Origin of the sequence: Streptomyces lienomycini, assembly GCF_027947595.1 — a bacterium.
Classification (GTDB): Bacteria; Actinomycetota; Actinomycetes; order Streptomycetales; family Streptomycetaceae; genus Streptomyces; species Streptomyces lienomycini.
Genome location: NZ_CP116257.1, coordinates 282595 through 395735, shown reverse-complemented (window position 1 = coordinate 395735; position 113141 = coordinate 282595). Strand labels below are relative to the sequence as shown.

At 72.0% G+C, this 113141-nt stretch carries 105 protein-coding genes, 2 tRNA genes and 4 pseudogenes (2 of these 111 only partly in view); 48 read left to right on the top strand and 63 right to left on the bottom strand.

The window, feature by feature from the left end:
* The 5 genes from ftsH to dacB all read right to left on the bottom strand — a co-directional run.
* Positions 1-1178 carry the 5' portion of an ATP-dependent zinc metalloprotease FtsH gene (ftsH, locus tag BJ961_RS01920; protein WP_271319576.1) on the bottom strand. 862 nt of this gene lie to the left of the window's left edge, so 1178 of the gene's 2040 nt are visible here — the first part of the coding sequence; its start codon is at positions 1176-1178; the stop codon falls past the left edge of the window.
* A 194-nt stretch (positions 1179-1372) separates the two neighbouring features.
* A complete protein-coding gene (gene hpt / locus BJ961_RS01915) occupies positions 1373-1933 on the bottom strand; it encodes a hypoxanthine phosphoribosyltransferase (protein ID WP_059301661.1) in 561 nt (186 codons plus the stop codon).
* A 72-nt stretch (positions 1934-2005) separates the two neighbouring features.
* Positions 2006-3067 carry a tRNA lysidine(34) synthetase TilS gene (gene tilS, locus BJ961_RS01910; RefSeq protein ID WP_271319575.1) on the bottom strand — a complete coding sequence of 354 codons (1062 nt, stop codon included), beginning with the start codon at positions 3065-3067 and terminating at the stop codon, positions 2006-2008.
* A 192-nt stretch (positions 3068-3259) separates the two neighbouring features.
* Positions 3260-4387, bottom strand: coding sequence for a zinc-dependent metalloprotease (locus tag BJ961_RS01905; RefSeq protein ID WP_271319574.1), 1128 nt, complete (start codon positions 4385-4387; stop codon positions 3260-3262).
* An 80-nt stretch (positions 4388-4467) separates the two neighbouring features.
* Positions 4468-6069 carry a D-alanyl-D-alanine carboxypeptidase/D-alanyl-D-alanine endopeptidase gene (gene dacB, locus BJ961_RS01900; RefSeq protein ID WP_271319573.1) on the bottom strand — a complete coding sequence of 534 codons (1602 nt, stop codon included), beginning with the start codon at positions 6067-6069 and terminating at the stop codon, positions 4468-4470.
* 79 nt (positions 6070-6148) lie between these two features.
* Here dacB and BJ961_RS01895 point away from each other — a divergent pair, with 79 nt between their 5' ends.
* A complete protein-coding gene (locus tag BJ961_RS01895; protein ID WP_007452023.1) occupies positions 6149-6640 on the top strand; it encodes an inorganic diphosphatase in 492 nt (163 codons plus the stop codon).
* Positions 6641-6762: 122 nt separating this feature from the next.
* A complete protein-coding gene (locus tag BJ961_RS01890; protein WP_271319572.1) occupies positions 6763-8472 on the top strand; it encodes a threonine/serine exporter family protein in 1710 nt (569 codons plus the stop codon).
* Between the two features lie 117 nt (positions 8473-8589).
* On the opposite strand, the gene BJ961_RS01885 is transcribed toward BJ961_RS01890, so the two are convergent.
* Positions 8590-9531 carry a DedA family protein gene (locus BJ961_RS01885; protein ID WP_271319571.1) on the bottom strand — a complete coding sequence of 314 codons (942 nt, stop codon included), beginning with the start codon at positions 9529-9531 and terminating at the stop codon, positions 8590-8592.
* 134 nt (positions 9532-9665) lie between these two features.
* Between BJ961_RS01885 and BJ961_RS01880 the strand changes: the two genes are divergently transcribed.
* Positions 9666-10031 carry a YbjQ family protein gene (locus BJ961_RS01880; protein WP_271319570.1) on the top strand — a complete coding sequence of 122 codons (366 nt, stop codon included), beginning with the start codon at positions 9666-9668 and terminating at the stop codon, positions 10029-10031.
* 21 nt (positions 10032-10052) lie between these two features.
* Here BJ961_RS01880 and BJ961_RS01875 read toward each other — a convergent pair whose 3' ends face one another.
* The gene (locus BJ961_RS01875) at positions 10053-10814 is read right to left on the bottom strand and encodes a MerR family transcriptional regulator (RefSeq protein ID WP_271319569.1); all 762 of its coding nucleotides are present in this window, start codon (positions 10812-10814) and stop codon (positions 10053-10055) included.
* A 238-nt stretch (positions 10815-11052) separates the two neighbouring features.
* Between BJ961_RS01875 and BJ961_RS01870 the strand changes: the two genes are divergently transcribed.
* Positions 11053-11892: a CPBP family intramembrane glutamic endopeptidase gene (locus tag BJ961_RS01870; RefSeq protein WP_271319568.1), complete on the top strand. Its 840-nt coding sequence runs from the start codon at positions 11053-11055 to the stop codon at positions 11890-11892.
* 80 nt (positions 11893-11972) lie between these two features.
* Here BJ961_RS01870 and BJ961_RS01865 read toward each other — a convergent pair whose 3' ends face one another.
* Positions 11973-12419, bottom strand: a complete 447-nt coding sequence (locus tag BJ961_RS01865) for a MarR family winged helix-turn-helix transcriptional regulator (protein WP_271319567.1) — start codon at positions 12417-12419, stop codon at positions 11973-11975.
* Between the two features lie 108 nt (positions 12420-12527).
* On the opposite strand from BJ961_RS01865, the gene BJ961_RS01860 reads away from it, so the two are divergent.
* A complete protein-coding gene (locus tag BJ961_RS01860) occupies positions 12528-13457 on the top strand; it encodes an alpha/beta hydrolase (protein WP_271319566.1) in 930 nt (309 codons plus the stop codon).
* Between the two features lie 142 nt (positions 13458-13599).
* Complete coding sequence (locus tag BJ961_RS01855) at positions 13600-15027, top strand: glutamate decarboxylase (RefSeq protein WP_271319565.1); 1428 nt, start codon at positions 13600-13602, stop codon at positions 15025-15027.
* A 73-nt stretch (positions 15028-15100) separates the two neighbouring features.
* On the opposite strand, the gene BJ961_RS01850 is transcribed toward BJ961_RS01855, so the two are convergent.
* The 5 genes from BJ961_RS01850 to BJ961_RS01830 form a co-directional block, all read right to left on the bottom strand.
* On the bottom strand, positions 15101-15829 hold the full coding sequence (locus tag BJ961_RS01850; protein ID WP_271416940.1) for an ABC transporter permease: 729 nt from the start codon (positions 15827-15829) through the stop codon (positions 15101-15103).
* Between the two features lie 50 nt (positions 15830-15879).
* Positions 15880-16821: an ATP-binding cassette domain-containing protein gene (locus tag BJ961_RS01845; RefSeq protein WP_271416939.1), complete on the bottom strand. Its 942-nt coding sequence runs from the start codon at positions 16819-16821 to the stop codon at positions 15880-15882.
* A 92-nt stretch (positions 16822-16913) separates the two neighbouring features.
* On the bottom strand, positions 16914-17555 hold the full coding sequence (locus tag BJ961_RS01840) for a PadR family transcriptional regulator (RefSeq protein ID WP_271319564.1): 642 nt from the start codon (positions 17553-17555) through the stop codon (positions 16914-16916).
* Positions 17556-17617: 62 nt separating this feature from the next.
* The gene (locus BJ961_RS01835; RefSeq protein WP_271319563.1) at positions 17618-19078 is read right to left on the bottom strand and encodes an aldehyde dehydrogenase family protein; all 1461 of its coding nucleotides are present in this window, start codon (positions 19076-19078) and stop codon (positions 17618-17620) included.
* 84 nt (positions 19079-19162) lie between these two features.
* Positions 19163-19987: a helix-turn-helix domain-containing protein gene (locus BJ961_RS01830; protein WP_271416938.1), complete on the bottom strand. Its 825-nt coding sequence runs from the start codon at positions 19985-19987 to the stop codon at positions 19163-19165.
* 357 nt (positions 19988-20344) lie between these two features.
* Here BJ961_RS01830 and BJ961_RS01825 point away from each other — a divergent pair, with 357 nt between their 5' ends.
* A complete protein-coding gene (locus tag BJ961_RS01825) occupies positions 20345-20830 on the top strand; it encodes an ATP-binding protein (RefSeq protein WP_381158240.1) in 486 nt (161 codons plus the stop codon).
* Between the two features lie 57 nt (positions 20831-20887).
* On the opposite strand, the gene BJ961_RS01820 is transcribed toward BJ961_RS01825, so the two are convergent.
* The 5 genes from BJ961_RS01820 to rpmG all read right to left on the bottom strand — a co-directional run bounded on the left by BJ961_RS01820 (position 20888) and on the right by rpmG (position 23300).
* Positions 20888-21139, bottom strand: a complete 252-nt coding sequence (locus tag BJ961_RS01820; RefSeq protein ID WP_059301673.1) for a DUF397 domain-containing protein — start codon at positions 21137-21139, stop codon at positions 20888-20890.
* A 305-nt stretch (positions 21140-21444) separates the two neighbouring features.
* Entirely contained in the window at positions 21445-21684 is a 240-nt protein-coding gene (gene rpsR / locus BJ961_RS01815) for a 30S ribosomal protein S18 (protein ID WP_271319561.1), read from the bottom strand.
* A gap of 3 nt (positions 21685-21687) precedes the next feature.
* On the bottom strand, positions 21688-22878 hold the full coding sequence (locus BJ961_RS01810) for a CobW family GTP-binding protein (RefSeq protein WP_271319560.1): 1191 nt from the start codon (positions 22876-22878) through the stop codon (positions 21688-21690).
* Positions 22875-23129, bottom strand: a complete 255-nt coding sequence (locus BJ961_RS01805) for a type B 50S ribosomal protein L31 (protein WP_271319559.1) — start codon at positions 23127-23129, stop codon at positions 22875-22877. The genes BJ961_RS01810 and BJ961_RS01805 overlap by 4 nt, the downstream gene beginning before the upstream one ends.
* A 6-nt stretch (positions 23130-23135) precedes the next feature.
* A complete protein-coding gene (rpmG, locus tag BJ961_RS01800; protein ID WP_059301677.1) occupies positions 23136-23300 on the bottom strand; it encodes a 50S ribosomal protein L33 in 165 nt (54 codons plus the stop codon).
* A gap of 72 nt (positions 23301-23372) precedes the next feature.
* Here rpmG and rpmB point away from each other — a divergent pair, with 72 nt between their 5' ends.
* From rpmB to BJ961_RS01785, 3 genes are read left to right on the top strand one after another with little or no spacing between them, the layout of a single operon-like run.
* Entirely contained in the window at positions 23373-23609 is a 237-nt protein-coding gene (rpmB, locus tag BJ961_RS01795; RefSeq protein ID WP_271319558.1) for a 50S ribosomal protein L28, read from the top strand.
* Positions 23609-23914 carry a 30S ribosomal protein S14 gene (gene rpsN / locus BJ961_RS01790; RefSeq protein ID WP_271319557.1) on the top strand — a complete coding sequence of 102 codons (306 nt, stop codon included), beginning with the start codon at positions 23609-23611 and terminating at the stop codon, positions 23912-23914. The genes rpmB and rpsN overlap by 1 nt, the downstream gene beginning before the upstream one ends.
* Before the next feature lie 53 nt (positions 23915-23967).
* The gene (locus BJ961_RS01785) at positions 23968-24612 is read left to right on the top strand and encodes a hypothetical protein (protein WP_333782072.1); all 645 of its coding nucleotides are present in this window, start codon (positions 23968-23970) and stop codon (positions 24610-24612) included.
* 32 nt (positions 24613-24644) lie between these two features.
* On the opposite strand, the gene BJ961_RS01780 is transcribed toward BJ961_RS01785, so the two are convergent.
* Positions 24645-25811, bottom strand: a complete 1167-nt coding sequence (locus BJ961_RS01780) for a DUF2786 domain-containing protein (protein ID WP_271319556.1) — start codon at positions 25809-25811, stop codon at positions 24645-24647.
* A gap of 86 nt (positions 25812-25897) precedes the next feature.
* On the opposite strand from BJ961_RS01780, the gene BJ961_RS01775 reads away from it, so the two are divergent.
* From BJ961_RS01775 to BJ961_RS35945, 3 genes are read left to right on the top strand one after another with little or no spacing between them, the layout of a single operon-like run.
* The gene (locus BJ961_RS01775; protein ID WP_271319555.1) at positions 25898-26704 is read left to right on the top strand and encodes a Clp protease N-terminal domain-containing protein; all 807 of its coding nucleotides are present in this window, start codon (positions 25898-25900) and stop codon (positions 26702-26704) included.
* 53 nt (positions 26705-26757) lie between these two features.
* A complete protein-coding gene (locus BJ961_RS01770) occupies positions 26758-28299 on the top strand; it encodes a bifunctional 3'-5' exonuclease/DNA polymerase (RefSeq protein ID WP_271319554.1) in 1542 nt (513 codons plus the stop codon).
* 2 nt (positions 28300-28301) lie between these two features.
* Positions 28302-28448, top strand: coding sequence for a hypothetical protein (locus tag BJ961_RS35945; protein WP_333782071.1), 147 nt, complete (start codon positions 28302-28304; stop codon positions 28446-28448).
* Between the two features lie 587 nt (positions 28449-29035).
* Here BJ961_RS35945 and BJ961_RS01760 read toward each other — a convergent pair.
* Positions 29036-30547 (bottom strand): alpha/beta hydrolase, encoded by a 1512-nt coding sequence (locus tag BJ961_RS01760; RefSeq protein ID WP_271319553.1) that lies wholly within the window; start codon positions 30545-30547, stop codon positions 29036-29038.
* Positions 30548-30652: 105 nt separating this feature from the next.
* Here BJ961_RS01760 and BJ961_RS01755 point away from each other — a divergent pair, with 105 nt between their 5' ends.
* Positions 30653-31465, top strand: coding sequence for a helix-turn-helix domain-containing protein (locus BJ961_RS01755; protein WP_271319552.1), 813 nt, complete (start codon positions 30653-30655; stop codon positions 31463-31465).
* A gap of 224 nt (positions 31466-31689) precedes the next feature.
* Positions 31690-31818, top strand: coding sequence for a hypothetical protein (locus BJ961_RS01750; RefSeq protein ID WP_271417277.1), 129 nt, complete (start codon positions 31690-31692; stop codon positions 31816-31818).
* A 119-nt stretch (positions 31819-31937) separates the two neighbouring features.
* Here BJ961_RS01750 and BJ961_RS01745 read toward each other — a convergent pair.
* Both BJ961_RS01745 and BJ961_RS01740 read right to left on the bottom strand, forming a co-directional pair.
* Positions 31938-31988: pseudogene (locus BJ961_RS01745) on the bottom strand (hypothetical protein); the annotation flags it as partial.
* Between the two features lie 202 nt (positions 31989-32190).
* A complete protein-coding gene (locus BJ961_RS01740) occupies positions 32191-32802 on the bottom strand; it encodes a TetR/AcrR family transcriptional regulator (RefSeq protein ID WP_271319551.1) in 612 nt (203 codons plus the stop codon).
* 142 nt (positions 32803-32944) lie between these two features.
* Between BJ961_RS01740 and BJ961_RS01735 the strand changes: the two genes are divergently transcribed.
* From BJ961_RS01735 to BJ961_RS01725, 3 genes are all read left to right on the top strand, one after another.
* Positions 32945-33592 (top strand): hypothetical protein, encoded by a 648-nt coding sequence (locus BJ961_RS01735; RefSeq protein ID WP_271319550.1) that lies wholly within the window; start codon positions 32945-32947, stop codon positions 33590-33592.
* Positions 33593-33904: 312 nt separating this feature from the next.
* Positions 33905-35317, top strand: a complete 1413-nt coding sequence (locus tag BJ961_RS01730; protein ID WP_271319549.1) for an alpha/beta hydrolase — start codon at positions 33905-33907, stop codon at positions 35315-35317.
* Positions 35318-35639: 322 nt separating this feature from the next.
* Positions 35640-36293 carry a hypothetical protein gene (locus BJ961_RS01725; protein WP_271319548.1) on the top strand — a complete coding sequence of 218 codons (654 nt, stop codon included), beginning with the start codon at positions 35640-35642 and terminating at the stop codon, positions 36291-36293.
* 172 nt (positions 36294-36465) lie between these two features.
* Here BJ961_RS01725 and BJ961_RS01720 read toward each other — a convergent pair.
* From BJ961_RS01720 to bldG, 11 genes are all read right to left on the bottom strand, one after another.
* A tRNA-Thr gene (locus BJ961_RS01720) sits at positions 36466-36539 on the bottom strand.
* Between the two features lie 123 nt (positions 36540-36662).
* On the bottom strand, positions 36663-38282 hold the full coding sequence (locus tag BJ961_RS01715; RefSeq protein ID WP_271319547.1) for an alpha/beta hydrolase: 1620 nt from the start codon (positions 38280-38282) through the stop codon (positions 36663-36665).
* 123 nt (positions 38283-38405) lie between these two features.
* The gene (locus tag BJ961_RS01710; RefSeq protein ID WP_271319546.1) at positions 38406-39611 is read right to left on the bottom strand and encodes a DNA polymerase III subunit delta'; all 1206 of its coding nucleotides are present in this window, start codon (positions 39609-39611) and stop codon (positions 38406-38408) included.
* Positions 39612-39738: 127 nt separating this feature from the next.
* The gene (tmk, locus tag BJ961_RS01705; RefSeq protein ID WP_271319545.1) at positions 39739-43098 is read right to left on the bottom strand and encodes a dTMP kinase; all 3360 of its coding nucleotides are present in this window, start codon (positions 43096-43098) and stop codon (positions 39739-39741) included.
* Positions 43099-43256: 158 nt separating this feature from the next.
* A complete protein-coding gene (gene topA / locus BJ961_RS01700) occupies positions 43257-46100 on the bottom strand; it encodes a type I DNA topoisomerase (protein ID WP_271319544.1) in 2844 nt (947 codons plus the stop codon).
* A gap of 268 nt (positions 46101-46368) precedes the next feature.
* A complete protein-coding gene (locus BJ961_RS01695) occupies positions 46369-46566 on the bottom strand; it encodes a hypothetical protein (protein ID WP_271319543.1) in 198 nt (65 codons plus the stop codon).
* Between the two features lie 249 nt (positions 46567-46815).
* Positions 46816-48333 (bottom strand): DUF7059 domain-containing protein, encoded by a 1518-nt coding sequence (locus BJ961_RS01690; protein WP_271319542.1) that lies wholly within the window; start codon positions 48331-48333, stop codon positions 46816-46818.
* A gap of 49 nt (positions 48334-48382) precedes the next feature.
* Positions 48383-48973, bottom strand: a complete 591-nt coding sequence (locus tag BJ961_RS01685; RefSeq protein WP_271319541.1) for a small secreted protein — start codon at positions 48971-48973, stop codon at positions 48383-48385.
* Positions 48974-49191: 218 nt separating this feature from the next.
* Positions 49192-51576 (bottom strand): sodium-translocating pyrophosphatase, encoded by a 2385-nt coding sequence (locus BJ961_RS01680; RefSeq protein ID WP_271319540.1) that lies wholly within the window; start codon positions 51574-51576, stop codon positions 49192-49194.
* Positions 51577-51901: 325 nt separating this feature from the next.
* Complete coding sequence (locus tag BJ961_RS01675; protein WP_271319539.1) at positions 51902-52333, bottom strand: ATP-binding protein; 432 nt, start codon at positions 52331-52333, stop codon at positions 51902-51904.
* Between the two features lie 106 nt (positions 52334-52439).
* A complete protein-coding gene (gene bldG, locus BJ961_RS01670; protein WP_007491988.1) occupies positions 52440-52781 on the bottom strand; it encodes an anti-sigma factor antagonist BldG in 342 nt (113 codons plus the stop codon).
* 82 nt (positions 52782-52863) lie between these two features.
* Between bldG and BJ961_RS01665 the strand changes: the two genes are divergently transcribed.
* Positions 52864-55320, top strand: coding sequence for a DEAD/DEAH box helicase (locus tag BJ961_RS01665; RefSeq protein ID WP_271319538.1), 2457 nt, complete (start codon positions 52864-52866; stop codon positions 55318-55320).
* 192 nt (positions 55321-55512) lie between these two features.
* On the opposite strand, the pseudogene BJ961_RS01660 reads toward BJ961_RS01665, so the two are convergent.
* From BJ961_RS01660 to ssd, 7 genes and pseudogenes are all read right to left on the bottom strand, one after another.
* A pseudogene (locus BJ961_RS01660) lies at positions 55513-55884 on the bottom strand (Rv3654c family TadE-like protein); the annotation flags it as partial.
* 362 nt (positions 55885-56246) lie between these two features.
* Positions 56247-56654 (bottom strand): TadE family type IV pilus minor pilin, encoded by a 408-nt coding sequence (locus BJ961_RS01655; RefSeq protein ID WP_328658613.1) that lies wholly within the window; start codon positions 56652-56654, stop codon positions 56247-56249.
* The gene (locus tag BJ961_RS01650; protein WP_271319536.1) at positions 56641-56868 is read right to left on the bottom strand and encodes a DUF4244 domain-containing protein; all 228 of its coding nucleotides are present in this window, start codon (positions 56866-56868) and stop codon (positions 56641-56643) included. Before BJ961_RS01650 ends, BJ961_RS01655 begins: the two co-directional genes overlap by 14 nt.
* 90 nt (positions 56869-56958) lie before the next feature.
* Positions 56959-57756 (bottom strand): type II secretion system F family protein, encoded by a 798-nt coding sequence (locus BJ961_RS01645; protein WP_271319535.1) that lies wholly within the window; start codon positions 57754-57756, stop codon positions 56959-56961.
* Positions 57753-58658, bottom strand: coding sequence for a type II secretion system F family protein (locus tag BJ961_RS01640; protein ID WP_271319534.1), 906 nt, complete (start codon positions 58656-58658; stop codon positions 57753-57755). Before BJ961_RS01640 ends, BJ961_RS01645 begins: the two co-directional genes overlap by 4 nt.
* On the bottom strand, positions 58655-59836 hold the full coding sequence (locus BJ961_RS01635; protein ID WP_271319533.1) for a TadA family conjugal transfer-associated ATPase: 1182 nt from the start codon (positions 59834-59836) through the stop codon (positions 58655-58657). The genes BJ961_RS01640 and BJ961_RS01635 overlap by 4 nt, the downstream gene beginning before the upstream one ends.
* Before the next feature lie 550 nt (positions 59837-60386).
* Complete coding sequence (gene ssd, locus BJ961_RS01630) at positions 60387-61598, bottom strand: septum site-determining protein Ssd (protein ID WP_271319532.1); 1212 nt, start codon at positions 61596-61598, stop codon at positions 60387-60389.
* A 612-nt stretch (positions 61599-62210) separates the two neighbouring features.
* On the opposite strand from ssd, the gene BJ961_RS01625 reads away from it, so the two are divergent.
* Positions 62211-63068 carry an HAD family hydrolase gene (locus tag BJ961_RS01625; protein WP_271319531.1) on the top strand — a complete coding sequence of 286 codons (858 nt, stop codon included), beginning with the start codon at positions 62211-62213 and terminating at the stop codon, positions 63066-63068.
* A 395-nt stretch (positions 63069-63463) separates the two neighbouring features.
* Here the strand turns inward: BJ961_RS01625 and BJ961_RS01620 are convergent, their stop codons facing one another.
* Positions 63464-64288 carry a Fic family protein gene (locus BJ961_RS01620; protein ID WP_271319530.1) on the bottom strand — a complete coding sequence of 275 codons (825 nt, stop codon included), beginning with the start codon at positions 64286-64288 and terminating at the stop codon, positions 63464-63466.
* A 111-nt stretch (positions 64289-64399) separates the two neighbouring features.
* Between BJ961_RS01620 and BJ961_RS01615 the strand changes: the two genes are divergently transcribed.
* A complete protein-coding gene (locus BJ961_RS01615) occupies positions 64400-65380 on the top strand; it encodes an ATP-binding protein (protein WP_271319529.1) in 981 nt (326 codons plus the stop codon).
* A gap of 21 nt (positions 65381-65401) precedes the next feature.
* On the opposite strand, the gene BJ961_RS01610 is transcribed toward BJ961_RS01615, so the two are convergent.
* Complete coding sequence (locus BJ961_RS01610; protein ID WP_271319528.1) at positions 65402-66697, bottom strand: polysaccharide deacetylase family protein; 1296 nt, start codon at positions 66695-66697, stop codon at positions 65402-65404.
* Positions 66698-66955: 258 nt separating this feature from the next.
* Here BJ961_RS01610 and BJ961_RS01605 point away from each other — a divergent pair, with 258 nt between their 5' ends.
* From BJ961_RS01605 to BJ961_RS01580, 6 genes are all read left to right on the top strand, one after another.
* Positions 66956-69448, top strand: a complete 2493-nt coding sequence (locus BJ961_RS01605; protein WP_271319527.1) for a bifunctional SulP family inorganic anion transporter/carbonic anhydrase — start codon at positions 66956-66958, stop codon at positions 69446-69448.
* Positions 69449-69694: 246 nt separating this feature from the next.
* A complete protein-coding gene (acs, locus tag BJ961_RS01600; RefSeq protein ID WP_271319526.1) occupies positions 69695-71650 on the top strand; it encodes an acetate--CoA ligase in 1956 nt (651 codons plus the stop codon).
* 201 nt (positions 71651-71851) lie between these two features.
* Positions 71852-73276, top strand: a complete 1425-nt coding sequence (gene nhaA / locus BJ961_RS01595) for a Na+/H+ antiporter NhaA (protein ID WP_271319525.1) — start codon at positions 71852-71854, stop codon at positions 73274-73276.
* A 136-nt stretch (positions 73277-73412) separates the two neighbouring features.
* Positions 73413-73901 (top strand): phage holin family protein, encoded by a 489-nt coding sequence (locus tag BJ961_RS01590; protein WP_271416935.1) that lies wholly within the window; start codon positions 73413-73415, stop codon positions 73899-73901.
* Positions 73898-74872, top strand: coding sequence for an alpha/beta fold hydrolase (locus BJ961_RS01585; RefSeq protein WP_271319524.1), 975 nt, complete (start codon positions 73898-73900; stop codon positions 74870-74872). The genes BJ961_RS01590 and BJ961_RS01585 overlap by 4 nt, the downstream gene beginning before the upstream one ends.
* 170 nt (positions 74873-75042) lie before the next feature.
* Positions 75043-75228 (top strand): hypothetical protein, encoded by a 186-nt coding sequence (locus tag BJ961_RS01580; RefSeq protein WP_078861527.1) that lies wholly within the window; start codon positions 75043-75045, stop codon positions 75226-75228.
* Positions 75229-75282: 54 nt separating this feature from the next.
* On the opposite strand, the gene BJ961_RS01575 is transcribed toward BJ961_RS01580, so the two are convergent.
* From BJ961_RS01575 to nth, 3 genes are read right to left on the bottom strand one after another with little or no spacing between them, the layout of a single operon-like run.
* Positions 75283-76482 (bottom strand): MarP family serine protease, encoded by a 1200-nt coding sequence (locus BJ961_RS01575; protein ID WP_271319523.1) that lies wholly within the window; start codon positions 76480-76482, stop codon positions 75283-75285.
* 45 nt (positions 76483-76527) lie between these two features.
* Complete coding sequence (locus BJ961_RS01570) at positions 76528-77337, bottom strand: NUDIX hydrolase (RefSeq protein ID WP_271319522.1); 810 nt, start codon at positions 77335-77337, stop codon at positions 76528-76530.
* A gap of 52 nt (positions 77338-77389) precedes the next feature.
* Entirely contained in the window at positions 77390-78424 is a 1035-nt protein-coding gene (nth, locus tag BJ961_RS01565) for an endonuclease III (protein WP_271319521.1), read from the bottom strand.
* Between the two features lie 369 nt (positions 78425-78793).
* On the opposite strand from nth, the gene BJ961_RS01560 reads away from it, so the two are divergent.
* On the top strand, positions 78794-79468 hold the full coding sequence (locus BJ961_RS01560; protein WP_003975365.1) for a Crp/Fnr family transcriptional regulator: 675 nt from the start codon (positions 78794-78796) through the stop codon (positions 79466-79468).
* Between the two features lie 18 nt (positions 79469-79486).
* Here BJ961_RS01560 and BJ961_RS01555 read toward each other — a convergent pair whose 3' ends face one another.
* From BJ961_RS01555 to BJ961_RS01535, 5 genes are all read right to left on the bottom strand, one after another.
* Positions 79487-80329 (bottom strand): MBL fold metallo-hydrolase, encoded by an 843-nt coding sequence (locus BJ961_RS01555; protein ID WP_271319520.1) that lies wholly within the window; start codon positions 80327-80329, stop codon positions 79487-79489.
* Positions 80326-81267, bottom strand: coding sequence for an NUDIX hydrolase (locus tag BJ961_RS01550; protein WP_271319519.1), 942 nt, complete (start codon positions 81265-81267; stop codon positions 80326-80328). The genes BJ961_RS01555 and BJ961_RS01550 overlap by 4 nt, the downstream gene beginning before the upstream one ends.
* Before the next feature lie 59 nt (positions 81268-81326).
* On the bottom strand, positions 81327-82382 hold the full coding sequence (locus BJ961_RS01545; protein ID WP_271319518.1) for an alpha/beta hydrolase: 1056 nt from the start codon (positions 82380-82382) through the stop codon (positions 81327-81329).
* 169 nt (positions 82383-82551) lie between these two features.
* Positions 82552-83019 carry a RidA family protein gene (locus BJ961_RS01540; protein ID WP_271319517.1) on the bottom strand — a complete coding sequence of 156 codons (468 nt, stop codon included), beginning with the start codon at positions 83017-83019 and terminating at the stop codon, positions 82552-82554.
* A complete protein-coding gene (locus BJ961_RS01535) occupies positions 83016-83177 on the bottom strand; it encodes a DUF4177 domain-containing protein (protein WP_003975360.1) in 162 nt (53 codons plus the stop codon). The genes BJ961_RS01540 and BJ961_RS01535 overlap by 4 nt, the downstream gene beginning before the upstream one ends.
* A gap of 154 nt (positions 83178-83331) precedes the next feature.
* Between BJ961_RS01535 and BJ961_RS01530 the strand changes: the two genes are divergently transcribed.
* Positions 83332-84309 (top strand): ArsA-related P-loop ATPase, encoded by a 978-nt coding sequence (locus BJ961_RS01530; protein WP_271319516.1) that lies wholly within the window; start codon positions 83332-83334, stop codon positions 84307-84309.
* Complete coding sequence (locus tag BJ961_RS01525; RefSeq protein WP_271319515.1) at positions 84306-85742, top strand: ArsA family ATPase; 1437 nt, start codon at positions 84306-84308, stop codon at positions 85740-85742. The genes BJ961_RS01530 and BJ961_RS01525 overlap by 4 nt, the downstream gene beginning before the upstream one ends.
* A gap of 97 nt (positions 85743-85839) precedes the next feature.
* On the opposite strand, the gene wblA is transcribed toward BJ961_RS01525, so the two are convergent.
* Positions 85840-86178, bottom strand: a complete 339-nt coding sequence (wblA, locus tag BJ961_RS01520) for a transcriptional regulator WblA (RefSeq protein WP_271319514.1) — start codon at positions 86176-86178, stop codon at positions 85840-85842.
* 459 nt (positions 86179-86637) lie between these two features.
* Here wblA and BJ961_RS01515 point away from each other — a divergent pair, with 459 nt between their 5' ends.
* Positions 86638-88917: a transglycosylase domain-containing protein gene (locus BJ961_RS01515; protein ID WP_271319513.1), complete on the top strand. Its 2280-nt coding sequence runs from the start codon at positions 86638-86640 to the stop codon at positions 88915-88917.
* 197 nt (positions 88918-89114) lie between these two features.
* On the opposite strand, the gene BJ961_RS01510 is transcribed toward BJ961_RS01515, so the two are convergent.
* Positions 89115-89579, bottom strand: a complete 465-nt coding sequence (locus BJ961_RS01510; protein WP_271319512.1) for a GatB/YqeY domain-containing protein — start codon at positions 89577-89579, stop codon at positions 89115-89117.
* Positions 89580-89687: 108 nt separating this feature from the next.
* Here BJ961_RS01510 and BJ961_RS01505 point away from each other — a divergent pair, with 108 nt between their 5' ends.
* The 3 genes from BJ961_RS01505 (at position 89688) to BJ961_RS01495 (ending at position 91714) form a co-directional block, all read left to right on the top strand.
* Positions 89688-90617 (top strand): metallophosphoesterase, encoded by a 930-nt coding sequence (locus BJ961_RS01505; protein WP_271319511.1) that lies wholly within the window; start codon positions 89688-89690, stop codon positions 90615-90617.
* A 206-nt stretch (positions 90618-90823) separates the two neighbouring features.
* Complete coding sequence (locus tag BJ961_RS01500) at positions 90824-91573, top strand: Pr6Pr family membrane protein (protein WP_271319510.1); 750 nt, start codon at positions 90824-90826, stop codon at positions 91571-91573.
* 67 nt (positions 91574-91640) lie between these two features.
* Positions 91641-91714, top strand: a tRNA-Pro gene (locus BJ961_RS01495).
* 476 nt (positions 91715-92190) lie between these two features.
* On the opposite strand, the gene BJ961_RS01490 is transcribed toward BJ961_RS01495, so the two are convergent.
* From BJ961_RS01490 to BJ961_RS01480, 3 genes and pseudogenes are all read right to left on the bottom strand, one after another.
* On the bottom strand, positions 92191-92709 hold the full coding sequence (locus tag BJ961_RS01490) for a hypothetical protein (RefSeq protein ID WP_271319509.1): 519 nt from the start codon (positions 92707-92709) through the stop codon (positions 92191-92193).
* Between the two features lie 227 nt (positions 92710-92936).
* Positions 92937-93083, bottom strand: a pseudogene (locus tag BJ961_RS01485) (DUF317 domain-containing protein); the annotation flags it as partial.
* A gap of 146 nt (positions 93084-93229) precedes the next feature.
* Positions 93230-93796, bottom strand: coding sequence for an ATP-binding protein (locus tag BJ961_RS01480; protein WP_381158296.1), 567 nt, complete (start codon positions 93794-93796; stop codon positions 93230-93232).
* 87 nt (positions 93797-93883) lie between these two features.
* Between BJ961_RS01480 and BJ961_RS01475 the strand changes: the two genes are divergently transcribed.
* The 5 genes from BJ961_RS01475 to BJ961_RS01455 all read left to right on the top strand — a co-directional run bounded on the left by BJ961_RS01475 (position 93884) and on the right by BJ961_RS01455 (position 97162).
* Positions 93884-94798 (top strand): helix-turn-helix domain-containing protein, encoded by a 915-nt coding sequence (locus tag BJ961_RS01475; protein WP_271319508.1) that lies wholly within the window; start codon positions 93884-93886, stop codon positions 94796-94798.
* Positions 94755-94892: a DUF397 domain-containing protein gene (locus BJ961_RS01470; protein WP_381158300.1), complete on the top strand. Its 138-nt coding sequence runs from the start codon at positions 94755-94757 to the stop codon at positions 94890-94892. Before BJ961_RS01475 ends, BJ961_RS01470 begins: the two co-directional genes overlap by 44 nt.
* A 294-nt stretch (positions 94893-95186) precedes the next feature.
* Complete coding sequence (locus tag BJ961_RS01465) at positions 95187-96032, top strand: hypothetical protein (RefSeq protein ID WP_271319507.1); 846 nt, start codon at positions 95187-95189, stop codon at positions 96030-96032.
* 94 nt (positions 96033-96126) lie between these two features.
* Positions 96127-96783 (top strand): DUF433 domain-containing protein, encoded by a 657-nt coding sequence (locus tag BJ961_RS01460; protein WP_271319506.1) that lies wholly within the window; start codon positions 96127-96129, stop codon positions 96781-96783.
* A complete protein-coding gene (locus BJ961_RS01455) occupies positions 96773-97162 on the top strand; it encodes a PIN-like domain-containing protein (protein ID WP_271319505.1) in 390 nt (129 codons plus the stop codon). The genes BJ961_RS01460 and BJ961_RS01455 overlap by 11 nt, the downstream gene beginning before the upstream one ends.
* A gap of 31 nt (positions 97163-97193) precedes the next feature.
* On the opposite strand, the gene BJ961_RS01450 is transcribed toward BJ961_RS01455, so the two are convergent.
* From BJ961_RS01450 to BJ961_RS01440, 3 genes are all read right to left on the bottom strand, one after another.
* A complete protein-coding gene (locus BJ961_RS01450; RefSeq protein ID WP_271319504.1) occupies positions 97194-98018 on the bottom strand; it encodes an MBL fold metallo-hydrolase in 825 nt (274 codons plus the stop codon).
* A 41-nt stretch (positions 98019-98059) separates the two neighbouring features.
* Positions 98060-98992 carry a CPBP family intramembrane glutamic endopeptidase gene (locus BJ961_RS01445; protein WP_271319503.1) on the bottom strand — a complete coding sequence of 311 codons (933 nt, stop codon included), beginning with the start codon at positions 98990-98992 and terminating at the stop codon, positions 98060-98062.
* A 70-nt stretch (positions 98993-99062) separates the two neighbouring features.
* Positions 99063-100088 (bottom strand): alpha/beta hydrolase family protein, encoded by a 1026-nt coding sequence (locus BJ961_RS01440; protein ID WP_271319502.1) that lies wholly within the window; start codon positions 100086-100088, stop codon positions 99063-99065.
* Positions 100089-100152: 64 nt separating this feature from the next.
* Here BJ961_RS01440 and BJ961_RS01435 point away from each other — a divergent pair, with 64 nt between their 5' ends.
* Together BJ961_RS01435 and BJ961_RS01430 are read left to right on the top strand one after the other, a co-directional pair.
* Positions 100153-100695 (top strand): helix-turn-helix domain-containing protein, encoded by a 543-nt coding sequence (locus tag BJ961_RS01435; protein WP_271319501.1) that lies wholly within the window; start codon positions 100153-100155, stop codon positions 100693-100695.
* A gap of 89 nt (positions 100696-100784) precedes the next feature.
* Positions 100785-101270: a cation:proton antiporter regulatory subunit gene (locus BJ961_RS01430; protein WP_271319500.1), complete on the top strand. Its 486-nt coding sequence runs from the start codon at positions 100785-100787 to the stop codon at positions 101268-101270.
* A gap of 82 nt (positions 101271-101352) precedes the next feature.
* On the opposite strand, the gene BJ961_RS01425 is transcribed toward BJ961_RS01430, so the two are convergent.
* Positions 101353-102636, bottom strand: a complete 1284-nt coding sequence (locus tag BJ961_RS01425; RefSeq protein WP_271319499.1) for a cation:proton antiporter — start codon at positions 102634-102636, stop codon at positions 101353-101355.
* 287 nt (positions 102637-102923) lie between these two features.
* Between BJ961_RS01425 and BJ961_RS01420 the strand changes: the two genes are divergently transcribed.
* On the top strand, positions 102924-103196 hold the full coding sequence (locus BJ961_RS01420) for a hypothetical protein (protein ID WP_271319498.1): 273 nt from the start codon (positions 102924-102926) through the stop codon (positions 103194-103196).
* A gap of 219 nt (positions 103197-103415) precedes the next feature.
* Here BJ961_RS01420 and BJ961_RS01415 read toward each other — a convergent pair whose 3' ends face one another.
* Together BJ961_RS01415 and BJ961_RS01410 are read right to left on the bottom strand one after the other, a co-directional pair.
* The gene (locus BJ961_RS01415) at positions 103416-104990 is read right to left on the bottom strand and encodes a potassium/proton antiporter (protein WP_271319497.1); all 1575 of its coding nucleotides are present in this window, start codon (positions 104988-104990) and stop codon (positions 103416-103418) included.
* Between the two features lie 24 nt (positions 104991-105014).
* Positions 105015-105305 carry a DUF3040 domain-containing protein gene (locus BJ961_RS01410; protein ID WP_271319496.1) on the bottom strand — a complete coding sequence of 97 codons (291 nt, stop codon included), beginning with the start codon at positions 105303-105305 and terminating at the stop codon, positions 105015-105017.
* A gap of 315 nt (positions 105306-105620) precedes the next feature.
* Between BJ961_RS01410 and BJ961_RS01405 the strand changes: the two genes are divergently transcribed.
* From BJ961_RS01405 to BJ961_RS01385, 5 genes and pseudogenes are all read left to right on the top strand, one after another.
* Positions 105621-105833: a helix-turn-helix domain-containing protein gene (locus BJ961_RS01405; RefSeq protein ID WP_271319495.1), complete on the top strand. Its 213-nt coding sequence runs from the start codon at positions 105621-105623 to the stop codon at positions 105831-105833.
* Positions 105834-105975: 142 nt separating this feature from the next.
* The gene (locus BJ961_RS01400) at positions 105976-106290 is read left to right on the top strand and encodes a zinc-ribbon domain-containing protein (RefSeq protein ID WP_271319494.1); all 315 of its coding nucleotides are present in this window, start codon (positions 105976-105978) and stop codon (positions 106288-106290) included.
* A gap of 147 nt (positions 106291-106437) precedes the next feature.
* Positions 106438-107529 carry a PucR family transcriptional regulator gene (locus BJ961_RS01395; RefSeq protein WP_271319493.1) on the top strand — a complete coding sequence of 364 codons (1092 nt, stop codon included), beginning with the start codon at positions 106438-106440 and terminating at the stop codon, positions 107527-107529.
* A 128-nt stretch (positions 107530-107657) separates the two neighbouring features.
* Positions 107658-109527, top strand: a pseudogene (locus BJ961_RS01390) (NAD-binding protein).
* Between the two features lie 83 nt (positions 109528-109610).
* Entirely contained in the window at positions 109611-110045 is a 435-nt protein-coding gene (locus tag BJ961_RS01385) for a sec-independent translocase (protein ID WP_271319492.1), read from the top strand.
* Between the two features lie 29 nt (positions 110046-110074).
* Here the strand turns inward: BJ961_RS01385 and tatA are convergent, their stop codons facing one another.
* Positions 110075-110293 carry a Sec-independent protein translocase subunit TatA gene (gene tatA / locus BJ961_RS01380; RefSeq protein ID WP_271319491.1) on the bottom strand — a complete coding sequence of 73 codons (219 nt, stop codon included), beginning with the start codon at positions 110291-110293 and terminating at the stop codon, positions 110075-110077.
* 163 nt (positions 110294-110456) lie between these two features.
* Here tatA and BJ961_RS01375 point away from each other — a divergent pair, with 163 nt between their 5' ends.
* Positions 110457-112070, top strand: a complete 1614-nt coding sequence (locus tag BJ961_RS01375) for an LCP family protein (RefSeq protein WP_271319490.1) — start codon at positions 110457-110459, stop codon at positions 112068-112070.
* Here the strand turns inward: BJ961_RS01375 and mgtA are convergent.
* Positions 112061-113141: the 3' portion of a magnesium-translocating P-type ATPase gene (gene mgtA, locus BJ961_RS01370; RefSeq protein WP_381158316.1), read on the bottom strand. The gene runs 1490 nt beyond the window's last position; the window shows 1081 of its 2571 coding nt (coding positions 1491-2571); its start codon lies beyond the right edge, outside the window; it ends in the stop codon at positions 112061-112063. The genes BJ961_RS01375 and mgtA overlap by 10 nt on opposite strands.

Below are 113141 nucleotides of genomic sequence, written 5' to 3'. Positions count from 1 at the left end.
CGGGCCGTCAGCAGGGCGGCCTCGTTCAGCACGTTGGCCAGATCGGCACCGGTCATGCCGGGCGTACGGCGGGCGACGGCCGACAGGTCAACGTCGGGCGCGACCGGCTTGCCCTTCTGGTGGACCTTGAGGATCTCCAGACGGCCCTGCATGTCCGGGCGGTCGACGGCGATCTGCCGGTCGAAACGGCCGGGGCGCAGCAGCGCCGGGTCGAGGATGTCGGGCCGGTTCGTCGCGGCGATGAGGATCACGCCGCCCTTGACGTCGAAGCCGTCCATCTCGACGAGGAGCTGGTTCAGGGTCTGCTCGCGCTCGTCGTGACCGCCGCCGAGGCCGGCGCCGCGGTGGCGGCCGACCGCGTCGATCTCGTCGACGAAGACGATGGCCGGGGCGTTCGCCTTGGCCTGTTCGAACAGGTCGCGCACTCGGGAGGCACCGACACCGACGAACATCTCGACGAAGTCGGAACCGGAGATCGAGTAGAACGGCACGCCCGCCTCGCCCGCGACGGCGCGCGCGAGCAGGGTCTTGCCGGTGCCGGGCGGGCCGTACAGCAGCACACCCTTGGGGATCTTGGCTCCGACGGCCTGGAACTTGGCCGGCTCCTGCAGGAACTCCTTGATCTCGTGGAGCTCCTCGACGGCCTCGTCCGAGCCGGCGACGTCCGAGAACGTCGTCTTCGGGGTGTCCTTGGTGATGAGCTTCGCCTTGGACTTGCCGAAGTTCATGACCCGGGAGCCGCCGCCCTGCATCTGGTTCATCAGGAACAGGAAGATGACCACGATGAGGACGAAGGGGAGCAGGGTGATCAGGAGCCCGACGATCGGGTTCTGCTTCGACGGCGACACGGTGTAGCCGTCGGGGATCTGCTTGTCCTGGTACTTGTTCTGCAGTGTGTTGGCGAGGGTCACGCCCTGGTCGCCGATGTAGCTCGCCTGGATCTTCGAGCTGCCCTTGACCTTTTCGCCGTCCTTGAGCTGAACCTTGATGTTCTGCTCGTCACCGGTGGTCAGCTTGGCCGACTCGACCTTGTTGTCGTTGATCGCCTGGACGACCTGGCCGGTGTCCACCGTCTTGTAGCCGCCGGACGAGCCCACGACCTGCATCAACACGACCACGGCAAGGACGGCCAGCACGATCCACATGATTGGCCCACGGAAGTATCGCTTCACGTCCATCCACACGGAGCGGTGTCGCCCCGTCCCTCCTGCCATAGTGAGTTTGATAAGACAGTTCTTCTGACGGTACCCCAGCGCGGCGGCGCTCAGCCGCACGGGAGGTCTGGCGTCCCGTCTGCATGCTCCAACGGCGCGGAGGCCTCCGGGGTTCCCGTCGGCCCCCCGATCGCCGTGCGGTCCGCCGCGAGGGCGTGTCAGCCGCCGTACACGTGGGGCGCGAGCGTACCGACGAACGGGAGGTTGCGGTACTTCTCGGCGTAGTCGAGGCCGTAACCGACGACGAACTCGTTGGGGATGTCGAAGCCGACCCACTCCACGTCGATGGCGACCTTCGCGGCGTCGGGCTTGCGCAGCAGCGTGCACACCTTGAGGGAGGCGGGCTCGCGCGAGCCGAGGTTGGAGATCAGCCAGGACAGGGTCAGGCCGGAGTCGATGATGTCCTCGACGATCAGGACGTGCCTGCCCTTGATGTCGGTGTCGAGGTCCTTGAGGATCCGCACCACTCCGGAGGACTGGGTGCCCGCGCCGTACGAGGACACCGCCATCCAGTCCATCGTGACGGGGGTGGACAGCGACCGGGCGAGGTCGGCCATGACCATCACCGCGCCCTTGAGGACGCCGACGATGAGCAGGTCCTTGCCCGCGTACTCCGCGTCGATCTTCGCGGCCAGTTCGGCCAGCTTCGCGTCGATCTCTTCCTTGGTGATGAGTACCTTCTCGAGGTCGGCACCCATGTCGTTCGCGTCCACCCGCATCACTTTCGGTCGTCCCACCGGCCATCCGCGGCGCCCCGGTGATCCGTGTGCGGATCGGTGGGAGGTCCGGATTCAGCCTTGCCGGATCACCAGTCTGCCACCCTGCCGCCGGGCGACGACTTTGCCGGGGAGGTTGATGGCCCCCTGACCGCGCCAACCGGTGATCAGCCGGTCGACCTCCTCGATGTGGCGGGCGAACAGGGCGCCGCCCGGAGCACCGGCCTCCAGGGCGGCGCGGCGCAGGATCCGGCGGCGTACGGCGGGCGGCAGGGCGTAGAGCTTGGCGCACTCCAGGACACCGGTGGCGTCGCGGACGCCGGCCTCGGCCTGGCGGGCCCAGGTGTCGAGGGCGTCGGCGTCGTCCCGGGAGAGTTGGGCCGTCCGGGCGAGGGCCTCGACGACGCCCTTGCCGAGGGCCTTCTCCAGGGCGGGCAGCCCCTCGTGGCGCAGCCGGGAGCGGGTGTAGGCGGGGTCGGCGTTGTGGGGGTCGTCCCAGACGGGCAGGGACTGGACCATGCAGGCCTTGCGGGCGGTCTGGCGGTCGACCTGGAGGAAGGGGCGCCGGTAGCGGCCGCCGGCCCCCGAGACCGCGGCCATGCCCGACAGGGAGCGGATGCCGGAGCCGCGGGCGAGGCCCAGCAGGACGGTCTCGGCCTGGTCGTCGCGGGTGTGGCCGAGCAGGACGGCGGCGGCGCCGTGGCGGGCGGCGGCGGCGTCCAGTGCGGCGTAGCGGGCGTCGCGGGCGGCGGCTTCGGGGCCTCCCGCGCGGCCGACGGTCACGGCGGTGGCCTCCACGGGGTCCAGGCCGAGTTCGCGCAGGCGCAGGACGACTTCCTCGGCGCGCAGGTCGGAGCCGTTCTGCAGGCCGTGGTCGACGGTGACGCCGCCGGCGCGGACGCCGAGCCTGGGGGCCTCGAAGGCGAGGGCGGAGGCGAGTGCCATCGAGTCGGCGCCGCCGGAGCACGCGACGAGCACGAGCGGTGACGGCGGCCGCTCGGGTGTGCGTCCGGCGGTCGTGGTGCCAAAGGCGCCGGCCGTGCTGTGCGGTTCTTCGGTGAGGATGTCGGAGAGGACGTCGTGGAGGACGCGGCGGACCGCCAGGCGTATCGCCGCGACCGCAGGATGGGGACCCATGTCCGGTGCCCTTCATGAAGTTTTCGGGGATGAGCCCGAGGTTCGGTCACGCAGAGTGTGTAGATGGTGACAGAAACGGGCCGGTCTCCGAGCATCGCACGCCTGCCGAAGGCTCACGGTCCCTCGGACGGGTGATTGGAGGGTCGTTCGGCTGCCGTCGGCCGGAATCGTTTCACGCCGCGCCTGCGGGGCTCACGCCTCCGGCTTGCGGTGCACCCGCGCGATCCAGTCCGCCGGTTTGGCGATCTCCGACTTGGTGGGGAGGGTGTTGGGCGAGGTCCAGACGCGGTTGAAGCCGTCCATGCCGCACTCGTCGACGACGGCCCGCACGAAGCGTTCGCCGTCGCGGTACTGGCGGAGCTTGGCGTCGAGGCCGAGCAGCTTGCGCAGCGCCATGTCGAGGCGGGAGGCGCCCTTGGCGCGGCGCTGCTGGAACTTCTCGCGGATCTCGCCGACGCTCGGCACGACCTGCGGGCCGACGCCGTCCATGACGAAGTCGGCGTGGCCCTCCAGGAGGGACATCACGGCGGTCAGACGGGCGAGGACCTCGCGCTGGGCCGGGGTCTGCACCAGTTCGACCAGCGACCGGCCGCCGTCGTCGTCCTCCTCCGCCTCGGGGCGGCCCCCGGCGAGGGTCTGGGCGGCCTCGCGGATCCGTTCGAGCACGGTCATCGGGTCGACGTCGGTCTCGGCCAGGAACGACTGGATTTCGCCCTCGAGGTGGTCCCGGAGCCAGGGCACCGCCGTGAACTGCGTGCGGTGCGTCTCCTCGTGGAGGGTCACCCACAGGCGGAAGTCGTGGGGCTCGACGTCGAGTTCGCGTTCGACGTGCACGATGTTCGGCGCGACGAGGAGCAGCCGCCCGCCGCCGTTCGCGCCCGCGGGCAGGTCGCGGGTGGCGGGGGCGAACGTCTCGTACTGGCCGAGGACGCGGGAGGACATGAAGGACAGCAGCATGCCCAGCTCCACGCCGGTGACCTTGCCGCCGACGGCGCCGAGGACGGCGTTGCCCGCGCCGCCGCGCCGTTCCTGCATCTTCTCCAGCAGGGGTTTGAGGATCTCCCGGAATCCGGCGACGTTGGCCCGGACCCAGCCGGGCCGGTCGACCACCAGGAGGGGGGTGTCGTGGGTCTCCTCGGTGCCCATCCGGGTGAAGCCCCGGACGTGTTCCTCCGAGGACCTGGCATGGCGGCGGAGTTCCGCGACGACGGCCCTGGCCTCGTCGCGGCTCACCTCGGGGCCCGGCCGTACGAGCCGGGTCGCGGTCGCCACCGCGAGGTTCCAGTCGACCATGCCGGAATGTGCGCCGATGCTCGTCATGCGTCAACGGTACGGGAGCGCCGCCGTCGGGGGCAGGCCGTACGGGGGCGGGGGTGCGGCGGTGACGGGGTGCCGCCCGGCTACGGCGTCGGGGAGGCCAGGCTCGTCGCCGCCCGGTCCAGGGCCGCCTGGGCGGACCACGCGTCCGTCGTGCCGTGGGCCAGGAAGGCGAAGGCCAGGAGGCGGCCGTCGGGGGTGGTCACCGTGCCGGCGAGGGTGTTCACGCCGGTGAGGGTGCCCGTCTTGGCGCGGACGAGGCCCGCTGCGCCGTCCGTGTAACGGTCGGACAGCGTGCCGGTGAAGTGGGCGACCGGGAGGCCGGTGAGCACCGGGCGGAGCTGGGGGCGGTCGGGGGCGGCGGCCTCGGCCAACAGGGCGGTGAGGAGGCCGGCGGAGATCAGGTCGGTGCGGTCCAGGCCGCTTCCGTCGTGGAAGCGGGCGTCGCCCACCGGCAGGCCGAGCTGCTGGAGCCGGGCCGTGACGGCGGCGCCCGCCCCGTCGAAGTCGGCGGGTTTGCCGGTCGCGACGGCGGTGTGCCGGGCCAGGGCCTCGGCGAGGTCGTTGTCGCTGTTGGTGAGCATCCGCTCGACCAGGGCCGACAGCGGGGGCGAGGAGACCGTGGCGAGGGTGGCGGCGCGGCCGGTCGCCTTGGACGGGCCGGGGGCGGAAGCGGTGATGCCGTGCTGCTTCAGGAGGCCGGCGAAGGTGCGGGCGGCGGCGTCGGCTGGGTCGGGCTCGCGCGGGGCGGGGCCGCTGGTGGAGTCGTCGGTGCGGGCCTCGTCGGCCATCAGCGCGGTGACGCGGGCGAGGTTCTCGTTGACGCCTATCGGGTGGGTCTCGGTACCGGTGTAGAGCGTCGTGTCGTACGACAGCGTCACCTCGCGCACGTTCCGCTTCCTGAGGGCGGCGGCGGTCTTCTCGGCGAGGGTGCGCAGGCTCGCGAGGCCCCGGGCGTCCTTCCGCGCGGTGAGGGTGGGGTCGCCGCCGCCGACCAGGACGACTTCGCCGGTGTCGGCCTCCAGGACGGTGCGGGTGGTGAGGCGGTGGTCGGGGCCGAGGGCGGTGAGGGCGGCGACGGCGGTGGCGATCTTGGTGGTGGAGGCGGGGGTGAGCGGGACCTCGGGGTCCAGTCCGTACAGGCGCTTGCCGGTGGTGAGGTCGACGACGGCCGCCGTGCGGCGCTCGCCGAGCGCGGGGTCGTCCGCCAGCAGGGGCCCGAGGAGGTCTGTGAGGGCCGTCGTGCCGGGGGGCGCCTTGACCCCGCCCGGCGGCGGGGCGCCGTCGAGTCCGGTCAGTACGGCCCCGGCGCTGGGCGCGGGCCGGGGCGAACCGGCCGCCGTGCCCGTGGCGTCGGAGCCGCGACCGTGATCTGCGCCACCCGGGTGCTCCAGTGCGACGGCCCGGTCCCGCTCGGCCGTACGCTGACCCGTGGAGTCCCAGGGGCCGGCGGCGGTCACCACACCGGCGGCCAGTGCCAGCCCGGCGGTGGCGGCACCGGCGGTGTACTGCCAGGTCTTCGGCCCCGTGATCCGGGTGAGCCGCGGCGCCGTGGCCCGTGCGAACCGTGCGACCCGCGGTCCGGCGGCCCGGGCAAAGCGGGCCAGACGGGGACGTACGGCGTCCGCGACCCGCGCCCCACGCGGTCCCGCGGTCCGCCAAGGTCTCAGCTCTGGCACCGTCACCAGCCCCTTTCGCGATCACACACCTGCGTGAGGGACACTTAACCACCAGAACTATGTGCTGATCATGGAGGAGCGTCCGGTGGAGTTCGACGTCACGATCGAGATCCCGAAGGGTTCGCGGAACAAGTACGAGGTGGACCACGAGACCGGTCGTATCCGCCTGGACCGCCGCCTGTTCACCTCGACCGCCTACCCGACCGACTACGGCTTCGTCGAGAACACCCTCGGCGAGGACGGCGACCCGCTGGACGCGCTGGTCATCCTGGACGAGCCGACCTTCCCGGGCTGCCTCATCCGCTGCCGCGCGATCGGCATGTTCCGGATGACGGACGAGGCCGGCGGCGACGACAAGCTGCTGTGCGTGCCGTCGACCGACCCGCGTGTGGAGCACCTGCGTGACATCCACCACGTGTCGGAGTTCGACCGCCTGGAGATCCAGCACTTCTTCGAGGTCTACAAGGACCTGGAGCCCGGCAAGTCCGTCGAGGGGGCCGACTGGGTGGGCCGCACCGACGCCGAGGCCGAGATCGAGCGGTCCTACAAGCGTTTCAAGGACCAGGGCGGCCACTGAGCGACGCCGCTCCCCATCCGTTCCGCAACGGGCCGTACGCATACGCGTGCGGCCCGTTCGCGTTTGAGTGACCATACTGAGGTCAACAGGAAGGTGAGTTCGTACCAGGGAGAGTTGCGCAGGTGACGGAGGCGAAGGACCCCAAGCCGCAGTCGGACGAGGCCCGCAGTGCCTTCCGGCAGCCCAGTGGGATCGCGGCGTCGGTCGACGGCGAGTCGTCGACGACGTCCGAGTTCGAGATTCCGCAGGGGCTGGCCGTCGCACGGCACGCCGTCATCGAGTCCGAGACGACTTCGGAGTTCGCGCTGCCGGAGGGGCTGGAGGCGCCCTCGGCGCCGGGCGCCGAGGGCGAGGGGTCGGCGTTCAGCATGCCGAGCACCCACAGTGCGTGGACCGCCCCCACCGCCTTCACCCCGGCGAGCGGCTTCCCGGCGGTGAGCCTGACGGACGTGCCCTGGCAGGACCGGATGCGCGCCATGCTGCGTATGCCGGTGGCCGAGCGGCCCGCGCCCGAGCCGTCGCAGAAGCACGACGACGAGACCGGCCCCGCCGTGCCGCGCGTACTCGACCTGACCCTGCGTATCGGGGAGCTGCTGCTGGCGGGCGGCGAGGGCGCCGAGGACGTGGAGGCGGCCATGTTCGCCGTCTGCCGGTCCTACGGCCTGGACCGCTGCGAGCCGAACGTCACGTTCACGCTGCTGTCGATCTCCCACCAGCCGTCACTGGTCGAGGACCCGGTGACGGCGTCGCGCACGGTACGCCGCCGCGGCACCGACTACACCCGGCTCGCGGCCGTCTTCCATCTGGTGGACGACCTCAGCGACCCCGACACGAACATCTCCCTGGAGGAGGCCTACCGGCGCCTCGCGGAGATCCGCCGCAACCGGCACCCGTACCCCACCTGGGTGCTGACCGTGGCCAGCGGTCTCCTCGCGGGCGGGGCCTCGCTGCTCGTCGGCGGCGGGGCGACCGTGTTCTTCGCGGCGATGTTCGGCTCGATGCTCGGCGACCGGCTGGCGTGGCTGTGCGCCGGGCGCGGGCTGCCGGAGTTCTACCAGTTCGCGGTGGCCGCGATGCCGCCGGCCGCGATGGGTGTGGTGCTGACGGTGACGCACGTCGATGTGAAGGCGTCCGCGGTCATCACCGGTGGGCTCTTCGCGCTGCTGCCCGGGCGGGCGCTGGTCGCGGGGGTGCAGGACGGTCTGACCGGCTTCTACATCACCGCCGCCGCCCGTCTGCTGGAGGTCATGTACTTCTTCGTCAGCATCGTCGCCGGGGTGCTGGTGGTGCTGTACTTCGGCGTCCAGCTGGGCGCCGAGCTGAATCCGGACGCCAAGCTGGGCACCGGTGACGAACCGTTTGTGCAGATCTTCGCCTCGATGCTGCTGTCGCTGGCCTTCGCGATCCTGCTCCAGCAGGAACGGTCCACCGTCCTCGCGGTGACCCTGAACGGCGGCATCGCCTGGTGCGTGTACGGCGCCATGAACTACGCCGGTGACATCTCGCCGGTGGCCTCCACGGCCGCCGCGGCGGGGCTCGTGGGACTGTTCGGGCAGCTGATGTCCCGGTACCGGTTCGCGTCGGCGCTGCCGTACACGACGGCGGCGATCGGTCCGCTGCTGCCCGGTTCGGCGACGTACTTCGGTCTGCTGGGAATCGCGCAGGGCGAGGTCGACGCGGGGCTGCTGTCGCTGTCCAACGCGGTGGCGCTGGCGATGGCCATCGCGATCGGGGTGAACCTCGGTGGCGAGATCTCGCGGCTGTTCCTGAGGATGCCCGGGGCCGCGAGTGCCGCCGGCAGGCGGGCGGCCAAGCGGACGCGAGGGTTCTAGCGCGGGGCGCCTACGGACTCGGGTGGTTCCCTCCATCGGCGGCTGCGGGCTCGCCATGGCTTGTCGCGCTCACGCGGCGGAGCCGCATATCGATACGGCCCCGCGCCCCTGGGGGTTTCAGCGCCCCTGGTTGTACGGGTACTGGTCGCCGTACTGCTGGGGCTGGTCGCCGTAGCCCTGCGGATACTGCTGGGCGTACGGCTGCTGCGGGGGCTGCTGGTACTGCTGCGGCTGCTGGGGGTGGTGCGGCTGCTGCGGCTGCTGGGGGTGGTGCGGCTGGGGCTGCTGCGGCTGCGGCTGGCGCTGCTGATACCGCTGCTGCGGCTGGTCGTACGGGTCCACGCGGCGGAGCTGGGTCGTCGCGTCGTCCATGACCGGGTACGGGGGCTGGGGCTGGTGCTGCTGGGCGGCCGCGGGCACCGGTCCGGCAGCCGCGGCGCGCTTCTTCTTCTTGCGTTCGCGGAGGTACTCGATGGCGATCGGGACGACCGAGACCAGGATGATCAGGACGAGGATGGCCTCGACGTTGGCCCGGATGAACTCGATCTGGCCGAGCCAGTAGCCCGCGAGGGTGACGCCGGTGCCCCAGGCGACGCCGCCGATGACGTTGTACGTCAGGAAGGTGCGGTACTTCATGCGGCCGGCGCCCGCGACGATCGGGGCGAAGGTGCGCACGATCGGCACGAAGCGGGCCAGGACGATCGCCTTGGGGCCGAACTTCTCCATGAACTCGTGCGCCTTCTCCAGGTTCTCCTGTTTGAAGAGCTTGGAGTTGGGGCGGCTGAAGAGCCTGGGACCGAAGAACTTGCCGATCATGTAGCCGACCTGGTCGCCGAGGACGGCGGCGGCCACGATCAGGGTGCACACCAGCCACAGCGGCTGGCTGATGTACTGGCCCTGGGCGACGAAGAGGCCCGCGGTGAACAGCAGCGAGTCGCCGGGCAGGAACGCGAAGAGTCCTGACTCGGCGAAGACGATGAGCAGGATGCCGGGAAGACTGAACGTCTCGATCAGGTAGTCCGGGCTGATCCACTCGGGACCGAGCGCAAGGGTGGTCACGGGATTGTGGCTCCTGCTGCTGGGGGAGGCGGGCTGGACCTGGCTGCCCAAACGTACAACGCGGCCGTGGTGTCCCAGGTTCCACCGTGCGCCTGGGGGTGCACGGTGACGCTCCCAGGGGAAACCTGAGAACCATGGGAATGGAAGAATACGGTGGCGGCCAGGGTCCGCAGCCCGAGGTGCTCGTCGTGACCACGAACGACCTGCCGGGCCATCGGGTGCAGGAGGTGCTCGGGGAGGTCTTCGGGCTGACCGTGCGCTCGCGGCACCTGGGGAGCCAGCTCGGTGCCGGGCTGAAGTCGCTGGTCGGCGGTGAGCTGCGCGGACTCACCAAGACGCTGGTCGAGACCCGCAACCAGGCGATGGACCGGCTCGTGGAGCAGGCACGCGCGCGGGGGGCCAACGCGGTGCTGTCCTTCCGCTTCGACGTCACGGAGGCGGCCGACGTGGGCACCGAGGTGTGCGCGTACGGGACGGCGGTGGTCGTGGCCCGGGAGTGACGCCCGGGCCACGACCACCGTTCACGAGGTGTGCCGGGCGGCGTTCGCGAGGATCGCGTCGCGCATGTAGACGGCGAGGCCCGGCCTCGCGGCGTCGATGTTTCGCGTGAAACGTTCGTCCGACACGTACATCTCGCCCAGGCAGGTGTGCATCTCGTGCCCGCAGTCGTAGTGGTTGCGGGCGATGCCCTGCCGGTGGTCCTCGGCGGCGTCCATGGCCCCGTCGGAGTCGGCGGGCGCACCCGCCTCCATCAGGGCGACGAAGCGCCGGGTGAGCGCGTCGGCCTCGTCCTGGATGCGCTGCCAGTCCTCCTTGGTGTACGAGGCGGTCTTCTGCCTGGACTGGCGGTAGGCGTCGGTGTCGCCCCAGCGTTCCTGGACCTCCTCCTCGTACTGGTCGGGGTCGAAGTCGCCGAAGACCTCGAACTTCTCCTCGGGCGTGAGGTTGATTCCCATGCTGCGTGCCTCCATGGCCTGCTCCACGGCCGCCGCCATCTTCTGCAGCTTCTCGATCCGGGCGGACAGCAGCTCGTGCTGGCGGCGCAGGTGCGCGCGCGGGTCCGCGGCCGGGTCGTCGAGCAGGGCGGCGACCTCGTCGAGCGGGAAGCCCAGCTCCCGGTAGAACAGGATCTGCTGCAGCCGGTCGAGGTCGGCGTCGCTGTAGCGCCGGTGGCCCGCGTGGCTGCGCTCGCTGGGTACGAGCAGGCCGATGTCGTCGTAGTGGTGCAGGGTGCGCACCGTCACTCCGGCGAAGCCGGCCACCTGTCCTACGGAGTAGCTCACTTCCGCTCCCTTCTCTGACGCCCTCCACGCTGCCTCCTCACGTGACGTGAGGTGCAAGCCCGGCCGGTCCCGCGTGCCCCGCCCCGAACGGTCCCGCCGTGCGCGGCGTCCGGCGCCCTTGTCCCCCGCAGGAGCTACCCGGACTGTCCATTCAGGGGTGATTCGGGGACGCCGCCGCCTGCGTAGCGTCCTCGGCAGGTCGCCGGAAGGCACGCGGCCGATGCCTTAGGGAGGCCACATGAGTACGACGCACACCGCATCGCCCCAGCCCACGCGCCGGGAGGGCGGTCGCTTCCTCCGGTCTCCGCTCGTCTGGATGCTGACCGGAGTCGTGGGTGTGGGTCTGGCGTCCAGCCTGGCCTCGGTGGGCGGAGTGGTCGCCGTCGTGGGCTCGATCGTCGCGGTGGTCGTCTACTGGGCGGTCATGCGCTACGTCGCCCGGCGGAGCATGCCGGAGATCGCGATGCCGGGGGCCGTGACACAGGCGTTGTCCGGTGCCGCGATCGGCTTCGGGTTCATCACCGTGTCGATGCTCATGCTCCTCACCGAGTTCTCGTTCACCGAACGGCCCGGCAACGGCCTGTCGATCGTGGCGAGCATGGCCGCGATGCAGCTCGGTGCCGCCGTGACGGAGGAACTGATCTTCCGCGGCCTCGCCCTCCAAGCGCTGGAGAAGCTGTGCGGCAGTTGGCCCGCTCTGGCGATCACCGCGGCGCTGTTCGGCGGACTGCACCTGGCCAACCCGGATGCCACGCTGTGGAGTTCGACGGCGATCGCCATCGAGGCGGGTGTCCTCCTCGGTGCCGCGTTCCTGTGGACGCGCAACATCTGGTTCGCCGTGGGCCTGCACTTCGCCTGGAACACCACCCTGGGCCTGATCGGCATCGCGGTCTCCGGCCACGCCTCGGAGGGCCTGATGACCACCGACCCGACCGGCCCCGACCTGCTGACCGGCGGGGACTTCGGCCTGGAGGCGTCGATCGTGCCCGTCATCGTCAGCCTGCTGATCGCGATCCCCATGCTCGTCGCGGCCCGGCGGCGCGGCAACCTGGTACCCATGCGCCGCGGGCGCCGCTGAACGCCCTCTGTCCCCGGCCGCGCCGGATGCCGCTCCCGTTCGCCGTGGGAGCGGCATCGGCCGTGTGCCGTCGCGTTCCCTCAGCCCGGGCGCCCGTGGGGACCCGCCTCGAGATGCGCGCGAAGGACGGCCAGCGTCGAGGCGATGCGGCTCAGGTCCTCGGACGCAACCGCCGCGGTCAGCGAGGCGAGGGTGCTCTCGACGACCGGGCGGGAAGCGGCCAGTCGCCGATCGCCCTCGGGGGTCAGGCGGAGCACGGAGGAGCGGCGGTCCTGGGGGTGCGCGGCCCGCACGCACCAGCCCGCGGCCACCAGCCGGTCCACCGCCTTGCTGACGGCCCCGACGGTGATCGCGAGTTCGCCGACGAGGTCGAGCACGCGGCACCCCGGCACCCGGTCGATGACCTCCAGGAACTCGAACTGTCCCAGGCCCAGTCCTTGTTCGGCGCGCAGCCGGGCGCTCACCGCGTTGTAGAGCCGGGTCTCGACGCGGACCAGGTCGATGAAGCTCTGAGTGACGTGGCTCACAACAACTCCAGTAGATTCCCAGGAATCATCTTCCCTGGAATGCGGTTGGCTCATGACAGATGGATTCCCAGGAATCAATTCTCGCACGCCGACCCGTGGAGGCACCGCATGTCCCGACAGCAGCGCGACGCCCTGGACGCCTTGCTCCGTTCCGCCCCGCGCACCGAGACGCCGCCCACTCCCGACGAGCAGCGCGCGGGGTTCGCCGCGGCCCTCACCCGCCCCGCGCCGGAGGACGTGGTCACCCGCGGGACCGTCCTGGGCGGGCGGCCGGCCCTGGAGCTGGAGCCGGACACGGCCTCCGGACGCGGCCGGCTGCTCTACCTGCACGGCGGCGGCTATGTCGTCGGGTCGCCGGACACCCACGCGGGGCTGGTCGGCGAGCTGGCCCGCCGCGCCGGGCTGCGCGCGGTGTCGGTGGACTACCGGCTGGCGCCCGAGCACCCCTTCCCCGCGGCCGTCGACGACGGGCTCGCCGCCTATCGCGAGCTGCTGGCAACGGTCTCCGACCCGCGGGACCTCGTCCTGGCCGGTGACTCCGCCGGCGGCGGACTGAGCGTCGCCACCCTGCTCGCGGCCAGGAACGCCGGGCTGCCGCAGCCGGCCGCCGTGGTCCTCTTCTCCCCCTGGGCCGACCTCACCCTCGCCGGCGGGAGCATACGTTCCAAGGAGGGCGCCGACCCCGTGTTCACCGCGGCCGACGTGCGCGCGTACGCGGATCTCTACGTCGGTGCGGGCGACCGGGCGCACCCCCTGGCCAGCCCGGTCTTCGCCGACCTCGCCGGGCTGCCCCCGCTCCTGGTGCAGGCCGGTGCGAACGAGGTGCTGCTCGACGACGCGATCCGGCTGGCCGGACGCGCGGGCGCCGACGGCGTCGAGGTCACGCTCGAGGTCGGGCCCGGTCTCCCCCACGTCTACCAGCTCCACTACGGCCGTCTCGACGAGGCCGACGCCGCACTCGACCGCGCCGCCCGCTTCCTCACCGCCCACGTCGGCGCCGGGTCCCCCGGCACCGACCGGCTCGCACCGGTCCGCTGACGACGGCCGGGCGGCCCCGGGCAGGGAGTCCCGGGCGGGAGGACCCGCGCGGGAAGCCGCCGCACCACGTGGCGGGGGCCGCAGGCCCGGTGCGGCCCCGTCCCGGGTGCGGCCCCCCGGGCCCCGGCCTACCGTCGGTTGCATGTCACTGCACCACGGCCCCCGCCCGCCCCACGGCAACGATCGTGACCGGCGCCGGCTCGCCGTGAACCCCTTCCACGCGGCGGCGAACCCGCTCGGCGGCATGACCGAGGCCCCGCCCGCCCACCGGCTGCCGGACTCCCCGCTGCCCCCGGAGAGCGCGTACCGGCTGGTCCACGACGAGCTGATGCTCGACGGCAACGCCCGGCTGAACCTGGCCACCTTCGTCACCACCTGGATGGAGCCGCAGGCCGGGGTGCTGATGAGCGAGTGCCGGGACAAGAACATGATCGACAAGGACGAGTACCCGCGCACCGCCGAGCTGGAGCGGCGCTGCGTGGCGATGCTCGCCGACCTGTGGCACGCACCCGACCCGTCGGCGGCCGTGGGCTGTTCGACGACCGGGTCGAGCGAGGCGTGCATGCTGGCGGGCATGGCGCTGAAGCGGCGCTGGGCGCTGCGCAACGCCGACCGGTACCCGGCGAAGGACGTGCGGCCCAATCTGGTGATGGGCGTGAACGTCCAGGTCTGCTGGGAGAAGTTCTGCAACTTCTGGGAGGTGGAGGCCCGGCAGGTGCCGATGGAGGGCGACCGCTTCCACCTGGATCCACAGGCCGCCGCCGAGCTGTGCGACGAGAACACCATCGGCGTCGTCGGCATCCTGGGCTCCACCTTCGACGGGTCCTACGAGCCGATCGCCGACCTGTGCGCGGCCCTGGACGCCCTGCGGGAGCGGACCGGGCTCGACGTTCCGGTGCACGTCGACGCGGCCTCGGGCGGCATGGTCGCGCCGTTCCTGGACGAGGACCTGGTGTGGGACTTCCGGCTGCCCCGCGTCGCCTCGATCAACACCTCGGGGCACAAGTACGGGCTGGTCTACCCCGGGGTCGGCTGGGCGCTGTGGCGCGACTCGGCGGCGCTGCCGGAGGAACTGGTCTTCCGCGTCAACTACCTGGGCGGCGACATGCCGACCTTCGCGCTGAACTTCTCCCGGCCGGGCGCGCAGGTGGTGGCGCAGTACTACACGTTCCTGCGGCTGGGGCGCGAGGGCTACCGGGCCGTGCAGCAGGCCTCACGGGAGATCGCCGGGTCGATCGCGGAGCGGGTGGCCGCGCTGGGCGACTTCCGGCTGCTGACGCGCGGCGACCAGCTGCCCGTGTTCGCGTTCACGACGGCCGACGACGTGACGGCGTACGACGTCTTCGACGTGTCCCGGCGGCTGCGGGAGGGCGGCTGGCTGGTGCCGGCCTACACCTTCCCGCCGCACCGCGAGGACCTGTCGGTACTGCGGGTGGTGTGCCGCAACGGCTTCTCCGCCGACATGGCCGACCTGCTGCTGGCGGACCTGGAGCGGCTGCTGCCGGAGCTGCGGCGGCAGCCGCGTCCGCTGACCCGGGACAAGCGGGCGGCGACCGGGTTCCACCACTGACGGCTCCGCCGGCCGCCTCCTCACCCCGGCGCGTCGGGCCCGGCGCGGGGCGGGGCCGTCGGCGTCCGCGCGCTCACCGGCTGAGCCGTGCGAAGCGGGCCACCGCGAGGGGGAAGAACACCGCGAGCAGGGCCAGGGGCCACAGGACCGCCGCCCACACGTGGCCGGACTCGCCGCCGGGGCCGCCGAAGAGGTCGCGGACGGCCGTGGCGGTATGGGACATCGGGTTCCACTCGACGACCGTGCCCAGCCAGCCGGGCATGGAGCCGGGCGTGGCGAAGGCGTTGGAGAGGAAGCCGACCGGCCAGACCAGGATCTGCACCGCCTGCACCAGCTCGGGTTTCCCGGCCACCATGGCCAGGAAGATGCCGATCCACAGCATGGCGAAACGGAAGAGCAGGAGCAGGCCGACCGCGCCCAGGAAGGCGCCCGGACCGCCGTGGGCCCGCCAGCCGAGCGCGTACCCGACCCCGGTCAGCGCCGTGAGGCCGAGCGTCGACTGGAGCATGTCGGCGGCGGAACGGCCCACCAGGACCGCGCCGTTGGCCATCGGCAGCGAACGGAAGCGGTCGACGACGCCCTTGTCCAGGTCCCGGGTGACGGCGATCATGGTGCCCTCCAGGCCGAAGGCCATGGTGAGGGCCAGCATGCCGGGGACCAGGTAGTCGACGTAACTGCCGCTCACGCCCCGGCCGCCGCCGACCAGGTAGCCGAACATCAGCAGCAGCATGACGGGGAAGACCAGGTTGACGACGACCGTCACCGGCTGCCGTCCCCAGCGGGCCAGCTCGCGGCGGGTCATGGTCCAGGAGTCGGACAGGGCGTACAAGGTGGCGTTCGGGACGCTCGTGCTCACGCGGCCTCCTTCGTGCGGTCGGTGAGGTGCAGGAACACCTCGTCCAGGGTCGGGCGGCGCAGCGCGACGTCCTCGGCCTCGATACCGGCCTCCTCCAGCGCCCGTACGACGCCGGAGAGCGCCGCCATCCGGTCGGTGACCGGGGCGCTGAGCAGCCGGCGGTCGGCGTCGACGCGGACGCCGGTGAGCGGCAGCAGGGCGACGGCGGCACCCAGTTGGCCGGCGTCGCGCAGGACGACGTCGACGCGGTCGCCGCCGGTGGCGGCCTTGAGTTCGTCGGCGGTGCCGTCGGCGACGACCCGGCCGGCGTCGACGACCGAGATGCGGTCGGCGAGCTGGTCGGCCTCCTCCAGGTACTGGGTGGTGAGCAGGACCGTCGTACCGGCGCCGACCAGGGAGCGGACCGAGTCCCACACCTCGGCGCGGCCGCGCGGGTCGAGGCCGGTGGTGGGTTCGTCCAGGAAGAGGACCTCCGGTTCGGTGAGGAGGGACGCGGCGAGGTCCAGGCGGCGCCGCATGCCGCCGCTGTAGGCACCGACCGGTTTGCGACCGGTGTCGGTGAGGTCGAAGCGGGCGAGCAGTTCGTCGGCACGCGCGCGTGCCCGCCGGCCGCCCAGGTGGTGGAGGCGGCCGAACATCTCCAGGTTCTGCCGGCCGCCCAGTTCCTCGTCGAGTGCCGCGTGCTGGCCGAGCAGGCCGATGCGCAGCCGCACCGCGTACGCCTCGGCGACGACGTCGTGGCCTGCCACCTCGACGCGGCCGGCGTCGGGCCGCAGCAGGGTCGAGACAATCCGGACCAGGGTCGTCTTGCCCGCTCCGTTCGGGCCCAGCACGCCGTGGACCGTGCCGCGCGCGACCGTGAGATCGAGTCCGTCCAACGCGTTCTTGCCGCCGTACCTCTTGCGTGCACCTTCGACGGTGATCGCCGCATCGGCCACTGCCACTCCCCGCTCCCCTTCGAGACCCAGGCTAGCCAAATTTGACTACCTGCCCAGAAGGTACTGCCCCGCCCTCGGCTGGTCAAACTTGATTAGCGGGCGTCCCCGGAGGGTGGCCGCCCCGCCGCGAAGGGGTTCTCCTCCCCCTCGGCCAGCACGCCGACGAACGGCTCGCCCTCCCCCGCGAAGGTGTACGCGCCGCCCCGGACGCGCTGGATGAGGCCGCGGGTCCACTCGGCGCCGGAGTCGGCCGAGTGGACCCAGTAGTTCATGATCTCGCCGATGTGCCCGTACTGGCCCGGCCCCTCCGCGGGCAGGTAGTACTCGGTGACGGAGGCACGCCACTCCTCGATCTTCCGCACCCGTTCCTCGAGGAGCGCGAGGGCCTCCTCGCGCGGGAGGTCGACCATGAAGCCGAGCGCCGCGGTGAGCACGTCCGGCCGCTGGTCGTAGGCGGTGAGGTAGTCGCGGAGCAGCGTGAGGTACTCCTCGGTGCCCTGCCCGGTGATCTCGTACTCCACGCGCGGCGGCCCGCCCGCCGTGGACGGCGCGATCTCGTGCGCGAGGAGCAGCCCCTGCTTCGCCATCTGCTTCAGCGCGTGGTAGATCGAACCGGGCTTGGCGTTGGACCACTCGTGCGCGCCCCAGTACTCCAGGTCGTTGCGCACCTGGTAGCCGTGGGCCCGCCCGTGCTGGCGGACGGCACCGAGCACGAGGAGGCGGATCGCTGACATGGGGTCCAGCCTAGATCCGGTGCCGCGGTCCGCCCGCCGGGACCCTCACGACTCCCGCGGCCTCAGAACGGGAAGCCGCTGCGCCCGTGCTGCACCGAGATCCACTTCTGGGTGGTGAAGGCGTCCAGCATCGTGTCCCCGTTGAGGCGGCCGATCCCGGAGTGCTTCTCGCCGCCGAAGGGGACGATCGGCTCGTCGTGCACGGTGCCGTCGTTCACGTGGAACATGCCGGCGTCGATCCGCCTGGCGAAGTTGACGCCGCGCTCGACGTCCCCCGTGTGCACGGCGCCGCTCAGCCCGTACGGGGTGTCGTTGACGAGGCGTACGGCCTCCTCCTCGCCGTCGAAGGGGACGAGGAAGGCGATGGGGCCGAAGACCTCCTGCCGGAGCAGCGGGGAGTCGGCGGGCAGGCCGGTGAGGACCGAGGGCTCGACGAGGTTGTCCGTGGTCGTGCCGCGCACCAGGGCGGTGGCGCCCTCGGCGAGGGCCTGCTCGACGACGCCGGAGAGCGCGTCCGCCTGCGAGGAGTTGATCACCGGGCCGATGACGGTCGACGGGTCGCGCGGGTCGCCGGCCTTGAGGGTCCTCACCTTGGCGACGAACTTCTCGGTGAACTCGTCGGCGACCGCCCGGTCGACCAGCACGCGGTTGGCGGCCATGCAGACCTGGCCCTGGTGGACGTACCGGCTGAAGACCGCGGCGTCGACCGCGTAGTCGACGTCGGCGTCGTCCAGGACGACCAGTGCGCTGTTGCCGCCCAGCTCGAGGACGGAACGCTTGAAGTTCGCGGCGCAGACCGTGGCCACGTGCCGTCCGACCTTGTCGGAGCCGGTGAAGGAGATCACCTTGGGCACCGGGTGCTCGATGAAGGCGTCGCCGATCTCCGCGATGTCGGTGACCACGACGTTGAGCAGGCCGCCCGGCAGCCCGGCGTCCTCGAGGATCTTCGCGACCAGGGTGCCGCCGACGATCGGCGTGTTCTGGTGCGGCTTGAGGACGACGCCGTTGCCCAGGGCGAGGGCGGGGGCGACCGACTTCAGGGAGAGGAGGAAGGGGAAGTTGAAGGGGCTGATGACGCCCACGACGCCGACCGGAACCCGGTAGACGCGGTTCTCCTTGCCGTCGACGGGCGAGGGGATGATCCGGCCCTCGGGGCGCAGCGCCAGGTGGACCGCCTCGCGCAGGAACTCCTTGGCGAGGTGCAGTTCGAAGGCAGCCTTCAGCCGGGTGCCGCCCAGCTCGGCGACGATCGCCTCGCTGATCTCCTCCTCGCGCTCCTCCACCAGGCGCAGCGCCTTCTCGAACACCGCGCGGCGCGCGTACGGGTTCGTCGCGGCCCACTGCTTCTGCGCGCGCTCGGCGGCCCGGTAGGCGGCGTCGACCTCGTCGGTCGTGGCTATGGTGATCGAGGCCAGCTTCTCGTTGTCGTACGGGTTGAAGTCGATGATGTCCCAGGAGCCGGTGCCCGGGCGCCACTCGCCGTCGATGTACTGCTGGGCGAGGTCGGTGAAGTACGACGACATGGAATCCCTCAATCCCCTGAGCTGCCGCAGCCGCCGCGAGCGAACCGAGCGAGCCGCCTGATTGCGCGTCATCGTACTTATGTTTCAGGAGAGTTGAAGGAGTCCCCGCAGAAGGTCCCGGCTCTCGTCCGGCCCCGGACTGTCCTGCTGGAGTTCCTTGAGCGCCGTCTCGTACTGGGTGACGTCCTCGTGCTTGTCCAGGTACAGCGCGCTGGTGAGCTGCTCCAGGTAGACGACGTCGGAGAGGTCGGACTCGGGGAAGCTGAGGATCGTGAACGCGCCACTCTCGCCGGAGTGCCCGCCGAAGCCGAACGGCATGATCTGAAGGCGGACATGGGGGTGTTCGGACATCTCGATCAGGTGCTGGAGCTGGCCGCGCATCACCGCGCGGTCGCCGTAGGGGCGGCGCAGGGCGGCCTCGTCGAGCACGATGTGGAACTCGGGGGCGTTCTCCGCGACGAGGTGCTTCTGCCGCTCCAGGCGCAGTGCCACCCGGCGTTCGACGTCCGCCTCGCCGGCGCCCTTCATGCCGCGCCGGACGACCGCGCGGGCGTACTCCTCGGTCTGCAGCAGGCCGTGCACGAACTGCACCTCGTAGACCCGGATCAGCGAGGCGGCGCCCTCCAGGCCGACGTAGGTGGGGAACCAGCTGGGCAGCACGTCGGAGTAACTGTGCCACCACCCCGCGACGTTGGCCTCCTTGGCCAGGGACAGCAGGGAGTTGCGCTCCTGCTCGTCCGTGATGCCGTACAGCGTCAGCAGGTCCTCGACGTCCCTCGTCTTGAAGCTCACCCGGCCCAGCTCCATCCGGCTGATCTTCGATTCGGAGGCGCGGATCGAGTAGCCCGCCGCCTCGCGCGTGATCCCCCGCGTCTCACGCAGTCGCCTGAGTTGTGATCCGAGCAGCATGCGCCGCACCACCGATCCGGGCTCTCCCGCGCTCACGTTCGCCAGCCTCCCCAACCGTCTTCAGGGGCCGAAGTCTGCCACTAAAACACTCCGAGCAGTACTCGTCCGGTTACGGAAACGGAATCGAGCCAAAGGAAACGGGCAGGACCGTGCGGGAAGCGGCCCGGAACCGGCCGCGACAGGAGGTGGGAAGGGGGCGAAGATGACGGAAAAATTGGCCAACAAGCGGTACGGGCAGGTCCATTTCGGTCACCTGCACGTGCATCTGCCCTTGCATCTGCGGTACGCATCCGAAACCATGGGCCCCGCACCACCGCGCCGCATCGCTACGACCGCGAATTCCCGGGAGTGCCTCGCATGGGGACGAATGGATCGACCATGCTCGAGCCGTTACGGCAGGGCCTTCCGCCACTCGACCCCGCGGCCGTCTCCAACGCCGCCTCCTGCGCCCTGCCGCCGCGTTACGAAGCGGTGCGCGAGGCCCGCGGGTTCACCCGCAGGACCCTCGACGGCTGGGGCGTCGACGACCGCTTCGACGACGCCTGCCTGGTGGTCTCCGAACTCGTCACCAACGCCCTGCGCCACGCGCTGCCAGCGGACACCCCGCGGCACGGGGAGCACAACGGCCCCGTCCGCCTGCACCTGATGCGCTGGACGGAGCGGCTGGTGTGCGCGGTGCGCGACCCCAGTCACAACAGCCCGGTGGCCCGCGAGGCGGACGACTTCTCGGCGGAGTCGGGCCGGGGCCTGTTCCTCGTCGACTCCTTCAGCGACAGCTGGGGCTGGCACCCGCTCGCCGGGACGCTCGACGGCAAGGTCGTCTGGGCGCTGTTCCGCCTCTGAGGACCCGCCGCGATCCGCTCGCGGCGGGTGCGCGGCCGGCTCGTGGCCGACTCACGATCAGCTCGCGATCAGGTGGTCGAACTCGCCGTCCTTGATACCCAGCAGCATGGCCTCGATCTCGGCGCGCGTGTAGACGAGCGCGGGGCCGTCGGGGAAGCGCGAGTTGCGCACCGCGACCGCGCCGTCGGGCAACCGCGCGAACTCCACGCACGAGCCCTGCGAGTTGCTGCGCCGGCTCTTCTGCCAGGCAGCGTCGTGCAACTGCGTGGCGGCCATGCCGTTGTACACGTCGTACACGTCGTGGTCCACAGGTCGCTCCCCGGTGGTGCACTGGCTGATGTGGCCATTGATGCAGTGGTCAACTGATCCGGATCATAACCCTGTTCACGTGCGGATGCATGAGCAAATGCACGTGCACGCGCGGTGTTCCCGCGGTTACAGCTTTGACGACCGCTTTACCGAGTCCTGCTCTCTTGGACGCCGGGTCCCAGGGAGTCGTTCCCGCATGTGCCCCCGAATTCGAAGAATATGCAACAACATGCGACAACACCGGGTCACGCCCGTACGAGCGTGACCCGGTGTCGTCACCGGTGCGGGAGGTGCGGCGCCCCGGGTCAGCGCACCCGGTAGGGCAGCAGCGCCATCTCGCGCGCGTTCTTGATCGCGGCGGCCAGCTGCCGCTGCTGCTGGGACGTCACGCGCGTGACGCGGCGGCTGCGGATCTTGCCGCGGTCGGAGACGAACTTCCGCAGCAGGTCGGTGTCCTTGTAGTCGACGTACGTCACTCCCGCCCGGTCCAGCGGATTGGCGCGCTGCCGGGCGGGCCTGCGGTCGCTCTTGCGGGGTGTGGGCACGGGTCAGACCTCCAGGAGGGTGTCGAAGGCGGGCGGCAGCCGTTCCCAGGCGGCCTGCCCGGCCGCGTACTCGGCGTCGGTCAGCAGACAGGACTCCAGGAGCCGTGCCAGGCCGTCGCGGTCGAGCCCGGGCGACGTGAAGACGAGGTGCTGGCAGCGGTCGCCGTGCTCGGGGTCCCAGTCCAGCGCGGCGGCGGCACGGCGCACGGGCGGTACCAGCTCCCAGGCGGCGTCGGGCAGCGAGGCGAGCCACGGCCCCGCGCTCTCCACGCACAGGGCGCCGCCGGCCGCGTCCCAGTGCAGCAGCGTGTCCCCCTTGCCGGCGAGCCAGAACCGGCCCCGGCTGCGGGCCGCGGCGCACGTCAGGTCCTCCAGCGCCGCGTACAGCCGCTCCAGGTGGAAGGGGCGGCGGCGGTGCCAGACCAGGGTGGCCACGCCGTGCGCGTCGGCCTCGGCGGGCAGCAGGGCGCAGGCCGGGTGCTGGGCGGCGGCCGCGGCCTCCACGTCGAACCCGGCGAGGGCGGCCCGCGCCAGCTCCGGGCTCGCGTGGGGTGCGCCCGCCGGGTTCCCGTGGCCGATCGGGACCCGGCGGGCCGTCGGATGCAGCTGGGCCAGCAGCTCGCGGTCCTCGTCGTCGGCCTCCGGGGAGCCGGGGAGGGACTCGGCGAGCGCGAGGACGGAGGCGTACTCCAGCTGCCGCGCGAAGGTGTCGGCGACGGTGCGTTGATCGGTGGCCGCGGCGGCGAGACCGCCCTCGGCGAGGTCGTCGCCGTTGCCGAGGTACGGCAGGACGAGGGCCGGGTCGACGGCGGTGATCACGCCGGTGACGGTGAACCCGCCGGACGCCACCACCTCCGCCATCGCCTTGGGCTCGACGGAGTCCCACAGCTCGACGACCGCCAGCGGGGTGCCCCCGCTCTCCGCGAGCCGGACCAGCTCGGGGACGAGGTCCTCGCGCAGGGCGCAGCACGCGCAGTCGTTGACCAGGGGCGCCTCGCCCGCGGAGAGAATGCCGGTGGCGTCCCGCACGGTGCGGACGACCGTGCCCGCGGTGGCCGTCGCCAGGTCGTGGTGGAGGACGACACTGCCGGGCACGTCGGCCAGCAGCCGCGCCACGGCCGCCCCGCGCGCGTCGGCGTGCAGCCCGCCGACGATCACCACCGGCAGCCCGTGCGGGCGGCCTCGCCCGCTCACGCCCCGCCCTCCTTCCCGTACCGGCGCTCGAAGCGCTCCACGCGTCCGGCGGTGTCCAGGACGCGGGCGGTGCCGGTGTAGAAGGGGTGGCTGACGTGGGAGATCTCGACGTCGACGACCGGGTAGGTGTGGCCGTCCTCCCACTCGACCGTGCGCTCACTGGTCATGGTCGAGCGGGTGAGGAAGGCGTAGTCGGCGGCGCGGTCGCGGAAGACGACCGGGCGGTACTCGGGGTGGATGCCCTCGCGCATGACTTCTCAGCGCTCCTCTCGGAAGTCGACGTGCCGGCCGGCCGTGGGGTCGTACTTGCGCAGGACCAGCCGGTCCGGGTCGTTGCGGCGGTTCTTGCGGGTGACGTAGGTGTAGCCGGTCCCGGCGGTGGACCGGAGCTTGATGACCGGACGGAGTTCGTTGCGTGCCATGCTGGTATCTTACTGAAAATGAATTCCATTAACAGCTAGGGGCTCTCAAGCCCGAAGGAGAGGTACGTCACCGTGTCCGCCCACTGCATGCTGACCGGGGCCCGGCCCGGTTTCGGCAACCGCATCTCCCACTCCCACCGGCGCACCTCGCGCCGCTTCGACCCCAACGTCCAGACGAAGCGCTACTGGCTGCCGAGCGAGAGCCGGCACGTGCGGCTGCGGCTGAGCACGAAGGGGATCAGGACGGTCGACTCGATCGGCGTCGAGGCGGCGGTGGCGCGCATCCGTGCCCGTGGAGTGAGGATCTGATGGCGAAGAAGAGCAAGATCGCGAAGAACGAGCAGCGGCGGGAGATCGTCGCGCGGTACGCGGCACGGCGGGCCGAGTTGAAGGAGACCGTCCGCCGCCCCTCCTCCACGGAGGCCGAACGGCTCGCCGCCCAGCGGGAACTGCGCAGGCAGCCCCGCGACGCCAGCCCCACGCGGGTGCGCAACCGCGACCAGGTGGACGGGCGCCCGCGCGGCTACTTCCGGACCTTCGGGCTGTCGCGAGTGAATCTGCGCGAGCAGGCGCACGCCGGACATCTGCCCGGGGTGCGCAAGTCGTCCTGGTAGCTTGCGGCTGTTCGGGGCCGAACCGGCCGTCCGGCTACAGCTTGGAGCTTCCGGTGACGTGGGCGACTGCGAAGAGCACGGCAAGCACGGCGAGTACGGGGAGTACGGCGAGCGCGCCCAGTACGGCGAGCGCGGCGAGCGTCGTCGGCCCGGGCCTCCCGTCCGGCGGGGTCCCGCGCCGCCGGGGACGGCGGTCGGTGCGGGCCGCGGTGCCGGCGCTCGGGCTGGTGGGCGCGCTGGCCCTGACGGCGTGCACCGACGGCGGGGGCTCCGACGACGGCGGCTCGGGCGGCGACGCCAAGCCTTCGGCGACCTCCGGCGCGTCCGCGAGCACGGACCCGGGCGAAGGCACCGGAGGCACCGGCGGCTCGCCGTCCGCCGCGGGCGGGCTGGAGGGCAGCTGGCTGGCGACCACCGGCGGCCAGGCCGTCGCGCTGGTGGTCACCGGCGACAAGGCGGGCCTCTTCGCCACCGGCGGGACCGTGTGCAGCGGTACCGCGAGCGAGCAGTCCGGCACCCGGACGATCCGCCTCACCTGCAACGACGGGAACGACGACCGCGCGAACGGCGAGGTCCGGTCGGTCGGCGCCACCACGCTCGAGGTGACCTGGGAGGGCGGTCTCGGCGAGGAGACGTACACCCGGTCCGAGGGCGGGTCGATGCCGCCCGGCCTGCCGACGGCGGGCCTCGGTTCCTGAGCCCGTCCGCCCCCGCCCGGCCCGGACGGGCCCTACGGCAGCGGACGGCGGCGGCCGACGCGGGCGCGGTCGGCCGCGCGGGTGCCCTCCGTCCAGCCGGCCTCGTCGCTCACGCCGCGCAGGCGGGTCGTGGTCGTCTCGGGAAACATGCGCTCCGTCCGGTCGGTGACCGCCGCCTCCCGCGAGGCGAGGACCGGCAGCAGGTCCACGTCCACCGCCGCGCCGTTGCCGGCGGTGGCCGCCTCGGCCGCGGCCCGCAGCCGGGAGCCCGCGCGGTGGGCGTAGGCGGCGAGGAACGACTGGCGGAAGGTCTTGGTGCGCTTGCGCCCGCCGGCCCGCTGACCGGCCTCCGCCTTCGTCATCGCCGCCTCGGCCTGCACCAGCAGTGAGGTGTAGAGGAGCTCGACCGCCTCCAGGTCGGTCTCGAAGCCGACGACGGTGGAGAAGCCGAAGGGCTCGTTCCACACGGCCCGGCAGTGGTTGGCGTCGGCCACCGCGTCCAGGAGCAGCGCCTTGGCCTGCTCGTAGGGTTGCTCCACGCCGATCCGGCAGGCGCCCGGGGCGTTTGGCGAGGCGGCGTGCGCCTGCCCCCGCGCGGCCAGCAGCGCCTCGTCGACGCTGTGCCGGGCCATCAGCTCCTGCGCCTTGGCGCTCAGCGCCTCCGCCTCCTCGGGATACCCGGTCGCCTCCGCCTTGGCGAGCAGCGCGCGGATCCGGGCGAGGGCACGGGACTCGGGCCGGTCACCGCTGGCCCGGTGCGCGCCCTTCCCCGCCGCCCCCATCTCCAGGGGCTCCAGGCCGGGCAGCCGCAGCAGCAGGCGGTACAGCTCCAGTACGGCGGTGGCGTGCGAGAAGCGGTCGGTGCGGGGCGGCGGCGTCGCCTCCGCGTCCGGCAGGTCGTCGAGCTGCGCGGCCCAGCGGGGACCGCGTGCGCGGTCGTGCGGCGCCCGAGTCCGGATCAGCGCGGCCACCAGCCGTACGTGCGGGTCGTCGAGTTCGCGCCGGACGATCCGCACGAGGTCGGCCGGCTGCCACCCGCGCCGCCACGCCGCGTCCACGAACTCCCCGCCGCGCCGGGCCAGTTCCGCGTCGGCCGTCGGGTCGGCCGCGAGCAGCGAGGCGGCGGTGTCGAGGGTGTCGTCGGTGGTGCCGTACAGGGCGGTCTCGAAGGCGCGGTCGACGGTCCGGGGCGTACTCACCCGGCCGATGGTGCCACGACTTCCACGACCGCAGAGACTGTCAACCATCGGTTGACACCCCCGCAAGCGCAACCTACGGTTGACACATGACGACGAACCCGAGCACCACGTCATCCACGTCATCCGTACGCCTCGACGACCTCATCACCGCGATCAAGAAGGTGCATCCGGAGCCCCTGGAACAGCTCCAGGACGCCGTCATCGCCGGCGAGCACCTCGGCGAGGTGGCCGACCACCTCATCGGCCACTTCGTGGACCAGGCCCGGCGTTCCGGCGCCTCCTGGACGGACATCGGCAAGAGCATGGGGGTCACCCGGCAGGCGGCGCAGAAGCGCTTCGTGCCCAAGGAATCGGCGGACCTGGACGCGAACCAGGGCTTCAACCGCTACACGCCCCGCGCGCGCAACGTCGTGATGGCCGCCCACAACGCGGCCAAGACCGCGGGGAACACCGAGGGCCTGCCCGAGCACCTCGTCCTCGGCCTGGTCACCGAACGCGAGAGCCTCTCCGCCAAGGCGGTCGCCGCGCAGGGCGTGACCTTGGACGCGATCCGCGAGGCGGCGACCGCGGCGCTCCCACCGGCCGCCGCGGAGGTGCCCGAGCTGGTGCCGTACGGCCCCGCGGCCAAGAAGGTCCTCGAACTCACCTTCCGCGAGGCCCTGCGCCTCGGTCACAACTACATCGGCACGGAGCACGTCCTGCTCGCCCTGCTGGAGCACGAGGACGGCGCGGGCGTGCTGAGCGGGCTCGGTCTCGCCAAGGAGGCGACCGAGCGGTACGTGGCCGAGGCGGTGGCGGAGTTCATCCAGCTCACCGAGGAGAAGACCGAGGAGAAGGCCGCGGAGAAGACCACGGAGACCGGGTCGGCGGGGCCCACGCCCGAAGAGGGCTGAGGCCGGCCGTCGCCGCGCGGGCGTTGTCAGACCCGCCTGCGACACTCGCGTACATGACCCGGAGGTGCGCGCTCGCGGTGGCCGAGGGCGGCGGCGTGGAGGTCGCCGCCCTCGGCCCCGACGGGCTGCCCGCCGGGCCGGTGCGGCGGGAGCCCGACCTCGCCGGGGCGGTGCGCAGCAGACCCGAGGTCACGCGCTGGGTGTGGCGGTCCACCGCCGAGATCGCACCGCGCCTGCTCGCCGAGGGGGTGCGGGTGGAGCGGTGCTACGACGTGGAAGCCGCCGAAACGCTCCTGCTCGGCCACGAGGGGAGGTACGGGGAGCCGCACTCGGCCGCGGCCGCCCTGGCCCGGCTGCACGGCGGCCCCGTCCCGCCCGACCCACCGCAGCGCTCCGCCGAGCCCGGCGCGCAGTCCCCGCTGTTCGAACCCCAGGCCGTCCACCTCCCCCTGTCCGACCTGCTCGCCGTCTACGCCGAGCAGCAGCGCCGCCACGACCGTTCGGCGCACCCCGGCCGACTGCGCCTGCTGACGGCCGCCGAGTCGGCGGGGATGCTGGTGGCCGCCGAGATGAACCGCGCGGGGCTGCCCTGGCGGGCCGACGTGCACCGCGAGGTGCTGCACGACCTGCTGGGCGAGCGGTACGCGGGCGGGGGCGAGCCGCGCCGCCTGGCCGAGCTGGCCGAGGAGGTGTCCGCCGCCTTCGGCCGCCGGGTGCGGCCCGACCTGCCCGCCGACGTGGTCAGGGCCTTCGGGCAGGCGGGCGTCAAGGTCGGCTCCACCCGCCGCTGGGAGCTGGAGTCGCTCGACCACCCGGCCGTGAAGCCCCTCATCGAGTACAAGAGGCTGTACCGGATCTGGGTCGCCCACGGCTGGTCCTGGCTCCAGGACTGGGTGCGCGACGGACGGTTCCGCCCCGAGTTCCTGGCGGGCGGCACCGTCACCGGGCGCTGGGTGACCAACGGCGGGGGCGGGCTGCAGATCCCCAAGGTGATCCGGCGGGCCGTCGTGGCCGACCCGGGCTGGCGGCTGGTCGTCGCCGACGCCGACCAGATGGAGCCGCGCGTGCTGGCGGCGATCTCCCGCGACCCCGGTCTGATGGAGGTGGCCGGCCGGGAGAGCGACCTCTACCAGGCGGTCTCCGACCGCGCCTTCTCCGGCGACCGCGCCCAGGCCAAGCTCGCCGTGCTCGGCGCGGTGTACGGCCAGACCTCCGGCGACGGCCTCAAGAACCTCGCCGCTCTGCGACGCCGCTTCCCCCGCGCGGTGGCGTACGTCGACGACGCGGCCCGCGCGGGCGAGGAGGGCCGGCTCGTGCGCACCTGGCTGGGCCGCACCTGCCCGCCCGCGGCGGCGCGGCCGACGGCGCCGAGGAGGCGGGCCTGCCGCAGGACGACGCCCCGGACGCCCCGGGCCGCCCGCACGAGTGGGTGCCGGGCTACGCGTCGACCGACGCCCGCGCGCGGGGCCGCTTCGCCCGCAACTTCGTCGTCCAGGGCAGCGCCGCCGACTGGACGCTGCTCCTGCTCGCGGCCCTGCGGCAGACCTGCGCGGACCTGGCGGCCGAGCTGGTCTTCTTCCAGCACGACGAGGTGATCGTGCACTGTCCCGAGGAGGAGGCCGACACCGTCGTCGCGGCGATCCGGGACGCGGCCGAACTGGCGGGACGGCTGACGTTCGGGACGACGCCGGTGCGGTTCCCGTTCACTACGGCGGTGGTGGAGTGCTACGCGGACGCGAAGTGACCGGCGTACGGGCCGGACTGCCACCGACCTGTCCGGCCTGCCCAACCCCAGATCACTAGCTACCTGGCCTGGGGTTCGATAGAGCCGCCTTCGGGATTCGAACCCGAGACCTACCCATTACGAGACCGTGAGCGATCATGCCGGGGAATGCCCTGCCGTACCGTCTCGTGACATTTTTCCTGGTCAGAGCATCTGCACCAGCTCGGCCCGTGCCATCTCGTGCCGCACCGTCCAAAGGCGTCTGTCCACCGCCCGTCCACCGGCGAAGTCGATCGGCCGCTCATCCCCGTCCGACCTCGCGGCTCTCACGGAAGACCGCGCACATGGGACCGAAGGCACTAGGTCGACTGTGCCTTCCCCACAACGCCCGGCCGCCCGGCACCTTCGCAGGAACCGTCCCGGGCGACGCATCGGGACCCTGGTACCAAGGGCGCTGGGTCTCCGATGCGCTGCTACACCATTCACCGGCCCTGATCCCGGCCCTGATCCCGCTCCGGAAGGGCGCACTGCTGACGCGGCGAACCAGTCGACGGGTACGCCGGAAGATGTCGGCGGCGGACGGGGTGCCGGCGGCGCGGGTCCGGTGGTCAATCCGCGCGGCAGAGGGTGTCCTTCGTCGGCATCTTGCCCTCGACGAGGTAGCGGGTGGTGGTGTTCAGCGCGCAGGAGTTCTTGCCCAGTACGTAGACGCCGTGCCCGCTGTCGTCGACGCTGACCAGCCGGGCGCGGTCGCCGAACTTCTGGCGCAGCATCTCCCCGCCCACGTGCGGGGTCGACGCGTCCCTGCGGTTTTGCAGGAGCAGTACGTTGCGCGGGCCTTCGGTGTCGACCTCCACGGGCGGTTCGGCGGGGGCGTGCGGCCAGAAGGCGCAGGGTGTGATGTTGGCGGTGGCGGCGCCGTACAGCGGGTAGCGCTCACGGTCCTCGGCGACGCCCCGACGGTAGGTGTTGACGTCCTCGGGCCACTCGACGTCGTTGCAGGTGACGGCGAGGAACACGGTCAGGGCGTTGTCGGTCGGCGATACCGGCCCGTCCGTCCCTTCCTGCTGGAGGGCTCGCAGGTCACGGACCGTGGCCTCGTCGCCTTCGAGCAGCGTCTGCCAGGTCTGCGCCAGCGCGGGGTACTGCGTCTGCTTGAAGAGGTGGCCGAATGTCAGGAGGCGGAAGAGGGGCCCGTCGATCCCTGCGACGGGAACCTCGTCGAGTCTGCCGGCGATGGTGAGGTAGGACGCCCGGACCTGGCTGGGTGTGCGGCCCAGGCCGTAGCTGTCGTGGCGGCTGGCGGCCCACTTCGCGAAGTCCGGCAGGGTCTGTTCCATGCCGAGCGCGTAGCGGCGCATGGCGTCGCGGTTGAGGTGGGTGTCTCCGATGTTGCTGTCGAGCACCATTCGGTCGGAGCGCTCGGGGAACATCGACGCGTAGGCGGCGCCGAGTGCCGTGCCGTAGGAGTAGCCCAGGTAGCTGGTCTTCTTTTCACCGAGCGCGGCCCGGATCCGGTCCAGGTCGCGGGCGGTGTTCGCGGTGGTGAGGTGACGCAGCCGGCCGTCGTCGTCGTTGTCCGCGCACTGCTTGGCTGCCTGCTCGGCGACCTTGGCCTGTGCGGTGACCGCGGCGTCGTCGACCGCGTAGGGCGGGATGTTGGAGTAGTAGGGGCTGTCGGTGGTGAAGCCGCAACTGACCGGTGTGGAATGACCGATCCCACGGGTGTCCATGCCGATCAGGTCGTAGCGGTCGGTGACGCTGCTGGGCAGGCCTTGGGCCACCAGCAGTGCGGACAGCGCCAGCCCGGATCCGCCGGGGCCGCCCGGGTTGAGCATGAGAATGCCGCGCCGCTTGTCCGGGTCGGCGGCGGCCAGCCGGGAGACGGTGAGGTCGATCTGTTCGCCGTCCGAGTGGGCGTAGTCCAGCGGCACGGACACTGCGGCGCACTGCAGTACGGTCGGAGCGGCTTCTGCCACGATGTCGTCGGGGCACTGGCCCCACTTCGTCTGAGGCGTTTTCGTGTCGTCGGCGGCGGCGGGCAGAGTGGTCACTGACGAGCCCAGGCCGATGACCGCCAGGAGGGCCAGGCTTCGGCCGACACTGCTGTGCCTTTTCATGTCCAGTCTCCGCATACCTGTGTGTGGGGCGTGGTCGCGACCAGCCCACTCCCTGCCCCTGGGGCAAGGTCAATGACTGGCCGCCGGAAACGGCCGGAGTTGACCGTGCCCCAGGGGCAGGGTTTTCAATGGCGGCCGGGCATGATCCTGGAGAGGGGGCTCCTGGTGGCGTGGAGTACCCGTCAGCTGGCGGAACTCGCGGGGACGACGGCCAAGGCCGTCCGTCACTACCACGAGATCGGCTTGCTGGATGAGCCGGAGCGAGCGTCCAACGGCTACAAGCGCTATGGCGTCAGCCATCTGGTGCGCCTGCTGCGTATCCGCAGACTGACCGACCTCGGAGTTGCCCTCGCGGATGTCCCTTCGGTGGAGAGCGGTGACGAGAAGGCGCGGCGGATCCTCCGGGACCTGGACGCCGAACTCGCGGCGGACATCGAACGCCGGCAGCGGATGCGGCGGGAACTGGCTGCCATCAGGGACAACCGGACCGCGCTCGACATGCCCCCTGGCCTCAAGACACTCGCCGACGACCTGCCCGAAACCCAGCGGTCCTTGCTGATGGCCTACTCCAGCATCCTCACACCCGAAGCGATGGCCGCCCTCCAAGAGCAGCTTTCGGGACCTCGCGGCGTCCTGGATGCGGAGTTCGCGACGCTCGACGAGAACGCTCCCGACGACGTACGGCAGCGGCTGGCCGAGCGCATGGCACCCGAAGTCCGCCGGCAGCACCGGGCCCACCCTGCTCTGGCCGACCTCGGGCTGGCCTCGCACCGGGAAAGGGCCGTTGCGGAATCGGTCGCCGTGCACGCACTGGTCGAGTTCCACAACCGCGCCCACCTCGACGTGCTGCGGCGCGTCCACACCATCCTCGTCGAGAACGACACCTCGGGAAGCGAGAGCAACGGCACCCAGCAGTGAGGGCGGCGCCGGGGAGTCACACGCCGCATTCGTGTCGTCCGCGCAGCGTCGTACCGGCTCACAGAAACGAGGCACATGCGGCAGTGGACCGCACGGACTACGGTTCGCTGGTGTCCAAGCGGGAGCGGTCGTGGCAACGACTCCGTCGTCCACGCGTCACACCATCAGGTGCACACTGGGATCCGCCCATAGAGTCACGAAACGGCGCTCTGAGAACGATCGCCGTGGGCATCCATGTCGGACAGGAGCCCGTCGAGCCGCTTCATGACGTCCACCTGGGCTGGATTGTAGAGATCGGTGATGGCTTCGCCGATGGTGCGGGCAGTGTGCTGTCGGCCGCGCGGGGCGTCTGAAGCGAGATCGCTGAGCCCGGGACGGCGGGCCCGGAGGCGTCGAACGTAAGGCACGAGACGCTGACGCCGTACTGCTTGTATCCGTTGGAGCGACGCTCCGGCTCTTCAAGCAATCGGATGTCGTGGCAATGGCGTACGGCCCTGAGGCTGACGCCGGCCAGCTCCGCCATCTCCCGGGTGCTCCACGCCATGATCGAAATCTCCCTCGCCGTCTGGTGCCGCGTCTTTGCGTGTCTCTGCGGTCGCCATCGAGAGTTCGAGTCCGGCAACTGCCCGGCGGGCGGATAGCCGCCGACCATGCCGGTCTGTCCACGCCGGTGCCCGTCGCACCGTGGTCTCGCGCCTCGGCGCCAAGGGGGGGGCTGGTCCGGTTCACGGCCGAGTCGGCCCGGCGGACGGTGCGAGTCCGGTGGAGAGGACGTGGTCGACCGCGGCGTTGAGGGTCTCGGTCTCGGCGATGAGGACGGATTCGCGGGTGGGCAGGGCGCGTTCGACCGAGAGTCCGTTGAGGACGGTGAGGAGGAATCTGACGTTGCGGGTGTGGTCTCCCGGGGGCAGTGCGCCTTCGCCGGCGAGCACAGCCAGCCAGTGTTCGACCAGGCGCTCCGCCTCCCGCTCATGGGCAAGGTATGCGGCGCGTACCGGTCCGGTCGGCTCGGGTTCGATGAAGTTCCGGTAGATCGTGCTCCATGCGGTTCGCGCGTCCTTATTGGTGCCGAGCGGTGCGAGAACCTGCCGCAGGCAGTTCAGCAGCCGTTCGTGGGGCGGCAGCGTCCGGTCGCGGATCGGGTCGCCGGGCAGCAGGTTGTCGTAGATCCGTGCGAGCAGGCTGTCCTGCAGGGCGCGCTGGGTGGGGAAGTGGAATCTCAGCGATCCGGTGCTCACTCCCGCACGCGCGGCGACCGCGCGCACGCTCAGCTTGGCCGTCATGTCCTCGGCGATCATCTCCGCAGCGGCCTGGAGGATCTTTTCCCGTGTTTCCATGCTCCGCTCTCCTTTACTTCTCCCACCACTTCTCCCACCTTTCTCAACTGTACTAGCACGCCGTACTAGTACAGCGTGCTAGCGTCCTTCTAACACGCCGTACTAGTGAGGGTGCGGCCGAGTGCGAAGGGGTGCGCGGAGCATGGCGTGGAAACAGTGGGCTGCATCGAAGCGCCTGAAGCCGGGAGACGGCCGGGAACTGCAGCGATTCCGCTGGTGGCAGCTCCCCTTTCGCTCCCTGTTCTGGCTACGGCTACCCGCTGCCGACGGGCCCGCCCGCCTGTACTCCGTCGACGTACGGCATTGGGCGCGGTTGGACAACAGCAGGATCCGGGCGCATCTGTTCCTGGACGGCAGGCATGTGGCCGAGTCGAAACTGCCCGCGCTCCTCCCTGTCGACGGGGGCGTCATCGAGGTGGCGATGAGCAGCTACGGCATCAAGCGCTGCCACTATCGCCCCTTGGGCGGACAGCCGTCTCAGCTCACGCCCGACCCCGCCTCCGCGGAGGGGCGGAGGGCGCGCTTCGGTGTCCGCCATCCGGGACTGAGCCGGGCGGTCGCCTTCGGGTCGGTGTTGCTGCTGGTCATCGGTGTGGGCCTGAACCTGCTGCAGCTCGCTGAACCCGTCTCTCACATCCCCCCCGTCACACAGCGGGTCGGAACCTTCGTATCGCCGATACACCTGCCGATCTGGCTGAACCTCGCACTGGGAGGCGGGGCCGTTCTGGCGAGCATGGAGCGCGCACTCCGCCTGCGGTACTCCTCCCTGCTCGACGCGGCCGGTCGCTGACTCATCGAAGCGAGGAAGGCGCGACCACGTCAGCCCTCTTCGGCCGGGCTCTCGCGCGACCGGCGCAGCCGGGCTGCAGGGCACGGCACAGGTTAGGACGAAAGGAAGATCATCATGATCCAGTTGAGGCCACGGGCCGCCGCCAGGTACGGGGCTGCGTTCGCCGCAGCCCTCATGGTCCTGACGGGGTGCTCGTCCGGGGCCTCAGGGCTGCGCAGCACGTCCGCAACGGGCGCGTCGGCACCGGCCCCCTCCCCTGACCCGCTCACGTGGAGCGCGTGCGGGAAGAACCTGGAATGCGCCACGATCAAGGTGCCGCAGGAATACACCGACCCCGAGGGCGCGCAGATCCCGCTCGCGGTCATGCGGCACCGGGCCACCGATCCCGACCAGCGCATCGGCAGCCTGGTCTTCAACCCGGGCGGACCCGGGGTCGCCGCCACCGAGACACTGCGTAATCTGCCCAAGACAGCCGGTACTCCGGGCGCTTTCTCGCCCGCTGTGCTCGCCAGATTCGACGTCATCGCGATGGACCCGCGCGGCGTCGGCCAATCGCAGGCCGTTCGCTGCCTGACCGACAAGCAGCGAGCCGACGCCGCCGGCACCTCCTTCGACCCGGCGATCCCCGGGGGCAAGCCTCTGCCGCGACTGCTGGCCGATGCCGCCGCGTTCACCGACGGCTGCGCCAAGAACCAGAACAAAAAGTTCCTGGCCAGCCTGTCCACCGACAACGTGGCCCGCGACATCGACCAGGTCCGTTCCGCGCTCGGCGAGGACAAGATCACGTACTACGGCTTGTCCTACGGGACCGTGGTCGGCCCGATGTACGCCACCCTGTTCCCCCACCGCGTCCGCCAGATGGTGCTCGACGCGCCCGTCGACACCAACCAGTGGTTCGGCAACTCCCTCCCCTTCCAGAACGACGTCGCCGTGGCAAGTGAGCGAACCCTCAACGCCTGGTTCAAGACCTGCCGCGCCGAAGGGGCCGCAGTGTGCCCGTTCGGGGCAGGCGACCCGGAGGCGGCGTTCGACACACTCATCGACACGCTGGAAGCGGAACCTCTGAAGATCGCACCCGCCAAGGGCGCCACCCCGGGTGGCGAACTCGACGGCGCCAAGGCCCTGGAGACCACCCGAGCCCTGGCCGGCGACCAGAACACCTGGCCGTTGCTGACCTCGGCGCTGCTGGCCGCACAGAAGGGCAACGGCGCACCCCTCCACACCCTGTGGAGCAGCGTCACGGTATCCCCCTTCCCCGTCCCCACCGCGATGTTCGAGACCCACACCGCCGTACGCTGCGCCGACTGGCAGACCCCGGCCGGCATCGCCGCGCACAAGGCCGCAGCCACCAAGGCTGTTGCTGAGGCGAAGCGGATCGGGACCCGGGCCGCCTACTCCGCCCTGAACTGCGCTCGGTGGCCCGCGCCGAACAAGGACCGCGTCACCAAGCCGCTCACAGGCGCCGGTGCGCCCCCGGCGCTGGTGGTCGCAGGCCGACTGGACCCCGTCACCCCCCACCACTGGGCCGAGAACATGACCCGGACCCTGGACTCCGCGGTCCTGCTCACACGTGAAGGAGTCGGACACGGCTCCTACGGCATCAACTCGTGTGTCAACAGCGCGGTTGACGCCGCACTCCTCCACGGCACACACCCCGCCGACGGCACCGTGTGCAAGACGGACACGCCCGCGACCACCCACCCCCTCGTCCCTGCGAGGCGTTGAGTCACAGCCGGCCGTCACCCGCCCACGCATACGCACGGCATGACCTCAGAACAGCGGAAGGACTTACTCCCGGGCTGACTGATGTTCAAGGCCCCAAGCTAAGGGCTGGCCCGCATTTCCCGCCGGGTGCCCGACGACAGCCAAGGCATCTCGTCACGTTGTCGGAGCGTCCCCATGCATCCAGTATGCGGACGCTCCTTCGCCTTGCGACGCACCGCGTCTGGGCGCCACGCGCTTGATCCACCGGGAATTGCGGGACAGCCCTCACGCAACCCACCCGGACCTCTTCTGGGCCTTGCGCGGCGGCGGCGACTTCGGCGTCGTGACCTCAGCACGAATCCGCCTGCACCCCGTACCGACCGTGTTCTCGGGAACCATCCTGTACCCGATCGACCACAGCGCCGGCATTCTTGCCGACCTCGGTGGGATCCTTCAGGACAGTCCCGACGAGCTGACGGTGGACGTGGGGTTCCTTCCCGGCCCGGACGGCAAGCCGACGGTGTACGTCGCGCCGACCTGGTCGGGGGATCCGGACGTGGGGAACGCCGAGAACGGGCCGGTACGCACCCTGGCCAGACTCGGTACACCCGTTCTCGCCGAAGTCGGACCGGTCGCCCGTTCCGCGACGCTGGCAGCGACGGACGCCCTGTTCCCACCTGGACGCATGGGTGCGATCCGCACACGGACCGTCCAGAGCGTCACGGGCTCCATCGCGACCGTCCTGGACCGAGCCGTCCGGGAGTTCACCTCACCCTTCTCCGCGATCGTCTGGCACCAGTTCCAAGGTGCAGCCACCCGCCCACCTCTCAGCTCCACGGCTTTCGGACGACGCGAACCACACCTCATGGTCGAGCTGATATCCATGTGGGAGAACGGCGAGAAGCAGGACCACCACACAGGCAGTGGCGACGGCAGGTCCTCGCACCTGCGCTGGCTGGAACCGGAGCAAATGACTACGCGGCGACCGAAGGGCTGAAATGCACCAGAACAGCAGGTCAGAGCCTTGCCGAAGCTCACAGGCGACAACGAAACAAACCTGCGACCTGCGCATTACGCGCACAGATGGGCGGTGCCCGATTCGCCGAGATTCCAAGGTCATCCCAGACAAGAAACCCCAGGTCAGAATTCTGACCTGGGGTTTACCCTTGAGCCGCCTTCGGGATTCGAACCCGAGACCTACGCATTACGAGTGCGTTGCTCTGGCCATCTGAGCTAAGGCGGCACGCTGTGCACCCATGGTGCGATCAGCAACGTCGGTAAGTCTACACAGTTTCCCGGGGTGCTTCGTACCCGCCCCGGGGCCGGTGCTCCGGGGCGGGTGGGGTGCGTGGGGCGGGGTGGGCGGCTACGAGCAGCGCTTGCCGTCGTCCGGGGCGGTGCCGCTCAGGAGGTAGGTGTTGATCGCCGAGTCGATGCAGGCGCTGCCCCGGCCGTAGGCGGTGTGGCCGTCGCCCTCGTAGGTGAGGAGGTGGCCGGTGGAGAGCTGGTCGGAGAGGGCCTCGGCCCAGCGGTAGGGGGTGGCCGGGTCGCGGGTGGTGCCGACCACGACGATCGGGGTGGCGCCGGCAGCCTCGATGCGGTGCGGCTCGCCCGTGGGTTTCACCGGCCAGTACGCGCAGTTCAGGGAGGACCAGGCGAGGCCCTCGCCGAAGACCGGGGACGCCTTCTCGAAGTCGGGAAGGGCCTCGCGCACCTCGTCCGGGGAGGAGAAGGCGGCGGGGAGGTCGAGGCAGTTGACCGCGGCGTTGGCGAACATCAGGTTGCTGTAGCCGCCGTCGGCCTCGCGCTCGTAGTAGCTGTCGGAGAGGATCAGCAGACCGGCGCCGTCGTTCTCCTTCATCGCCGAGGTCAGGGACTCGCGCAGCTGCGGCCAGGCTCCCTCGTCGTACATCGCCGCGATCACGCCGGTGGTGGCGAGGGACTCGGTGAGCTTGCGGCCGTCGGCGTCTCCGGCGGGGAGCGGCTTGGCGTCCAGTGCGTCGAAGAAGGACTTGAGGTTCTTGCCGACCTGCTCCGGGGCGGTGCCCTTGTCGCCGAGCGGGCAGTCGGACTGCTTCACGCAGTCCTTCGCGAAGGACTGGAACGCCGTCTCGAAGCCCTCGGTCTGCTCCAGGTTCATGCGGCGCGCGGGCAGCGAGGGGTCCATCGCGCCGTCCAGGACCAGGCGGCCGGTCCGGTCCGGGAACAGGCCGGCGTAGGTCGCGCCCAGGAACGTGCCGTACGACGCCCCGACGTAGGTCAGCTTCTCGTCGCCCAGCACCGCGCGCAGTACGTCCATGTCCCGCGCCGCCTCGACCGTCGACACGTGGCGCAGCAGCTTCGGCGCGTCCGCTCCGCAGCCCTCGGCGAACTCCTTGTAGGCGTCGACCAGCTCGTCCGTCTCGCCCGCGTCGTCCGGTGTGACGTCGGTCCGCGTGTACGCGTCCATCCGGCGGCCGTCGAGGCATTCGACGGGCTCGCTGCGGGCCACGCCCCGGGGGTCGACCGCCACCATGTCGTACTGGGCGCGGACCTTGGCGGGGTAGCCGATGCCCGCGTACTGCTGGAGGTAGCCGATCGCCGAGCCGCCCGGTCCGCCCGGGTTGACCAGCAGCGAGCCGAGGCGTTTGCCCGGCCCCGTGGCCTTCTTGCGGGCCACGGCGAGCCGGACGTCGCCGTTGCCGGGCTTGGCGTAGTCGAGCGGGGCCTTCATGGTGGCGCACTGGAAGCCGGGGACGCCGCAGTCGCGCCAGGCGAGCTTCTGCCCGTAGTACGGCGACAGCTCGGAGGGCGTGCTCTTCGGCAGGGGGGTCAGGGCCGTCGTCGCCGCCTCCGTCGAGCCCGCCGCCTCCGCCGCGGGGGATCCGGCGGACGTCGACGCGCCCCCGGCGGAGCAGGCGGTGGCGAGCAGCGCGGCGGCGAGCAGCGTGGCTCGCAAGCGGGTGCTGCCGGTGCGGGTCCTGCGGTGAGTGCGCCTTGTGTGCATTCAGCGAGCGTAACTCTCCGCGACGGTGACGTTGCGGTGCGTGGTTCGTGTGCCTCGTACGTGTTACGGCGTCAACCGGGCGTGCACCAGGCGTGCGGGTCCGGAGCGGCCCGGGGCGCGCGCTCAGCCCGCTCTGAGTGCCATCGTCATCGCCTCCACCGCGAGGAGCGGGGGCACGTTGCGGTCCAGGGCCTCCCCGCAGGCGGCGATCGCCTCGATGCGGCGCAGGGTGGACTCGGGCGTGCCGGTGCGGGCGAGCCGCTCCAGGGTGTCCTCCGCGTCGGCGTTGGCGATCGCCACGCGCGAGCCGAGCTGGAGTGCGAGGACGTCGCGGTAGAAGCCGGTGAGCTCGGACAGGGCGAGGTCGAGGCTGTTGCGCTGCGTGCGCGCCTTGCGGCGTTTCTGGTCGGCCTCCAGGTCCTTCATCACGCCCGCGGTGCCGCGCGGGAGCCGGCCGCCCTGCGCCGCGCCCAGGGCCGCCTTGAGTTCCTCGGTCTCCTTGGCGTCCATCTCCTCGGCGAGCTGCTTGGCGTCCTCGGCGGCGGCGTCGACCAGTTCCTGGGCCGCCTTGAGGGCGCTGCCGACGTCCTCGACCCGCAGCGGCAGCTTCAGCACCGCGGCCCGGCGGTCCCGGGCGGCCTTGTCGGTGGCCAGGCGGCGGGCGCGTTCGATGTGGCCCTGGGTGGCGCGGGCCGCCGCGGCGGCGACGTCCGGCTCGATGCCCTCGCGCCGGACGAGCATGTCGGCGACGGCCCCGACCGACGGTGTGCTCAGGTTCAGGTGGCGGCAGCGGGAGCGGATCGTGGGCAGGACGTCCTCGACGGAGGGGGCGCACAGCAGCCAGACGGTGCGCGGGGCGGGCTCCTCCACGGCCTTCAGGACGGCGTTGGCCGACTTCTCGTTCAGCCGCTCGGCCTCCTCGACGAGGATGACCTGCCAGCGGCCGTTCGCGGGGGAGGTGAACGACTTGCGGACGGTGTCCCGCATGTCCTGGGCGCGGATCTCGGCGCCCATGGCGACCACCGTGCTGACGTCCGCGTGGGTGCCGATCAGCGCCGTGTGGCATCCGTCGCAGAAGCCGCAGCCGGGGACGCCGCCGAGGGCGCGGTCGGGGCTCACGCACTGTAGTGCGGCGGCGAAGGCCCGGGCCGTCTGGGCCACGCCCGAGCCGGGCGGGCCGGTGAACAGCCAGGCGTGCGTCATGCTCGTCGCCTGCGGCAACGGGCCGTCGGCCGCGGCGGCGGTGACGAAGGCGTCGGCGTCCCGGGCAGCGGCGGCGAGCGGCTCGCTCACCTTCTCCTGCCCGACGAGGTCGTCCCACACGCTCATGGGTCACGCCGTCCTTCCCTCACACCGATCCGCCGCGCTGGTCCGCGACGCGCCCTCCATTGTGCGGGGCGGCACTGACAACGCGGCGGTACGCCCGGGGCGCGGGCCGCCCCGGGCGTCCTCGTGCTCAGCGTCGTCCCCGGCCCCTGCCCCGGCGGCCGCCCTCGTCACCGCGGCCTCCGCGGTCGCCGTCGCCCCGGGCGCCTTCGTCCTCGTCGCGGGACCCGAGCAGTTCGTCGGCCAGCGTCGGCAGGTCGTCCAGGGGGGTCTCCTCGGCCCAGTCGGAGCGGCGCCTGCGGGGCGCGGCCTCGTCGGGGTCGATCCGGGGCAGCTCGCGCGTGCTGTCCTGGGGCTCACCGCCGGAGTCGGTACCGGCGGCCGGGCCCTCCTCCCGGAAGTAGCCCGGCGGAACGCGGTCGGCGGGATCGTCCTCCCGTACGGCTGGCAGGACCGCCGTCTCGTCGGCGGCACCCGGCGTGACGGGCGGCAGGACCGCCGTCTCGTCGGCGTCCCGCGGCTCCACGGCCGGCAGCACCGCGGTCTCGTCCGCCGCGCCGGGCGGCACCGGCGGCATGGGCAGCTCGGTGGTCACCTCGGCCTCGGAGACCCCGGACGCCCGGCCGTCGTCGCGCCCGTCCCGGGCACCGTCCTCGGCGTCGTCGGGGCGGCCGGCGTCGGCACGGCCGTCGTCCGTGCGGTCGTCGTCCCGCGTGTCCCGCACCGGCCGCAGTACCGCCGTGTCCTCCACCGGCCCGCCGGAGGCGTTGCCCGGGGTCACGATCGGGGTCGGTACGGTCGCGTCGGTGGGGGCCGGGGCGACCGGCCTCGGGCGGGGCGCGTCGGCCGCGGCCGGGGCGGCCGACCTGGGTCCGGCCGCGGCCGCCGACGCCGCCTGCTCCGCCGCCCGGCGTGCCTCCTCGGCCCGCAGCAAGGCCTCCTCGGCCTTGCGCTGCTTCTCCAGGCGCCGGGCCTCGGCCTCGGCGCGCAGCCGCTCCTCCTCCTCGGCCTGCTTGCGGCGCCGCTCCGCCTCGGCCCGCAGCCGCGCCTCCTCCTCGGCCCGCGCCTTCTCCTCCGCGAGCAGACGTTCCCGCTCCGCCTCGGCCTTGCGGCGGGCTTCCTCGGCCCGCTGCCGGGCCTCCTCGGCCTGGCGCTCGGCCTCACGCCGCTGCGCCTCCTCCAGCTCGCGCCGCTTGCGCTCCTCCTCCTCGGCGCGGACCCGCGCCTCCTCCTCGAGGCGCTCGCGCTCCAGACGCTCCTCCTCCGCCTTGCGCGCGGCCTCTTCCTCGGCCTTGCGGCGGGCTTCCTCCTCGGCCTTGCGACGCGCCTCCTCCTGGGCCTTGATCTCGGCCTCGGACAGCGGCAGCACCTGATCGAGCCGGTGGCGTACGACGGTGGTGACGGCCTCCGCCTCCTGGCCGGCGTCCACGACGAGGTAGCGCCCGGGGTCGGCGGCGGCCAGGGTGAGGAAACCGGAGCGCACGCGCGCGTGGAACTCGGCGGGCTCCGACTCCAGCCGGTCCGGCGCCTCGGTGAACCGCTCGCGCGCGGCCTCCGGCGCCACGTCGAGCAGCACGGTCAGGTGCGGTACGAGCCCGTTGGTGGCCCAGCGGTTGATGCGGGCGATCTCGGTCGGCGACAGGTCGCGGCCGGCGCCCTGGTAGGCGACCGAGGAGTCGATGTAGCGGTCGGAGATGACCACGGCGCCGCGCTCCAGGGCGGGCCGGACCACGGTGTCGACGTGCTCCGCGCGGTCGGCGGCGTACAGCAGCGCCTCCGCGCGGTGCGACAGTCCGGCGCTGGAGACGTCCAGCAGGATGGAGCGCAGGCGCTTGCCCACCGGCGTCGCCCCGGGCTCGCGCGTGAGCACGACCTCGTGGCCCTTGCCGCGGATCCACTCGGCGAGGGCCTCGGCCTGGGTGGACTTGCCGGCGCCGTCGCCGCCCTCCAGGGCGATGAAGAAGCCGTTCGCCTCGGGCGCGGGGACCGGGTCGTCGCCGCCGAGCAGCGCGTCCCGCAGGTCGTGCCGCAGCGGCACGCCGGAGCGGTCGTCGACCTTGGCCAGCACCAGCGCGGCCAGCGGCAGTAGCAGCGCGCCGAGCAGCATCAGGACGAACGCGGCGCCGCCGTGGGCGAAGACGAACTTGCCGTTCTCCAGCCGGTGCGGCCCGATCGCGGCGGCCAGCACGGGCGCGACGACCGCGCCGAGCGCCACGTAGACCCGGACGACCGCGTGCAGGTGCTCGGTCGTCCGGGCCCGGCGGTGGTCCTCGGTCTCCTGGTCGAGCAGCGCGTGCCCGGTGTTGGCGGCCACGCCCGCGCCGACGCCGGCCAGCGCGAGGAGCAGCAGCACGGTGGTGTCGTCCGGGACGAGTCCGGCGGCCAGCAGCGTGACGCCGACGAAGGCGATCGCCAGGGCGAGCAGCCGGCGGCGGGACAGGGAGGGCAGCAGGGCGGGCGCCGTGCGGATGCCGACGACGACGCCGCCGGTCAGCGCGCCCACCGTCAGTCCGTACAGCACAGGGCCGCCGCCCAGGTCCTTGGCGTGCAGCACGGCGACCGCGACCGTGGCCGCCACCACCGCGGCGACCGCGGCGCAGGCGAAAACCAGCAGCGGGAGCACGCCGGTGCGGCCCTTGTCGACACCGCCGCCGCTCTTGGGGCGGCGCATGCCCTCCAGCGGCGACCGCGCGCGCGGGGTGCGCACCGCGGGCAGCTCCAGGAAGGACACCACGGACAGGGACGCGGCGAACAGCCCGGCCGCCACGTACGAACCGAGCGCCGCCTGGTGCTCGGCGAACCAGTCGATGCCGGCGCCCAGGAGGTTGTTCAGAAGTCCCGCGAGGACCAGCGCGACGCCCGCGAGGGGGATCGCCACGAAACTGGTCCGCAGGGACAGGCGGCGCAGTGCGTCCATGTGGTCCGGCAGCGGCCGCACCGTCGCGCCCTCCAGGGGCGGGGCGGGCAGCAGGGCGGGGGCCGCGCTCTCCCGGCACACCGTCCAGAAGCGCTCGGCGACGCCGGTGACGAAGGCGGTCACCAGGAGGGCGGCGAGCGCGTTGTCGGGCGTCCAGTCGATCCACAGCGGCGCCACGATGAGCAGCGCGGCCCGCAGGCCGTCGGCGCCGACCATGGTCCAGCGCCGGTCGAGCGGACCGTCCTGCGAGGTGAGCGCGGTCAGGGGGCCGAGCAGTACGGCGCCGAAGAGCAGCGTCGCGAGGATGCGTACGCCGAAAACGGTCGCCACTGCGAACGCCACGCCCCGGTAGCCGCCGCCGAAGGAGCCGGCGCCGATCGCGGCCTGGACCGCGAGGAGGACCAGCACCAGGAGGGCGAGGATGTCGCCGACACCCCCCACGAGCTGTGCGCTCCACAAACGCCGCAGCTGCGGACGGCGCAGCAGGGCGCGGACGGCGCGCTCGCGGGAGTCCGCGACCAGTGCGTCGTCCGGGGCCGGGTGAGGGGCCGTTGGCTGCTCGGCTCGCGTCATGCGTTCAGCCTATCGGTCGCCGCCGACAGTCCGGGGTGCCCGGCCGAACGTACGCACGCCCCGACACCGAAATGATGCCGGGGCGTTCGCTTTGCGAAGAGCGTGCGCGAGGCGTGCGGGGCGGAGAGCCCCGGCGCCCGGCGGTTCCTGAGCCGGGCTCAGTCCTCCGAGGTCTTCGACGCGGTCGCCTTCTTGGTCGCCGTCTTCTTCGCGGTGCTCTTGGCGGCGGTCTTCTTGGCCGCCGTGGTCTTCGCGGCGGCCGTCTTCTTGGTCGCCGCCGCCTTCTTGGCCGGGGCCTTCTTGGCGGCCGTCTTCTTCACGGCCTTCTTCGCCGTCTTCTTGGCGGGCCCCTTGGCGCGCTTCTCGGCGAGCAGTTCGTAGCCCCGCTCGGGCGTGATCTCCTCGACACTGTCGCCGGAGCGCAGGGTCGCGTTGGTCTCGCCGTCGGTGACGTACGGGCCGAAGCGGCCGTCCTTGACCACGACAGGCTTCTCGCTGACCGGGTCGGTGCCCAGCTCCTTCAGCGGCGGCTTGGCCGCGGCCCGGCCACGCTGCTTGGGCTGGGCGTAGATCGCCAGCGCCTCCTCCAGCGTGATCTCGAAGAGCTGCTCCTCGGTCTGCAGGGACCGCGAGTCCGTGCCCTTCTTCAGGTACGGGCCGTAGCGGCCGTTCTGCGCGGTGATCTCGACGCCCTCCGCGTCGGTGCCGACGACGCGCGGCAGCGACATGAGCCGCAGGGCGTCGTCGAGGGTCACCGTGTCCAGGGACATCGACTTGAACAGTGAGGCGGTGCGCGGCTTCACGGCGTTCTTGCCGGTCTTCGGGGTGCCCTCGGGGAGCACCTCGGTGACGTAGGGGCCGTAGCGGCCGTCCTTGGCGACGACGGCGTGACCGGTGGCCGGGTCGGTGCCCAGCTCGAAGTCGCCGCTCGGCTTGGCGAGCAGCTCCTCCGCCAGCTCCACGGACAGCTCGTCCGGCGCCAGGTCCTCGGGGACGTCGGCGCGCTGGTGGTTCTCGGCGTCCTTCTCGCCGCGCTCGACATAGGGGCCGTAGCGGCCGACGCGCAGCTTGATGTCGTTGCCGACGGGGAAGGACGACACCTCGCGGGCGTCGATCGCGCCGAGGTCGGTGACCAGTTCCTTGAGGCCGCCGAGGTGGTCCCCGTCGCCGTTGCCCGCGTCGGCCGCGCCGCCGCCCGTGCCGACGCCCTCGCCGAAGTAGAAGCGGCGCAGCCACGGCACCGCCTGGGCCTCGCCGCGGGCGATGGCGTCGAGGTCGTCCTCCATCTTGGCGGTGAAGTCGTAGTCGACGAGCCGCCCGAAGTGCTTCTCCAGGAGGTTGACCACGGCGAAGGAGAGGAAGGACGGGACGAGTGCCGTGCCCTTCTTGAAGACGTAGCCGCGGTCCAGGATGGTGCCGATGATCGACGCGTACGTCGACGGGCGGCCGATCTCGCGCTCTTCCAGCTCCTTGACCAGCGACGCCTCGGTGTAGCGGGCCGGGGGCTTGGTGGCGTGGCCGTCGACCGTGATCTCGTCGGCGGTCAGCGCGTCGCCCTCGGCGACCTGCGGCAGGCGGCGCTCGCGGTCGTCCAGCTCGGCGTTCGGGTCGTCGGCGCCCTCGACGTAGGCCTTGAGGAAGCCGTGGAAGGTGATGGTCTTGCCGGAGGCGCTGAACTCGACGTCCCGGCCGTCGGAGGCGGCGCCGCCGATCTTCACGGTGACGCTGTTGCCGGTCGCGTCCTTCATCTGGGAGGCGACGGTCCGCTTCCAGATCAGTTCGTACAGCTTGAACTGGTCGCCGGTCAGTCCGGTCTCGGCGGGGGTGCGGAAGCGGTCGCCGGAGGGGCGGATCGCCTCGTGCGCCTCCTGCGCGTTCTTGACCTTGCCGGCGTACGTGCGCGGCTGGGGCGGCAGGTAGTCGGCGCCGTACAGCTGCGTCACCTGGGCGCGGGCGGCGGTGACCGCCGTGTCGCTCAGGGTCGTGGAGTCCGTACGCATGTAGGTGATGTAGCCGTTCTCGTACAGTTTCTGGGCGACCTGCATGGTCGACTTCGCACCGAAGCCGAGCTTGCGGCTCGCCTCCTGCTGCAGCGTCGTCGTACGGAACGGGGCGTACGGCGAGCGGCGGTACGGCTTGGACTCGACCGAGCGGACGGCGAAGCGCGTGTTCTCCAGTGCGGCGGCCAGCGCGCGGGCGTTCGCCTCGTCGAGGTGGAGGGTGTTCGCGCTCTTGATCTGCCCCAGGGAGTCGAAGTCGCGGCCCTGCGCGACACGCCGTCCGTCGACGGTCTGGAGGCGGGCGACCAGCGACGACGGGTCAGAGGCGTCTCCCGCACGGCCGGTCGCGAAGGTGCCGGTGAGGTCCCAGTACTCGGCGGAGCGGAACGCCATGCGGTCGCGTTCCCGCTCGACCACGAGGCGGGTGGCGACGGACTGGACGCGGCCGGCCGACAGGCGCGGCATGACCTTCTTCCACAGGACCGGCGAGACCTCGTAGCCGTAGAGGCGGTCGAGGATGCGGCGGGTCTCCTGGGCGTCGACCAGCTTCTGGTTCAGCTCGCGCGGGTTGGCGACGGCGGCGCGGATCGCGTCCTTGGTGATCTCGTGGAACACCATGCGCTTGACCGGGATCTTCGGCTTGAGGACTTCCTGGAGGTGCCAGGCGATGGCCTCGCCCTCGCGGTCCTCATCGGTGGCGAGGAAGAGCTCGTCGGACTCCTTCAGCAGGTCCTTGAGCTTCTTGACCTGGGACTTCTTGTCCGCGTTGACCACATAGATCGGCTGGAAGTCGTGTTCGACGTCCACACCGAGGCGGCGGACCTCGCCGGTGTACTTCTCCGGCACCTCCGCCGCGCCGCTGGGGAGGTCGCGAATGTGCCCGACGCTCGCCTCGACGACGTAGCCAGGGCCGAGATAGCCCTTGATCGTCTTCGCCTTGGCAGGCGACTCGACGATGACGAGTCGGCGGCCGCCGTTCGCGGTCTCGCTGGTCGGGGACAACTTCGCTCTTCTCTCCGGTCGACGCTGGGCCTCCCCAGGGCGTGGTCCCGGGTCGGGTCGTTCTGTGTTTCGATCGTGACGCTGCGGAGTGTGACGGTACCTCCCGCCCCCGTGTCAAACGGGAAAAGCCCACAACGGCCACTCGAACGGTAACCCGACGAACCCTGTTCCTGCCGCCCGGAGTGCCTACCCGCTCCGACGCGTGTATCCGGAGCGCGATCCCCCGATTACCGGGGCGGACGCGTGACCGGAGGCCCGCACGGGCCGCTCACACGTGCGTCAGGCACCATGCCCCGAGGGCCAGCGCGACCACGGCGGCGACGCTCGCGAGGGTCGCCGATGCGACGGGGCTCACACCGTGCGCGACGGGCCGGCCGTGCCGCACCCGCGTCGTGGTCCACGCCAGCAGACCTGCCCCGAACAGGGCGAACACCAATCCCGCGAAGATCGCCGGCCCGCTCTCCATGGTCCCCGTGCCCCTTTTCTCCAGCCCGCGCGTGTCCAGCCTTCGGGGAGGCTGCCACCCGCGGGCGGCGGGCAGGCGAACCCGAGGTGAACGAGGGGCCGACGGGTCCGCCGCCCGCCTTCCGGCGCGACTCGCTTCGCCCGTCCGCGGGGGTGGGCCGGTGCCGGGAAAATTGCCGGCGGAGCGGGGCGGGCGCGCGTCGCGCCGGAAGAATGGGTGCGCGCACCCACACCCGGCTCTCGCGCCGCGCTACGCCGGTTCGAGGAAGCCCTGCTCCACCAGCAGGCGGATCTGCGCGGGCGTGCGGTCGCGCAGGGCGACCGGGTCCTCGCCGACCAGCTGGGCGATGGCGTCCAGGATGCGGCCCGCGCTCATGGTGCCGTCGCAGACGCCCGCGAAACCGGCGCCTACCGTGTCGACCCGGGTGGCCCGGCGCATGCCGCGGTTCTGGCGCAGCACGACGTGCTCCGGGTCCTCGGCGCCGGGCAGCCCGACCTGTTCCTGGACGACCTCGCCGGCCAGCGTGAAGTGCGCTTCGAGCAGCGCCGCGTCGTCGTGGGAGCGCAGGTAGTCGACGCGGTCGAAGTGGGCGCGCACGGTCTCGCCGAGCGGCTGCTCGATCGGGTGCGGCCACTCCTCGGCGACGACCGAGGGCTCGGCGGCCGCGGTCCGGCGCAGAGTGATCCAGCCGAAGCCGACGGCCCTGACCTTGCGCGCCTCGAACTCGTCGAGCCACGCGTCGTACCGCGCCTCGTACTCGGCCGGGTCGCCGCGGTGGTCGCCCGCGTCCCGCAGCCACAGCTCGGCGTACTGGGTGACGTCCTGCACCTCGCGCTGGACGATCCAGGCGTCGCAGCCGCGCGGCACCCAGGAGCGCAGCCGGTCCGTCCACTCCTCCCCCTCGACGTGCTGCCAGTTGGCGAGGAAGTGCGCGAACCCGCCCTCGTTCAGGCGCTCCCCCGTCTGTTGAACGAGCGAGCGGCACAGATCGTCCCCGCCCATCCCGCCGTCGCGGTAGGTGAGGCGGGCGCCGGGTGAGATCACGAACGGCGGGTTGGAGACGACGAGGTCGTACGTCGCGTCGTCGTCGACCGGCTCGTAGAGGGAGCCCTCCCGCAGGTCGGCGGCGGGCGCTCCGGACAGGGCGAGGGTGAGCGCGGTGATGTGCAGCGCGCGCGGGTTCACGTCGGTGGCGGTCACGCGCGTGGCGTGCGCGGCGGCGTGCAGCGCCTGGATGCCGGAACCGGTGCCCAGGTCGAGGGCGGCGGAGACGGGCGTACGGACGGTGAGGCCCGCGAGGGTCGTGGAGGCGCCGCCGACGCCGAGGACGACGCCCTCGGCGTGGTTGCCGATGCCTGAGGCGCCGCCGACCGCGCATCCCAGGTCGGAGACGATGAACCAGTCCTCACCGCCGGGCCCGCCGTAGGGCCGGACGTCCACGGTGGCGGCCACCTCGTCGTCGCCCGCGCGGTCGAGCCAACCGCTCTCCAGGCAGACGTCGACGGGCAGGACGTCCGCCACGCGCGCGTGGAGCACGGGTTGCTGAAGCAGGAACAGCCGTACGAGCAGTTCGAGCGGCGTGTCGCCGCGCGTGGCCCGGAGCGCGGGCACGGTCTCGCTGCGCGACAGCGCCGCGTAGGCGGGGGCGCCGAGCAGCTCCAGCAGTCCGTCGGCGGTGAAGGACGCCCCGAGCAGGGCGTCCCGCAGCCGGGCGGTGACGTCGGGGCGGTCGGCGGAGGGCAGGGGGGACAGACTGGCGTTACTCACGCCCCCATTGTGGCCCCGCGGCCCCCGCCCCGCGTCCCCGTGGCAGGGGTCAGCCGGTCGTGGCCGACGGCGTCACCGAGGCCGACTTGCAGCTCTCCTGCTTGGCCATCGCCTTGCCGACGTCGCCCTCCTCCAGGGTCTTCAGCGCGTCACTGCCGCTCTTGCTGAGCTTGTTCAGCTCGGTGGCGATGTCCTTGAGGCCGTCGGCGAACTTGGCCTGGTTCTTGGTGTCGAGCGCCTCCACCTGCTTGCGCAGGGAGGCGTACGACGAGGAGAGGGAGTTCAGCTCGGTGACCGCGTCCTTCTGCTTCTTCTCGCCCTCGTCGACGTCCGGCGCGCCGGCCTTCTGGACGGTGGCGCCCATCGCCTTGTAGGCGTCGGACATGTCCTGGAACGCCTTCGCGTCGGTCTTCTGGACGTCTGCCGGCGTGCTGTTGTCCGAGGTCTCCTTCTGGATCGCCGCGTTGGCCGCCTCGATCTTCTTGGCCTGCGGCTGCACTCCGTCGCAGACCTGCTTCGCCCAGGAGTCCAGCTTCTCGTTGTCGTCGCCGCTGCCGCATCCCGTCAGCGCCAGTACCAGTACCGCACCGCCGGACAGTGCGGCAGCGAGCTTCTTGTTCACCGGATTGGTCCCTTCCATGGCTCTCGGCCCCGGAACATACACGCCGGATGGGGGACACTCACCGGACGAACATCCGTTAAGACCGTATTGAAGCCATTTGCACCAAGAGAGAGAAGGCTCACGGTGCGGGGCGCGCGCCCGCGCGAAGCGGGCGGACGGCGCGTCAACACGCGCCGTCTGCCCGCCCTTTGAGCAGCGCCTCCTGGGACTCCGTGCGGTGGTTTCGAGGGCTGCGGCTACGAAACCACGGCGGGATCGGCCGACTTGGGCTCCTGGTCGGCGTCGTCCTCGTCGCCCATGGCGATCCCGCGCCGCTTGGAGACGTAGACGGCCGCCGCGATGACGAGGAACGCGACCACGGCGATCAGGACCCGTACCGCGACGCTCTTGTCGGCGCCGTAGGAGAACTTGATGACCGCGGGCGCGATGAGCAGCGCGACCAGGTTCATGACCTTCAGCAGCGGGTTGATGGCCGGGCCCGCGGTGTCCTTGAAGGGGTCGCCGACGGTGTCGCCGATGACGGTGGCGGCGTGGGCCTCGCTGCCCTTGCCGCCGTGGTGGCCGTCCTCGACGAGTTTCTTGGCGTTGTCCCAGGAGCCGCCGGAGTTGGCGAGGAACACCGCCATGAGCGTGCCCGAGCCGATCGCGCCCGCGAGGAACGCGCCGAGTGCGCCGACGCCGAGCGTGAACCCGATGAAGATGGGTGCCATCACGGCGAGCAGTCCGGGTGTGGCGAGTTCCCGCAGGGCGTCCCTGGTGCAGATGTCGACGACCTTGCCGTACTCGGGTTTCTCGCTGTAGTCCATGATCCCGGGCCGTTCCCGGAACTGTCGCCGCACCTCGTGGACCACCGCACCCGCCGACCGCGACACCGCGTTGATCGCCAGTCCCGAGAAGAGGAAGACGACCGCCGCGCCGGCGATGAGCCCGACGAGGTTGTTGGGCTGCGAGATGTCCATCATCAGGTTCATCGGAGCGCCCTCGCCGCTGAGTTTCTCGCCCACGTCCGCCGCGCCGGTGGTGATGGCGTCGCGGTACGACCCGAACAGGGCCGCCGCTGCGAGGACGGCGGTGGCGATGGCGATGCCCTTGGTGATGGCCTTGGTGGTGTTGCCGACCGCGTCCAGGTCGGTGAGCACCTGGGCGCCGGCGCCCTCGACGTCGCCGGACATCTCGGCGATGCCCTGTGCGTTGTCGGAGACCGGTCCGAAGGTGTCCATGGCGACGATCACGCCGACCGTGGTGAGCAGGCCGGTGCCGGCCAGCGCCACCGCGAACAGCGCCAGCATGATCGACGTGCCGCCGAGCAGGAAGGCCCCGTAGACGCCGAGGCCGATCAGCAGGGCGGTGTAGACGGCCGATTCCAGGCCGAGCGAGATCCCGGCGAGGACGACGGTGGCGGGGCCGGTGAGCGAGCTCTTGCCGATGTCCTTGACGGGGCGCCGGGTGGTCTCGGTGAAGTAGCCGGTGAGCTGCTGGATCAGGGCGGCGAGCACGATGCCGATCGCGACGGCGACCAGCGCGAGGATCCGCGGGTCGCCGCCCTTGCCCGCGATCGCCGCGTCGGTGACGCCGTCGAGGTCGGCGTACGTGCCGGGCAGGTAGACGAAGACGGCGACCGCCACCAGCACCAGCGAGATCACCGCGGAGATGAAGAAGCCCCGGTTGATCGCGCTCATGCCGCTGCGGTCGGAGCGCCGGGGCGCCACCGCGAAGATGCCGATCATGGCGGTGAGCACGCCGATCGCCGGGACCAGCAGCGGGAACGCCAGCCCGGAGTCGCCGAAGGCCACCTTGCCGAGGATCAGCGCGGCCACCAGGGTGACGGCGTACGACTCGAAGAGGTCGGCGGCCATGCCCGCGCAGTCGCCGACGTTGTCGCCCACGTTGTCGGCGATGGTCGCGGCATTGCGCGGATCGTCCTCCGGAATGCCCTGCTCGACCTTACCGACCAGGTCGGCGCCGACGTCGGCGGCCTTGGTGAAGATGCCACCGCCGACGCGCATGAACATCGCGATCAGCGCCGCGCCGAGGCCGAAGCCCTCCAGGACCTTCGGCGCGTCGGCCGCGTACACCAGCACCACGCAGCAGGCGCCCAGCAGGCCGAGCCCCACCGTGAACATGCCGACGACACCGCCCGTGCGAAACGCGATCTTCGTCGCTTTGTGCGAGACGAGAGTGAGATCCCTTTCCGGTTCGCCGGGGGCCGGTGTCGCTTCCCGCGCCGCCGCGGCGACGCGCACATTGCTGCGTACGGCGAGCCACATGCCGATATAGCCGGTGGCCGCCGAGAACGCCGCTCCGATCAGGAAGAAGATCGAACGTCCGGCACGTTGATTCCAGTCGTCCGCGGGCAGCAGCAGGAGCAGAAAGAACACGACGACGGCGAATACGCCGAGCGTGCGCAGTTGCCGGGCCAGATAGGCGTTCGCGCCTTCCTGGACGGCCGCCGCGATCTTCTTCATGCTGTCGGTCCCCTCGCCCGCCGCGAGCACCTGGCGCACGAGGATGCCCGCGAGGACCAGGGCGGCCAGCGCGACTACCGCGATGACCACGACCAGGACGCGGTTCCCGTCGGTCAGTACGGCGGCTGCGAGATGAGAGGTAGGAAGCTCCGCCATTCGTCCTCCTTGACGCTTGGGCTGAGCTCAAGATGTGGACGGGATTGTAGGTACCGGAAGCCGATCAAAACAGTGCACGACAAAAGGAATTACCCTGTCAACCACAAGGGGGCCGGAAGTAGTAATGCCCCTCCGGCATTAATTCCCCGATCCGCCGGTGATCCGTTTCATGACAGCTCGGTGATCGATCCTCCGGGCGAGATTCTCCAGGGATTGATCGTGAATGAATTCACTTGGCGTCCGCACGGCATCAATGTAAGTCCGAGCACGACAAAGGGCCCCACCAGGTGGGGCCCTCTGGGTGACACAGGGGGTGACGCGGGGATCAGATCGGCGGCAGCACCGCGGGCGCGGTCGGCCAGGTCATGCGGATCAGTCCGCCGTCCTCACCGGCCGTGACCTCCACGTCGTCGACGAGTCCACTGATGACCGCGAGGCCCATCTCGTCCTCCTCGGCCTCCAGGTCGTCGGCGGCGCCGCCCGGGGTCTTCACCCCGGGCACCGCGTGCGGCGCCTCGTCACCGACCTCGATGGAGAACTGCTTCTCCTCCTCGATCAGCGACACCTTGACCGGCGCGGTGATGCCGACGTGCTGATGCAGGCCCACGGCCCGGGTGCAGGCCTCGCCAACGGCGAGCCTGACCTCGTCGAGGACGGCCTCGTCCACTCCGGCCCTGCGTGCCACCGCGGCCGCCACCAGACGGGCGGTGCGGACGTGTTCGGGCAGCGCGCTGAAGCGGAGTTCGACGGTGGCCATGCATCCCCCTCGGAACTACGGGCGTGCTTTCGAGGGTCCGGACCGCCGACAGCCCGGACCCCCCTCGTTCTTGCCGTTCCGGGCCGCGAGGGCCCGGAACCGGTCGTCAGTCGGTGGCCGCCACCGCTTCCTCGACCGAGGTGTGAATGGGGAACACCTTGGTGAGGCTGGTGATACGGAAGATCTTGAGAATGCGCTCCTGGTTGCAGACCAGGCGCAGCGAGCCCTCATGGGCACGCACCCGCTTCAGTCCGCCGACCAGCACGCCGAGCCCTGTGGAGTCGAGGAAGTCCACGCCCTCCATGTCGACGACGAGGTGGAAACTCCCGTCGTTCACGAGCTCGACCAGCTGCTCACGCAGCTTGGGCGCGGTGTATACGTCAATTTCGCCACCGACCTCGACGACCGTACGATCGCCGACGGTACGGGTCGACAGGGACAGGTCCACGGATCCTCCAGCACCTTGCTATCGAGCGGTCGTCCCTCGGGACACCTCGGCTTGAAGCCCCCAGGACGGTTCGCCAGCCGCGATGGCATTCAATCACTTACCGGCAGGCGTGCACGACGCCTTGGTCCCATTGTCCGTCACGCCAGTGACAGACTCGGTGCCGATGGCCAAGAATCACCGACCCGATCGACCCCCGGCGGAGCACGGCTCCCGGCCGGAACCAGGCATGCTCCTGGACCGGCTGGCCGCGGGACCGGGCCGGGCTGCGCGCATCACTCATACGGAGCACTTGCCCCCGCGTGCGGGCCGTCATGCCGTCTGGCCGGACCGGATTCGACCGGAGGTCGTCGCCGCGGTGCGGGCCGCGGGAATCGAACACCCCTGGGCCCACCAGGCACGCGCGGCCGAGCACGCCCTGGACGGCGACTCGGTGGTCGTCGCCACCGGCACCGCGTCCGGCAAGTCCCTGGCCTATCTGGTGCCCGTCCTGTCGACCCTCGTGGACGGCTCCGAGGCGCCGAACGGGCGCGGCTCCACGGCTCTCTACCTGGCCCCCACGAAGGCACTGGCAGCCGACCAGTGCCGGTCGGTGAAGGAACTTTCACAACCTCTCGGCACCTCCGTCCGGGCGGCGGTGTACGACGGCGACACTCCGTTCGAGGAACGCGAGTGGATCCGCCAGTACGGCACCTATGTGCTGACCAATCCGGACATGCTGCACCGCGGCATCCTGCCCTCCCATCCCCGCTGGTCGTCCTTCCTGAAGGCGCTGAAGTACGTCGTCATCGACGAGTGCCACACCTATCGCGGCGTCTTCGGCTCCCACGTCGCCCAGGTGCTGCGCAGACTGCGCAGACTCTGCGCGCGCTACGGCGCGTCGCCCGTGTTCCTGCTCGCCTCCGCCACCGCCGCCGAGCCCTCGGTCGCGGCCCGCCGGCTCACCGGGCTGCCAGTGGTCGAGGTGGCCGACGACGCCTCACCGCGTGGTGAACTGGTGTTCGCCCTGTGGGAGCCGCCGCTGACCGAACTGGAGGGCGAGAAGGGCGCGCCGGTCCGCCGCACGGCCACCGCCGAAGCCGCCGACCTCCTCACCGACCTCACCGTGCAGGGCATGCGTTCGATCACCTTCGTACGCTCCCGCCGCGGCGCGGAGCTGATCTCGGTGATCGCCCAGGAACGTCTGGCCGAGGTCGACCGCTCGCTGGTCCGGCGTGTCGCGGCGTACCGCGGCGGCTATCTTCCCGAGGAGCGCCGCGCCCTGGAACGCGCCCTGCACTCCGGTGACCTCCTGGGCCTCGCCGCGACGAACGCCCTCGAACTCGGCCTCGACATCTCCGGCCTGGACGCCGTGGTGATCGCCGGGTACCCGGGGACCCGGGCCTCGCTGTGGCAGCAGGCGGGCCGGGCCGGCCGGTCGGGGCAGGGGGCACTGGCCGTGTTGGTCGCGCGTGACGATCCACTGGACACCTTCCTCGTCCACCATCCGGAGGCCCTGTTCGACCAGCCGGTGGAGTCCACGGTCCTCGACCCCGACAATCCGTACGTCCTGGCCCCCCACCTGTGCGCGGCGGCGGCCGAGCTGCCCCTGACGGAGGAGGACCTGAATCTCTTCGGTCCGGCCTGCGAGGAGCTGATGCCCCAGCTGGAGGCGGCGAAGCTGCTGCGCCGGCGGACCCGGGCCTGGCACTGGACACGCCGTGAGCGGGCCGCCGACCTGACGGACATCCGCGGGGAGGGCGGACGCCCGGTGCAGGTCGTCGAGGCCGGTACGGGGCGGCTGCTGGGCACGGTGGACGCCGGTGCCGCCCACACGACCGTCCACGAGGGCGCCGTGCACCTCCACCAGGGGCGCACGTACCTCGTCCGGTCCCTGGACCTGGAGGACTCCGTCGCGCTGGTCGAGCAGGCCACCCCCGCCTACTCGACGGTGGCCCGCGACACGACGGCGATCTCGGTCCTGGAGACCGACACCGAGGTCCCCTGGGGCGACGGGCGCCTCTGCTACGGCTCCGTCGAGGTCACCAACCAGGTGGTCTCCTTCCTGCGCCGGCGCCTGATCACCGGCGAGGTGCTGGGCGAGACGAAGCTCGACCTCCCGCCCCGCACGCTGCGCACGCGAGCCGTGTGGTGGACGGTCACGGAGGACCAGTTGGACGCGGCCCGGATCAACCCGGAGATCCTCGGCGGGGCCCTGCACGCCGCCGAACACGCCTCGATCGGCATGCTGCCCCTGTTCGCGACCTGCGACCGCTGGGACATCGGTGGCGTGTCGGTACCCCTGCACCAGGACACGCTGCTGCCGACGGTCTTCGTGTACGACGGCCACCCCGGCGGCGCGGGGTTCGCCGAGCGCGCCTTCCACACGGCCCGCGACTGGCTCACGGCCACGCGCGAGGCCATCGCCTCCTGCGAATGCGACGCCGGCTGCCCGTCCTGCATCCAGTCCCCCAAGTGCGGCAACGGCAACGATCCGCTGCACAAGCGGGGGGCGGTACGGCTCCTCACCGTGCTGCTGCGAGGTACTGCGGAGACGGGATAAACCGAGGGGGTGACGGGAGGCCGCGCGGTTGACGGGGGCAGCGCGGTTGGCGGGGGACGATGTCAAACCGGCCGGCTCGACGGGTTGGGCGCCGGTCGCCGTCATCTCCGTCGCCGCGTTGCCGGCCGGCGCCTGCTTCCCTGTCGCGGGACTTTCCGTCTCGGCGCTCGCTGGGGCCGGACTCGCTGTCGCGGCACTCGCCGTCGCGGGAGCGGGGTTGCCCGTCGCGGGGGTCGTCGCCGCCGGGCCGGCCCTCGCCCGGATCTCCGCAGCGAACGGTCCCCTGCCCGACGCCGCCGTCACGTCCGAGACCTGCCCGGTGAGCACGCACCGCGCCATTCGCGCCCCCTGAGCCCGCGCCACCCGGTCCGCCCTGTCGCACGCCGCCGTGCCGCCCTCGGCCCAGTGGTCCGCCGCCGCGAGGGCCGCCAGGTCGGCAGCGCCGGCCGCGCGATGCCGGGCCACGACCGCCTGTCCCAGGGCCAGCACGATGCCGAACACCAGACACAGCACGGCGATCGCGGCAACGCTCCACACGGTGGCCGACCCCCGGTCGGAGGCCATGCTCGGGTCGGCGGCGGAGACAGACGGGGAGGCGCGGGGGCGATCCTGGCCGATCCCCATGCCGGGGCCGGTGCCCATGCCGGGGCCGATCTCCGTTTCGGGGCCGGTTGCCATGCCGGGGCCGGTGCCCGGACCGCGGCCGATACCAGGGCCAGGGCCGGTACCAGGGCCGGGGCCGATCTCCGGACGCGGGCCGGTACTCGCGCCGGGGCCAGCGCCTACGCCGGGGCCAGTGCCCACACCCGAACCAATGCCCGAACCGGAACCGGTGCCCGCGCCGGTGCCTGTGCTGGTACTCACGCCGGGGCCGGTGCCCGGGCGGCCGCTCCGGTCGGCGACCGGTCCGGGCGGGGCGACGCCCGTCACGGCCGCGCCCCCACCGTCTGCTCCACCGAGGCGACGGCCTCTTCCCGCAGCTCCATGGGCAGTCCGTGCAAGGCCGGAGGGTCGGCGACCACGACCACACGGACCAGGTTCGCCTCCCGGCTGACCGTGACCCGGGCCCCAGGGGGTGCCGCCTCACGGGCAACCTCCACGACCGCGTCGGCCGGGTCCTGCCGCGCCGCCGCGCGGGCGCCGGTCCTGGCCGCGTCCACGCACTGGATCTGCGCCGCCACTACGAGCAGGCCCCACACCAACGCCATCGCGAACACCACCAGCACCGGAAGCACCACGGCTGTCTCCGCCGTCACGAAGCCGCCGTCCGACCGGCGTCCGACCGCTCCACGGGTCCGCTTCTCCGGACTCGGCGCCCGCTCACATCCGCGCATCGAGCGCCCGCTTCACGATGCCCTGCAGCTCGGCGCTGACCGTGCCGCTCGTCAAGACCTTGTAGAGGATCACGGCGAATCCCACGGCCGCGACGATTCCCATCGCGTACTCGGAAGTGACCATTCCCGCGTCCCGCCGCAGGGCCCGCTGCCGCAGTGCCGCGCCCACCCCGCACACCAGGGCACGCAACCGTGCCCGTACCACCTGATACATCGCAACCCCCGTAAGGTTCGATCCCGTTGCTCACTTGCCTGTTCACTTGCCTGCTCGCTCGCCGACTCCGCGCCGGTACTCCCCGGTCCCTCAGCCACCGCCTCCCCCGCGCCCCAGGGCCCCGCCCGCCAGCCCGATGACCACCGGCAGCACGCCCACCGCGATGAAGGCCGGCAGAAAGCACAGCCCCACCGGCGCGGTGACCATGACGGCCGCTCTTCGGGCCCGGGCGGTCGTCGTGCGTGCCCAGTCGGCACGGGCCTGGGCGGCGAGTCGGGCGGCCGGGCCGGCCGCGGGGAGCCCGGACACCTCGGCGCGCTCCAGCAGCCGCGCGAGGGGCCCGGCCCCCGGAAGCACGGCCAGGCCGCGCCAGGCGCCGTCCGGTTCGCCGCCGAGTCGCACCTCCGCGGCACCGCGCCCCAGCGCCTCTCCAACCGGCCCGCGCAGGGCGTCACCGACCGCCCGCGCCGCCGCCACGGGGCTCGCGCCCGCCGCGACGCAGGCCGCCAGCAGGTCGGCAGCCAGCGGTAGTTGACGGGCTGCCTCGGCCGCGGTGGACTCCGCCACCGCGGTGCCGGCTGCCGAACGCCGGGCGCTCCAACGCCACAGTGCCGCGGCGCCCATCAACCCCGCCACGACTCCGGGGACACCGCCGATCACGGCCCAACCGGCGCCCATCAGCCCCACCGACGGCAGCCATCCGCGGACGGCGCCCAGCAGCTCGGCACGTCGCGGGGCGGGGCGGGCCGGTTCCGGTGTCAGCAGGCCGGTGAGCCTCCTGCGCAGCGTCCGCTCGCGTCGCGCCGTTCCCAGGGCCCAGGCCGGCCAGCCGACGAGGAGCACCGTCCCCAACACCGCCCCCAGCCTGTGGACGAGGTCGCCGTTCACGACGCCGCCTCCGCTCCGCGCACGATCCGCGTCACCCACCACACGCCGAGGCTCTCCAGCACCCCACCGGCCAGCAGGCATCCGATTCCGGCTCCGGTGTGCAACAGCACGTGCAAGGGGTCGGCCCCCAGGGCCACGCCGAGCAGCAGGCCGAGGACCGGCAGACCGGCGAGCATCACGGCCGTGGCGCGAGCGCCCGCCAGTTGGGCGCGCAGGTCGGCGCGCTGGTCCCGCTCGGCGCGCAGTGCGCCCTCCAGCCGGTCGAGACCGGACGCGAGTCCCGCGCCCTGGTCGACCGCGACCCGCCAGCACGCCGCGAGACCCCGCAGTCCCTCGGCGCCGGGTTGCCCGGCCGCCGCCGCGAGCGCCCCGGGGACGTCCCCGCCGAACCGGGCCGCCGCCAGCACCGGCGCCTGCGCGTCGCCGAGACCGCCCGAGTCGTGCGCCGCGCACAACAGCGCCTCGCCCGGCTGACGCCCCGCCCGCACCTCCCCGGCGAGCGTCCCGCACAGCGCGATCACCGCGTCCTGCCGACGCTCACGTGCCCGCCTCGCCCGGCCGGCCAGTCGCGTCCGCCGCAGCACCGGGACTCCGACCGCCCCCGCGACGGCCGGCAGCACCGAGTCGCCCAGCAGCGCCAGTACCACCCCGACGGCCAGTGACCCCCACTCGGGCCTCAGCCGGCCACGGGCCTTCCTCAGCTCCTCCGCCACCCGACGCACCGGGGGAGGCCCGGTACCGGCCGTTCCACCCGTCCGGCCCGCGGCGAGCACCAGCCGTGCCCGGCGTACGCCGGAGTGCCACCCACCCGCCAGCCAGGCGGCCGCCCCGAGGCACACCAGGGCCATGCCCGTCGACAGCGCACCGGCCCCCGTCACCTGCGCCCCCGTCACGTCCGTCATGCCCGTCCTCCCTGCGTCTCCCGTCCGACGGCCTGCTCTCGCTGCCCCTCACCGCGCAACAGCTCCCGCAGCCGCTCCCAGCCGCGTTCGGCGACGAAGGCATCCGCGCCCCACCGCAGTGCCGGTACCGTCCGCACCAGCCCCGCCGGGTCCCGTTCCAGTACGTGGACCTCGGCGATCCGGCGTCGTCCCGCGCGGTCACGGACCAGGTGCAGGACTACCGACAGGGCCGCCGCGAGCTGGCTGTGCAGGGCCGCACGGTCCAGCCCCGCGGCCGTGCCGAGCGCTTCCAGCCGGGCCGGTACGTCGCCGGCGGCGTTGGCGTGCACGGTCCCGCAGCCTCCTTCGTGCCCCGTGTTCAAGGCGGCGAGAAGATGGACCACTTCGGGGCCGCGCACCTCGCCCACGACCAGCCGGTCGGGACGCATGCGCAACGCCTGCCGCACCAGGTCCTGCAGCGTGACCAGGCCCGCGGCCTCCTGGTTCGCGGGTCGGGTCTCCAGTCGGACGACGTGCGGATGGTCGGGGCGCAGTTCGGCCGAGTCCTCGGCCAGGACGATGCGCTCGTCCGGCCCCACGAGCCCGAGCAGGGCGCTGAGCAGGGTCGTCTTGCCACTGCCCGTTCCACCGCTGACGAGGAACGACAGCCGTGCCCGCAGGAGCGCGCGCAGCACGCGGTCGCCTCCGGGTGGCACGGTGCCCGCCGCCGCCAGTTCGCCGAGGGTGAAGGCGCGCGGCCGTACCACCCGTAGCGACAGGCACGTGCAGTCGACGGCGACCGGTGGCAGCACCGCGTGCAGCCGGGTGCCGTCGGGCAGCCTGGCGTCCACCCAGGGCCGGGCGTCGTCGAGGCGGCGTCCGGCGACGGTGGCGAGGCGCTGGGCGAGCCGCCGCACCGCGCCCGCGTCCGGGAAGGAGACCGGCGTCAGCTCCAGGCCGCCGCCCCGGTCGACCCAGACGCGGTCCGGGGCGGACACCAGTACGTCGGTCACCGACGGGTCGGCGAGCAGCGGCTCCAGTGGCCCGCTGCCGACAAGTTCCGACCTGAGTTGGTCGGCGGCACCGAGGATCTCGGCGTCCCCCAGCACCCGGCCCTGCTCCCGCAGGGCCTGCGCCACGCGCGCGGGCGTCGGTTCCGCCCCGCTCTCGGCGAGCCACCGCCGCACACCGTCGAGCATGCCGGGCGGGGGGCCCTGGCCTGCCGGGAAAGCCGTTGTCGAGGGCCGCCCCGACGCGGGCCCCGGGGTCCGCTCGGCGCCGGGCCCCGCGGGCCGCACGGAAGTCCACGCCCGTGTCGGCGTCCGACCGGAAGCCGACATCGACGCCCGGCCGGTGGCCGACTCCGGAACCCGGCCGCCCACCGCGGCGGTGACCGCTCCCGGAGCCGGTCCGGGGACACCGGCGGTTGCCGGGCCCGTGGGCCCTCCGGTGGGCGGTCCCCCGTACGACGTCCGGGAAGCCCAGCCCGGGACCGCTCGCACGGTCGGTGCCTCGGACATACCGGGCCCGTCCCCGGCCGTGTCGGCCGCACCGGTCCCGCGCCGCGTCACAGGCACCCTTCCGTAGGCACTGGCCACAGTCACCCCGCTCACCTCGCTCACTCCGATCACCTCACTCACCCCTCTCCGGCTCTCTCCGGCTCTCTCCGGCCCTCTCCGGCCCTCTCCGGCCCTCTCCGGCCCTCTGCGTGCCTGTCTGGCCGCTCAGCGCGTCACTCATCAGCCGCCCTCATCCCGTCCCCGTAGGCGTCCCCGTCTCCGCGAGCGCCCGTTCCCAGAACTCCCTGCAGAAGCGCGCCAGTGGGCCGCGGGCGGACGCGCCCGGGGGTCGTCGTCTGCTCTCTGTGGCGCGCAGGAGCCCTGACTCGACCGGCACCTCACCGGCCAGCGGCAGGCCGAGCAGCCGAGCGACCTCGCGGTCGTCGAGTCCGGAGGCGTACGGCCCGCGCACCGCGACCCGGAGGTCGCGCAGGACCATGCCGACCGCCGCCGCCACTCGGCCCGCCGCCGCGACGGCACGCAGTTCGGCGGGGACCACGAGGATCCCGACATCGAGCTGCGCCAGAACCTCGGCGACTCCGTCGTCGATCCGGCGCGGCAGGTCGACGACGACCGTGCCGCCCCTGCGCCGGGCCGCCGCGAGCACCGCTCGTACGGCCTGCGGCGGTACCGCGACGCAGTCACCCCGGTCCCAGCTGAGCACCCGCAGCGAGTGCAGTTCGGGCAGCGACTCCTCCAGGGCGCCGCCGCCGACCCGCCCCCGGGAGGCCGCGAACGCCGGCCACCTCAGCCCGTCGGCCGTCTCGCCGCCCAGGAGGACGTCGAGGCCGCCGCCCAGTGGATCTGCGTCCACCAGCAGGCTGCGCAACCCTTCCCGAGCCGAGGTGACGGCGAGCGCGCAGGCCAGCGTGGACGCTCCGGCGCCTCCCCGGCCGCCGATGACGCCGACGGTGATGGCCGGGCGTCCGACGCCCTCGGCGACGTCGGCGATGCGGTCGACCAGCCACTGCTCGCCGTCGGGCAGCATCAGGACGTGGTCGGCGCCGATCTCGACGGCCCGCTGCCAGACCCCCGAGTCGTCCTGATCGCGGCCCACGAGGACCACGCCCCGTCGGCGCACGGCTCCGCGCATGCGCCGCGCCGCGTCGTCCCCGACGAGGACGAGTGGAGCGGTCTCCCAGCCGGTCCGCCGCTGTCCGGGTGCCGGGGGCGCCTGAGGCGCGGGAAACGCCGAGGCGGCCGAGGATGCCGAGGACGTGAAGGTCGTCGAGGGCGGCGGCGGTGCCACGGGCACCGAGTGATGCACCTCCGGTGTGACGCCCGCCGCCGCGCACAGGCGCAACAGGTCGTCGAGCAGCTCCGTGTCCTCGGTGACGATCAAGGGTCCGCTCTGCCGGCCTCCGGCAGCGGGCGGCGGGTCGTGCGTGATGGTTCCGGACATGACCGATTCCCCCTTCGGCACGGCTTCCTCGGCCGCGCCCGGCCTCTCGTGGTCTCTCGCGCAGCCCCTGCGGCCCGCGATTCGCGGCGTTGTGAAGAACCGGAAAGCGGTCCCCGCACGAACGGCCGACATCACGCGTCCGGCAAACAGTTCCGGCCGTGGAACTCGGCGCGGCCCGGACGCATGGGAATCAAGGTGCAGCGATCCGGGAAATCGTGTGGATCTTGCTCAAAAACTGTGGACAACTAGACGATTGTGAATATCGACTCACTCGAACCGGTGAGGCTCGTCCAGCCCCACTCCAGTCCGTGTGCGAGTCCCGCAGAGCAGTCCATCGACTACACTGTGTAGCGGCCGTGAGACGCAACGACCTCTGGGCCATGCGCCACCACGGGCGCTCGACCAGGTCGGGGGAAGTGCGGGGAAACCCACCCGGACATGCGACGACCCCCGCCGGGGGGGAGAGCGGGGGTCGTCTCCACGGCCGACTCGGGGGGGGAGGAGTCGGGCCGGGTTAGCACGGTCGCGAACGATCCGTGACTTCCATGGTGTACCCGAGAGCCTTCTCAGGCAAACCCACGCGCCCCACCTTACGCCGAATGGGCTGCGCCTATGCTCAGGGTTGTGGAAAACCACTCCTTGCCCCACTCCATGGGCCACTCGTCGCCCCGCACGGCGGCCTTCTTTGACCTGGACAAGACGGTCATTGCGAAGTCGAGCACGCTCACGTTCAGCAAGTCCTTCTACCAAGGCGGGCTGATCAACCGCAGGGCTGTGTTGCGCACCGCATATGCCCAGTTCGTCTTCCTCGCCGGCGGGGCCGACCACGACCAGATGGAGCGGATGCGCGAGTACCTCTCCGCACTGTGCCGCGGCTGGAACGTCCGGTTGGTCAAGGAGCTCGTCGCCGAAACCCTGCACGACCTGATCGACCCGATCATCTACGACGAGGCGGCCTCCCTGATCGAGGAGCACCACACCGCCGGCCGCGACGTCGTGATCGTCTCGACGTCGGGGGCCGAGGTCGTCGAGCCGATCGGTGAACTGCTCGGCGCGGACCGGGTGGTGGCGACGCGCATGGTCGTGGGCGACGACGGCTGCTTCACCGGCGAGGTGGAGTACTACGCGTACGGCCCGACCAAGGCCGAGGCGATCCGCGAACTGGCCGCTTCCGAGGGGTACGACCTGTCCCGCTGCTACGCGTACAGCGACTCGGCGACCGACCTGCCGATGCTGGAGGCCGTCGGCCACCCCCATGCGGTCAACCCGGACCGGGCGCTGCGTCGGGAGGCTGTCGCACGCGAGTGGCCGATCCTCGATTTCCACCGCCCGGTGCGACTCAAGCAGCGGATCGGGGGGTTCTCCGTGCCGCCCCGGCCGGCGCTCGTCGCGGCTGCGGCGATAGGCGCCGCCGCGGCCACCGCCGGCCTGGTCTGGTACGCGAGCCGACGGCGGTCCACGGCAGCCTGATCGGGAAGGCCGGTTGTTTCAGTCGCTTTCAGTCGCTTACCGGCGCAAAGGTAAAGAAGTGCGGCGAGCACTTCCGCTTGCTCGGGCCCGGGAGTACAAAGGACTCAACGGCCCGCGAGACCAAGGACATCCGAAAGGATCACCTTAAACACGCATTCGGCCCCACGGACCGAGCATGGACATCGGGCACCCACGCGACGTCGACCCGTCGATTACGGGCCAGCCGCACCAGGTGACGGGCGAAGTTCCCGACCTGATGGGCAGATATCGAGGACGCCTGGTAACCCGGTGGTCATGCCAGCGGCGGTACGAGCACTCGTACCGCCGCATTTCTGTGCCGTCCGCGCCGCGACGACACGGCCACCCGGCGACTGACAGGTGACCGACCGCCCGCCCTAAGCCGCGCCGCGCTGGAGCGCCTCGCACACCGCCGTCGACTCGCGGGCACCCAGCGCGACCGCCTTGCCGCAGTGGGCGATCCAGGCGGCCATGCCGTCCGGGGTCCCGGAGACATAGCCGTCGAGCGCGGCCAGGTAGGCCGCGCGCCCCAGCTCCGCGTGGCCGACCTCGGCCGGGCAGACCGACTTGGGGTCCAGCCCGCTGCCGACCAGGACGACGCGCTCGGCCGCACGCGCGACCAGGCCATTGTGGGAGGTGAAGGGGCGCAGCGCGAGGAGTTCCCCGTGCACCACGGCGGCCGTCACCAGCGCCGGCGCGGAGCCACCGGCCGTGACCAGCGCGGCCAGGCCCTCCAGGCGGCCGTGCGCCTCCGCGGCGTCGGGCAGCGGCAGCTCGACGAGGGGTTCGTCCACCGGCTCGCCCGCCTGGCGCGGCCGTCCCACTTGATCGGCCTTGTCCGCGGCCGCCACCAGGTGCAGGCGGGCCAGCACCCGCAGCGGGGACTGGCGCCAGATGGACAGCAGCTGCCCCGCCTCGGCGGTCAGCCGCAGCGCCGCACCCACCGAGCGCGCCTCGTCGTCGACGCTGAAGTCGCTGCGCCGGCGCACCTCCTCCAACGCCCAGTCCGCCCCGGACAGCGCCGCCGAGCCCCGGGCGCCGCGCAGTGCCGCCTCGGAGGTGATCTCGTTGCTGCGCCGCCGCATGATCCGGTGACCGTAGACACGGTCCACGGCCTTGCGTACGGACTCCACGGACTCGGCCACACCGGGCAGCGCGCCCAGGGCCGCGAGCGGATCGGCGTTCGCGCCTGTCGTACTCATGAGTACGACCCTACGCACCCCGGTGTCGCGCCCCACGAATGAGTGGTCTTCTTCACCCCGCACCCAACCCGGGCGGCACTTACAGCTATCAACACACTACTCTTGGTGAACATGAAAATTGCTTTCGTCGGGAAGGGCGGCAGCGGCAAGACCACCCTGTCCTCCCTCTTCGTCCGCCATCTCGCCGCCTCCGGCGTGCCCGTCGTCGCGATCGACGCCGACATCAACCAGCACCTGGGGCCCGCGCTGGGGCTCGACGAGACCGAAGCGGCCGGGCTGCCCGCGCTGGGCGAGCACCTCGCGCTGATCAAGGACCATCTGCGCGGCACCAACCCGCGCATCCCGTCCGCCGAGCAAATGATCAAGACGACCCCGCCCGGCAAGGGCTCCCGCCTGCTGCGGGTGTGCGAGGACAACCCGGTCTACGACGCCTGCGCCCGCCCGGTGGAACTCGACGACGGAGCCGTCCGTTTGATGGTCACCGGGCCCTTCACCGACGCCGATCTGGGAGTCGCCTGCTACCACTCCAAGACGGGTGCGGTGGAGCTGTGCCTGAACCACCTCGTCGACGGACGTGACGAGTACGTCGTGGTGGACATGACGGCGGGCTCGGACTCGTTCGCCTCCGGCATGTTCACCCGCTTCGACATCACGTTCCTCGTCGCCGAACCGACCCGGAAGGGAGTCTCCGTCTACCGCCAGTACAAGGAGTACGCCCGTGACTTCGGCGTCACCCTGAAAGTCGTCGGCAACAAGGTGCAGGGGCAGGACGACCTCGATTTCCTGCACGAGCAGGTCGGGGACGACCTGCTGGTCACCGTCGGGCACTCGGACTGGGTGCGCGCCATGGAGAAGGGCCACCCGCCCCGGTTCGAGGTCCTGGAGGACGCGAACCGCCGAGCGCTGCGCGAGTTGCACACCGCGGCCCTCGCGACGTACGAACTGCGCGACTGGGCGCGCTACACGCGACAGATGGTCCACTTCCACCTGAAGAACGCCCGCAGTTGGGGCAACGAACGCACCGGGGTCGATCTGGCGGCCCAGGTCGACCCCGGTTTCGTGCTCGGTGAGGAGGTCGCCGCCCCGGCCTGACGTCCTTCGGGCGGGCGGCCGCTACTGCTTGGCGGCCGGTGCCCCGGGCACGCCCTTCGGCGCCGGCGCGGGCGCGGCCGACAGGAAGGACGCCCAGCCCTTCTTGGGGGCCTCCCCCACGCCGAGGGTGCGCAGCTTCTTCAGGACCTTCGGGTCCTGGGCGTCCAGCCAGTCCGCGAGTTGCCGGAAGGAGACGCAGCGCACCTCCTCCTTGGTGCACACCGTCTCGACGACCTCCTCGACGGCGCGCATGTAGGTGCCGCCGTTCCAGGACTCGAAGTGGTTGCCGATGATCAGCGGCGCGCGGTTCCCGTCGTAGGCCCGGTCGAAGCCCTGGAGCAGGCTGTCACGCATCTGGTCGCCCCAGAACTCCCGCTTGGCGGGGTCGCCCTGGGTGGCCGTGCCCGACTGGTTCACCATGTAGTTGTAGTCCATGGTGAGCTGCTCGTAGGAGTGGCCCGGGAAGGGCACGAGCTGCATCGACAGGTCCCACAGGCCCTCCTTCTTCGACGGCCAGACCTGGTTGTTCACCCCGCTGCTGTCGTAGCGGAAGCCCATCTGGCTCGCCGCCTTCATGAAGTTCTTCTGGCCCTCCAGACACGGGGTGCGGGCGCCGATCAGCTCCTTTTCGTAGTCGAAGGGAAGAGGCGCCGCGTTCTTCATGCCGGTGTTGGTCTTCCAGGTCTTCACGAACTGTTTGGCCTGGCTGATCTCCTCCTTCCACTCCGCGACGGACCACTCGCCGACCCCGCCCCCGGCGCCGCAGAAGTGCCCGTTGAAGTGGGTGCCGATCTCGTTGCCCTCCTGCCATGCCAGCCGCAGTTGTTTGACGGTGTCCGTGATGCCCTGCTCGTCGTTGAAGCCGATGTCGGAGCGGCCCGGGGAGTGCTGCGGAGGGCTGTACAGGTCCCGCTTCTCGGTCGGCAGCATGTACACGCCGCTCAGGAAGTACGTCATCGTGGCGTTGTTCTCCTTGGCCACTTCGCGGAAGTGGGAAAACAGTTTCTGGCTGTCCTCGCCCGCGCCGTCCCACGAGAACACCACGAACTGCGGGGGCTTCTGACCGGGCTTGAGGCGTTCGGGCCGGGGCAGGTGCGGTTGGGCGCCGGTGTACGCGGTGGAACCGTCACCGATCAGCCGGACCGCGTTCTTGGGCGCGGGTGCCGCTTTCCCCTTCTCCTTCTGCGGACCGTGCGTCCCTTCGCCGGAGCCGGTGCCGCTGTCGATCGCGCAACCGGCGAGCGACGCGGCGCAGACCGCGGCGACCACGGCGCGCGCGGCCATCCTGTGGGTGGCCATTCTGCGGGTGGCGGCCATGTCCGCCCACCTTCTTCCTTCTCTCGGGTCGACGCCGACGAGGCGATGTCGGGTGCTGAGCCGGGCCGTGCCGTCAGCGCCGTCAAGGTGACACGGAAATGAGAAGGAATTAGTACGACAAGCCGATGAAATATCGAATGTCACTCGATTACGCGGAGCATTACTCCATTCGCGCTAAAAACCTATGCCGCTTCTTTACTTTGAATTACGCTCTATTTACTCGATGTAATCGAAGCGTGACCCTCTGGAGTCGGGAACATGTCAGCCTGCGTCCCCGCCCGCGCCGATTCGGCCCGGACCAAGCACGTCCACCCACCCCACAGCCCGCCGCCCGGCGGCCCCCGGCGCTTCCGCGTCGCGGGCGCCGACCTGTCGGCCGCGATCGCCGTCTTCCTGATCGCGCTGCCCCTCTCCCTGGGCATCGCCCTCGCCACCGGCGCCCCCCTCCAGGCGGGCCTCGTCGCCGCCGCGGTGGGCGGGATCGTCGCCGGTCGGATCGGCGGCTGTCCCCTTCAGGTCAGCGGCCCCGCCGCCGGGCTCACCGTCGTCACCGCCGACCTCATCCAGCGCTACGGATGGCGTACGACCTGCGCCATCACCGTTCTCGCCGGGCTCGCCCAACTGGGCCTCGGCTGTCTGCGCGTGGCGCGCTCCGCCCTCGCCGTGAGCCCCGCCATCGTGCACGGCATGCTGGCCGGCATCGGCGTCACCATCGCCGTCGCGCAACTGCACATCGTCCTCGGGGGCACCCCGCAGAGCTCCGTGCCCGACAACCTGGTCGCGCTGCCCGCACAACTGGCGAACCTGCACCCCGCCGACGTCGCCGTGAGCGTGCTGACCCTGACGCTGCTGCTGCTCTGGCCGCGCGTTCCCGGCCGGGCCGGACGTCTGCTGGGCAAGCTGCCCGCCGCCCTGATCGCCGTGGCCGGCGCCACCGCGGTCGCCGCCCTCACGGGGCTCCGCCTGCCCAAGGTCGATCTGCCGTCCTGGAGCAGCCACGCCCTGGCCACACTGCCCGACGGACCGGTACTCGGTCTCGTCGCCGCCGTCCTCACCACCACGCTGGTGTGCAGCGTGCAGTCGCTGCTCGGCGCGGTCGCCGTGGACAAACTGGTCGCCGCCAGGCCCGCCCTGACCGGTCGCGTCAAGCGCTCCGACCTGGACCGCGAACTGCTCGGACAGGGCGCCGCCAACATCGTCTCCGGGTCGCTCGGCGGGCTGCCCATCGCCGGGGTGGCCGTGCGCAGTTCCGCGAACGTGGCGGCGGGCGCCGTCAGCCGGAACTCCACGATGGTGCACGGCGTTCTCGTAGTGATCGCCGCACTGCTGATGGTCCCGGCCCTGGAGCTCATCCCGCTCGCCTCGCTCGCCGCCCTGGTCATGACCGTCGGCTTCAAGATGGTGTCGCTGAACCACATCCGCACGGTGACCCGCCACCGTGAGGTGCTGGTCTACGCGGTCACCACCTGCGGCGTCGTGTTCCTCGGCGTCCTGGAGGGCGTCGCGCTGGGCATCGCCGTCGCCGTCGGTGTCGCCCTGCACCGCCTGACCCGCACCCGGATCACCCACGACGACATGGAGGGAGTCCACCACGTACACGTACGCGGGCAGTTGACGTTCCTCGCCGTGCCGAGACTCAGCCGGGTCCTGCACCAAGTGCCCCACGGTGCCGACGCCGTCGTGGAGCTGGACGGGTCGTTCATGGACCACGCCGCCTACGAGACGCTGCAGGACTGGCAGAAGACGCACACCGCGCAGGGCGGCTCCGTGGACGTCACCGGCCGTCGGCCCGGCACCCGCATCTCCGAGCCGGCCGAGATGGACGGCTGCCGCTGCCGCCCCTGGACACCCTGGCGCAACCACCAGTGCGAACGCCCCCCGACCGCACCGCCCTCCGGAACGGCACGACGGACCACCACCGGCGGAGCTCCCGGCACGACCACCGGCTCAGCCGCCGACCCCAGCGCGCCAGGCTTTCCCGACACACGCGACACACGCGACACACCCGACGCGCTCGCCGCGCCCGACCACTCCGGGCGGCCCGGCCGGCCCGCCGGCCCCAGACACACCGCCCACGAACTCGCCCGTGGCATCAGCGCCTTCCAGCGCAATACCGCACCTCTGGTGCGTCACGAGCTGGCCCGGCTGGCCCGGGAGGGACAGCAGCCCTCGCACCTGTTCCTGACCTGCGCGGACTCCCGGGTCGTCACCTCGATGATCACCTCCAGCGGCCCCGGGGACCTCTTCGTGGTGCGCAATGTCGGCAACTTCGTCCCACTGCCCGGCGAGGAGAGCGGCGACGACTCCGTGGCCGCCGCGATCGAGTACGCGGTGGACGTGCTCGAGGTGCGGTCCATCACGGTGTGCGGGCACTCCGGGTGCGGGGCCATGCAGGCACTGCTCAGCACCGAGCCGGGGAGTGGGCGCACGCCGCTCCAGCGGTGGCTGCGGCACGGGCTGCCGAGCCTGGAGTCCGCTCCCGCGAACGAGAGCGCGGACGACCGCGCCCGGCGGCCCCGGCTGGCCGGACGCGCGCCGGCCGACGCGGCGGAGCAGTTGTGCCTGGCCAACGTCGTCCAGCAGCTGGCGCACCTGCGCGCGCACGACTATGTCTCCCGGGCGCTGGACGCCGGGAACCTGGAGCTGCACGGCATGTACTTCCACGTGGGCGAGGCCCAGTCGTACCTGCTGTCCGAGGACGCCGAAGGAGGCGTGTTCGAGCGTGTGCTGGAGACCGACCTGACCGCCTGACCGCGTGAGCGGGCCGGGGAGCCGAGGACGTGGGCAGTGTGAGCGGCGTTACAGACGCTGAACCCCGCGCCTTCGCGGTCCGTGGGTACGGATGACCACGGACCGCGAAGGACACACGAGGGACACGACCACGGGCACCGCACGACAGGTCTAAACCATTTGCCCGTCGACCCTTGTCATCGGCCCCCCGGGTCTGATGAGCTGTGGCCTGGGACACAACGGACAACCCTGAGAAAGGGAGATGTCGTGAGCAACGAATCCTTGGCCAACCTGCTCAAGGAAGAACGCAGGTTCGCGCCCCCCGCCGACCTGGCCGCGAACGCCAACGTCACGGCAGAGGCGTACGAACAGGCCAAGGCTGACAGGCTCGGCTTCTGGGCCGAGCAGGCCCGCCGACTGACCTGGGCGAAGGAACCGACCGAGACGCTCGACTGGTCGAACCCGCCGTTCGCGAAGTGGTTCAAGGACGGCACGCTGAACGTCGCCTACAACTGCGTGGACCGCCACGTGGAGGCCGGCAACGGCGACCGCGTCGCCATCCACTTCGAGGGCGAGACCGGCGACAGCCGCGCACTCACCTACGCGCAGCTCAAGGACGAGGTCTCCAAGGCCGCCAACGCCCTGCTGGAGCTGGGCGTGCAGAAGGGCGACCGGGTCGCGATCTACATGCCGATGATTCCCGAGACGGCGATCGCGATGCTGGCCTGCGCCCGCATCGGGGCCGCGCACTCGGTCGTCTTCGGCGGCTTCTCCTCGGACGCGCTGGCCACCCGCATCCAGGACGCCGACGCCCGCGTCGTCATCACGGCAGACGGCGGGTACCGGCGCGGCAAACCGTCCGCGCTCAAGCCGGCCGTCGACGAGGCGGTCGAGCGCGCCGGGATCGTCGAGCACGTGCTCGTCGTCCGCCGCACCGGCCAGGAGGTCGCCTGGGACGACTCCCGCGACAAGTGGTGGCACGACACCGTCGACCGGCAGTCCGCCGAGCACACGCCCGAGGCGTTCGACGCCGAGCACCCGCTGTTCATCCTGTACACGTCCGGTACAACGGGCAAGCCCAAGGGCATCCTGCACACCTCCGGCGGCTACCTCACGCAGACGGCCTACACGCACTGGGCCGTCTTCGACCTCAAGCCGGAGACCGACGTCTTCTGGTGCACCGCCGACGTCGGCTGGGTCACCGGACACTCGTACATCGTCTACGGCCCGCTCGCCAACGGCGCGACCCAGGTCATGTACGAGGGCACCCCGGACACCCCGCACCAGGGCCGCTTCTGGGAGATCGTGCAGAAGTACAAGGTCTCCATCCTCTACACGGCGCCCACCGCGATCCGGACGTTCATGAAGTGGGGAGACGACATCCCCGCCAAGTTCGACCTGTCGTCCCTGCGCGTCCTCGGCTCGGTCGGCGAGCCGATCAACCCCGAGGCGTGGATCTGGTACCGCAAGAACATCGGCGCCGACGCCACCCCGGTCGTCGACACCTGGTGGCAGACGGAGACCGGCGCGATGATGATCACACCGCTGCCGGGCGTCACCCACGCCAAGCCGGGCTCCGCCCAGCGCCCCCTGCCCGGCATCTCGGCCACCGTCGTCGACGACGAGGCCAATGAGGTGCCGAACGGCGGGGGCGGCTACCTGGTGCTCACCGAGCCGTGGCCGTCGATGCTGCGCACCATCTGGGGCGACGACCAGCGGTTCATCGACACCTACTGGTCGCGCTTCGAGGGCAAGTACTTCGCGGGCGACGGCGCCAAGAAGGACGACGACGGCGACATCTGGCTCCTGGGCCGCGTCGACGACGTGATGCTCGTCTCCGGCCACAACATCTCCACCACCGAGGTCGAGTCGGCCCTCGTCTCCCACCCGTCGGTCGCCGAGGCCGCCGTGGTCGGCGCGGCGGACGAGACCACCGGGCAGGCCATCGTCGCGTTCGTGATCCTGCGGGGCGCGGCGGCGGAGAGCGACGACCTGGTCGCCGAGCTGCGCAACCACGTCGGCGCCACGCTCGGCCCGATCGCCAAACCCAAGCGGATCCTGCCGGTCTCGGAGCTGCCGAAGACCCGCTCCGGCAAGATCATGCGGCGCCTGCTGCGCGACGTCGCGGAGAACCGGCAGGTCGGCGACGTCACGACGCTGGCGGACTCCACGGTCATGGACCTCATCCAGACCAAGCTCCCGGCGGCTCCCAGCGAGGACTGAGGCTGAGACGCACGACGACGGGGCACCCGGGGCGAACCCACCGGGTGCCCCGTTCGCGTACCGTCACGAAGATCACTCGGCTGTCCCGCCGAGGTCTGGGTAAGCTGGGAGGACGTAAGAGAGTCATCAAGATCCTCATGGTGCGCCGGGAAGTCTGGTCGGCATGTGTTCCGTGCTGCCCACCGACCGGAGGTTCTCCTCGTGACCGCGCCCCGCACCCCCCGCAAAGCCTTCGGACGGCTGTCCCTCCCGGAGCGCACCTACATCGCGGACGCGCTGCGGACCGAAACCGTCGGCGGCGTCCTGCTGCTCGTCGCCGCGATCGCCGCCCTGGTCTGGGCGAACATACCGGCCCTGCACGGCAGCTACGAGAGCGTCAGCCACTTCCATTTCGGTCCCGCGGCCCTCGGTCTGAACCTGTCGGTCGCGCACTGGGCCGCGGACGGGCTCCTCGCGGTGTTCTTCTTCGTCGCCGGCATCGAGCTGAAACGCGAACTGGTCGCCGGTGACCTCAAGGATCCGAAGGCCGCCGCGCTTCCGGTGGTGGCGGCCCTGTGCGGCATGGCCGTACCGGCGGTCGTCTACACGGTCACCAACACCGCCGGGGGCGGTTCCCTGGCCGGCTGGGCCGTGCCGACCGCCACCGACATCGCCTTCGCGCTCGCCGTCCTCGCCGTCATCGGCACGTCGCTGCCGAGCGCCCTGCGCGCCTTCCTGCTGACGCTCGCCGTCGTCGACGACCTGTTCGCCATCCTGATCATCGCGGTCTTCTTCACCGACGGCCTCAACTTCGCCGCGCTCGGCGGCGCGGTCGTCGGCCTCGTCGTCTTCTGGCTGCTGCTTCGCAAGGGCGTGCGCGGCTGGTACGTGTACGTCCCGCTCGGCCTGGTGATCTGGGGCCTGATGTACAACAGCGGCGTCCACGCCACCATCGCCGGCGTCGCCATGGGCCTGATGCTGCGCTGCCACACCCGCGAGGGCGAGGACCACTCCCCGGGCGAGCACATCGAGCACCTGGTGCGGCCGCTGTCGGCGGGCCTGGCCGTTCCGCTGTTCGCCCTGTTCAGCGCGGGCGTGGCCATCTCCGGCGGGGCACTGGCCGACGTCTTCACCAAACCGGAGACCCTCGGTGTCGTGCTCGGGCTCGTCCTCGGCAAGACGCTGGGCATCTTCGGCGGCACCTGGCTGACCTCGCGTTTCACCAGAGCGTCACTCAGCGACGACCTGCAGTGGGCCGACGTGTTCGCGGTGGCGACCCTGGCCGGTATCGGTTTCACCGTCTCGCTCCTCATCGGCGAGCTGGCCTTCGAGAACGACGCGGCGCTGACGGACGAGGTCAAGGCGGCGGTCCTGTGCGGCTCGCTCATCGCCGCGGCCCTGGCGACGGTGCTGCTGAAGATCCGGAACGCCAAGTACCGGGGGATGGTCGCGGAGGAGGAACGCGACGACGACCTCAGCGGCGTACCGGACGTCTACGAGGAGGACGATCCGGCGTACCACCTGCGCGTGGCCGCCGTCTACGAGAAGAAGGCCGCCGAGCACCGCCGGATCGCCGAGGAGATGGAGTCGGCACGGCTTGCCGAAGTGGCGGGCGGGGCAGGCGATGAGGGCGACGGTCCGGCATGATCTGACGAGACGGTACAAAAGACGGGACCGTACGCAGTCGCACCGGACACGGGTCGGAGCAGGACACGGCCGAACCGAGGACGTCACGACGCCACGGAACCGTAAGCAGATGAGCCAGCAGAAGAGGGAGACCGCGATGAGCGCACCCGACGGCAGCCCGGTCGGCACCGAACGCAGCATCGGCCAGCTGTTCGCCTCGGCGACCACCGAAATGTCGGCGCTCGTGCACGACGAGATCGCGCTGGCAAAGGCGCAGCTGAGGCAGGACGTCAAGCGCGGGGCGACGAGCGGCGGCGCGTTCTCCGCGGCGGGACTGCTGCTCCTGTTCTCGCTGCCGATGCTGAGCTTCGCGCTGGCCTACGGCATCCGGACCTGGAGCGGCTGGAACCTCGCGGTCTGCTTCCTGCTCTCCTTCGCGGCGAACGTCCTCGTCGCGGGTCTCCTCGCGCTGATCGGCGTCGTCTTCGCGAAGAAGGCCAAGAAGGGCCGCGGCCCGCAGAAGGTCGCCGCCTCGGTGAAGCAGTCGGCGGGCGTGCTCCAGAACGCGAAGCCGCACCCGCGTCCGGAACTGCCCGCGGACCGGTCCCCCGAGGCGATCGAGGCTGTGGCACGCTCGTCCTCATGACGGGTTCCACCACCCCTTCGGGGCAATCCCCCTCGCCGCAGCACCCGAACGCCACCTCGGTCGTGCGTCTCGGCATCCCGGGCGGGCCCGAGGTGACCCACCGGGACGTCGCGGCCAACGGCGCCCGCTTCCACATCGCCGAGCTGGGCGACGGGCCGCTGGTGCTGCTCCTGCACGGCTTCCCGCAGTTCTGGTGGACCTGGCGGCACCAGCTGACGGCGCTCGCCGACGCCGGTTTCCGCGCGGTCGCGATGGACCTGCGCGGTGTCGGCGGCAGCGACCGCACCCCCCGCGGCTACGACCCCGCGGGCCTCGCCCTCGACATCACCGGCGTGATCCGCTCCCTCGGCGAGCCGGACGCCGCGCTGGTCGGCCACGACCTCGGCGGCTACCTGGCCTGGACGGCCGCCGCGATGCGGCCCAAGCTCGTACGGCGGCTCGCGGTGTCCTCGATGCCGCACCCCCGGCGCTGGCGTTCGGCCATGCTCGGGGACGTCCGCCAGAGCCGGGCGGGCTCCTACGTCTGGGGTTTCCAGCGCCCCTGGGTGCCGGAGCGTCAACTGACCGCGGACGACGGCGCGCTGGTCGGCCGGCTGCTCCACGACTGGTCCGGGCCGCGGCCGCTGGACGACGACGCGGTGTCGGCGTACCGCCGCGCCATGTGCATCCCCTCCACGGCGCACTGCTCGGTCGAGCCGTACCGCTGGCTGGTGCGTTCCCTGGCCCGTCCGGACGGCGTCCAGTTCTACCGCCGGATGAAGCGGCCGGTGCGGGTGCCGACGCTGCACCTGCACGGTTCGCTGGACCCCGTGATGCGGACGCGGAGCGCGGCCGGGTCGGGGCAGTACGTCGAAGCGCCGTACCGCTGGCGGCTGTTCGACGGGCTCGGGCACTTCCCGCACGAGGAGGATCCGGTCGCCTTCTCGACCGAACTGATCAACTGGCTGAAGGATCCCGAACCCGACCGGTGAGCATGCGGTGAGTATGTGGGGGCAATCGATGCGCGATCGGTCACCGAACGGACGCACCCGGTATCCGAACCGGAATGCTCGTCCTATGAACGGCCACTTGCCCGGCGCATACTCCAATTGGGGGCTCCGGGAACGGTTATCGACCTTGGGGCGGGGGCACACGTCCGGTTATGGGCTGGACGCACGACTACAGTGACGTAGCACGCGACGGCCGCTCCACGAGCGGCGCGAGCAGCACCCACCGACGAGGAGGCACCCCGCAACTGGCGGGTGCGGACCTACGGGTGGGCATTCCGCGCATCCTGCGCCGCCGGGCCCGCTGGGTCTCCGTACGCCTGCGCCATCCACGCACCTGACGGTTCCGAGACGTTCGAGGCGTCCCGAGGCGTCCTGGGTGGTCCCCCGTACGCCTAGAGTGCGCAGCTGTCGCTGTCCACCTGCTGGCCGGCGGTGCGGCCCTTGTCGATGTCCTCGCGGATCTCGTCCGCGGTGAGCGCGTAACCGGTGTCGGGGTCGTCCAGGGACTTGGCGAAGACCACGCCGTACACCTTGCCCTCGGGCGTCAGCAGCGGTCCGCCGGAGTTGCCCTGACGGACGGTCGCGTACAGCGAGTAGACGTCTCGGCGGACGGTGTCGCGGTGGTAGATGTCCGGGCCGTTGGCGGTGATGCGCCCGCGCACCCGCGCGGCGCGGACGTCGTACGCCCCGTTCTCCGGGAATCCGGCGACGATCGCGCCCTCGTCGCCCTCGGCGTCCTCGTCCGTGAACCGCAGTGCGGGCGCGTCCAGTTCCGGTACGTCCAGTACGGCGATGTCGCGCCGCCAGTCGTAGAGGACGACCGTCGCGTCGTACTTCCGGCCCTCGCCGCCTATCTGCACGGTGGGCTCGTCGACGCCCCCCACGACGTGGGCGTTGGTCATGACGCGGCGGTCGGCGAAGACGAACCCGGTGCCCTCCAGGACCTTGCCGCAGTCGGGGGCCGTGCCCATGACCTTGACGATGGACCGCTTGGCGCCGGCGGCGACCGGGCTGTTCGCCAGCGCCGGGTCGGGCGGCAGGGTGTTGGGGATCGACTCGTCGGAGAACGGGCTGAAGACCTGCGGGAAGCCGTTCGCGTCGAGGACCGAGGTGAAGCTGTCGAACCAGTTGTCGGCCCCGGCGGGCAGCACCTCCTGGACCCCCGCCAGCACCGTGGACTGCCGCACCTCCTTGCCGACCGTCGGCATCGTGGTCCGCGCGAGGGCGGAGCCGAGGAGCCAGGCGACCAGGAGCATGGCGACGACGTTGACCAGGGCGCCGCCGGTGGCGTCCAGGGCGCGGGCCGGGGACCACGTGATGTAGCGGCGCAGCTTGTTGCCCAGATGGGTCGTCAGGGCCTGGCCGACGGAGGCGCACACGATGACGATGACGACCGCGACGACGGCGGCGGTCGTGCTCACGTCGGCGTTGTCCGTCAGCGCGTCCCAGATCACCGGGAGCAGGTAGACGGCGACGAGACCGCCGCCGAGGAAGCCGATCACCGACAGGATGCCGACGACGAAGCCCTGGCGGAAACCGACGATCGCGAACCAGACGGCGGCCAGCAGCAACAGGATGTCCAGCACGTTCACTGATTCAGGCCTCGTCTTGTCGTCTGCGGTACGCAGGCCACCCTGTCATGCGCGCCAGTCCAGCGGGACCTGCTTCTCCTGGTCCCACGGCCGCTCCCAGCCCGCGAAGTGCAGCAGCCGGTCGATGATGCCGGCGGTGAAGCCCCACACGAGCGCCGATTCGACCAGGAATGCCGGGCCCCGGTGACCGCTGGGATGGACGGTGGTCACCCGGTTGGCGGGGTTGGTGAGATCCGCCACGGGGACCTTGAAGACGCGTGCGGTCTCGGCCGGATCGACGACGCCGACCGGGGTGGGCTCGCGCCACCAGGCGAGCACCGGGGTGACGACGAAGCCGCTCACCGGGATGTAGAGCTTGGGCAGGACCCCGAAGAGCTGCACGCCGGCCGGGTCGAGCCCGGTCTCCTCCTCGGCCTCGCGCAGGGCGGCCCGCAGCGGCCCGTCACCTCGCGGATCCCCGTCCTCGGGGTCGAGGGCACCGCCCGGGAAGGCGGGCTGCCCCGGGTGGGAACGCAGGGAACCGGCCCGCTCCATGAGCAGCAGCTCGGGGCCGCGGCCTGCCTTCCCGGCGTCTTCGCCGTCTTGGCTGCCCTGGCCGTCCTGGCTGCCTCGGTGGTCCTGGCCCTCTTCGCGGTCGTCGGCCTCTTCGCGCGTACCGTCGCCGAAGAGGATCAGGACGGCGGACTGGCGGCCGGCGCCGTCCGCCGGCGGCAGGAAGCGGCTCAGCTGGGTGGGCCGGACCGTCTCGACGGCCCGCACCACCGGGTCCAGCCAGCCGGGCAGCCCCTCCTTGCTGAGAGTCGCGCCCCGAGTGTGGTCCCTGGTGTGGCCCTGCGTGTCGCTCGCCCGTGTCATCTCCACCCCCGTCCTGCCGATTCCAACGCCCGACGCCCCCGAGATCGTTCCGTCACCCGGCCGCCAGGGGCGGTGCCGGTTTCCCGCCCGCGTCCAGGTAGGCCCGCGGGGGCTTCAGGCGCTGGCCCGGCAGGCCGCCCTTCTCGTACTTCAGCAGCTTCTTCGCCTTCTCCGGGTCCGTCTCCCCCTCGCCGTACGCCGGGCAGAGCGGGGCGATGGGGCAGGCGCCGCACGCGGGCTTGCGGGCGTGGCAGATGCGGCGGCCGTGCCAGATGACGTGGTGGGAGAGGTCGGTCCAGTCGCTCTTCGGGAAGAGCGTGCCGACGGCGGCCTCGATCTTGTCCGGGTCGGTCTCCTCGGTCCACCGCCAACGGCGCACCAGCCGCTGGAAGTGCGTGTCCACGGTGATCCCGGGGCGGCCGAACGCGTTGCCGAGCACGACGAAGGCGGTCTTGCGGCCCACGCCGGGCAGCTTGACGAGGTCCTCCAGGCGACCGGGGACCTCACCGCCGAAGTCCTCCGCCAGCGCCTTGGACAGCCCTATGACCGACTTGGTCTTGGCCCGGAAGAAGCCGGTCGGGCGCAGGATCTCCTCGACCTCCTCCGGGTTGGCGGCGGCCAGGTCCTCGGGGGTGGGGTACTTGGCGAAGAGGGCGGGCGTCGTCTGGTTCACCCGCAGGTCGGTCGTCTGGGCGGACAGCACCGTGGCCACGACCAGCTGGAACGGGTTCTCGAAGTCCAGCTCCGGGTGGGCGTACGGGTAGACCTCGGCGAGTTCGCGGTCGATGCGGCGGGCTCGGCGGACCAGCGCGGTGCGCGACTCGTCGCGCGGCTGCTTCGGGGCGACGGTCTTCGCCGGGGCGACGCCCTTGACGGCGGCGGTGGCCTTCTTGGGCGCGACGGCGGGCTTCTTCGCGGGGGCCTGCCGCTTGACGGGGACGGCCTTCTTCGCGGCCGCCTTCTTCGCGGTGGCCTTCTTCGCGGTGGCCTTCTTCGCCGAGGCCTTCTTCGCCGAGGCCGTCCCGGACGCCTTCTTCGCGGAGATCTTCTCGCTCGCCGCGTCCTTGCTGCTGGCGGTCTTCTTCACGGCACCCTTCTCCGCAGTCACCCTCTTGGCAGGCGCTGCCCTCTTCGTCGCTTTCGCCGTTTTCCTACCGCCATCGGGACCCTGTTCGCCCACAGCGGAATCGCCCCGCGCACTCACCCGCGCGGCCCCCCAGGCCTGCGCTCCCACCGGCGATTTGGACACCCGGCCAGCCTACGGCCCGGCACCGACATCCGCCCCGGACCCCGAAGATCGGCGCCCAATTGGACCCCTGCCGCGTACCCCGGGACACCAGTGCGGCATCCTTGTGACAGATCACACTGTTTGGACTGTCCGGCAAAATGGGCACCACGGACCCCTGGTACACCGGGGGAACAAGATCCTCTGAGCCGGTCGACAAGGAGAGAACTCGTGGACGACGTTCTGCGGCGCAACCCGCTCTTCGCGGCGCTCGACGACGAGCAATCCGCGGAGCTCCGCGCCTCCATGAGTGAGGTGACCCTCGCCCGCGGCGACACCCTGTTCCACGAGGGGGACCCCGGAGACCGCCTCTACGTGGTCACGGAAGGCAAGGTCAAGCTCCACCGCACGTCCCCCGACGGGCGCGAGAACATGCTGGCCGTCGTCGGCCCCAGCGAGCTGATCGGTGAGCTGTCGCTCTTCGACCCGGGCCCGCGCACGGCGACCGGCACCGCGCTGACCGAGGTCAAGCTGCTCGCCCTCGGCCACGGCGACCTCCAGCCCTGGCTGAACGTCCGCCCCGAGGTGGCCACCGCGCTGCTGCGTGCCGTCGCCCGGCGCCTGCGCAAGACCAACGACGCCATGTCGGACCTGGTCTTCTCCGACGTCCCCGGCCGTGTCGCGCGCGCCCTGCTGGACCTCTCCCGCCGCTTCGGCGTGCAGTCCGAGGAGGGCATCCACGTCGTGCACGACCTGACGCAGGAGGAGCTGGCCCAGCTGGTCGGCGCGTCCCGCGAGACGGTCAACAAGGCCCTGGCGGACTTCGCCCAGCGCGGCTGGCTGCGCCTGGAGGCGCGCGCGGTGATCCTGCTGGACGTCGAGCGGCTGGCCAAGCGCTCCCGCTGACACACCCTCGCCGGATCGTCAGTCGGGCAGCTGGATCAGCCCGTGCTCGCCCAGGTACTCCAGCTGCGCCCGCACCGACAGCTCCGCCGCCGGCCACAGTGAGCGGTCGACGTCCGCGTACACGTGGGCGACGACCTCGCCCGGCGTCCGGTGACCGTCCTCCACCGCCGTCTCGACCTGGGCGAGGCGGTGGGCGCGGTGGGCCAGGTAGTACTCCACGACGCCCTGCGCGTCCTCCAGGACGGGCCCGTGCCCGGGGAGCACCGTGTGCACCCCGTCGTCCGCCGTGAGCGACCTGAGCCTGCGCAGGGAGTCCAGGTAGTCGCCGAGACGGCCGTCGGGATGGGCCACGACCGTCGTCCCGCGGCCCAGGACGGTGTCGCCCGTCAGGACCGCCCGATCGGCCGGGAGATGGAAGCACAGCGAGTCCGCCGTGTGCCCCGGGGTCGGTACGACCCGCAGCTCCAGTCCGCCGACCGCGATCACGTCCCCGGCGGCCAGCCCCTCCTCGCCCAGCCGCAGCGCCGGGTCCAGTGCCCGCACGTTCGTGCGCGTCAGCTCGGCGAACCGCGCGGCGCCCTCGGCGTGGTCCGGGTGACCGTGCGTCAGGAGCGTCAGGGCGACCCGCTTGCCGACCCGCTCGGCCGTGTCGACGACGCGCCGCAGATGGGCGTCGTCCAGGGGGCCCGGGTCGACCACGACGGCCAGGTCGGAGTCGGGTTCGGCGAGGATCCAGGTGTTGGTGCCGTCCAGGGTCATCGCCGAGGCGTTGGGCGCCAGGACGTTCACCGCGCGCGCGGTGGCCGGTCCCGACAGGACACCGCCCCGCGGCTGTCCGGGCAGTGCTGCCGCGTTCGTCATGCGGGGGCTCCCCCGGTCGGGTCGGAAGGCGTCGCCGGGGCCGGTGGCGTGGCCGCGCCCGCTTCGGCGGCCGTACTCGGGAGGTGTTTCGTGAACTCGTCGTGCCCCGGCCAGGACAGCACGACCTCGTCGCCGGTCAGCCGTGCGCGGGCCAGCACGGGCGCCATATCGCGGCCGGGGGCGGTCGCCAGCGCCTCGGCCGCCGTGGCGCACTCAGCGAGGCCGCGCAGGGTGGCGACGGTGGGCGGCATCATCAGCAGTTCGCCCTTGTCGTACCCGGCGGTCGCGTCCGCCGGAGTGATCCACACCGTGCGGTCGGCCTCCGTGGAGGCGTTGCGGGTGCGCTGCCCCTCGGGGAGCGCCGCCACGAAGAACCACGTGTCGTAGCGCCGGGACTCGAACTCCGGGGTGATCCAGCGCGCCCAGGCGCCCAGCAGGTCAGAGCGCAGCACGAGGCCCCTGCGGTCCAGGAACTCCGCGAAGGACAGCTCCCGCTCGACCAGGGCGGCCCGGTCGGCCTCCCAGGCGGCGCCGGTCGTGTCGCCGACCACCGAGTCGCCGGTGGGCCCCGCGAGCAGGACGCCGGCCTCCTCGTACGTCTCTCGTACGGCCGCGCAGACGATCGCCTGGGCGCCCGCCTCGTCGACGCCGAGCCGTTGCGCCCACCACGCGCGCGTGGGGCCCGCCCAGCCGACGGCGCGGTCGTCGTCGCGCGGGTCGACCCCGCCGCCCGGGTAGGCGTACGCGCCGCCCGCGAACGCCATGGAGGCGCGGCGGCGCAGCATGTGGACGGCGGGGCCCGCGTCGGTGTCCCTGAGGAGCATGACGGTGGCCGCGCGCCTCGGGGTGACCGGAGTGAGGGTGCCGGCCGCCAGCGCGCGGATGCGGTCCGGCCACTCCGGTGGGTACCACTGACCATTCGCCTGACCATTCGCCATGGCCGGAGGCTATCCGGTGACGGGCGGATGTTCGAGTGGCTCCCGGGACCCGGCCGGTGTCAGGAGGGCAGGCCGGTCAGCCACTCGGTGAGCAGCCGGTTCGTCTCCTCGGGGCGCTCCTGCTGGAGCCAGTGGCCGCAGCCGTCGAGGAGGTGCGAGGCGCTCAGGCCGGGCAGGGTGACCGGGTACGCCTCGATCGCGTCGGACAGCCAGGTCGTGGAGGCGTCCATGCCGCCGCCGAGGAACAGGGACGGCTGGGTGATCGGGGCACCCGCGTGCGCGGCCAGGTCGGCCCAGTCGCGGTCCATGTTGCGGTAGCGGTTGAGGGCGCCGGTCAGACCGGTGCGCTCGAACTCCCCGGCGTAGACGTCCAGGTCCCGCTCGGTCAGCCAGGAGGGCAGCCGCCCGGCGGCCGGGAAGCGGTCGCGCATCCTGCCGCCGGAGGCGACGAAGTGCGGGTCAGGTGCCTCGGGGCCGGGCATCGTGTCGGCGGACAGGGCGGCGTAGAGACCGGCGAGCCAGCCGCGTACGTCGGGCTCGATCTCGGCCTCGGCGCGGCCGGCCTCCTGGAAGTAGGAGACGTAGAACTCCTGCCCCGCGAAGGGCCCGGCCGGGTCGCTCATGCGGGCGAAGGCCTCGGTGGGCCTCGGGCCGCCCGGCGGGGTGTACGGCACGCTCAGCAGGCCGACCGCGCGGAAGACGTCCGGCCGCAGCAGCGCGGAGTGCGCGGCGATGTTCGAGCCCCAGTCGTGGCCGACGATCACGGCGGAGCTCTCCCCCAGGGCCTCGACCGCGGCGACGCTGTCCGCCACCAGGTCGAGCATCCGGTAGGCGTCGACGGCGTCCGGTCGCGAGGAGCGCCCGTAGCCGCGTACGTCGACGGCGGCGGCGCGGAACCCGGCGGCGGCCAGCGCGGGCAGCTGGTGGCGCCAGGAGTACCAGGACTCGGGGAAGCCGTGCACGAGCAGGACCAGCGGCCCGCTGCCCTGCTCCACCAGGTGGATCCGGCCCGCGGGTGACGGCACCAGACGGTGGACGGCTCCGCCGGCGGTCGCGTGGACGGCCTCGCCGTCGGTCCGGTCGGCCTGCGGGTGGGTCACGGGCGGCTGGTGCATGGCTCCTCCTGGCATACGGTCGGTACGGGCCCCGGAGCGGGCCGGGACCGCCGACCCGTGACCGGGGGCGGCTCCCGCGCCGTACGGGGCACCGGAACCGATCCTGCGCGGACGGAGCGTCCGGGGCGAGGTTTGTTGCCGGCCCGGCAACGCGACGCGCCCTGTCCCGCTACGGCTGGACGAGCTCCACCTGGACCTCGACCTCCACGGGCGCGTCCAGCGGGAGTACCGCCACGCCGACCGCGCTGCGGGCGTGGACGCCCTTGTCGCCCAGGACCTCGCCGAGCAGTTCGCTGGCGCCGTTGATCACGCCGGGCTGGCCGGTGAAGTCGGTCGCGGAGGCGACGAAGCCGACGACCTTGACGACACGCGCGATGCGGTCGAGGTCACCGGCGACGGACTTCACGGCGGCCAGGGCGTTCAGCGCGCAGGTGCGGGCCAGCTCCTTGGCCTCGTCGGCCGTGACCTCGGCGCCGACCTTGCCGGTGACGGGGAGCTTGCCCCCCAGCATCGGCAGCTGGCCCGAGGTGTAGACGTACGGGCCGGACTGCACGGCCGGCTGGTAGGCGGCCAGCGGCGGGACGACCTCGGGCAGGGTCAGACCGAGTTCGGCGAGCTTCGCCTCCACGGCGCTCACGCCTGCTTCTCCCGCTTCAGGTAGGCCACGAGCTGCTCGGGGTTGTTCGGCCCGGGCACGACCTGGACGAGCTCCCAGCCGTCCTCGCCCCAGGTGTCCAGAATCTGCTTCGTGGCATGGACGAGCAGCGGCACGGTTGCGTATTCCCACTTGGTCATGCGGCCGACTCTAGCCGTTGGCCGGGGCGCCTCCGCGACCGCTGTCCGGGGCCCGTCGGCGGCCGCCGTCCGGGGTCCTTCGCGGGGCGCTCGCGGCGAGGTTGTCCACAGCCTCCGGGCGTACTCCGCGCGCGGACTGGTTACGCTCGAATACGTGAGCAGGCTCCAGGTCGTCAGCGGCAAGGGCGGTACCGGCAAGACCACGGTGGCCGCGGCCCTCGCGCTGGCCCTGGCCACCGAGGGGAAGCGCGCGCTTCTCGTGGAGGTCGAGGGTCGCCAGGGCATCGCGCAGCTCTTCGAAACGGAGGCGCTGCCTTATGAGGAGCGGAAGATCGCCGTCGCTCCCGGTGGCGGGGAGGTGTACGCCCTCGCCATCGACGCCGAACTGGCCCTCCTGGACTACCTCCAGATGTTCTACAAGCTGGGCAGCGCCGGCCGGGCCCTGAAGAAACTCGGCGCGATCGACTTCGCGACGACCATCGCGCCGGGGGTCAGGGACGTCCTGCTGACCGGCAAGGCGTGCGAGGCGGTCCGGCGCAAGGACAAGCGGGGGCGGTTCGTGTACGACTACGTCGTCATGGACGCCCCGCCGACCGGCCGCATCACGCGCTTCCTCAACGTCAACGACGAGGTGGCGGGACTCGCGAAGGTCGGCCCCATACACAATCAGGCGCAGGCCGTGATGCGGGTGCTGAAGTCGCGGGAGACCGCCGTGCACATGGTGACGCTGCTGGAGGAGATGCCGGTCCAGGAGACCGCGGACGGCATCGCCGAGCTGCGGGCGGCGCGGCTCCCGGTGGGCAGGGTCGTCGTCAACATGGTCCGGCCCCAGGTGCTGGACGAGACCGGCCTGGAACTCGTACGGAGCACTCCGCACGCGGCACTCGCCCGTTCCCTGTCCGGGGCCGGGCTCGGCGGGGCGCGGCGGGGCGGGCACGCCGAGCGGCTGGTGGACCCGCTCCTCGCGCAGGCCGGGGAGTACGCCGAGCGGTTCGCGCTGGAGCAGGAGCAGCGCACGGTCCTGGCCGGCCTGGACCTGCCGACGCACGAACTGCCGCTGCTCGCGGAGGGCATGGACCTGGCGGGCCTGTACGAACTGGCCACCGAGCTGCGGAAGCAGGGGATCGCATGAGTCCGGACGACCCGGCCCGCCGGCAGGAGGGCGCGCGGCGCCTGACCCCCGCGCGCGTGCTCGACGTCGACGGTCTGCTGGAGGACCCGGGGAACCGCATCGTGGTCTGCTGCGGTTCGGGCGGGGTCGGCAAGACGACCACGGCGGCGGCCCTGGGCCTGCGCGCGGCCGAACGCGGCCGCAAGGTCGTCGTCCTCACCATCGACCCGGCCCGGCGCCTCGCGCAGTCCATGGGCATCGACTCGCTCGACAACACCCCGCGCCGCGTGAAGGGCGTCGACGACGCCGCGGGCGGTGAGCTGCACGCCATGATGCTGGACATGAAGCGGACCTTCGACGAGATCGTCGAGTCCCACGCGGACCCCGAACGGGCGGCGGCGATCCTGGGCAACCCGTTCTACCAGTCGCTCTCGGCGGGCTTCGCGGGCACGCAGGAGTACATGGCGATGGAGAAGCTGGGGCAGCTGAGGGCGAAGGACGAGTGGGACCTCATCGTCGTCGACACGCCGCCCTCCCGCTCGGCGCTGGACTTCCTGGACGCCCCCAAGCGCCTCGGTTCCTTCCTGGACGGCAAGCTGATCCGCGTCCTGCTGGCCCCGGCGAAGGTCGGCGGCCGGGCCGGCATGAAGTTCCTGAACGTCGGCATGTCGATGATGACCGGCGTCCTGGGCAAGGTTCTGGGCGGGCAGTTCCTCAAGGACGTGCAGACCTTCGTGGCCGCGATGGACTCGATGTTCGGCGGCTTCCGTACGCGCGCGGACGCGACGTACAAGCTGCTCCAGGCGCCCGGGACGGCGTTCCTGGTGGTCGCGGCCCCGGAGCGGGACGCACTGCGCGAGGCCGCCTACTTCGTGCAGCGGCTGGCGGCCGAGGACATGCCGCTCGCCGGTCTGGTGCTCAACCGGGTGCACGGCAGCGGCGCCGACCGGCTGTCGGCCGAGCGTGCGCTCGCCGCCGCGGAAAATCTTGAGGACGCCCGCATTGTGGATCAGGACGGCGGGAAAGCTGGAGTTCGTAACGATCCCGGCAACTCTCCCGACACGTACGGCAGTTCAGAACCCACGGGCTCCGCTTCCGGCGGCCCGGACCCCGACGCCTCCCCCGAGGCCCCCGACACGGCGGGCGACGCCGCCGACACCACCACCGAGGACACCGCCGCCGACGGCAGCGACACCGCGGGCGACGCACCGGCCGACGCGTCCGAGCGGTCCGTCGACGGGCTCGCCGCCGGTCTGCTGAGGCTGCACGCGGAGCGCATGCACCTGCTCGCCCGCGAGCAGCGCACGCGCGACCGCTTCACCGCGCGTCATCCCGAGGTGGCGGTCACCGAGGTGGCCGCGCTGCCCGGCGACGTGCACGACCTAGCGGGACTGCGGGACATCGGGGCACGCCTGGCGACCGGCCGACCCGAACTGCCCGAGCCGGGCGCCTGATCCTGCTCTGCCCTGTCCTGCCCAGGCCCTGACCGACCCCACGACCCGCGGCCCGGCGTGTTTCCGGTGCCCGGTGCCAGGAGCCCGGCGCCAGGACTCAGACCACGGCCGCGTAGTTCTCGTACATCTCGTCGTCGTCGAGGGGCATGATGCCGACCCCTCGTTCGTATTCCGTCCGCGCTGTCTCCAGCAGCCGGCGCCAGGAGGTCACGGTGGGCCGCCTGCGCAGCAGTGCGCGGCGCTCCCGCTCCGTCATGCCTCCCCACACGCCGAACTCGACGCGGTTGTCGAGCGCGTCGGCCAGACACTCGGTCCGCACCGGACAGCCGGTGCACACCGCCTTGGCCCTGTTCTGCGCTGCTCCCTGGACGAACAGTTCATCCGGATCGGTAGTGCGGCAGGCGGCCTGCGCACTCCAGTCGGTTACCCAGCCCATACCGGCGCCGTCCTCTCCCGAATCGAGGCTCCCCCACGGCGGCAGCGGCATATTCACCGCCGCCAGTTGAGGACGTTACGGAAGGTGGGCACAGCGCAACACCCCCTTCGGGCCCAATCTTGAATGGCCCGAACGGACTATGGGTAAGCGGCAGATCACCCGGGGGAGTGAGCTGGCGACATGCGCGACGATCCCGACATTCGGGTCATCTCTGTTGCGCCACAACGGACACCGATTGACACACAAGGCGGATTCGGACACGCACCCCCCACGCCGTGACGCGCGCCGGTACACACCAACGCGCCCCCAGCGGGGCCCCTCAGAAGAAGATCGAGCGGATCCGGAACGATTCGGGGTCGCCGGACGTATTGATACGTGGCCTCACTGCTGTGACAGTTGAGTGCAGCTTAGGCCAAGGCATATACGTGTGTCCGGCGAATGAGAACGTAGGCTGCCTCCATGCCAAAGAAGCGCTCGGGCGGTGGTCTGTCCCCAACGCAGCAGGCCGCCAAGTTCCTCGGTGTCAGTGTGCTCGCGGGAGCAGTGCTGGCCGGCATCGCGTTGCCCGCCGTAGGCGCGCTGGGGCTGGCCGCCAAGGGGTCGGTGGAGAGCTTCGACGCTCTCCCGGCCAACCTGAAGACTCCCCCGCTGAGTCAGCGCACCGCCATCCTCGACGCCGAGGGCGGCACCATCGCCACGGTGTACTCGCGCGACCGCACGGTGGTCGACCTCAAGGACATCTCGCCGTACATGCAGAAGGCGATCGTCGCGATCGAGGACTCTCGTTTCTACGAGCACGGCGCGGTCGACCTCAAGGGTGTCCTGCGCGCGCTCAACAAGAACGCGCGCAGCGGCGGGGTCTCCGAGGGCGCGTCCACCCTCACCCAGCAGTACGTCAAGAACGTCTTCGTGGAGGAGGCGGGCGACGACCCGACGAAGGTGGCCCAGGCCACCCAGCAGACCATCGGCCGCAAGATCCAGGAGCTGAAGCTCGCGATCCAGGTCGAGGAGGAGCTGGGCAAGAAGAAGATCCTCGAGAACTACCTGAACATCACCTTCTTCGGCCAGCAGGCGTACGGTGTCGAGGCCGCCTCCCAGCGGTACTTCTCCAAGCACGCCAAGGACCTCGAAGTCCAGGAGGCCGCCCTTCTGGCCGGTATCGTCCAGTCGCCCAGCCGGTACGACCCGGTCAACGACGAGGCGGAGGCCACCAAGCGCCGCAACGTCGTCCTGACCCGCATGGCCCAGGTCGGCGACATCTCCCCGGCCGAGGCCGAGAAGGCGAAGAAGGCTCCGCTCGGGCTGAAGGTCAGCAAGCCCAAGAACGGCTGCATCACGGCCGTGAACAGCGCGAGCTTCTTCTGCGACTACGTACGCGAGGTGTTCCTGAGCGACCCGGTCTTCGGCAAGACCCGCAAGGACCGGGCCAAGATCTGGAACCAGGGCGGCCTGACCGTCCGTACGACGCTCACCCCGCAGGCCCAGGAGTCGGTGAACGACTCCCTGAAGGACCACATCTACAAGACGGACTCGGTGGCCGCGGCGATCACGATGGTCGAACCGGGCACCGGCAAGATCGTCGCCATGGGCCAGTCGAAGCCGTACGGCTACGGGAAGAACGAGACAGAGATCAACTACTCCGTCGACCACTCCGCCGGCGGCTCCAACTTCGGCTTCCCGACGGGTTCGACCTTCAAGCCCTTCCTCGCGGCCGCGGCCCTGGAGGAGAACGTACCCGCGACGAAGGAGTACTCGTCGCCGTACGACATGGACTACCCGAGCCCGATCCAGACCTGTGACAAGCCCTGGATCAACGACTCCGGCTACCGCCTGGAGAACGAGAACGAGTCGGAGGTCGGCCCGTACCGGCTGAAGGAGGCGATGGCCAAGTCGGTCAACACCTACTTCGTGCAGATGCTCGCCGACATCGGTCTGTGCCCGGTCTCGACCATGGCGGACAAGCTCCACGTCCACCAGGGCAACGGCGACAAGCTGCCGCAGAACCCCTCCGCCCTCGCGCTCGGCTCGGTGGGTATGTCCCCGCTGACCATGGCGAGCGCGTACGCGACCTTCGCCTCGCGCGGCATGTACTGCACGCCGGTCGCGATCGAGTCGATCACCCAGAAGGTCGGCAACAAGCAGAAGTCGCTCGAGGTGCCGAAGTCGACGTGCTCGCGGGCCATGACCGAGAAGACCGCGGACACCGTGAACACCCTGCTGCGCGGCGTGGTCGACTCCGGTACGGGTTCGGAGGCCGGCCTGACCGACCGTGACAACGCGGGCAAGACGGGTACGACCGACGAGCGCAAGAACGCCTGGTTCGTCGGCTACACGCCGAACATGTCGGGCGCCGTCTGGGTCGGCAGCGCCAGCCAGGAGGTCGAGATGAAGAACATCACGATCGGCGGTGTCCCCCACGCCCTCGTCTTCGGTGGCGCGGTCCCGGGCCCCATCTGGAAGGACGCCATGACCGGCGCCCTGTCGGGCAAGGACTCTCCCCCGTTCGTCCTTGTCGACATCCCGGACCCCGACAAGGACAAGGACAAAAACAAGGACAAGGACAAGGACAAGGACAAGGGCCGCGACGAGGGCAAGCCCGACGACGGCAACAACGGCGACGACGGCTTCATCGGCGGCCTCGGCGACGGAGGCACCGGCGACGGCGGCTCGGACGGTGGCGGCTTCCCCGGGAACATGTTCCAGGGCGCGGGTCACAACGGGCCCGGCGGACGGCGCTGAGACGCCGTAGTCCCGGCAGGCCCCATGGGCCCCATGGGCCCCATGGGGCATGGGTCCCGCAGGTCCTATAGGCATAGGCCACAGGCACCGAGCACGGGCGAGGGCGCTGTCCGCGAACCGCGGACAGCGCCCTCGCCCTTCTTCTTCGCGCTCTTCGCGCCGCTACGGCGTTCTCACGCCGTTCACGTCCGCGCGGCTCAGCCGGCCAGGAGCTTCTTGACCGCGGCAGCGACCCGGCCGCCCTCGGCCTGCCCGGCCACCTTCGGGTTTACGATCTTCATCACGGCGCCCATGGCCCGCGGCCCCTCGGCGCCCGACGCCTTGGCCTCCTCGACGGCCTGCGCGACGATCGCGTTCAGCTCGTCGTCGGACAGCTGCTTCGGCAGGTAGGCGGCGAGCACCTCGCCCTCCGCCTTCTCCCGCTCCGACTGCTCGGGGCGACCGCCCTGGGCGAAGGCGTCGGCGGCCTCCCGGCGCTTCTTGGCCTCGCGGGTGATCACCTTCTGCACCTCGTCGTCGGAGAGCTCCCGCTTCTCCTTCCCCGCGACCTCCTCCTTGGTGATCGCGGCGAGCGTCAGCCGGAGCGTCGAGGAGCGGAGCTCGTCGCGCCCCCTGATCGCGGAGTTGAGGTCGTCGTGCAGCTTCGACTTGAGCGTGGTCATGGACCTGATTGTCGCAGGTGCCCGAGGACGAGCGCCCGCCGATTTACGCGCCCCCGCCCGGCCCGGACGCGGTCGGCCGTACTCCGCCCCTTCTGACACGATGGACGTATGCGCGCGCGATACGGAGTACCCCTGGGAATCACGGCGGTTGGCGCCGCCGGTCTGGCCTACGCGGCGGCGATCGAGCCCCGCTCCTTCCGCCTCCGACGGGTGACGGTCCCCGTCCTCCCGTCCGGGATGCGCCCCCTGCGCGTGCTCCAGGTCTCCGACATCCACATGGTCGGCGGTCAGCGCAAGAAGCAGCGCTGGCTGCGCTCGCTGGCCGGGCTGCGCCCCGACTTCGTGATCAACACCGGCGACAACCTGTCCGACCCGGAGGGCGTCCCCGAGGTCCTGGACGCGCTGGGCCCGCTGATGGAGTTCCCGGGCGCCTACGTCTTCGGCTCCAACGACTACTACGGCCCCCGGCCCCGCAACCCCGCCCGGTACCTCCTCGAGAAGGTTCAGGGCCGCCACGGTCTCAACGGCAACCCGCCCGTCGTCGGTGCCGTCCACAACCCGTGGGAGGACCTGCGCGACGGCTTCGACGCCGCGGGCTGGCAGAACCTCACGAACACGCGCGGCACGCTCAAGGTCGAGGGTGTCTCGGTCGAGCTGACGGGACTGGACGACCCGCACATCAAGCGGGACCGGTACGCGGAGGTGGCCGGCGGCCCGTCCGACACGGCCGACTTCTCGATGGGCGTCGTCCACGCGCCGTACCTGCGCGTCCTGGACGCCTACGCGGCCGACGACTACCCCCTGGTCCTGGCCGGCCACACCCACGGCGGCCAACTGTGCATCCCCTTCTACGGCGCCCTGGTCACCAACTGCGACCTGGACACGGACCGCGTGAAGGGCCTCTCCACGCACACCGCGGAGGGCCGCACCGCCTACCTCCACGTCTCCGCGGGCTGCGGCGCGAACCGCTACACCCCGTTCCGCTTCGCCTGCCCACCGGAGGCGACACTGCTGACGCTGGTGGGGCGGGAGGGGTGACGGGGCCTGACCGGGGGGAGGGCCCAGGGGTCCAGGCGGGGGCGGGGCCCAGGTGAGGACCGGGGGCTGGGATCCGGTGAGGGCGGGGCTCGGGTGAGGACCGCCGGGCGCCGGTGAGGCCGACGGGCCACCGGGGGCTGGGGCCGGGGTAACCCACACGGACCACCCACATAGCCCGACATGTCCGGCCTGCCTAGCGTGAGGCCATGACAGCCCCGATACCCAGGGACCTCCCGGACCTCCCCCCGATCCCGGGCCACGTCGTCCTGCCGCCGACCGTCGTACCGGCGCGAGCCGTGCTGATTCCGGTACGCCGTCGCCTGGTCGCCGCCTTCCGCGGCCTCACGGCCCTGCTGGCGCTGACCGGCGTGGCGATCGAACTGGTCGCGGTCGGCCCGCCCACGGCGGCCCTGAGCCACTTCACGGTGCAGAGCGGCATCCTGCTGGCACTGGTCATGCTCGCCTCCGCCCGGTGCGCCTGGTCCGCCCACCACCCCCTGCCGGGTGCCCTCACCGGCGCGGCCCTGCTCTACGTCGTCGCCGGCGGCCTCGTCCACCACGTGCTCCGGGCCGACGCGTCGAGCGCGTTCGCCGTGACCGGCGGCTCGGGCACAGCCTGGCAGGTGGCGGCGACCCACATCCTGTGCACGGCGGTCCCGGTCGCCGCGGCCATCGAGTGGCTGCTCCTCACCGCCCCCGGCCGCCTGCACCTCAGCCAGGCCCCCGCGTGGCTCCTCTACCCCCTGGCCTACCTGGCCTTCTCCCTCGCCCGCGGCGAGCTGCTCCTCCCCGGCTCCGGGGACCGCTACCTCTACCCCTTCCTCGACGTCGACCAGCACGGTTACCGGGGAGTCCTCGCCAACGCCCTCCTCATCGGCCTCGCCCTCTACGCCCTGGCCGCCCTCCTCGTAGCCCTCGACCACGCCCGCCCGAACCCGCCCCGCCGCTCCCGCTAAACCGGATTTCGTCTCCGGCCACCGGTGGGCTAAAGTAAACGACGTCGCCGCGACGAGCAGCGACAATCGGGGTGTGGCGCAGCTTGGTAGCGCGCTTCGTTCGGGACGAAGAGGTCGTGGGTTCAAATCCCGCCACCCCGACAGTGAAGTTCCAGGTCAGGGGCCTGATCCGCTCAGCGGGTCGGGCCCCTGAGCGGTTTCGGGGGCGTTTGGGGGTCCGTTGGGGAGCTGACCCCACGTCCCGGGCCCCAAACGGTTCCTATCACCCCATCACCAAGGCCACTCGATCACTCACCAAGCCTGGCGGCGGGCGGTAAGCCCTGCTCTTCCTCCCCCTACCGTCTTCCCCCTACCGTCTGAGCGTGTGCGAGCATCAGCGCGCCGTACCAATGAGGGCCCTGATGAGGTCTATGAAAACGGCCAGGGCTGCTCGTGGCCGCCGTCGGCCTGGCGCTCAACGGAGTGAGAGGTTCTAGCGAGCGTCGCGCGTGGTTCCGGCCACGGCCGTCGTACCGTGTGCGTACCCAACCCGACCTCGGGGACCTCGACACCGCCTATACCAGCCAAAACGATCACGGCCAGTGGCCTATTGCGCTGGTGCCAGGGTGTCTTTCTAGCTACTCCGATGCACGTTCCGGCCGGGATTTCCCGTATCGCTCCCAGGCTGCCTGCTTGGAGATACCCAGCGCGTCGCCGATTTGCGACCAGGAATGGTCCAAGAAGCTGGCGCGCAGGGCCGCATCGCGGGCCTGGCGGGCGAAGTAGCCGCCTGACAGGCGGATCGCCACCAGGGCGGCCATCGGTTCGTCCGCCTCGATCAGGACATCGAGCTGTTCACCAACGGAGCGGATCTGATTGGCGAGAGCCGCCGAGACGACAGCCCCGTCGAAGTCTGCGATGTGTTCGTCCAGCCACTCCTGCTCTGCGGCACGCTCCGCCTCGCCCTCCTCGGACGTGATCGGGTGGGCGGTGGGGCCGCGATAGCCGCCCTTCCCCTCCATACCCGGAGAGACGTCGGTCCCGCGCCAGCCGCAGCTACACGAAGCCGCCATACCCACGAGCTCGTGGTATTCACCGTCGAACTCATGCACGGGCAAGGGGGCGAATCCATGCCCGTCAAACTGATCGATCGCCATGACCGTAAGGCTTCCATTACGACCTAGCGCCCGTCAAGCTCGTTCGTCAGGATTTCATTACGGGCAGACCTGAGGGGTGCCAGCCGCTTGCGTTCAAAGCGATAGCCGGTAGGACTCGTCCCGCCGAACGAAGCACCGGGCATAGAGAGGACGCCAAGCCAGGGCAGAACAACATGATGGCCCTCAGCTGGCTGGAGCGCTCAGGAGCCGGTTACGTGTGCTGTCTTCGCGCAGTCGACCACGACCGAGTAGAAGCCGTCGGCGGAGAACTGAGCTATCACGAGCGTGGCCTGGCCTGGGCCGAGCAGCCACTCTCGCAGCCGCAGGGCCTCGACGGTGATGGAGAAGCAGGGCCCCTGGGGCGCCGCACTCACGGGCAATTCACCTCGCTGTACTGCCGTTTTACGAGAAGGTCGTTCAGGCGCACATCCCTGGTCCAGGTCGGGCTGGTCGGTGACACCGGCGACGTGGCGCCGGCCGACGCCTGAGTGCGGAGCCCGGAACCGGCCGCGGGTTGCGCTCATACCAGGCCCGGTTCAGGATCCGCCGCGCCTGCCGGCCTCGATGGCACCTCCGCCCAGACGGTCTTGCCGAGGGTACGGCGCGGTGTCCAGCCCCAGCGCAGGGCCAGGACGTCCACCAAAAGCAGGCCCCGGCCCGACTCCCCCTCGAGTGAGGACGAGGGCAGGACTGCGGACGGATGCCGGTCCGCGGCGGCGTCCGCCACTTCGACGCGCACCAGTCCCGCCGCCGCGTCCACGGTGAGCCGGACGCCGAAGGTGCGGCCGAGGACGCGGCCGTGCTGGACGGCGTTCGCCGCCAGTTCACCGACGACGAGGGCGACGGCGCAGGACACGTCCGACTCCGGAGGGTGCCCCAGTGCCTCCAGCCACCGGACAGCGTGACGCCGGGCGAGCTGGGCGCCTCTCGGTGTGGAGGGGAACTGGGCGGTGAGGTCGGCTCCTGGGATGGGGGCTTCTGGGGCGGAGGCTTCTGGGGTGCGGGTTTCTGGCAGCACGGTCGGTTCGGCTCCATTCCGTCGGGTCGAGTCGTCACGTTCCGTACTCAAGGATCGACCGAACGTCATACGCTCAACAGGGGGCGCAGCCTTACCTTTCAGGACGTAAGGAACGGAAGTGGAGCCTTGGCCAGCGGAATTGATCCCAGTCAGTCGATGGCCGCCCTGTTCGGCATGCGAGTGCGCAGACTCCGGACGGCTGCCGGACTCACCCAGGCCCAACTCGGGGAACTAACACATGTGGTGAGCACCCGCATCACCCAGATCGAGCGGGCGTCCGGGGCCAAGCCCACGCTGGAGCTGGCGCGTGCGCTGGACGCGGCGCTCGGGGCGGAGGACCTGCTGGCGGAGCTGTGGCCGTACGTGTACCGGGAGGCGTTCCCCGACTGGTCGCGTGCGTTCATCGCCCACTCGCAGCGGGCGGTATCCGTCCGGGAGTACGCGGCGCATCTGGTGCCCGGTCTGTTGCAGACGGAGGAGTACGCGCGGACCGTACTGAGCCTCGGCATGACGCTGGACGGCGCCGAGCAGTTGGAGGAACGGGTCGCCGCCCGCATGGGGCGGCAGGAGCGGCTCACCACTCCCGGGCGGCCGGAGCTGTGGGTGGTGCTCGACGAGGCGGTGCTCAGACGGCCGATCGGCGGGGACGACGTCATGCGGGCGCAGTTGGAGCGGCTGGTGGAGGCCGCGCCGAAGTCTCATGTCAGGGTGCAGGTGCTGCCGTTCGAGCAGGGCGGACACGACGCGCTGGGCGGTTCGCTGACGGTTCTGACGCTGCCGGACGGCTCGGAGGTGGCCTACACGGAAGGCGCGCACTACGGCCAACTCATCGAAGAACCGGACGAGGTCAAGCACTTCTCGGGGATTTACGATCGGGTCCGGGCGGATGCCCTGCCCACAGTCATGTCGCTCGACATGATCCGGTCCGCGATGGAGGGCTACAACCGTGAAGCGAACGTTCCTTCCCGATCCGAACGGCGTCGCCTGGCGCAGGAGCAGCTACAGCAACCAGGAGGGCGGCAACTGCGTGGAGGTCGCCGACGGGTTCACGGGCGTCGTGCCCGTTCGTGACAGCAAGGTTCCGGGCGGGCCTGTGGTGGCCTTCGGGGACGGCTCCTGGGCCGCGTTCATAAGCGGGGTCACGGGCGGTCGCCGCCGCCGCTGAGTCAACCGGGTGCCGGCCGACAGCGGTTGCCCGGGTCCGCCGGTACCTCGTTCCCGAGGTGCCGGTGGGCCACTGACCTCCCCAAAGAACCGGGGAAAGAACTACCCGCCCACCCACCCTCCCCGCGCCGGTGCGCGCGTGTCACCCGTGCGGGTGACTGGCTTGCGGGTGCGGGATTCGGGCCGTTACGTTCACCGCAAGAGCACACCACCGACCCACAACAGAGCGGCCCACGCCCAGGATTCGCACTCCCGGACGAGGGCCTGACCGATCAAGGAAGCAAGGACCTTCCCGATGGCTGACTCGCAGTCTAACGCGCGCCTGCGCGCCGACGCCGGAGCACCGACCTCCGGTGTGATCCACGTACGCACCCGGCTCACCGCCGACTTCACGGTGATCGCCAACACCCTCGCCCAGCGGCGCGGCAGCGCGGTCACGGTCGGCGTGGCCGTGTACATCCTGTCGTTGCCCTCCGGCGCCCCCGTGACCATCGCCGCCCTGTGCGAGCACTTCAGCGAGGGTGAGATCCTGATCTCACGCGCGCTGCGGGAGCTGGAAGCCGCCGGGTACCTGGAACGGCGCCGAGAGCGGCTGCCCTCCGGGCAGATCCGCACCCGGACGTACTTCTACGACGTGCCCGGTGGCGAAGGGCCGGACGGTCCGCCGCCCGAGCCGCCGAAACCGGCTCCGCGGCAGCAGCCGCCCGCTGTTCCGGAGACCCCGCCGCCCGCGCGGCAGACGGCGCCCCCGCTCCCCGAGGCCGCCCCGGAGGCGGTCGCCGTACTGGCCGCCCTGCGTCGGGTCGACGCCCGTCTCGTGCTGTCCGCCCCGGAGGCCGCGCGCCTGGCACCCGCCGTGGGCGAGTGGCTGGCGGCCGGAGTCGCGCCGCGGGAGATCACCGAGCTGCTGACCACCGGACTCCCCGACCGCTTCCAGGCACGGCCCGCCAGGATCCTCGCCTTCCGGCTCCGGGAGACGCCCCTGCCGCCGCCGCCCCCGCCCTTCCTCGAACCCCGGCCGTCCGTGCTGCCCTTCCAGACCTGCGACGGCTGCGAACGAGCCTTCCGCGCCCAGGAACCGGGACGCTGCCGGAGCTGCCGGGAACACCCCGTCGGGGAGTCCCTGCGTGCGGCCGGCTGAGCCGGTGGGCGGGTGCCCCGTCCGCCGCCGGGTGGCAGGCTTCATGTGCGACGATGCGAGGCCCGGTACCGGACGTGGCAGGAGGAGGTGGGTCATGGTCGACAGGTTCAGGGACGGACTCCTGACTCCCAAGGAAACAGCCTCCCACCTGGAGATCCCGGAGTCGACGCTCCATTCGTGGTTGAAGGGCACGGCCGCCGGAGCGCCCTTGGTCCACCAGGTCGAGCCGTCTCGCAAGGGGCAGCCCTCCGTGCCGTTCATCGCGGTGGCCGAGGCGCACGTGCTGCGTTCGCTGCGGTCACTGGGACTGCGGATGAGCGAGATCAGGGAGGCCGCCGCCGCCGTACGCGACGCCTTCGCCACCCCGTACGGTCTGGTGTCGAAGCGGATCGCGACAGACGGTGTGGACATCTTCGTCGAGCACGGTCTCGGCGATCTTCGCAGAGCCCGGGACGGGCAGGCGCCCATCCATGAGGTGGTCTCCGGCTACCTCCGCTACCTGAACTGGGAATCCGACGACGACTTCCCCTCCAGCTTGCGGCTTCGGCAGTATCCGGTATCAGTACCGGTCGTGATCGATCCGAGGTTCGGGCACGGAAGGCCTGTCGTGGCCGCCAACCGTGTCGCGGTCAAGGCCATCACCGACCTGTGGGAGGCAGGGGAGAGCGTCGAGGACATCGCGTACGACTTCGACATGACGCCCGACCAGGTCGACGCGCTGTGCCGGGCAGTGGTACGCCTTGCCGCCTGAGTTCTTCCTCGATCGCAACCTCGGACGTCGTGTCGCGGAGGGGCTGAGGGCATGCGGCTGGACCGTTCACCGCATCGGAGACGTCTTCGCCGACGACGGCCAGGACGTCGCAGACGAGGACTGGATCGCGCACGGTCTCGACCAGTCCTGGGTGCCACTGTCCAAGGACGGGCGGATCAAGAGCCGCGACTCGGAGATCCAACCCGTTCTTGAACGACAAGCGGTGCTGTTCTACCTGGACAACCAGCAACTGCGCAGTGCCGAGATGGTCGAACGCCTCGACTCCCATCGGCAGGCGGTCCATCGGGCCGTGGCACGGGGTGGTCCGGCCGCCTACGCGGTACGACGTGAGCGGATCGAGCGCACCTGGCCCCCGTGAGGGTGTCGTACGTCTTCGTCGGTCCCCCTACTCACCTGCCGGTGTGCGGGCGCACCCGCACGTCGCCGGGCGGGGTCTCAGGCGTCGCGATCTCGAAGACGCTGCCCGGCGCCGCGTACTCCACCGGGCCCGCGTAGCGCGTCGCCGCGCGTCGTGCGGCGGTCCGGGGGTCCAGGGACGGGCCGAGGTGGGTGACGACGAGGCGGTTCGCGCCCGCGGTGGTGGCGGTCGTGCCCGCCTCCTCCGGGGTGTGGTGCACGGCCTCGGTGCCGGGTGGTGCCGGTCGCGCGTAGTCGGCCTCGCACAGGAGCACCGTGCAGTCGTCGGCGAGGGCGGTGAGGGCCTCGCAGGGGGCGCTGTCCCCGGAGTACGCGAGGCGGGCGCCGTCCTCGGTCTCGACGCGGAGCCCGAAGGCGGGCATCCCGTGCGACACGGCGCGGCTGGTGAGGGTGAGGCCGCCGATCCGGGCGCGGTGGTGGTCGTGCAGTTCCACGACCCGGAAGGCGTCCTCGACCGGGCTGCGCCGCGGGCCGTTGGTGAGGAACGCGGCGAGCCGGTCCGCGATCCCCGGGGGACCGAGGAGCGGTGTGGGCGCGGTGGGTTCGAGGTCCGCGTGGAGCAGCCCGTAGTACGCGGTCAGCAGGTCGGCGCAGTGGTCCGCGTGCAGGTGGGAGATCCAGATGCCGTCGATCCGGTCCAGGCCCGTGTGCTCGCGCAGCGCGCCCAGTGTGCCGCTGCCGGCGTCCATCCACAGCCGGGTCCCCCCGCCCTCGACGAGGTACCCCGAGCACGGGTTGCCCGCCCGCGGGTACGGGCTGGCGCTGCCCAGCACCGTCAGTCGGAGATCGGCCGTCATGGTCGCGGAGTGTACGGGTGCGCGGTGCACGGTCGCGGTGTCTACGAGTGCGCTCGTTCCGCGGTGGCCTCGTGGGCGCGGGGAGCTGTGCGGCCGCCTGCCGGGGTTCCGGTGGGGCCGGAGGTGGCCCGGCGGGTGCGGAGCAGGACCGTCACCGTGATGAGCTGGATGCCGAGGGTCATGGCCTGGACCTCGGGGGCCTCCACGGCCAGCAGGACCATCGTCGTGTTGACCGCGAAGTGCACCGCGATCGAGGCGACGATGCCGGCCCGCTCGTAGGCGGCGGTGACCAGCATGGCCATCGGGATGTTGCTGGCGACGAACAGGACGCCGCTCGGGGTGGCGAGGCCGAGGTCGTGCTGCACGGTGCCGTCGACGAAGAACAGCGGGAGGTGCCAGACGGCCCAGACGACACCCAGGATCAGGCAGACCCGGAAGGTGCCGAGCTTCGCGCGGAGCCTCGGGTACGCGGTGCCGCGCCAGCCCGGCTCCTCGGACAGCGGGCCGCTGACCAGCATGCCGACGAAGAACGCCGCCGGTCCGCCGAAGTCCTCGACGGCGTCCTTCGCCACGTCCAGGCTCAGCTCGGGCCCGCCCGCCCGGCTCGCCAGCAGGGCGGCGGCCAGCACGGTCGCCGAGCCCAGCACCAGCAGCAGTACCGCCCGCGGCAGGTGTGCCGCGCGGAACGGGACCGCGTGCTCGGGGACGGGCTCGCCGCGCCGACGGCGGCGCAGCCGGATCACCAGGGCGCCCACCAGGGGGCCGAAGGCGCCGAGCATGTACGGGCCGTTGGCCGCCTCGTTCGTCTCCGTGCCGCCCAGCGCGATCGCCGCGCCCCAGGAGAGCCAGCTCACGGCGAAGGCGATGACCATGAAGAGGGTCAGGTCGGTGCGGTAGGAGCCGACGGGGGTGGTGGGGGGAGTGGAGGAAGTGGGGGAAGTGGAGGCGTCGGGCGTGCGATGTGAAGTGTGCATGCCAATCCTTCGGGTGTGGGGTGGCCTCGGAGGGTCAGGGTCGCCGCGTGGCGCGGGTACGCCCCGGAGGTCAGGGACGGCGGGTCGTGCGCCGCTCGTCCACGGGCTCGCGCGCGGGCTCGTCCAGGGGCTCGCGCGCGGGCTCGCCCAGGGGCTCGCGCGCGGGCTCGCCCAGGGGCTCGCGCGCGGGCTCGCCCAGGCGGTCCGTGAGCCACCCGGCGACGAGGGCGAGCACCTCGGGGTCGACCGGCTCCCGCAGGAGGCGGCGGTAGGAGCGGATCGTGGGCTCGCCGGTGTCGCGGCGCAGCAGGTGGGTCAGGTCGGGGACGCGGTGGATCTCGGTGTCGCCGCCCGGCACCAGGCGCCGCATCACCTCCAGGTCGGCGGGGTCGCACTGGAGGTCCTTGTCGCCGGTGACGGCCAGGACGGGGACGGTGATGGCGGCGAGGTCGTCCCGGGAGTCGTGGACGAACATCTCGCGCATCCAGCGGGCGTTGACCGACTTGCCCGCGACGCGTGCCACGTCGGTGGTGGTCCGCTTGAGGCGGGCCAGGATCCGCTCGCCCAGGGCGGCCAGCGGGCGGCGCAGGAGGCGGACCGGGGCGGGCATGCCCCGGAAGACCGTGGCGGCCTGCTGACGGAAGGCATCCTCCCCCGTGCGGGCGAACCCGGCCAGCAGCACCACCGCCTCCGTCTCGCCCCGGGCGGCGAGGGTCATCCCGTGCAGGGCGCCCTCGCTGTGCCCGACGACTCCGACGGACCCGGTGCGCACGGCGGGGTGGGCGCGCAGGGCACGCAGGGCGGCGGACGCGTCCCGGCGGTTGCCGGTGAAGCCGGATTCCTGCCAGTTCCCGGGGGAGGCGCCGACACCGCGCCGGTCGTGGCGCAGCGTGGCGACGCCGGCCCGGGCCAGGGTGTCGGCCAGCGGAGGACCGAGGTTCATCGGCACCTTGCGCGCGTTGCCGTCACGGTCCAGGGGGCCGGAGCCGTGCAGCAGGAGGACGGCGGGGTGCGGGCCGGGACCCTCGGGCAGGGTCAGGGTGCCGGGCAGCACGGTTCCGTCGTCCGCGGTGACCGTCAGGTCGATTTCGGGCAAGGCTTCGCCTCTCTCGATCGCTCTCAACACTGAGAACGTTATCAGATGTGAGATCATGGGTCACATGGCTACCTCGAACCTCCTCCTCCACCCCGTCCGCATGCGCATCCTGCAGACCCTGGTCGGCGCCGGGGAGCTGACCACCGCCCAGCTGCGCACACGGCTGCCCGACGTCTCGCCCGCTTCCATGTACCGGCACGTGGCCACGCTCACCGAGGCCGGTGTGCTGGAGGTGAGCCACGAGAAGCGGGTACGCGGCACGGTCGAGCGCAGTTACCGGGTCCGTCAGGACGAGGCCCTCGTCGACGAGGACGCGCGCGCCGCCATGACCAAGGACGACCACCGCCAGGCCTTCACCTTCTTCACCGGGGCCCTCATGGCCGACTTCGACCGCTACCTCTCCCGCGACGACACCGAGCCCTACCGCGAGAACGTCCTCTACCGGCAGGGCGCGGTCTGGCTGACCGACGAGGAGTACGACGGACTCGTCGCGGAACTGGAGGCCGTGGTCGCCCGCCGCACCGAGCACAGACGGGGTGACGGCCGCGGCCGTCACCTCATCAGTCTCGTCGTCGTGCCCGACAAGGGCGGCGGTACGGACGGCTGAGCGGGATCGGCCGGGCGTTCCGGGGCGGCAGGGCCTAAGGTGTCCCGGGTTGCCGGAAGGACTGGCCTGGGGAGAACAGGGAGGCGGCCGTGGGTGCTGCGCGTACGAGCAGGACACCGTTGCCGGGTGTAGGGGTGCGCTACGACCTGGTCACCCGTGAGCGGCGGCGGCTGTCGGTGGTGGCGGAGCCGGCCGGGGCGCGCACGCTGAGCGCGTACCGCAGGAACGATCCGGACGACGCCGCGCTGGCGGTGCGGCTGGACGCGGAGGAGGCGGCGCTGGTCGTCGACGCGCTCAGGCCCGCCCACCACAGTCCGAACCTGCTGTCGACGTCCGAGCTGGGACTGGTCGCCGAGCGGATCGGGCTGTCGGCGGCGTCGCACTGGAACGGGCGTCTGCTGGGCGACACCCGTACCCGTACCGAGACCGGCGTGTCGATCGTGGCGGTACTGCGGCGGGCCGACGCGCTGCCCTCACCGGGGCCGGACTTCCGGCTGGCCGGGGGCGACACGCTGATCGTGATCGGCACGCGGGAGGGCGTCGACGCGGCGGCGGAGATCCTCGGGCGGGAGTGAGGACGGCGTCGGCCTCCTCGGCCTCATCGGCTCCCCGCCCCCGCCCCCGCCCGTCGGCCGTCGGCCGCGGCACCGAGCGTCCTCACGTGGTGGCGTGCGTCGGCCCCGCGGGCTTCACGTGGGCGGAGTCCGCGGACTCCGCGGGCTCCACGGACTCCGCGAGCGCGGGTTCCGCGGGTACGGGCTCCGTGGGCTCCGCGGGCACCGTCCCGCCGGGGCGACGGGTGGCGCGGCGGGCGAGGGGCTCGGTGAAGCGGGCCGTGAGGGGGCCGATGACGACCATGATCAGGACGTACGCCGTCGCCAGCGGGCCGATGCGGGGCTCCACGCCCACGGCGAGTCCGGCGATGACGATCGAGAACTCGCCCCGGGCCACCAGCGTGCCGCCCGCCCGCCAGCGGCCCGCGCCCTGGATGCCGGCGCGACGGGCGGCGTACCAGCCGGTGGCGACCTTGGTGAGGGCGGTGACGACGGCGAGGAGCAGGGCGGGCACGAGAACCGGCGGAATGTCGGCCGGGTTGGTGGACAGGCCGAAGAAGACGAAGAAGACGGCGGCGAAGAGGTCGCGCAGCGGGGTGAGGAGGCTGCTGGCCCCCTCGGCGACCTCGCCGGACAGGGCTATGCCGACGAGGAAGGCGCCGACCGCCGCGGAGACCTGGAGTTCCTGGGCGAGGCCCGCCACCAGGAGGGTGAGGCCGAGCACCACCAGGAGCAGCATCTCCGCACTGTCGGAGGAGACGGCGCGGCTGATCAGCCGTCCGTGGCGCAGGGCGAGGTAGAGGACGGCGCCGACGGTGCCCAGGGAGATCAGCAGGGTGACGGTGCCCCCGGCCAGGCTGACGCCGGCCAGCAGGGCCGTGAGGATCGGCAGGTAGACGGCCATGGCGAGGTCCTCGATGACGAGGACGCCGAGGACGACGGGGGTCTCGCGGTTGCCGAGTCTGCCCAGGTCGCCGAGGACCTTGGCGATCACGCCGGAGGAGGAGATCCAGGTGACGCCCGCCAGTGCCACGGCGGCCACCGGGCCCCAGCCCAGGATCAGCGCCGCGGCGGCGCCGGGTACGGCGTTCAGCACGAAGTCGACGGCGCCGGACGGGTACTGGGTCTTGAGGTTGGTCACCAGCTCGGAGGCGCTGTACTCCAGGCCGAGCAGGAGCAGCAGCAGGATGACGCCGATCTCCGCGCCCGTGGCGGTGAACTCCTCGCTGGCCTGCAGGGGCAGGATGCCGCCGTGCCCGAAGGCGAGCCCGGCCAGCAGGTAGAGGGGGATGGGCGAGAAGCCCACGCGGCCCGCGAGGCGGCCCAGGAGCCCCAGGGCGAGGATGATCGCGCCCAGTTCGATGAGCATGGCGGTCGTGTCGTGCACGGGCGTCTGTCCTCCGGGGGTCGGGGCGTGGCGGGGGGCGCGCGGGGTGGCGTGTCCGGTGCGGTGGTTGCAGTGCGGGCGCGGGTGAGAGCGGGGGCGGATGCGGCTGGGGGCGGGGTGCGGATCTGAGCGGGGCGGACGCGAGTGACGGCGGGGTGCGGGTCTGAGCGGGGCGGACACGAGTGAGGGCGAGGTGCGGATCTGAGCGGGGCGGACGCGGCTGGGGGCAGGCCGAGGGGGCGTGGTCCGGCGGTGCGGGGCGCCTGCCCGGGCTGCCTCGGAGCCCGGTGTCTGAAGCCGGGCGCCTGGAGCCCGGCGCCCGGCCGGCCTGGGAGGCCCCCACGGGCCCCACGGCCCGCCCGCGCCTCCCCGGCGGCGCGACCGCCCACGGCGGCGGCGACGGCGACGGCGACGCGACGGCGACCGCGGCAGTCGACGGCATGGGCACCGTCGGCTCCCCGCCGCGGCGAGGGCACACGACCGCCCACAGCCAGGGCGGGACACGGCTGCCCCGGGTCGGAGCCGCACACGGCTGCCCGCGGCGCGGGGAGCACGGCTGATCGCGGAGGGGGCCGGGGGCGTCAGGCCCCGGAGGGTTCGGGAACGCTGTCGCGGGCCGCGTTGTCAATGCGGACGGTGCGGACGGTGCGTACGGCGGGGGCGCATGCGTGCATGTCGCGTCCCCCCGTCTCCTCGAACCGCCGCGCGGTCTGCGTGAATTGAGTATCCGTTCGCCCAGTGCGAGCATCACGGCTCGGTAAAGAAGTTTACCGCATCACTTATTGCGCATTGTGTTGCTTTTCGCGCCGTACGGGGAGCAAGTGTTCCGACTCCGAGGGTGCCGACTCCGAGGGCTCTGACTCCGGAGACCCGTGTTCACCCAGCCAGCGGGCCAGTTTGCCGCGTCGGCCGATGGCACGCAGGCGCCGTTCGGCCGCCTCCCTGACCCCGGGCGTGGTGACGAGCAGCAGTTCGTCACCCGAGCGCAGCACCGTCTCGCCGTCGGGCACGAGGCTGGCGCCGTCGCGGATGACCAGGGTCAGCACCGTCGGGTGCGGCAGCCGCAGTTCGACGACGGTGACGCCGTGCAGCCGGGAACCCGGCGGGACGGACACGCTGAGCAGGTCGGCGTCCAGGAGGTCGAGCGGCGCCGACTCCACCTGGATCTCGCGCAGCGCGTCCGTACGGGTCACGCCCGTCCACCGGGCGACGGCGGGCAGCGTCGGCCCCTGGAGGAGGGTGAACAGGACGACGAGCACGAAGACGATGTTCAGGGCGTCGCGCGCCCCGGTCACCCCGGCCACCACCGGGAACGTGGTCAGCACGATGGGCACCGCGCCGCGCAGACCGGCCCAGGAGATGAACACCTGCTCGCGCCAGGGCACCCGGAAGGGCAGCAGGCAGAGCAGGACCGACACGGGGCGGGCGACCAGCAGCAGGACCAGGCCGACGACCAGGGCGGGGAGGATCGCGGCGGGCAGTTCGGTCGGATCGACGAGCAGGCCGAGCATGACGAACAGGCCGATCTGCGCCAGCCAGCCGACGCCCTCGGCGAAGGAGCGGGTGGCCGCCCGGTGCGGCAGTTTGGCGTTGCCGAGGACCAGGCCCGAGAGGTAGGCGGCGATGATGCCGCTGGCGCCCAGCGCCCCTGCGGCGGCGAAGGCGACGACGCCGAAGCCGACCGTGGCCAGCGGGTACAGGCCGGTGGCGGGCAGGGCGATGTGCCGCAGGGCCGCGACGCCCAGCCGCCCGATCACCACACCCAGGGCGCCGCCGACCACGAGCTGGAAGAGCAGGTTGCCCACGACGGGCACCGGACCGGGCAGGTCGGCGGTGGTGGAGAAGAGCAGGACCAGGATGATGGTCGGCGCGTCGTTGAAGCCGGACTCGGCCTCCACCAGCACGCTCACCTTCCGCGGCAGCGGCAGGGCGCGCAGTACGGCGAAGACGGCGGCGGCGTCGGTGGAGGAGACGATCGCGCCGATCAGCAGGGCGAGGCGCCAGTCGATGCCCAGCAGCCAGTGCGCGCCCGCCGCGGTCACCGCGACGGAGACGGCCACGCCGGCGGTGGCCAGCACGCCCGCGGGGGCCAGCAGGCGCCGCACGTCGCTCCACTGGGTGGTCAGGCCGCCCTCGACGAGGATCAGCGCCAGGGCGGCGGCGCCCAGCGCCTGTGCCAACTGGGCGTCGTCGAAGCGCAGGCCGAGGCCGTCCTCGCCCGCGACGAGTCCGACGCACAGGAACAGCAGCAGGCTGGGCAGGCCGATGCGGTGGGCGGCGCGGGCGGCGGCGATGCTGGCCAGCAGCACGGTGCCGCCGATCAGCAGCATCAGGTACAGCTCGGACAGGGTCATCGAGCGCGCTCCGGGCCGTCCGGTTCAGGACTCGGGCGGCGGGCACCGGGTGCCGCGCTCACGGCGGTGCGGGTCGAAGAGTTCACCGGCCACGCCGGCGAAGACCAGGCCGGCGGCGATGAGCAGCCCGTGGGCCAGCACCAGGCCGGTGGCCAGCGCGCCCAGCGCGGTGACGAGCAGCAGCCAGGCGCGGCGGTACCGGTACTCGCGCGGACGGCAGGGGCGGCCGTCGGCGAAGGCCCGGGCGAAGCGGGGGTCCTCGCGGTGCAGCCGGGACTCGATCTCTCTGAGTTTGTTGTCATGGGGTACGGGCATGGGGTCCTCCTCCCGCCGCGGGGCCCTGGTCGGGCGACGCGGTCAGTGGGGCGGGCCATGTGCTCTCCTTGCGGGGGTGGGGCTCGACGATCACAGCAGGACGAAGCGGCAGGGCCTCGCATACGCGGCCGGGGTAAGGGGAGTCGGCTCAAGCCTCGCCCGTACCGGCCCGCGCGGGCCATCCGGGACGGCACCCACATTCGGCGGCGTCCGACCTGTAGGGATACGTTCGGATCTTGCCGCGCCTATCGAGAGTCAATAGATTCGCATCGCGGGCCGATGGAAACCGCGGGCGGACGGAAGGAGCGCTGACCGGTGCCGATCGTCGTCGACATCGACGTGATGCTGGCGAGGCGCAAGATGTCCGTGGGCGAGCTCGCGGAGCGCGTCGGCATCACCCCCGCCAACCTGGCGGTGCTCAAGAACGGCCGCGCGAAGGCGGTGCGCTTCACGACGCTGGCCGCGCTCTGCGAAGTACTCGACTGCCAGCCGGGGGACCTGCTGCGCTGGGAGGCCGCGGACGGCTGAGGCCGGAAGCGGTCCGGAGCGGATGGCCACGGATGGCCGCGGTCGGCCGCGAGTGGCCGTCGGGGCACGTCCCGGCGCAACCTGGGAGAGGATCTGCGTGTCCTGCGCGCCCGCGGGGCGCCGACCCGGAAGGACCCAGCTCGTGATCATCTTCGGCACCAAGGGATACCTCTACCAGCTCGCGATACTCACCCTGGTGTGCGGCCGGTGCGGCAACCCCGCCGCGCACACGCTCAGGAAGCGCGTCACGAAGTTCACGCTGTTCTTCGTGCCGCTGTTCCCGTTCTCCACGAAGTACGCGACGCAGTGCACCTTCTGCGGCGCCGAGCAGCAGGTCACCAAGGAGCAGGCGGAGCGGCTCCAGGCGCAGGAGGCCGGCGGCCAGGGCGGTTTCGGCGGCCCCGGCGGCGGTCAGGGGCACGGGCCCTCGCAGCAGCAGCCGTACCAGCGGCCGTAGGGCGGGCGGCTCCACGGGGTCCGTCGGCGGGCGGCGCAGAGTAGCGGTCGGCCCCGCTGTTCCGCGTTGCCGGTTTCCGGCAGCGTTGACTACCCTCACGTTGCCGGACACCGCGCACCGAGCGGGCACGGCAGGGGGAGGCACGGGGTGACGGACCTGCGGACGGACCAGCGGGAGACGCAACAGGAGACGTATCTGGCCGGGTACGCCGAGATTTTGGCGACGGTCGCCGACACGGGGCGACGGCTGACCCGCGACGAGCTGGAGGAGCGGCGGCTCCACGGTGAGCAGGCCGCGGAGGCGGGGCACAGCCTGCGCAGTCTCGTACGGCTGCACCTGGACGCCACGCGCACGTCCTGGCCCGGTGGCACGACGGCCTCCGGTCCCGACGGCACCGCCCCCGTGCTCGCCGCCGTCGCCCAGGCGGTGGACGCCTTCGCCGAGGGCTACGAACGCGCCCAGCGGCTGGCCGTACGCCAGGAGGAGGCGGCGCGGCGGGAGTTCATCGACGACCTGCTCTACGGGCGCAGCGACCTGGGCCGGCTCGCCGAACGGGCCGAGCGCTTCGGCCTCGTCCTCTCCCGCGCCCACGCCGTCGCGGTGGCCGAGGGACCCGAGGCGTACGACGACACCGCACCGGTCACCCGGATCGTGGAGACCGCGCTGATCTCCCGCTTCGGCGACCGGCGCATCCTGATCACCACCAAGAACGGGCAGTTGATCTGTATCGCGCCCGGCGACCAGGACGACGTCCTCTCCTACTTCGCCAAGCAGGCGTACGCCGCCACGGACGGCAGCCGGGTCGCCATCGGGCGCCCGCAGAGCGGCGCGGGCGGTGTGGTGCACAGCTACGAGGAGGCCGTCAGCACCCTCGAACTGGCCGACCGGCTGAGCCTGGACGAGCCCGTGGTGCGCGCCGCCGACATGCTGGTCTACCCGGTCCTGGCCCGGGACCGGCAGGCGATGGCCGACCTCGTACTGAGCGTGCTGGGGCCGCTGCGCGAGGCTCGCGGCGGTGCCGAGCCGCTGCTGAGGACCCTGGAGGTGTACTTCGACGCCGGCTGCACCGCGGCCGAGGCCGCCCGGCGTCTCGCGCTGAGCGTGCGGGCGCTCACCTACCGGCTGGACCGCATCCATCAGCTGACCGGGGCCGACCCGTCCGAGCCGGTGCACCGCTACACGCTGCAGACCGCGGCCATCGGGGCGCGGCTGCTGGGATGGCCCGCCCAGGAGATATAGGCGCACCCTCGGGCACTCCCCGGAACCGGGCACCGCGCCTGTACTGTCCTCCTCACATGGGGACTCACACGGGGAGCGTTCCGCGTCAGGGGCCGAATCAGGGGCCGCAGCGCGACGCGTACGCGCACATGGTGGTGTGCGGCGACGACGGGCTGGCGCACCGGCTGGCCGCCGAACTGCGCGGTGTCTACCGCGAGCAGGTCACACTCGTCGTCCCGCCCTCCGGACGCCGGGTGCCTCAGCCGGTCGTCGGGCGGGCCCGGGCGGCCTCGGCGGCGCTGCTGGACATGGTCAACGCGGCCGTCAACCGGACCGGCGGCGGCGAACCGGGCGCCCCGGACCGCGCGTTGGAGGCCACCGAGCCCACCGAGGACGTGCTCGCGGACGCCGGCGTCGAGCAGGCCACCGCGCTGGCCCTCGTCTACGACGACGACGAGACCAACATCCGCGCCGCCCTGACCGCACGCCGGCTCAACCCGCGCCTGCGGCTGGTCCTGCGCCTGTACAACCGGCGCCTGGGCCAGCACATCGAGGAACTGCTCGACCAGAGCGCCGTGTTGGCGAGTCCCGGGACCGGCGGCGTCGAGGGGTCGACGACGGTCCTGTCCGACGCGGACACCGCCGCGCCCGCGCTGGCGGCCACCGCGCTCGTCGGCACCAGCAAGATCGTCGAGGCCGACGGTCTGCTGCTGCGCGCGGTCGAGCGCGATCCGCCCCGCCCCGGCGAGGTGGCCGACCCCGGGCTGTGCACCCTCGCGCTGCTGTCCACGACGAGCAACGACCCGGCCGGTGCGGACGGTTCGGAGGACAGCGGTGAGCAGGGTCCGCAACTGCTGCCCGACGCGGCGGCGGTGGAGGCGGCCACCGGGCGCGGAACCGTCGCCCTGGAGCAGGTGTCGTACTCCGGGCCGCCGCTGGCCGCCGGACGGGCCGGTGTGCCCGCCTTCGGGGAACTGTTCTCACGGCGCCTGCGATGGTCGCTGGCCGGTCTGGCGGCGTGCGTGGTCGCACTCGCCGTCGCGCTGATGGTGGTCACCGGCGACCATCCGCTGCACGCCACGTACGTCACACTGCTCGACCTGTTCTCCATCAACGAACCCGCGCACAACGACGACGTCGGCCGCCAGATCCTCCAGCTCCTGTCCGGTTTCGTCGGACTGCTGCTGCTGCCGGTGCTGCTGGCGGCCGTGCTGGAGGCCCTCGGCACGTTCCGCACCGCGTCGACGCTGCGGAAACCGCCGCGGGGGCTCGGCGGGCACGTCGTCCTGCTCGGCCTCGGCAAGATCGGCACGCGTGTACTGACCCGGCTGCGGGAGATGGACATCCCCGTGGTGTGCGTCGAGGCCGACCCCGAGGCGCGCGGCATGGCCACCGCACGGCGGCTGCGGGTGCCGGTGGTGCTCGGGGACGTCACCCAGGAGGGCGTCCTGGAGTCCGCCAAGATCCACCGCGCACTCGCTGCTCGCCCTGACCAGCGTGGACACGACCAACCTGGAGGCGGTGCTGTACGCCCGGTCCGTGCGGTCGCGGCTGCGGGTGGTGCTGCGCCTGTACGACGACGACTTCGCGACCGCCGTGTACCGCACCCTGCGCGCCGCCCACCCCGGCGCCCTCACCCGCAGCCGCAGTGTGACGCACCTGGCCGCGCCCTCGTTCGCCGGCGCGATGATGGGCCGGCAGATCCTGGGCGCGATCCCCGTGGAGCGGCGGGTGCTGCTGTTCGCGGCGGTGCGGGTGGCGGGGCATCCGCAGCTGGAGGGGAGGACGGTCGGGGAGGCGTTCCGGGCGGGGGCGTGGCGGGTGCTGGCGCTGGAGGTCCCCGACGGACGCGGGGAGGCCGGTGCGCAGGGGGCGGCGCGGGCGTCCCGGCTGGTGTGGGAGCTGCCCGACACGTACGTCCTGCGGGGTGCGGACCGGGTGGTGCTGGCGGCGACCCGGCGGGGGCTGGCGGAGCTGCTCGGGCGGCGGGCGCGAACGGAGGGCCGGACCGGCATGTAGTTAACACTTGCGCAAGTATTAAACTGTTGGTCGGCTCCCGTCACGGGTGAGCCGACCGACGACGTCTGCGCGAGGAGCGGCCGGTGTTCTCCGACGTGGGCCCCATGGAACTGGCCGCGCTGGCGGTCCTGGCCGTCCTCCTCTTCGGGCCGGACCGGCTCCCGGAGGTCATCCAGAACGTGGCGGGCTTCCTGCGCAAGGTGCGGGAGGTCACCGACAGCGCCGAGGAGGAGATCCGCTCCGGACTCGGCCCGGAGTTCCAGGACTTCGAGCTCCGCGACCTGCGGCCGGAGACGTTCGTACGCAAGCACGTCCTGGACGGCGACGCGCTGGGGCTCGGAGCCGAGCCGGACTCCGGAGCCGACCCCGAGCCAGGCCCCGCCCCCCGTTCCGCGTCCGACCCCGGGCCCGGGCCCGACCCCGGACCCGGCCCCGGCGGCTCGTCGGCCCCGGCCGGGTCGCGACCGGGCCCGGAGGCCGACGCGCCCCGCGTCCCGTTCGACCCGGAGGCCACCTGACGGGCCGCGCCGGCCGCCGGGCCCGCGACTCAGCGGCCGGCGGCGGGGCCGGACCCGTCCCCCGGCGGGGAGCCGACGGGGGCGGCCGGCTCCTCCTCGGACCGCATCGCCCGGGCCTCGCTCTTGAGGATGCGGGCCGACTTGCCGAGTGAACGCGCCATGTCGGGCAGCTTCTTCGAGCCGAACAGTGCGATGAACACGACGGCCACGACGAGCAGGTGCCACGGCTCCAGTCCGTTGCGGAGCATTCCGCCACCCCTTTCCCATCCCCATACAGTTGCTATATTGCGCAACTATACAACTTTGGTTGGGGCCGGCCGCTTGCTCCGCGCGACCGGGCCACCGGACCACCGCACCGGACCGGACCACCGCACCGGACCACCGGACGACCGACTCGGACGAGGCGCGCACATGACCACGGACCAGCAGGCGACTCCCCCACGGCACGGCCGGAGGAAACCGCACCGCGCCCGGCGGCGCGCGGGCGGCGGGAACGGCCGGCACCCCGGCCGCCGGCGCGGTCGCGGCCGGCTGCGGCCCGTCCTCGCGACCTGCCTGGCGGTGGTCGTGCTCGCGACGGCCGGGGCGGGCTGGCTGTACCTGCGGCTGACCGGCAACATCGACACCTTCGACGCGGACGGCATATCCGACGACCGCCCCGCCGCGGCGACGAAGGGCGAGAACGTCCTGGTCATCGGCTCGGACGCGCGCACCGGAGGCAACGCCGACCTCGGCGGCGGCGACAAGGGCGACATCGGCCGCTCGGACACCGCCCTGCTGCTCCACGTCTACGCCGACCGCCGGCACGCCGTCGCCGTGTCCATCCCCCGCGACACCCTCGTGACCATCCCGCCGTGCAGGCTGCCCGACGGGACCTGGACCGAGGAACGGCCCGACACGATGTTCAACGCCGCCTACTCGGTCGGGCAGAGGGCCGAGGGCAATCCGGCCTGCACCCAGAACACCGTGGAGAAGCTCTCCGGGCTGCGGGTGGACCACACCGTGGTCGTCGACTTCCAGGGCTTCGCCTCGCTCACTGACGTCGTCGGCGGTGTCGAGGTGTGCCTGCCCCAGGACGTCTACCAGCGCGACCTCAACCCGAACCGCGCGACGCGGGGCGACAAGCTCTTCGACAAGGGCGTCCAGAACGTCTCCGGGCAGCGGGCGCTGGACTACGTCCGGATCCGGCACGGCATCGGCGACGGTTCCGACATCGGCCGCATCAAGCGCCAGCAGGCGTTCATGTCCGCCCTGCTGAAGAAGATCAAGGACGACGGTTTCACCCCGACCCGGCTGCTGCCGCTGGCCGAGGCCGCGACCGGTTCCCTGACGGTCGACCCCGGGCTCGGCTCGGCCGACAAGCTGTTGAAGTTCGCCATGTCGCTGAAGGACGTCGACCTGCACAACACCCGGTTCGTCACCATCCCCTGGCGTTACGCGGGCGACCGCGTGGCCGTAGTCGAGCCGGACGCAGGCGACCTGTGGGCGTCGCTCAGGAACGACCGCGCCCCGGACGGCTCCGACACCGGCACCGGCACCGGGACCGGCTCCGGGAGCGGGAGCGGCGGCGGTGGGGGCGGGAGCGGCGACCACGGCTCCGGCGAGGGCACGACGCACGAGGTGTCCGGCCGGGGCGTCGCGGTCGCCGTCCGCAACGGCACCCACACCTCCGGGCTGGCCGCCCGCGCCGCCGGGACTCTCCGGGACCACGGCTTCACCGTCACCGCGACGGGCAACGCCGACCGCCGGGACCACGCCACCACCGTGATCCAGTACGGTCCGGCCCACAAGGACGGTGCCGGGGCCCTCGCCCCGCTGTTCCCGGGCGCCCGTCTGGAACCCGTCGCCGGGGACGGTCTGGTCCTGGTCATGGGCGGCGACTACACCGGCGACGCGGTGGGGACACCGGCCTCCGGGGAGTCCGGGGCCGGGGAGTCCGGGGCCGGGGAGTCCGGGGCCGGGGAGGCGTCCGGCGATGCCCGCACGGCCGACGCCGATCCGTGCTCCGACCTCTCCTACGGCTGACGCCCGCGCCGGGTCAGGAGCGCCAGGACCGCCGCGTACCCGCTCAGGATCGCCACGAGCAGCCCGTAGTAGGCGGCCGGCAAGGGCTCCAGGCCCAGCGGCGTGCCCAGCGGCGTGAACGGCAGCGCGACGCCGACCGCGGCCAGCGCGGCGGCGGCGACCAGCAGCGGCCGGGGCACGGGCCGGGCCCCGGTGCGCATCAGGAGCATGACGAGGGCCTGGGTGAGGAGGTTCTCGGTGAACCAGCCGGAGTGGAAGGCGCCCTCGTCGTGCGCCGCCGACGCGGTGGCCGCCAAAGCGGCGAAGGTGGCCAGGTCGGCCAGGGCGCCGAGCAGCCCGAAGCCGGTGATGAGGCGGAGGAACGGCACGGAGCGCAGCACGGCCGGACGGGCCAGTTCACGGCGGGCCGGGCGGTCGTGGGCGAGGGCGAGCTGCGCCGCGTCGAAGCACAGGTTCTGCACCAGGACCTGCGCGGGGAGCATGGGCAGGAAGGGCAGCAGCAGCCCCGCGGCGAGCATCGCCATCACGTTGCCGAGGTTGGCGGAGAGCGTGATGCGCAGGTACGAGGCGATGTTGCCGCCCGCGTGCCGGCCCGCGGCGATCGCCTGGTCCACGGCCGTGAGGTCCTTGTCCGCCAGCACCACGTCGGCGCTGCGGCGGGCCACGTCCACGCCGCCCAGCGGGCACACGCCGACGTCGGCGGCGCGCAGCGCGGGCAGGTCGTTGACACCGTCGCCGAGGAAGCCGACGGTGTGGCCGCGCCGGCGCAGCACGGTGACGACCCGTGCCTTGTGCTCGGGCGTGCAGCGGGCGAAGACCGTGGTGCGGGCGGCCAGCGCGGCCAGTTCCTCGTCGTCGAGCGCCTCGGCGGCGCCGGCGTCGGCCACCTCACCCGGTTCCAGGCCCAGGTCCCGGCAGACCCGGGCGGCCGTGGCGGGGTGGTCGCCGGTGAGGACCTTGACGGCGACCCCTCGGTCGGCGAAGCGGCCGAGGGCGTCGGCCGCGCCGGGGGCGAGAGCGTCGCGGAAGGTGACGAAGCCGAGGAAGGCCAGGCCGCGTTCGTCGGCGGGC

Excerpts from the sequence above, each read along its gene's own strand:
- hpt (WP_059301661.1), bottom strand. The coding sequence starts at position 1,933 with ATGCGGGTGGACGCGAACGACATGGGTGCCGACCTCGAGAAGGTACTC.
- tilS (WP_271319575.1), bottom strand. The coding sequence starts at position 3,067 with ATGGGTCCCCATCCTGCGGTCGCGGCGATACGCCTGGCGGTCCGCCGC.
- BJ961_RS01905 (WP_271319574.1), bottom strand. The coding sequence starts at position 4,387 with ATGACGAGCATCGGCGCACATTCCGGCATGGTCGACTGGAACCTCGCG.
- BJ961_RS01880 (WP_271319570.1), top strand. The coding sequence starts at position 9,666 with ATGGGAATGGAAGAATACGGTGGCGGCCAGGGTCCGCAGCCCGAGGTG.
- BJ961_RS01870 (WP_271319568.1), top strand. The coding sequence starts at position 11,053 with ATGAGTACGACGCACACCGCATCGCCCCAGCCCACGCGCCGGGAGGGC.
- BJ961_RS01860 (WP_271319566.1), top strand. The coding sequence starts at position 12,528 with ATGTCCCGACAGCAGCGCGACGCCCTGGACGCCTTGCTCCGTTCCGCC.
- BJ961_RS01855 (WP_271319565.1), top strand. The coding sequence starts at position 13,600 with ATGTCACTGCACCACGGCCCCCGCCCGCCCCACGGCAACGATCGTGAC.
- BJ961_RS01850 (WP_271416940.1), bottom strand. The coding sequence starts at position 15,829 with ATGACCCGCCGCGAGCTGGCCCGCTGGGGACGGCAGCCGGTGACGGTC.
- BJ961_RS01840 (WP_271319564.1), bottom strand. The coding sequence starts at position 17,555 with ATGTCAGCGATCCGCCTCCTCGTGCTCGGTGCCGTCCGCCAGCACGGG.
- BJ961_RS01835 (WP_271319563.1), bottom strand. The coding sequence starts at position 19,078 with ATGTCGTCGTACTTCACCGACCTCGCCCAGCAGTACATCGACGGCGAG.
- BJ961_RS01830 (WP_271416938.1), bottom strand. The coding sequence starts at position 19,987 with ATGCTGCTCGGATCACAACTCAGGCGACTGCGTGAGACGCGGGGGATC.
- BJ961_RS01825 (WP_381158240.1), top strand. The coding sequence starts at position 20,345 with ATGGGGACGAATGGATCGACCATGCTCGAGCCGTTACGGCAGGGCCTT.
- BJ961_RS01805 (WP_271319559.1), bottom strand. The coding sequence starts at position 23,129 with ATGCGCGAGGGCATCCACCCCGAGTACCGCCCGGTCGTCTTCCGCGAC.
- rpmG (WP_059301677.1), bottom strand. The coding sequence starts at position 23,300 with ATGGCACGCAACGAACTCCGTCCGGTCATCAAGCTCCGGTCCACCGCC.
- rpsN (WP_271319557.1), top strand. The coding sequence starts at position 23,609 with ATGGCGAAGAAGAGCAAGATCGCGAAGAACGAGCAGCGGCGGGAGATC.
- BJ961_RS01775 (WP_271319555.1), top strand. The coding sequence starts at position 25,898 with ATGACGACGAACCCGAGCACCACGTCATCCACGTCATCCGTACGCCTC.
- BJ961_RS01770 (WP_271319554.1), top strand. The coding sequence starts at position 26,758 with ATGACCCGGAGGTGCGCGCTCGCGGTGGCCGAGGGCGGCGGCGTGGAG.
- BJ961_RS01760 (WP_271319553.1), bottom strand. The coding sequence starts at position 30,547 with ATGAAAAGGCACAGCAGTGTCGGCCGAAGCCTGGCCCTCCTGGCGGTC.
- BJ961_RS01740 (WP_271319551.1), bottom strand. The coding sequence starts at position 32,802 with ATGGAAACACGGGAAAAGATCCTCCAGGCCGCTGCGGAGATGATCGCC.
- BJ961_RS01735 (WP_271319550.1), top strand. The coding sequence starts at position 32,945 with ATGGCGTGGAAACAGTGGGCTGCATCGAAGCGCCTGAAGCCGGGAGAC.
- BJ961_RS01715 (WP_271319547.1), bottom strand. The coding sequence starts at position 38,282 with ATGCACACAAGGCGCACTCACCGCAGGACCCGCACCGGCAGCACCCGC.
- BJ961_RS01710 (WP_271319546.1), bottom strand. The coding sequence starts at position 39,611 with ATGAGCGTGTGGGACGACCTCGTCGGGCAGGAGAAGGTGAGCGAGCCG.
- tmk (WP_271319545.1), bottom strand. The coding sequence starts at position 43,098 with ATGACGCGAGCCGAGCAGCCAACGGCCCCTCACCCGGCCCCGGACGAC.
- BJ961_RS01695 (WP_271319543.1), bottom strand. The coding sequence starts at position 46,566 with ATGGAGAGCGGGCCGGCGATCTTCGCGGGATTGGTGTTCGCCCTGTTC.
- BJ961_RS01685 (WP_271319541.1), bottom strand. The coding sequence starts at position 48,973 with ATGGAAGGGACCAATCCGGTGAACAAGAAGCTCGCTGCCGCACTGTCC.
- BJ961_RS01680 (WP_271319540.1), bottom strand. The coding sequence starts at position 51,576 with ATGGCGGAGCTTCCTACCTCTCATCTCGCAGCCGCCGTACTGACCGAC.
- BJ961_RS01675 (WP_271319539.1), bottom strand. The coding sequence starts at position 52,333 with ATGGCCACCGTCGAACTCCGCTTCAGCGCGCTGCCCGAACACGTCCGC.
- BJ961_RS01665 (WP_271319538.1), top strand. The coding sequence starts at position 52,864 with ATGGCATTCAATCACTTACCGGCAGGCGTGCACGACGCCTTGGTCCCA.
- BJ961_RS01655 (WP_328658613.1), bottom strand. The coding sequence starts at position 56,654 with ATGCGCGGATGTGAGCGGGCGCCGAGTCCGGAGAAGCGGACCCGTGGA.
- BJ961_RS01650 (WP_271319536.1), bottom strand. The coding sequence starts at position 56,868 with ATGTATCAGGTGGTACGGGCACGGTTGCGTGCCCTGGTGTGCGGGGTG.
- BJ961_RS01640 (WP_271319534.1), bottom strand. The coding sequence starts at position 58,658 with ATGACGGACGTGACGGGGGCGCAGGTGACGGGGGCCGGTGCGCTGTCG.
- BJ961_RS01635 (WP_271319533.1), bottom strand. The coding sequence starts at position 59,836 with ATGCTCGACGGTGTGCGGCGGTGGCTCGCCGAGAGCGGGGCGGAACCG.
- ssd (WP_271319532.1), bottom strand. The coding sequence starts at position 61,598 with ATGTCCGGAACCATCACGCACGACCCGCCGCCCGCTGCCGGAGGCCGG.
- BJ961_RS01625 (WP_271319531.1), top strand. The coding sequence starts at position 62,211 with ATGCTCAGGGTTGTGGAAAACCACTCCTTGCCCCACTCCATGGGCCAC.
- BJ961_RS01620 (WP_271319530.1), bottom strand. The coding sequence starts at position 64,288 with ATGAGTACGACAGGCGCGAACGCCGATCCGCTCGCGGCCCTGGGCGCG.
- BJ961_RS01615 (WP_271319529.1), top strand. The coding sequence starts at position 64,400 with ATGAAAATTGCTTTCGTCGGGAAGGGCGGCAGCGGCAAGACCACCCTG.
- BJ961_RS01610 (WP_271319528.1), bottom strand. The coding sequence starts at position 66,697 with ATGGCCGCCACCCGCAGAATGGCCACCCACAGGATGGCCGCGCGCGCC.
- BJ961_RS01605 (WP_271319527.1), top strand. The coding sequence starts at position 66,956 with ATGTCAGCCTGCGTCCCCGCCCGCGCCGATTCGGCCCGGACCAAGCAC.
- BJ961_RS01590 (WP_271416935.1), top strand. The coding sequence starts at position 73,413 with ATGAGCGCACCCGACGGCAGCCCGGTCGGCACCGAACGCAGCATCGGC.
- BJ961_RS01585 (WP_271319524.1), top strand. The coding sequence starts at position 73,898 with ATGACGGGTTCCACCACCCCTTCGGGGCAATCCCCCTCGCCGCAGCAC.
- BJ961_RS01580 (WP_078861527.1), top strand. The coding sequence starts at position 75,043 with ATGGGCTGGACGCACGACTACAGTGACGTAGCACGCGACGGCCGCTCC.
- BJ961_RS01570 (WP_271319522.1), bottom strand. The coding sequence starts at position 77,337 with ATGACACGGGCGAGCGACACGCAGGGCCACACCAGGGACCACACTCGG.
- BJ961_RS01555 (WP_271319520.1), bottom strand. The coding sequence starts at position 80,329 with ATGACGAACGCGGCAGCACTGCCCGGACAGCCGCGGGGCGGTGTCCTG.
- BJ961_RS01550 (WP_271319519.1), bottom strand. The coding sequence starts at position 81,267 with ATGGCGAATGGTCAGGCGAATGGTCAGTGGTACCCACCGGAGTGGCCG.
- BJ961_RS01545 (WP_271319518.1), bottom strand. The coding sequence starts at position 82,382 with ATGCACCAGCCGCCCGTGACCCACCCGCAGGCCGACCGGACCGACGGC.
- BJ961_RS01535 (WP_003975360.1), bottom strand. The coding sequence starts at position 83,177 with ATGACCAAGTGGGAATACGCAACCGTGCCGCTGCTCGTCCATGCCACG.
- BJ961_RS01525 (WP_271319515.1), top strand. The coding sequence starts at position 84,306 with ATGAGTCCGGACGACCCGGCCCGCCGGCAGGAGGGCGCGCGGCGCCTG.
- wblA (WP_271319514.1), bottom strand. The coding sequence starts at position 86,178 with ATGGGCTGGGTAACCGACTGGAGTGCGCAGGCCGCCTGCCGCACTACC.
- BJ961_RS01515 (WP_271319513.1), top strand. The coding sequence starts at position 86,638 with ATGCCAAAGAAGCGCTCGGGCGGTGGTCTGTCCCCAACGCAGCAGGCC.
- BJ961_RS01510 (WP_271319512.1), bottom strand. The coding sequence starts at position 89,579 with ATGACCACGCTCAAGTCGAAGCTGCACGACGACCTCAACTCCGCGATC.
- BJ961_RS01505 (WP_271319511.1), top strand. The coding sequence starts at position 89,688 with ATGCGCGCGCGATACGGAGTACCCCTGGGAATCACGGCGGTTGGCGCC.
- BJ961_RS01500 (WP_271319510.1), top strand. The coding sequence starts at position 90,824 with ATGACAGCCCCGATACCCAGGGACCTCCCGGACCTCCCCCCGATCCCG.
- BJ961_RS01490 (WP_271319509.1), bottom strand. The coding sequence starts at position 92,709 with ATGGCGATCGATCAGTTTGACGGGCATGGATTCGCCCCCTTGCCCGTG.
- BJ961_RS01480 (WP_381158296.1), bottom strand. The coding sequence starts at position 93,796 with ATGACGTTCGGTCGATCCTTGAGTACGGAACGTGACGACTCGACCCGA.
- BJ961_RS01475 (WP_271319508.1), top strand. The coding sequence starts at position 93,884 with ATGGCCGCCCTGTTCGGCATGCGAGTGCGCAGACTCCGGACGGCTGCC.
- BJ961_RS01465 (WP_271319507.1), top strand. The coding sequence starts at position 95,187 with ATGGCTGACTCGCAGTCTAACGCGCGCCTGCGCGCCGACGCCGGAGCA.
- BJ961_RS01460 (WP_271319506.1), top strand. The coding sequence starts at position 96,127 with ATGGTCGACAGGTTCAGGGACGGACTCCTGACTCCCAAGGAAACAGCC.
- BJ961_RS01450 (WP_271319504.1), bottom strand. The coding sequence starts at position 98,018 with ATGACGGCCGATCTCCGACTGACGGTGCTGGGCAGCGCCAGCCCGTAC.
- BJ961_RS01445 (WP_271319503.1), bottom strand. The coding sequence starts at position 98,992 with ATGCACACTTCACATCGCACGCCCGACGCCTCCACTTCCCCCACTTCC.
- BJ961_RS01435 (WP_271319501.1), top strand. The coding sequence starts at position 100,153 with ATGGCTACCTCGAACCTCCTCCTCCACCCCGTCCGCATGCGCATCCTG.
- BJ961_RS01415 (WP_271319497.1), bottom strand. The coding sequence starts at position 104,990 with ATGACCCTGTCCGAGCTGTACCTGATGCTGCTGATCGGCGGCACCGTG.
- BJ961_RS01410 (WP_271319496.1), bottom strand. The coding sequence starts at position 105,305 with ATGCCCGTACCCCATGACAACAAACTCAGAGAGATCGAGTCCCGGCTG.
- tatA (WP_271319491.1), bottom strand. The coding sequence starts at position 110,293 with ATGCTCCGCAACGGACTGGAGCCGTGGCACCTGCTCGTCGTGGCCGTC.
- BJ961_RS01375 (WP_271319490.1), top strand. The coding sequence starts at position 110,457 with ATGACCACGGACCAGCAGGCGACTCCCCCACGGCACGGCCGGAGGAAA.